At 64.4% G+C, this 83,160-nt stretch carries 71 protein-coding genes and 1 tRNA gene (1 of these 72 only partly in view); 38 read left to right on the top strand and 34 right to left on the bottom strand.

All coding sequences use genetic code 11. The features are described 5' to 3' along the window. The first annotated feature begins 42 nt into the window (after positions 1-42). On the top strand, positions 43-213 hold the full coding sequence (locus ACFMO3_RS07450; RefSeq protein WP_376789790.1) for a hypothetical protein: 171 nt from the start codon (positions 43-45) through the stop codon (positions 211-213). 162 nt (positions 214-375) lie between these two features. Beyond that, positions 376-978 (top strand): hypothetical protein, encoded by a 603-nt coding sequence (locus tag ACFMO3_RS07445; RefSeq protein WP_376789789.1) that lies wholly within the window; start codon positions 376-378, stop codon positions 976-978. A 40-nt stretch (positions 979-1,018) separates the two neighbouring features. Here ACFMO3_RS07445 and ACFMO3_RS07440 read toward each other — a convergent pair whose 3' ends face one another. Further along, entirely contained in the window at positions 1,019-1,192 is a 174-nt protein-coding gene (locus tag ACFMO3_RS07440; RefSeq protein ID WP_376789788.1) for a hypothetical protein, read from the bottom strand. Here ACFMO3_RS07440 and ACFMO3_RS07435 point away from each other — a divergent pair, their 5' ends adjacent. From ACFMO3_RS07435 to hydA, 5 genes are all read left to right on the top strand, one after another. Beyond that, entirely contained in the window at positions 1,193-1,744 is a 552-nt protein-coding gene (locus ACFMO3_RS07435) for a LamG domain-containing protein (RefSeq protein ID WP_376789787.1), read from the top strand. 317 nt (positions 1,745-2,061) lie between these two features. Further along, complete coding sequence (locus tag ACFMO3_RS07430) at positions 2,062-3,024, top strand: ribose-phosphate diphosphokinase (RefSeq protein WP_376789786.1); 963 nt, start codon at positions 2,062-2,064, stop codon at positions 3,022-3,024. 11 nt (positions 3,025-3,035) lie between these two features. Continuing rightward, positions 3,036-4,937 carry a glycosyltransferase family 39 protein gene (locus tag ACFMO3_RS07425; protein WP_376789785.1) on the top strand — a complete coding sequence of 634 codons (1,902 nt, stop codon included), beginning with the start codon at positions 3,036-3,038 and terminating at the stop codon, positions 4,935-4,937. A gap of 127 nt (positions 4,938-5,064) precedes the next feature. Next, positions 5,065-5,796 carry a DUF554 domain-containing protein gene (locus ACFMO3_RS07420; protein WP_376789784.1) on the top strand — a complete coding sequence of 244 codons (732 nt, stop codon included), beginning with the start codon at positions 5,065-5,067 and terminating at the stop codon, positions 5,794-5,796. Between the two features lie 103 nt (positions 5,797-5,899). Beyond that, positions 5,900-7,285, top strand: a complete 1,386-nt coding sequence (gene hydA / locus ACFMO3_RS07415; protein WP_376789783.1) for a dihydropyrimidinase — start codon at positions 5,900-5,902, stop codon at positions 7,283-7,285. A 76-nt stretch (positions 7,286-7,361) separates the two neighbouring features. Here the strand turns inward: hydA and fabF are convergent, their stop codons facing one another. Together fabF and efp are read right to left on the bottom strand one after the other, a co-directional pair. Further along, a complete protein-coding gene (fabF, locus tag ACFMO3_RS07410) occupies positions 7,362-8,609 on the bottom strand; it encodes a beta-ketoacyl-ACP synthase II (RefSeq protein WP_376789782.1) in 1,248 nt (415 codons plus the stop codon). A 38-nt stretch (positions 8,610-8,647) separates the two neighbouring features. Next, the gene (gene efp, locus ACFMO3_RS07405) at positions 8,648-9,208 is read right to left on the bottom strand and encodes an elongation factor P (RefSeq protein WP_376789781.1); all 561 of its coding nucleotides are present in this window, start codon (positions 9,206-9,208) and stop codon (positions 8,648-8,650) included. A 135-nt stretch (positions 9,209-9,343) separates the two neighbouring features. On the opposite strand from efp, the gene glp reads away from it, so the two are divergent. Beyond that, a complete protein-coding gene (gene glp / locus ACFMO3_RS07400) occupies positions 9,344-10,573 on the top strand; it encodes a gephyrin-like molybdotransferase Glp (protein ID WP_376789780.1) in 1,230 nt (409 codons plus the stop codon). Positions 10,574-10,645: 72 nt separating this feature from the next. On the opposite strand, the gene ACFMO3_RS07395 is transcribed toward glp, so the two are convergent. Then, positions 10,646-12,034 carry a tryptophanase gene (locus ACFMO3_RS07395; RefSeq protein WP_376789779.1) on the bottom strand — a complete coding sequence of 463 codons (1,389 nt, stop codon included), beginning with the start codon at positions 12,032-12,034 and terminating at the stop codon, positions 10,646-10,648. 43 nt (positions 12,035-12,077) lie between these two features. Then, complete coding sequence (locus ACFMO3_RS07390) at positions 12,078-12,998, bottom strand: DMT family transporter (RefSeq protein WP_376789778.1); 921 nt, start codon at positions 12,996-12,998, stop codon at positions 12,078-12,080. A 204-nt stretch (positions 12,999-13,202) separates the two neighbouring features. Here ACFMO3_RS07390 and ACFMO3_RS07385 point away from each other — a divergent pair, with 204 nt between their 5' ends. Continuing rightward, a complete protein-coding gene (locus ACFMO3_RS07385; protein WP_376789777.1) occupies positions 13,203-13,892 on the top strand; it encodes an AAA family ATPase in 690 nt (229 codons plus the stop codon). An 8-nt stretch (positions 13,893-13,900) separates the two neighbouring features. After that, the gene (locus ACFMO3_RS07380; protein WP_376789776.1) at positions 13,901-14,476 is read left to right on the top strand and encodes a hypothetical protein; all 576 of its coding nucleotides are present in this window, start codon (positions 13,901-13,903) and stop codon (positions 14,474-14,476) included. A gap of 368 nt (positions 14,477-14,844) precedes the next feature. Here the strand turns inward: ACFMO3_RS07380 and ACFMO3_RS07375 are convergent, their stop codons facing one another. The 7 genes from ACFMO3_RS07375 to pdxS form a co-directional block, all read right to left on the bottom strand. Next, positions 14,845-16,053, bottom strand: a complete 1,209-nt coding sequence (locus ACFMO3_RS07375; RefSeq protein ID WP_376789775.1) for a sigma-70 family RNA polymerase sigma factor — start codon at positions 16,051-16,053, stop codon at positions 14,845-14,847. A gap of 190 nt (positions 16,054-16,243) precedes the next feature. Beyond that, on the bottom strand, positions 16,244-16,747 hold the full coding sequence (locus ACFMO3_RS07370) for a DUF177 domain-containing protein (protein WP_376789774.1): 504 nt from the start codon (positions 16,745-16,747) through the stop codon (positions 16,244-16,246). A 279-nt stretch (positions 16,748-17,026) separates the two neighbouring features. Next, positions 17,027-18,136 carry a response regulator gene (locus ACFMO3_RS07365; RefSeq protein WP_376789773.1) on the bottom strand — a complete coding sequence of 370 codons (1,110 nt, stop codon included), beginning with the start codon at positions 18,134-18,136 and terminating at the stop codon, positions 17,027-17,029. After that, positions 18,133-18,666, bottom strand: coding sequence for a hypothetical protein (locus ACFMO3_RS07360; RefSeq protein WP_376789772.1), 534 nt, complete (start codon positions 18,664-18,666; stop codon positions 18,133-18,135). The genes ACFMO3_RS07365 and ACFMO3_RS07360 overlap by 4 nt, the downstream gene beginning before the upstream one ends. A gap of 121 nt (positions 18,667-18,787) precedes the next feature. Next, on the bottom strand, positions 18,788-19,633 hold the full coding sequence (locus ACFMO3_RS07355) for a hypothetical protein (protein ID WP_376789771.1): 846 nt from the start codon (positions 19,631-19,633) through the stop codon (positions 18,788-18,790). Then, positions 19,633-20,223 carry a pyridoxal 5'-phosphate synthase glutaminase subunit PdxT gene (gene pdxT / locus ACFMO3_RS07350; RefSeq protein WP_376789770.1) on the bottom strand — a complete coding sequence of 197 codons (591 nt, stop codon included), beginning with the start codon at positions 20,221-20,223 and terminating at the stop codon, positions 19,633-19,635. Before pdxT ends, ACFMO3_RS07355 begins: the two co-directional genes overlap by 1 nt. A gap of 80 nt (positions 20,224-20,303) precedes the next feature. Further along, the gene (gene pdxS / locus ACFMO3_RS07345) at positions 20,304-21,203 is read right to left on the bottom strand and encodes a pyridoxal 5'-phosphate synthase lyase subunit PdxS (RefSeq protein ID WP_376789769.1); all 900 of its coding nucleotides are present in this window, start codon (positions 21,201-21,203) and stop codon (positions 20,304-20,306) included. A 374-nt stretch (positions 21,204-21,577) separates the two neighbouring features. Between pdxS and ACFMO3_RS07340 the strand changes: the two genes are divergently transcribed. From ACFMO3_RS07340 to ACFMO3_RS07305, 8 genes are all read left to right on the top strand, one after another. Continuing rightward, positions 21,578-21,922: an Asp23/Gls24 family envelope stress response protein gene (locus ACFMO3_RS07340; protein WP_376789768.1), complete on the top strand. Its 345-nt coding sequence runs from the start codon at positions 21,578-21,580 to the stop codon at positions 21,920-21,922. 52 nt (positions 21,923-21,974) lie between these two features. Then, complete coding sequence (locus ACFMO3_RS07335) at positions 21,975-23,642, top strand: DAK2 domain-containing protein (RefSeq protein ID WP_376789767.1); 1,668 nt, start codon at positions 21,975-21,977, stop codon at positions 23,640-23,642. Between the two features lie 137 nt (positions 23,643-23,779). Continuing rightward, positions 23,780-24,616 (top strand): DegV family protein, encoded by an 837-nt coding sequence (locus tag ACFMO3_RS07330; protein WP_376789766.1) that lies wholly within the window; start codon positions 23,780-23,782, stop codon positions 24,614-24,616. Positions 24,617-24,648: 32 nt separating this feature from the next. Then, on the top strand, positions 24,649-25,311 hold the full coding sequence (locus ACFMO3_RS07325; protein ID WP_376789765.1) for a TIGR01906 family membrane protein: 663 nt from the start codon (positions 24,649-24,651) through the stop codon (positions 25,309-25,311). A 69-nt stretch (positions 25,312-25,380) separates the two neighbouring features. Continuing rightward, the gene (locus ACFMO3_RS07320; protein ID WP_376789764.1) at positions 25,381-26,325 is read left to right on the top strand and encodes a UDP-glucuronic acid decarboxylase family protein; all 945 of its coding nucleotides are present in this window, start codon (positions 25,381-25,383) and stop codon (positions 26,323-26,325) included. A 213-nt stretch (positions 26,326-26,538) separates the two neighbouring features. After that, complete coding sequence (locus tag ACFMO3_RS07315; protein ID WP_376789763.1) at positions 26,539-27,843, top strand: O-antigen ligase family protein; 1,305 nt, start codon at positions 26,539-26,541, stop codon at positions 27,841-27,843. Between the two features lie 37 nt (positions 27,844-27,880). After that, entirely contained in the window at positions 27,881-28,342 is a 462-nt protein-coding gene (locus ACFMO3_RS07310) for a GtrA family protein (protein WP_376789762.1), read from the top strand. Between the two features lie 117 nt (positions 28,343-28,459). Next, positions 28,460-28,702 (top strand): SelT/SelW/SelH family (seleno)protein, encoded by a 243-nt coding sequence (locus tag ACFMO3_RS07305; RefSeq protein ID WP_376789761.1) that lies wholly within the window; start codon positions 28,460-28,462, stop codon positions 28,700-28,702. A gap of 124 nt (positions 28,703-28,826) precedes the next feature. On the opposite strand, the gene ACFMO3_RS07300 is transcribed toward ACFMO3_RS07305, so the two are convergent. The 5 genes from ACFMO3_RS07300 to ACFMO3_RS07280 all read right to left on the bottom strand — a co-directional run bounded on the left by ACFMO3_RS07300 (position 28,827) and on the right by ACFMO3_RS07280 (position 32,684). Next, complete coding sequence (locus ACFMO3_RS07300) at positions 28,827-29,294, bottom strand: ATPase, T2SS/T4P/T4SS family (RefSeq protein ID WP_376789760.1); 468 nt, start codon at positions 29,292-29,294, stop codon at positions 28,827-28,829. Between the two features lie 92 nt (positions 29,295-29,386). After that, positions 29,387-30,322, bottom strand: a complete 936-nt coding sequence (locus tag ACFMO3_RS07295) for a hypothetical protein (protein WP_376789759.1) — start codon at positions 30,320-30,322, stop codon at positions 29,387-29,389. Between the two features lie 41 nt (positions 30,323-30,363). Then, entirely contained in the window at positions 30,364-31,065 is a 702-nt protein-coding gene (gene nfi / locus ACFMO3_RS07290) for a deoxyribonuclease V (protein WP_376789758.1), read from the bottom strand. A 2-nt stretch (positions 31,066-31,067) separates the two neighbouring features. Further along, positions 31,068-32,249, bottom strand: a complete 1,182-nt coding sequence (locus ACFMO3_RS07285; RefSeq protein ID WP_376789757.1) for a response regulator — start codon at positions 32,247-32,249, stop codon at positions 31,068-31,070. Positions 32,250-32,339: 90 nt separating this feature from the next. Further along, positions 32,340-32,684, bottom strand: coding sequence for a 4a-hydroxytetrahydrobiopterin dehydratase (locus ACFMO3_RS07280; protein WP_376789756.1), 345 nt, complete (start codon positions 32,682-32,684; stop codon positions 32,340-32,342). 533 nt (positions 32,685-33,217) lie between these two features. Here ACFMO3_RS07280 and tpiA point away from each other — a divergent pair. From tpiA to ACFMO3_RS07265, 3 genes are read left to right on the top strand one after another with little or no spacing between them, the layout of a single operon-like run. Then, a complete protein-coding gene (gene tpiA / locus ACFMO3_RS07275) occupies positions 33,218-33,982 on the top strand; it encodes a triose-phosphate isomerase (protein ID WP_376789755.1) in 765 nt (254 codons plus the stop codon). A 7-nt stretch (positions 33,983-33,989) separates the two neighbouring features. Beyond that, on the top strand, positions 33,990-35,054 hold the full coding sequence (locus ACFMO3_RS07270) for a ketopantoate reductase family protein (RefSeq protein ID WP_376789754.1): 1,065 nt from the start codon (positions 33,990-33,992) through the stop codon (positions 35,052-35,054). 51 nt (positions 35,055-35,105) lie between these two features. After that, positions 35,106-36,173 (top strand): ABC transporter ATP-binding protein, encoded by a 1,068-nt coding sequence (locus ACFMO3_RS07265; protein WP_376789753.1) that lies wholly within the window; start codon positions 35,106-35,108, stop codon positions 36,171-36,173. Positions 36,174-36,227: 54 nt separating this feature from the next. On the opposite strand, the gene ACFMO3_RS07260 is transcribed toward ACFMO3_RS07265, so the two are convergent. The 5 genes from ACFMO3_RS07260 to ACFMO3_RS07240 form a co-directional block, all read right to left on the bottom strand. Further along, positions 36,228-36,518: an ArsR/SmtB family transcription factor gene (locus tag ACFMO3_RS07260; protein WP_376789752.1), complete on the bottom strand. Its 291-nt coding sequence runs from the start codon at positions 36,516-36,518 to the stop codon at positions 36,228-36,230. Between the two features lie 151 nt (positions 36,519-36,669). Next, positions 36,670-37,407, bottom strand: a complete 738-nt coding sequence (locus tag ACFMO3_RS07255; protein WP_376789751.1) for a polyprenol monophosphomannose synthase — start codon at positions 37,405-37,407, stop codon at positions 36,670-36,672. A 6-nt stretch (positions 37,408-37,413) separates the two neighbouring features. Next, positions 37,414-37,980, bottom strand: coding sequence for a UbiX family flavin prenyltransferase (locus ACFMO3_RS07250; protein WP_376789750.1), 567 nt, complete (start codon positions 37,978-37,980; stop codon positions 37,414-37,416). Positions 37,981-38,049: 69 nt separating this feature from the next. Continuing rightward, positions 38,050-38,961: a helical backbone metal receptor gene (locus tag ACFMO3_RS07245; protein WP_376789749.1), complete on the bottom strand. Its 912-nt coding sequence runs from the start codon at positions 38,959-38,961 to the stop codon at positions 38,050-38,052. Beyond that, positions 38,958-39,638, bottom strand: a complete 681-nt coding sequence (locus tag ACFMO3_RS07240; RefSeq protein WP_376789748.1) for a Type 1 glutamine amidotransferase-like domain-containing protein — start codon at positions 39,636-39,638, stop codon at positions 38,958-38,960. The genes ACFMO3_RS07245 and ACFMO3_RS07240 overlap by 4 nt, the downstream gene beginning before the upstream one ends. Positions 39,639-39,873: 235 nt before the next feature. Here ACFMO3_RS07240 and ACFMO3_RS07235 point away from each other — a divergent pair, with 235 nt between their 5' ends. The 10 genes from ACFMO3_RS07235 (at position 39,874) to speE (ending at position 48,082) form a co-directional block, all read left to right on the top strand. Further along, the gene (locus ACFMO3_RS07235; RefSeq protein WP_376789747.1) at positions 39,874-40,173 is read left to right on the top strand and encodes a tetratricopeptide repeat protein; all 300 of its coding nucleotides are present in this window, start codon (positions 39,874-39,876) and stop codon (positions 40,171-40,173) included. Beyond that, positions 40,160-41,155 (top strand): uroporphyrinogen decarboxylase family protein, encoded by a 996-nt coding sequence (locus ACFMO3_RS07230; protein ID WP_376789746.1) that lies wholly within the window; start codon positions 40,160-40,162, stop codon positions 41,153-41,155. Before ACFMO3_RS07235 ends, ACFMO3_RS07230 begins: the two co-directional genes overlap by 14 nt. Before the next feature lie 353 nt (positions 41,156-41,508). Continuing rightward, positions 41,509-42,117, top strand: a complete 609-nt coding sequence (hisH, locus tag ACFMO3_RS07225; protein ID WP_376789745.1) for an imidazole glycerol phosphate synthase subunit HisH — start codon at positions 41,509-41,511, stop codon at positions 42,115-42,117. 134 nt (positions 42,118-42,251) lie between these two features. Continuing rightward, positions 42,252-43,028, top strand: coding sequence for a HisA/HisF-related TIM barrel protein (locus ACFMO3_RS07220; protein WP_376789744.1), 777 nt, complete (start codon positions 42,252-42,254; stop codon positions 43,026-43,028). A 136-nt stretch (positions 43,029-43,164) separates the two neighbouring features. After that, on the top strand, positions 43,165-43,926 hold the full coding sequence (gene hisF / locus ACFMO3_RS07215) for an imidazole glycerol phosphate synthase subunit HisF (protein WP_376789743.1): 762 nt from the start codon (positions 43,165-43,167) through the stop codon (positions 43,924-43,926). A 54-nt stretch (positions 43,927-43,980) separates the two neighbouring features. After that, positions 43,981-44,703, top strand: a complete 723-nt coding sequence (locus tag ACFMO3_RS07210; protein ID WP_376789742.1) for a queuosine precursor transporter — start codon at positions 43,981-43,983, stop codon at positions 44,701-44,703. After that, entirely contained in the window at positions 44,660-45,361 is a 702-nt protein-coding gene (hisIE, locus tag ACFMO3_RS07205) for a bifunctional phosphoribosyl-AMP cyclohydrolase/phosphoribosyl-ATP diphosphatase HisIE (protein ID WP_376789741.1), read from the top strand. The genes ACFMO3_RS07210 and hisIE overlap by 44 nt, the downstream gene beginning before the upstream one ends. A gap of 105 nt (positions 45,362-45,466) precedes the next feature. Then, a complete protein-coding gene (hisD, locus tag ACFMO3_RS07200; RefSeq protein ID WP_376789740.1) occupies positions 45,467-46,780 on the top strand; it encodes a histidinol dehydrogenase in 1,314 nt (437 codons plus the stop codon). A gap of 171 nt (positions 46,781-46,951) precedes the next feature. Beyond that, positions 46,952-47,024, top strand: a tRNA-Lys gene (locus ACFMO3_RS07195). Positions 47,025-47,197: 173 nt separating this feature from the next. Next, complete coding sequence (gene speE, locus ACFMO3_RS07190; RefSeq protein WP_376789739.1) at positions 47,198-48,082, top strand: polyamine aminopropyltransferase; 885 nt, start codon at positions 47,198-47,200, stop codon at positions 48,080-48,082. 131 nt (positions 48,083-48,213) lie between these two features. Here speE and ACFMO3_RS07185 read toward each other — a convergent pair whose 3' ends face one another. The 12 genes from ACFMO3_RS07185 to ACFMO3_RS07130 all read right to left on the bottom strand — a co-directional run bounded on the left by ACFMO3_RS07185 (position 48,214) and on the right by ACFMO3_RS07130 (position 75,812). Beyond that, on the bottom strand, positions 48,214-50,403 hold the full coding sequence (locus tag ACFMO3_RS07185; RefSeq protein ID WP_376789738.1) for a glycosyltransferase family 39 protein: 2,190 nt from the start codon (positions 50,401-50,403) through the stop codon (positions 48,214-48,216). A 29-nt stretch (positions 50,404-50,432) separates the two neighbouring features. Further along, positions 50,433-52,688, bottom strand: coding sequence for a hypothetical protein (locus ACFMO3_RS07180; RefSeq protein ID WP_376789737.1), 2,256 nt, complete (start codon positions 52,686-52,688; stop codon positions 50,433-50,435). 13 nt (positions 52,689-52,701) lie between these two features. Then, a complete protein-coding gene (locus ACFMO3_RS07175; RefSeq protein ID WP_376789736.1) occupies positions 52,702-54,999 on the bottom strand; it encodes a YfhO family protein in 2,298 nt (765 codons plus the stop codon). A 654-nt stretch (positions 55,000-55,653) separates the two neighbouring features. After that, on the bottom strand, positions 55,654-57,573 hold the full coding sequence (locus tag ACFMO3_RS07170; protein WP_376789735.1) for a hypothetical protein: 1,920 nt from the start codon (positions 57,571-57,573) through the stop codon (positions 55,654-55,656). 29 nt (positions 57,574-57,602) lie between these two features. Then, positions 57,603-59,702, bottom strand: coding sequence for a hypothetical protein (locus tag ACFMO3_RS07165; RefSeq protein ID WP_376789734.1), 2,100 nt, complete (start codon positions 59,700-59,702; stop codon positions 57,603-57,605). Next, complete coding sequence (locus ACFMO3_RS07160; protein WP_376789733.1) at positions 59,699-62,404, bottom strand: 6-pyruvoyl-tetrahydropterin synthase-related protein; 2,706 nt, start codon at positions 62,402-62,404, stop codon at positions 59,699-59,701. The genes ACFMO3_RS07165 and ACFMO3_RS07160 overlap by 4 nt, the downstream gene beginning before the upstream one ends. A 6-nt stretch (positions 62,405-62,410) precedes the next feature. Next, the gene (locus ACFMO3_RS07155) at positions 62,411-65,086 is read right to left on the bottom strand and encodes a 6-pyruvoyl-tetrahydropterin synthase-related protein (protein ID WP_376789732.1); all 2,676 of its coding nucleotides are present in this window, start codon (positions 65,084-65,086) and stop codon (positions 62,411-62,413) included. Between the two features lies 1 nt (position 65,087). Continuing rightward, positions 65,088-67,640, bottom strand: a complete 2,553-nt coding sequence (locus tag ACFMO3_RS07150) for a hypothetical protein (protein ID WP_376789731.1) — start codon at positions 67,638-67,640, stop codon at positions 65,088-65,090. Continuing rightward, a complete protein-coding gene (locus ACFMO3_RS07145) occupies positions 67,600-69,945 on the bottom strand; it encodes a hypothetical protein (RefSeq protein WP_376789730.1) in 2,346 nt (781 codons plus the stop codon). The genes ACFMO3_RS07150 and ACFMO3_RS07145 overlap by 41 nt, the downstream gene beginning before the upstream one ends. Further along, a complete protein-coding gene (locus ACFMO3_RS07140; protein WP_376789729.1) occupies positions 69,942-71,807 on the bottom strand; it encodes a hypothetical protein in 1,866 nt (621 codons plus the stop codon). Before ACFMO3_RS07140 ends, ACFMO3_RS07145 begins: the two co-directional genes overlap by 4 nt. Beyond that, positions 71,807-73,702: a glycosyltransferase family 39 protein gene (locus ACFMO3_RS07135; RefSeq protein WP_376789728.1), complete on the bottom strand. Its 1,896-nt coding sequence runs from the start codon at positions 73,700-73,702 to the stop codon at positions 71,807-71,809. The genes ACFMO3_RS07140 and ACFMO3_RS07135 overlap by 1 nt, the downstream gene beginning before the upstream one ends. A 67-nt stretch (positions 73,703-73,769) precedes the next feature. Next, positions 73,770-75,812, bottom strand: coding sequence for a putative cobaltochelatase (locus tag ACFMO3_RS07130; protein WP_376789727.1), 2,043 nt, complete (start codon positions 75,810-75,812; stop codon positions 73,770-73,772). A 267-nt stretch (positions 75,813-76,079) separates the two neighbouring features. On the opposite strand from ACFMO3_RS07130, the gene ACFMO3_RS07125 reads away from it, so the two are divergent. The 7 genes from ACFMO3_RS07125 to ACFMO3_RS07095 all read left to right on the top strand — a co-directional run. After that, positions 76,080-77,432: a bifunctional folylpolyglutamate synthase/dihydrofolate synthase gene (locus ACFMO3_RS07125; RefSeq protein ID WP_376789726.1), complete on the top strand. Its 1,353-nt coding sequence runs from the start codon at positions 76,080-76,082 to the stop codon at positions 77,430-77,432. 159 nt (positions 77,433-77,591) lie between these two features. Then, positions 77,592-78,533, top strand: a complete 942-nt coding sequence (locus ACFMO3_RS07120; RefSeq protein ID WP_376789725.1) for a branched-chain amino acid transaminase — start codon at positions 77,592-77,594, stop codon at positions 78,531-78,533. Between the two features lie 259 nt (positions 78,534-78,792). Beyond that, complete coding sequence (locus ACFMO3_RS07115; RefSeq protein WP_376789724.1) at positions 78,793-81,702, top strand: penicillin-binding protein; 2,910 nt, start codon at positions 78,793-78,795, stop codon at positions 81,700-81,702. Positions 81,703-81,790: 88 nt separating this feature from the next. Then, the gene (locus ACFMO3_RS07110) at positions 81,791-82,153 is read left to right on the top strand and encodes a BTAD domain-containing putative transcriptional regulator (protein WP_376789723.1); all 363 of its coding nucleotides are present in this window, start codon (positions 81,791-81,793) and stop codon (positions 82,151-82,153) included. Between the two features lie 282 nt (positions 82,154-82,435). Then, on the top strand, positions 82,436-82,576 hold the full coding sequence (locus ACFMO3_RS07105) for a hypothetical protein (protein ID WP_376789722.1): 141 nt from the start codon (positions 82,436-82,438) through the stop codon (positions 82,574-82,576). Between the two features lie 40 nt (positions 82,577-82,616). Further along, positions 82,617-82,865, top strand: coding sequence for a hypothetical protein (locus tag ACFMO3_RS07100; protein ID WP_376789721.1), 249 nt, complete (start codon positions 82,617-82,619; stop codon positions 82,863-82,865). Between the two features lie 3 nt (positions 82,866-82,868). Beyond that, positions 82,869-83,160, top strand: the 5' portion of a protein-coding gene (locus ACFMO3_RS07095; protein WP_376789720.1) for a two-component system response regulator. It continues 128 nt past the right edge of the window; only the first 292 of its 420 coding nucleotides appear in the window; it begins with the start codon at positions 82,869-82,871; its stop codon lies off the right edge, out of view.

The raw sequence follows: 83,160 nt of genomic DNA, 5'->3' as shown, positions 1-83,160 counted from the left end.
TGAATAGGCTGGCATCCCGTTCGATGGGGAGGTCGCCCGCGAATGCCCGGACCGTCATGGCGTTATGGGGACCTGATTCTGGTGGCGGGTTCCGGCCATCCGCAACTGGCCGAGGAAATCGCGGAGTGCCTGGGGGTCCCCTTGCTCCCCCGCGAGATCATCGTTTTCCCAAACGAAAACATCTCCTTCGGGTGCGCTGCCGATCGCATGTAAGATCCCCCGGGCTTCCGACCTCTCATGAGTAGAGCGCCCCGATCGCAGGGCCACACCGGTGGAAGCCGGATCGCCCGGCGGTCTGCGCGCGACGGAGGGATCGGCGCAGCCAGACTCGCGAAAACCGGAGGGGATATCCTATCCCAACTCAAGGAGGAGCCCATGCTCCCCATTCGTTTCTTCCGTCATGGATTGGGATCCTTGCTCGTGGGGCTTCTGGCTGTTGCAGTGGGGGCGGCCTGCCAACCGCCTACCACGCCTACACCCGCGGCCACGCCCACACCTACGCCCAAGGCTACACCTACACCCAGCCCTACGCCTACGCCAACGCGCAGGCCTACGCCAACGCCCAGGCCCGCGCCTACACCCACGGTGTCGCCAACGCCCACCCTGACGGCCCCGGCGGCCTGCACGGCCCCCGCGGCGCCCAACGTCCCCGGCGGCACCCTGGTGGGCCAGGGTTGCGTGGTCCTGAACATACCGGCCATGGGGGTGGCCGAGGTGAACGCCCAGCAGCTCGGCGGCGTCAACATCGCCTGTGCCGGTGCCCGCAGCACTCACGGCTGGCAGGTCTGGTTGCCGCCGGGGGCCAGCGTCACCCTTTACGGGATGCACCAGGGCATCCAGATAGGGAATTGGAGCGGCAACAGCGGCACCGCCGGCGGATATTGCGGTCACATAACGGTGGAGAACCCCAACAACTTCCCGGTGACGGTGCACGTGAGCTGGAAGATGTGGGACTGCACCGCCGGCACCTGCCAGTAGGCCCAGGGGAGACGGCGCCGGCGCTGGCCTCTGGGAGTGGCTAACGCGTCAGCTCACGGTAGAGCTGGGTGATGCGGGAGGGCAGCGCCTCGACGTCGGGCGCCACGGCGTAGCCCACGTCCTGACACATCTGCTTCAGGTAGTCGTGGCCGTAGCGGTCGACGGTCAGGCAGAAGGGCACCACCCCCCGCCGCTTGGCCTCCAGCAGGGCCATATGGGTGTCGTGGATGGCGTCCTCCTTCTCGGTGCGGTCGCGCCCGCAACCGTGATCCTCATAGAAAAGTTGCAGTGGGGGCGGCCTGTGGGCCTACACCTATGTCCGGAAAATGCAGGGGGGCGGGGGGTGTCATCCCCGCCCATCGGAATCCCGGTGAACGACCCGGCATGGACCCCGGGTTACATCATGAGGATCCAACAAGACCCGTCCGGGGGAACGGCGATATTCTTCGCGGTCAAGGATACCGCCAATCGATTCCGGAGCAACTGGGTCTCCATCCCGCCCAACCAATGGGTGCACGTGGCGATGGTGCTCAGGAGGAACCCACTCAACCTGGAGTTCTACGTGAATGGAACCCTGGCGCAAACGGGCGTGGGTTCCTCCATTCTGGGTGACATCAGCAACGGCTTCCCGTTCCTGATCGGTGGTGACGGGGTTGAATCCGGAGAGCTGGTTGTAGACGAAGTCGAGTACTTCAACCGGGCCCTCACACCGCAGGAGATCCAGGCCATCTTCAACGCCGGCTCGGCGGGCAAGTGCAAGAGGTAAGGGCCCACCGGGCAAACGGTCGGGGCAGAGGCCTGAGCAGGACAATCCGTCCTTCCGTGCCGAGGTGGCTTCTGCCCTTCGGCAGGCCGCTTCGCGGCGCCGGTGTTTGACAATGGCCGTCCCCATAGGGGACGCGGTGGACCTCTTTTTCGCAGGGCGCGGGCCGCTGAGGATAGCCCGCGCCCCGCGAAAGCGCCGCCCGATGAAATCCCCCAGCCGAACGAAACCCCTGAATCCCCACCCGTTCTTTTAGATCTCCGGGATTCCGGTTATGATGAATAGGCTGGCATCCCGTTCGATGGGGAGGTCGCCCGCGAATGCCCGGACCGTCATGGCGTTATGGGGACCTGATTCTGGTGGCGGGTTCCGGCCATCCGCAACTGGCCGAGGAAATCGCGGAGTGCCTGGGGGTCCCGTTGCTCCCCCGCGAGATCATCGTCTTCCCAAACGAAAACATCTTCGTCCGCCTGCTCGCCAGCGTCCGCGGGCAGGACGTTTTCGTGATCCAGAGCACGGCCTCGCCGGTGAACTATAACCTGATGGAGCTCTTCATCCTGCTGGACACCATCAAGCGGGCGAATGCGGGCCGCATCACTGCGGTCATTCCCTATCTGGCCTATGCTCGGAGCGACAAGAAAGATCAGCCCCGCGTGCCCATCACCGCGCGCCTGGTGGCGGACTTCATCGCCGTGGCCGGGGCTGACCGCTGGGTGACCATCGACCTGCACGCCAGCCAGATCCAGGGCTTCTTCAGCATCCCGGGCGATGAGCTGACGGCTTTCCACCTCCTCAGCGATTACCTGCTGGAGAAAAACTTCTCCCCGGAGGAAGCGGTGGTGGTGGCCGCCGACCTGGGGTTCGCCAAGAAGGCGCGCAACTACGCCGCCAAGCTCAATCTGCCCATCGCTTTCGTGGAGAAGCGTCGGACCGGGACGCAGACGGAGGCCCTGACGGTGATCGGAGAGGTGGGGGGGAAGAAGGTGATCCTGGTGGACGATGAAGTGGACACGGCGGGATCAGTGAGCGGCGCGGTGCGCGTCCTGAAGGAGCATGGGGCGGAGGAAATCTACCTGTGCTTCACCCATGCGGTTCTCTCCGGCCCCGCGGTGGATCGCCTGCGCACGCTGCCGCTGAAGGAGATCATCTGCACGAACACCATCCCGATCCCCCCCCACAAGCGCCTCCCGAACATGACCGTTCTCTCCATCGGGCCGATGCTCGCCGAGGTGATCCGTCGCATTCATGAGGGCCGCTCCGTCGGCCAGCTGTTCAATGAGTGAGGGAGACGAGCATGGGAGAGGGAGGCCGGGCCCGCCGAGGGAAGGGCTTGGAATGGATCGGGCTGGCCGCGCTGTGGCTGGGGATGGGCCTGCGGTTCTATCGCCTGGAGGCTCAGAGCCTGTGGTATGACGAGGGAACATCCGCCCGTCTGAGCGAAGGTCCTCTCCGCCACATCTTGGAAAGCGCGGCCCAGGATATTCACCCTCCGTTATATTACGTGCTGCTGCACGGATGGGCCGCCCTCGCCGGCCGTTCCGAGTTCTCCCTTCGGGCCTTCTCCGCCCTCACGGGCGTGCTCCTCATCGCGGCCGTCGGGAACTTAACCGCCCGGCTCTTCAGCCGGGAGGCTGGCGGGCTCGCCATGCTCCTGATCGCCCTCCACCCTCTGGCCATCTACTACGCCCAGGAGGTCCGGATGTATACCCTCCTGGGGCTGTGGGCGGCGTTGCATTCCATCTGTTGGCTCGCCTGGCGGCGACGGCCCCGACCGGGCCGCGCCCTGGGGCTTCTTCTGACCGGGGCCATGGGATGGTATACCCACTACGTGTTCCCGGCCATCCCCGCGGCCCATCTTCTGGGCATGCTGATCGACAGAGGGCATGGCGGGTCCCGACGGCTCCTCCGCTGGCTGGGCCTTCAGGCGTGGATCGGACTGGTGGTCCTGCCGTGGGCTCCCGTCGCCTTCACCCAGCTACGCCAATGGCCGGCCCCCGCGCCTGTCCCGCTCGCCGAGGCCCTCCGAGCCATCCTGCGCGCCCTCAGCGCTGGGATCACCCTTCCCCCCGAAGTCCCCTTGGCGATCGTCGCGCTGCCGCTGATCGGGGTCAGCCTGGGACTCCTACGGGGTATCGTGGACCGCGCGGTCTTTTCGCAATCTAAGCCGAGGGGATCCTGGATCGCCCTCATGCTGATGGCGAGCCCGATCGGGCTGGTGCTGGGGCGAGGAGCCTATCGGGAGGCGAACCTCAAGTTTTTCATGGCCGCCCTTCCGGCTTTCATCGCCCTGTGGGCGGCCGGCCTCGAGCTGATCCGGCGGCTGCTCAGGCAGCGCGGAGGCCGGTGGGGAGAGCGGCTCGGCCTCGCCCTCGCGCTGGGCCTGATGCTCGGCCCGCTGGGGATCAGCATGGGGGCGCTCTATTTCGATCCCCGCTTCTCCCGGGATGATTACCGGGGGCTGGCCCGGATGCTGGCCGCCGTGATCCGACCCGGGGATGGGATCCTGCTATATGCTCCCGGACAGGTCGATGTGTTCACTTACTACTGGCCGGACGCCCCCTTACTCCCTGCCCCGTTGCGGCGTCCGCCCCCGCTGGAGGAGATCCAGGAAACCCTGGCCCCGGCGCTGCGTGAGCGGGACCGGCTTTTTGTGCTCTGGTATGGGGAACGGGAGGCGGATCCGGAAGGCCGGGTCGAAACGTGGTTGGACGCCCACGCCTTCCGGGCGGAGGAGCGTTGGGTCGGCCGCATCCGCTTCGCGGTTTACGGCTTGGGGGAACCGGACCCGCATCCAGCGCCTGGGGTTCAGTTTGGAGAAGCCATTCAGGTAGATGGGTATGGGATAACCCCTTCCCCCCTACGCCCTGGGGATGTGCTACGAGTGATGATCCGATGGCGAGTTCGGGCTCCGGTTTCCATAGCTTATAAAGTCTTCGTGCATGTACAGGGCCCGGATGGCCGTCCGGTCGCCCAGACGGATCGGGAGCCCCTGGGATGGCATCGCCCGACCACCACCTGGCGCCCGGGCGAGGTCCTGGAGGATCGTTACGGCGTGTGGCTGCCGCCGACGCTGGCCCCTGGACGCTATCCAGTGCTCATCGGTTTCTACACGCCGGATGGGCAGCACCTACCGGTGTTTCGCCACGGTCAGCGGGTTGGGGAGGCATGGGAAATCGGGATTATCGAAGTTCAATAGGCATGATCCCGATGGCCTTCAGGCCGTGGGGGGGAATAGAGAGAGGGATCCGCCCTTCTCAGCCTTCGCACCTGCCGGTATCCTGAATATATTCGTTGTTCATACTCCAACGGGAGGGAACCCGCCGATGGTGGGAACGCTCATCAACGTCGCGACCGTGGTGGTGGGCAGCAGTGCGGGGATGCTGGTAGGCAGCCGTCTTCCCGAGCGCATCCGCCAGACCGTGTTGCATGGCCTGGGCCTGATGACCCTGGTCATCGGGATGAGCATGGCCCTTCAAACGCAGAATCCGCTCCGGATGCTGGCGGCGTTGCTCCTCGGCGGGATCATCGGAGAGGGGCTGCGCTTGGAGGAGCGCCTTCAGGCCCTGGGGCGCTGGCTGGAGCTCCGGGTCTCCGGGAACAGCGGGGAGGGCAGCGCCTTCGTGAAGGGCTTCGTCACCGCCAGCCTGGTCTTCTGTGTCGGCCCCATGACCATCCTCGGCTCCATCCAGGACGGCCTGACCGGCAATTACACCCTCCTGGCGATCAAGGCTACCCTGGATGGCTTCGCCTCCCTGGCCTTCAGCGCCTCCCTGGGCATGGGGGTGATGTTCGCCGCTCTGACCGTGCTGATCTATCAGGGATCCCTGACCCTGGGGGCAGGGCTGGTGAAGGCGCTCCTTACCGAGACGATGATCACCGAGATGACCGCTGTCGGCGGGGCGATGATCCTGGGGATCGGGCTGCTGTTGCTGGACATCCAGCGCATACGCGTGGCCAGCTTTCTGCCCGGGCTGCTGATCGCCCCGCTCCTCGTCGCGCTGACCCCCACGGTGAACGCGCTCCTGACTCGGCTGGGGATCCCTCTGACTCCGTAAGGTGGATCTTATCGGAGGCTTCTGGAGGGAGGAGCCGGATTCCAGAGCGTGGGGGTTTCTGGGAGAGATCGAGCGGGATGCTTTCCATTCAGGAGAGGAACCGATGCTCATCCGGAACGGAACGCTGGTAACCGCCGATGGGATGCTGCGAGCGGACCTTCGCGTGGAAGGGGAGCAGATCGCCGCCATCGGGGATCTTCTCCCTTATCCCGGAGAGCCCGTGGTGGATGCCGCGGGATGCATGGTCCTTCCGGGCCTCGTGGATCCCCACGTCCATATCGCCTTGGACACCGGGATCTACCGCACCGACGACGACTGGTTCATCGGAACCCGGGCGGCGGCCTTTGGGGGGGTGACCACGGTGGTGGATTTCGCCACCCAATTCCGCGGGCAAACCTTTGAAGAAGCCCTGGCGTCCCGCCTGGAAGAGGCTCGCGGGAAAGCGGTGGTGGATTACGCGCTCCATATGATGGTGACCGATCTCCCCCCAGGGAAGGAGGGGGAGCTGGGGAAGCTGGTCGCTCAGGGCGTGGCCGGCATCAAGCTTTACACCACGTATCGTCCGAACTACTACGCGGATGATGCGACCCTTCTACGCCTGATGCGGGCCGCCGGCGCCCTGGGGCTCATCACGATGGTCCACTGCGAAAACGATGCGATGGTGACGGAAGCCATCGAGCGTCTGCAGGCCGAGGGCCAGACCAGTCTGCGGGAACATGGTCGCTCCCGGCCGCCCTTCGCGGAGATCGAGGCGGTACACCGGGTTCTTTTCCTGGCCGCCGAGGCCCACGCCCCCGTCTATATTGTCCACTGCTCCACTGCCCGCGCGGTCGACCTGGTCCATGAGGCTGCTCAGGGGGGCCAGCCGGCTTTCGCCGAAACCTGCCCCCAGTATCTCCTCCTGGATGAAACCGTTTACGGAGGGCTGCATCCCGAGTGGTATATCCTCCAGCCTCCCCTGCGACCGGCCGCTGAGCGAGCCGGGCTGTGGGAGCAGCTCCACCGGGGATGGATCGCCGCCATCGGGACCGACCACTGCGATTATGCGCTCCACCAGAAGACCGCCACGGGGTCCTTTCTCACCACCCCGGGGGGGTTGCCCGGGCTGGAGACCATGCTGCCGCTTCTGTATACCTTCGGCATCCTGGAGGGCCGAATCGGATGGCCGGACCTGGTGCGCCTGTGCGCGACCAACCCGGCGAGGCTCTTCGGGCTGTATCCCCACAAGGGGACGCTGCAACCCGGATCGGATGCGGACCTCGTCCTTTACGATCCGGAGCCCGAGGAGATCCTCACTGCCGCCCATCTGCATTACATCGCGGGTTACACGCCCTATGAGGGCTGGCGGGTTCGAGGGCGCGTGCGTACGGTGATGGTCCGCGGCCAGATCGTGGTGGAGGATGGCGTCTTTCGGGGAACTCCGGGATGGGGACGCTTTGTTCCCGCCGAAACGTTCTCCCCCCAGATGGCCCGTTCGGCTCTGGGCTGACCCGCCCGAACGATGGGGGACCCGTCGATCTCTGGGGCCGTTTGGTGCGGTGGGGCGCGCTCCCCCTCGGTAGGGATTACGGCCCCTCCCAGCGCCGGATCACCAGCACGCTGTTGTGCCCACCGAAGCCAAAGGCGTTGGTCATCGCGATGCGAACCTCCTTCCGCCGGGCAACGTTGGGCACATAGTCCAGGTCGCACTCCGGATCCGGGTTTTGCAGGTTGATCGTGGGCGGGATGATCCCCTCGCGGATGGCCATCACGCAGAAGATCACCTCCAACGCGCCGGTGGCCCCGATCATATGGCCTGTCATGGACTTGGTGGCGCTAACCGGGATCTCATAAGCTCGTTCGCCAAACACTGTTTTGATGGCCATCGTCTCCGTCTTGTCATTGAGCGGGGTCCCGGTTCCGTGGGCGTTGATATAATCCACCTCCTCCGGGCGGATCCCGGCTTTGCGAAGGGCCTTGGCCATTGCTCGCGCCGCCCCAGCCCCGTTCTCATCCGGAGCGATGGGATGATAGGCATCCGAGGTTGCCCCGTAGCCAATCATTTCCGCCAGCGGCTCCGCGCCACGGGATAGAGCGAACTCCAGATCCTCCAGCACCAGGATCGCCGCTCCCTCCCCCATCACCGTCCCATCCCGATCTTTATCGAACGGCCGGCAGGCCCCCGCGGGGTCATCGTTGCGGCGGGACATGGCGCCGATGCGGTCGAAGGCCGCGATGCCGATGTAGGTGATGCTGGCCTCGGCGCCCCCTGCGATGCACACTCGGCAATCCCCGCTGCGAATCAACTCGTAGGCAATGCCGATGGCGTCGGCCCCCGCCGCGCATGCGGAGACCGTGGCGAAGTTCGGGCCCCGCGCGCCCAGCTCAATCGCGATCTGGGCAGATGCCCCATCCGTGATCACCATGGGGATCACAAAGGGGTGGAGCAGACGGGGGCTCTTGTGAAGCGCCGTCTCCACCCCATCGGCGAAGCTCTGAGCTCCGCCGATGGCGGAGCCGATGATCACCCCCACCTCGTCGGCGATGGAGTCAGTGATCCGCAGGTTCGCCTGACGCACGGCCTCTTGCGTGGCGGCCACCGCAAACTGCTCAAAGCGATCCCGCCGTCGCGCCTCCCGGGCCTCCATGTAGTTCAGGGGATCGAACCCCTTCACCTCGGCGGCGATACGCACATTCAAGGAGGAAGCATCGAAAAGGGTGATCGGCCCCACGCCGGAGCGGCCGGCAATGGCGTTGGCCCAGCTGGTCGGTACATCCAGGCCCAGCGGGGTAATGGCCCCCATACCGGTGATCACAACCCGACGTGACGGCATCGAAACCTCCTGGCTGGAAAGTCCGGCAGACATCTCCCTCAACCGACACGGGTCACATACTCCCCGGTCCGTGTGTCCACGCGGATGATGTCTCCCTCGTTGACGAAGAGGGGAACCCGGAGCCGGTAACCGGTTTCCACCACCACCCACTTATCCGCTCCGGAGGCCGTATCGCCTTTCACCCCCGGCTCCGCCTCCACCACTTGCAGGTCCACCGTCACCGGCAGCTCCACCCCCAGGGGCTCGCCTTCGTATTCCCGCAGGATCAGCGTGATCCCCTCTTTCAGGAAGTTCACCGCCTCCCCCAGCCGCTCGGACGGGACCGGGATCTGCTCATAGGTGCGGGTATCCATCATGTAGTAAAGATCGCCGTCCCGATATAGGAACTGGACCTCCCGGTTTTCCACCCGGATATCCTGCACCCGATCCCCAGAGAGGAACGTCTTATCGATGATGGCTCCCGTGCGCAGGTTGCGCAGTTTGGTCCGGATGAAGGCGTTTCCCCGACCGGGTTTATGATGCTGATATTCCAAGACCTCGTAGATCTGCCCGTCCAGGATAAACGTGGTTCCCTTTCGCAGATCGTTCACATCGATCATCGGTCCGTCCTCCCGAACATCACGGGGTTTGTGGATGTCCGGTGAGCCTGGGCCCTTCCCGTGGCCCCATGGACTTCCAGCCCGAGGGGCATTATAAAAAAGAGGGGGAAGCCCGTCAATGGGAGGTGGAGTCCGATGCCGGAATTCTTCACCGTGCTGCCACCGGAGAAGGCACTGGAGCGGCTGCGGGGCTATCTTTCCCCCCTCCCCCCGGAGCCAGTGCCGCTGGCCAAGGCCCTGGGGCGGGTCCTGGCGCAACCGATCTTCGCCCCGGAGCCGCTTCCCGCCTTCCCCCGCAGCACGGTGGATGGGTATGCCGTGCGGGCGGCGGATACCTTCGGCGCCACGGAAAGCCTCCCGGCTTACCTTCGTCTCGTCGGCGAAGTCCCCATGGGCCGGTCCCCCGGACTGTCCATTGGCCCTGGCGAGGCCGCCCTGATCCACACCGGCGGGATGCTCCCGGAAGGGGCAGATGCCGTGGTGATGCTGGAGCGAACCCAGCGACTGGATGCGGAGACCATTGAGGTGCTGCGGCCGGTCGCCCCGGGGGAGAACGTGATCGGGATCGGTGAGGACATCCCCGCCGGAGCGCTTGCCTTCCCGGCCCACCATCGCCTTCGCCCCCAGGATCTGGGGGCCCTGGCCGCCCTGGGCGTCATGGAAGTCTCCGTGGCGCGGGCGCCCCGGGTGGCCATCCTCGGCAGTGGGGACGAGATCGTTCCCCCAGAGCAAACGCCTCGGCCCGGGCAGGTTCGCGATATCAATACGTTCTCCCTGATCGGCCTGATCCATCAGCACGGCGGAGAGCCGATCCCTTGGGGGATCGCGCCGGATCGTCTGGAGATCCTGGAACAGATGGCCCGGGAAGCCTTCGAAGCGGCGGATGTGCTCGTGTTCACCGCAGGCAGTTCCGTCAGCACCCGGGATCTCACGGCGGCCGTGATCGAGCGCCTGGGTTCCCCAGGGATCCTGGCCCACGGGCTGGCGATCCGCCCTGGGAAACCCACCCTGGTCGCCTTCTGCCGCGGAAAGCCAGTTCTGGGGCTGCCGGGCAATCCCGTCTCCGCCTTCATCGTCGCTCGGATGCTCCTGGTCCCCCTGCTTTACTTCCTCCAGGGCCTGGAGCCGCCGGCCCCTTCCCTTCAATCCGCCCGCCTGACCCACAACATCCCCTCTGCGCCGGGGCGCATCGACTGGGTGCCCGTTCGGCTGATCCACCGCGAGGGAACATGGTGGGCGGACCCGTTGCTCGGGAAAAGCAATATGATCTTCACCCTGGCTCGTTCCGACGGCCTGGTGATGGTTCCCTTGGATCTCAACGGCCTGCAAGCCGGGGATACCGTAGAGGTCTGGCGATGGGAATAGGCTCCGCAAGGATGGCGCGGTCCCCCCTTCCGGGCTTTCACCCGGTGGCCTCCCTCCCTGGGCGAATAGGGCTCAATCCAGCTCTCCCAGCGGCTCGAACCAGGCGGTGAAGTGACGCAGGAGCTTCGACGCCCGAAGGATGCGGAACCCCTTGATGCGCTCCCGCTGGGCGTAGACCTGGGCGCACACCTCTACTACGTAATCCAGATGGCTCTGGGTGTAAACCCGTCGGGGGATCGCCAGCCGCACCAGCTCCAGACGAGGGGAAAGCACCTGCCCTGTCCGAGGGTCTTCCTGGGCCAGCATCACGCTACCGATCTCCACACCCCGGATCCCCCCTTCCAGATAAAGATACACGGCAAGGGCATGGCCCGGGTATTCCGAGGGAGGGATGTGGGGGAGAAAGCGGCTGGCATCCAGATACACCGCGTGTCCTCCCGGGGGCACCACAATGGGGATCCCGGCCTGCTGGAGGGATTCCGCCAAATAGCGCACCTGAGCAATGCGGTAGGCCAGGTAATCCTCATCCAGCGCCTCCCTCAAACCTACCGCGATGGCCTCCAGATCCCTCCCGGCCAGCCCGCCATAGGTCGGGAATCCCTCCCGGAGCACCAGCTGGGCACATAACGCTTCATAGAGTTCGGGGTCCTTCAACGCGATGAACCCCCCGATGTTGGCCAGCCCATCCTTCTTGGCGCTCATCAGACAGCCATCCGCGTATCCGAAGAGCTCCCGGGCGATCTCCTGCACCGGCCGGTCGGCGTAGCCTGGCTCGCGCAACTTGATGAGGTAGACGTTCTCCGCATAGCGGGCCACATCTAGGTAGAGCGGCTTCCCATACCGGTGGGCTATGGCCGCCACAGTGCGGACGTTCTCCATAGAGACCGGATGTCCGCCCACCGTGTTGTTGGTCAGCGTCAGCATCACAAAGGGAATGTTTCCCGGCCCGACCTGTTCGAAGAACGCCTCCAGCTTGGCCGGATCCATGTTCCCTTTGAAAGGGTGCTCCAGAGTAGGATCATAGGCCTCATCGATAACCAGATCGACCGGGTCAGCGGGGCGGGCCAGGAGGTTCGCCCGGGTGGTATCGAAGTGATTGTTGCTGGGGACCCGCTGGCCGGGCTGCACGGTCACGGCGAAGAAGATATGTTCTGCCGCGCGGCCCTGATGCACGGGCACCACGTAAGGATAGCCCGTGATCTCCTGGACCGCCTCCTGGAATCGGTAGAAACTCCGAGCCCCCGCGTAGGATTCATCCCCCTGCATCATTGCCCCCCACTGGCGGTCGCTCATCGCCCCCGTCCCCGAATCCGTCAGCAGATCGATGAAGACATCCTCGGCCCGCAGGCGAAAGAGGTTGTAGCCCGCCTCCTGAAGGCGTCGCCGACGATCCTCTCGCGAGAGCTGCCGCAACGGCTCCACCACCTTGATCCGAAAGGGTTCCGGCGGATGGATCGGCATGGAAAGCTCCTCCGGATGGGTTCAGGAGTTCCTCGCCTGACGCTCAGCGCGCTCTTTCCTCGGATACGATCGCAATCCCGGTGAGAATCAATCCGCCCCCCAGGATCTTCACCCACGTCGGCGCTTCCCGCAGGATCACATAGGCCAGGATCGTTGAACCGATGGGCTCCCCCAGGGTAGTCACGGTGACCACCGCCGTCGGCAGATAACGGAGGGCCCAGTTGAAGGAGGAGTGCCCGATCAGCTGGGGGAAGACCGCCACCAGGGTCATCCAGAGGTAGGTCTGAGGCGAATAACCCAGGATGGGGAGCTGGAACCCGGCTACGATCAGCAGGCAGACCACCGCGGCAAACCCATAGACGAAGCCGATATACACCGGGAGAGAGAACCGGCTGCGCACCCGACGGCCGATCATAAAATAGCCCGCCACCATGATCGCCCCGATGAGGGCCAGGAGGTTGCCGACCATGGGGAGGCGGCCGCCTCCCTCCAGCGTGCAGCGCAGCGGCGGCCACGAACACGCGTCGCTGAAGCCCACCACCGTGCTCCCCGTTAGGGCAATGAGAATCCCCAGGACAACCCGCGAAGGGATGGTTTCGCGCAGGAAAACCGGCGCGGCGATGGCAACGAAAACCGGCGAGAGGGAAACCAGCACCACCGAGCTGGCCACGGTGGTGTATTCCAGGGAGGTGATCCAGGTGACGAAATGCAGGGCCAGGAAGACCCCGGACAGCATCATCCAGAGGAGATCCCGGCGGGTCACCTGCGCCAGCTCATGGCGATACCGCAGAAAGGCCAGCGGGAGGATCAGCAAGGTGGCCAGGGTCAGACGATAGGCGGCGATGGCCAGGGAAGAGGCTTCCCGCTGGGCGAAACGAATGAAAATCGAAGACGTCGAAACGGCCAGAAGGCCGACGAAGAGAACCAGGTAAGGAGGAACGGGAGGTTTTTCCAGGTTGCGCACGCTGTCGGCCTCCAGTGGAAGCTTCCTGAGTCTGCGCATGAAGTCCGATTTCGGTATAATTCGATTGAACGCTTCTGACAAATCGCCTGAGCAGCGCGCCGGGATCTCTTCCCCACCCCCGGATCATCACTAGCCCGTAAGGAGAGCGACCCCGAGCGGAGTTCCATGGGGATGGAAGAGCAGAGGATTCCGGAGACAGGCCAGATGAACGAAGAGGGCCTGGATCGCACGCTACGGCGGAACGGAAGTCTGGGAATTCCCTCTCCTTATCCCCTCCCTCGGGGGGAAGCGGAGGCGATGGCCAGGCGGGCCGCCCAGGCGCTGGAGATCCGCCCCATCCCCACGCCCCACCCCCGGCTGATCCTGATGGTCGGTCTGCCTGGGACCGGGAAATCCACCTTGGCCCGCCGGCTGGCCGCCCTGCTTCCGGCCCCCATCGTGGAGTCCGACCGGGTGCGACGGATCCTGTTCAAGTGGCCTCGACATACCCTGAACGAAAGCCGGCGCGTTCATCAGGTTTGCCGAGTGCTCATGGAGCAGCTCCTCCGCCAGGGCTCCTCGGTGATCTTCGACGCCACCAACCTGATCGAGGCCCACCGCGCCCTGATCTATCAGATCGCGGACCGCCTCCAGGTTCCCCTGGTGATCCTCTTCGTCACCGCCCCTCCCGAAGTGGTGCGCGATCGCCTGGAGGAGCGCGTCCGTCAGCGTCATCCGGAAGATGCCAGCGAGGCCACTTGGTCGGTTTACGAACGGATGCGACGCCATATGGAGCCCATCGGTCGGCCCTATCTCGAGGTGGATACCTCCCAGGATCTGGACACCCTGCTCCCCCAACTGGTGAGGGCCATCTATCAGGGGGCCTACCCGGGTGCGGGGACTCCTCATTCATAACGGGAGGGATGATGAAACTGGAGGATGAACTGACGTTCGTGCGGGAAGGGGTGGCAGCCCTGGAGGATTATCTGGCCTCGGACATGGTTTACTGGCCCCTTCGCCCCTTCTCCACCATCTTTCCATCGCTCAGCATCGGCGGCCTGCTGGAGAGCCTGCGGCGGCTGGAGGCGCTCCAGAGCCGTCTTCCAGCACAGGCCCGCGCGGAACTGGAGGCCCTGAAAACCCATCTGGAGCGGGTGCGAGAGGTCCATCCGGCCCGCTACCGGCAGAAGCTGGAGCGGGAGCTCAGCAGCCGCCTGGACGCCTGGGCATGGTATCTGGAGGATTATGAGAGACATCCGGAGGAGGTCGCTCCGAGCTATCCAGCACAGGCACATATTCGCTTAAAGATCGAGCTTCTGCTGGAAGAGGGGGAGCGCCTCGGATTCGATATGGAGAGCATTCGAAACCGCGTGCGGACGCTGGACCAGACGCTGCGACGAAACTGGGAGCCTGGTCCATTTCTATGGGAGGAGGCGCTACAAGAGGTTTTCCCGCGCGATCGCTTCTGGTGGCTCTACGGCCGACCCCGAGGGGGATGAAAAGCCTGGAGGGCAATCGCCTTGCCGTTGACATTTGAGCTCATCCTGTGCATGATCGAGCCATCTTGGGCGCGAGCCCATCATCGAACTTCCCTTCCATGCCGCCTGCGCCCACCGGATGCGCCATCCCACAGAAAGGAGGTGATGCGACATGGACGAAAAACGTCGGACAGACCTGAAAGAGGCGGGCCGTCGCATCACCTCCGGTGAACGCTGATCGGCGACGGCCCGCCGGGAGAGGCCGCTTCCCCTCTGGAAGCGGCCTCTTCATTCAATTGGGAAGCCCAACGGCAAGGTCCAGATAAAAACCGGACCGGCCACCCTGCGCGGCCGGTCCGGTTTCTGAAATCCATCTCGGGGAAGCCTTTTCAGGTCAGGAACTCCCGCAATTGGCGGCTCCGACGAGGGTGACGCAGCCGGCGTAGAGCCCGCCCCTCGATCTGCCGGATACGTTCCCGCGTCAGCCCGAATTTCTTCCCCACCTCCTCCAGGGTGTAGCACCGCCCGTCCACCAGGCCAAACCGCAGCCGAAGGATCCGGGCCTCGCGAGGGCTGAGAGTCGAGAGGATCTCCTCAATCTTCTCCCGGAGCAGGTTCTCATAAGTGATCTGGTTCGGAGAGGGAGAGGATTCATCCTCAATGAAGTAGCCCAGCTCGTCCTCCTCATCCTCCCCCACCGGGTTTTCCAAGCTCAAGGGCTGCCAGGAAACCCGGAACATCCACTCCACCTTCCGCGGATCCACCCCCAGCTCGGCCGCGATCTCCTCCGCAGTCGGCTTGCGGCCCAGGCTCTGCTCCAGCTCATGGGCCACCCGATACAGCTTGCGGATCCGATCGCTCATGTGAACTGGAACGCGGATTGTGCGGCTCTGATCCGCGATCGCCCGGGTGATGGTCTGGCGGATCCACCAGGTGGCATACGTGCTGAAGCGGTAACCCCGCCGGTAATCGAACTTCTCCACCGCCTTCATCAGCCCCAGGTTCCCCTCCTGGATCAGGTCCAGGAACGGAACCCCGCGGCCCATGTATTTCTTGGCGATGCTAACCACCAGACGGGTATTGGCTTTAATAAGATGTTCCCGGGCCTTGCGGCCTTCCTCCACCAGCCGCTCCAGCCGGGCCCGCTGTTGAGGGGAAAGCCGACGGGCTTCCCGGAGCCGGCGGGCGGCCTGCTGGCCTCGGAACACCTGCCGGGCCAGCCGCACCTCCTCCTCACTGGTCAGCAGGGGAACGCGGGCCATCTCCTTCAGGTAGAGCCCTACCGTGTCATCCACGTCGATGTCGGCCAGGTCGTCATCTTCCCCCAGGACCACATCGCTGGTCTCGAAATGTTCCTCCGCCTCCTCTTCGTCCTCCTCCTCGATCTCGCGAAGGAACCGCTCCTCCTCCTCGATGTTGATCCGGGTGTCGTCGTAGAGCTCGATGCCCGCCTCCTGCAACCACAGGCAGATCTCATCCAGTTCCTCGGGGGATTCCTCCGCCTCCGGATAGATCTCCAGAATATCTGTAACCGCCAGGTAACCCTGCCGCTCCGCCAGAGAAAGAAGCTCTCCTAGGACCTCATCAAAGCTCGCCATCGTCGCTCCTCTCCGATCAGGTTCAGCCACCTTCCCGGGATCCCCGGATCGGGCTTTCATTACGTCTCCTCACAGACAGCAGCCGGATGGTTGCTTTCCCCCATGGATCCCGGTTGCCGAGGATCCTCGACCCCCGGTCCCCGGCCATCGGGGCAACCACCCGGGCCACCTTCTGCCATCCACCGCCCGATCATTCGGATCGGCGAAACACCTGCAGGGCGGCCCATCGAGGATCCGGCTCGCGGACACAGCCGCAATCCCCCTCATTCAGATTCTGGCCGCACTCCGGGCACAGCCCCCGGCAATCCGGATGGCAGAGAACCCGCAACGGCGTGTTCAGCAGGATATGCTCCCGCAACGGCGCAGTCAGAAAGAGATACCCATCATCCGTTACCGCATAAAATGTCTCCCCGGGGATATCCACCGGGGATAGAAAAAAGGCCTCCTCAAACTCAAAGGTCAGGGGGAAGGCGACCGGTTCCAGACAACGGGCGCACGAAGCATGGATCTGCGTGGAGATCGTCCCAGAGGCCAGAAGCCGGCGATCGGAACGGACCAGCTCAATCTCCCCCCGAAGATAATCCACTTCTACCCCGTAGCCCAAATCTCCCGGTCCTTCCTCCAGGGATAGCACCATCCGGCTCCCTATCGGCGCGCCCACCAACGCGCCCACTCGATAGCGTAACATCTTCATAGAGCCCTCCGGGATAGGCCGCTGAATCCCACGGCCGGATCCAGGTTGGGGCCGTTCGGGAAAACCTACTGGAAGAATTATAGCACGCAGGGGATCTCGCCGTCAAGCGAAAAGTTGGAATTTATTCAACACAGGATAGATCCAGCGGAGGGACCGGCACCCTCCGAATCCGCCCACCAAATCATAGCCCCGATTCACCTTAAATAAGAGTTCCATTTTTGGGTGTTATGGTTTTTATGTAGCATTTTAAATCGATATTGAGGAACGGATCAACCGGCATTAACCCCCGGTTAGACGCCCGCTGGATTGCACTCGTCCGGCCAGGCGGTGGGCGGCCGTGGCCAGGGGGCCATTCGGATGGCTGAGGATGAGGGGAGTGCCCTGGACCAGGGCCACGGCCTGATTGGGATCGAAGGGCACGGTGAGGATGGGCGCCCGGCCCAGCGCCCGCTCAATCGTTGGGGTGCTCAATGGGCTGGGCCCCGCAGCATGGTTCACAACGATATGGATCCGCTCCATCGGTATCCCCGCCGTTTGGAGGGCCCGCAAAGTCATCACCGTAGTTTGCAGAGCGCCCACCTCGGGGCTCATCACCAGGAATATCGGATCCGCTTGTTGACAGAAGGCCAGGCCCAGAGGCACCAGCGTGGAAGGCCCATCAATGACCACAAAGCGAAACCGCTCGCGCAGGAAATCCAGGGTCAAACCCACCCAGGATTCCTCTAGCGCCTCCGTGACCGGCATCAGAGGAGCGGGGAACAGACTGAGCCCTGTGGGATGGGATATCAAATGCGCTTCCAGATCCCCTTTCGAGCACCCATCCCGCCACCAATCCAGCCAGGAGATCCGGGGAGCGATCCGGAGATGAAGCCCGGCATGGCCGGAGCTCAAGCTGGCGTCCCACAGCACCACGGAACCGTTGCGAGCCAGGGCCAGCGCGGTGTTCACCGCCAGCGTGGTGGTCCCGGTTCCTCCCCGGAGCCCCAGGAAGAGCACCACCGAACCCTGGCCGCTCCCTCGCTGGCGTCGGTTCAGCACCTCCTGGATCCGATCCAGGAGCTCCTTTTGAGAGACCGGCTTGGCCAGGTAAGCATCCGCCTGGGCGGCGAGGGCCGCCTCCCGATCCACCGGCTGCGCCCGGGCGGTGAGGACCAGGATCGGCGTGTCGCTGACCAGCGGATCGTTTCGGATGGCTTGGAGGACCTGGAAGCCGTCGATCTCCGGCATCATCAAATCCAGGATCACCAGATCCGGCCGAAGCTGGCGGGTTTTTTCGATCCCATCCCCACCATCGGCGCTGGTGAACACCTCGAACCCTGTTCGTTCCAGCATCCGGCGGACCATCTGCAGGAGCTCGATATCATCATCAATCACTAGGACGCGGGTCATCCCTGAGCTACCTCTCCGATGAGCGAAAGCAATTCAATGAAATCTCGATTTACAAAAATCAGCTCGCCGGCGAAATCCATCCCGGGCCGATCACTCCGCACCGCTCTTGCGTTCATGATCGGGATGAAGCGCTCTACATTGGTCACCAGAAGGGCATGGAGATCCGGTCGGCCCGCGAATTCGATGGTTCCCTCAATCTCAAACCTGGGTATAGTGGCGAACACGCCATACGTTTTGCGAGAGCCGTATGCAGGGGAAACAGCCTTCAGGGCCATCTCAATCCCCACATTCACAATTGCCATCGCAATATGGTTTTTGCTGAGGATCGCCGTTCCGAAGCTTTTGAGAATACGGGCTGGTTCGTCCAGGCGGGAGAGGAACACGGTCTCCAGAGGAACAAAAGAGGTGCGCACATCGTTTAGAACATCTCCCAGAACCCGGCCTCTCAACACCATCTGGGCCGAGATTCGATGTGTAGGGGTCAGGAAATCGACAGTAATGGTGCCCGTTCGAACTCCGGGTTGGGTCATGGGGATCCCCTTCCCCTTTCGATCGCCGGGAAAACCGACCACCTCATTCCCGAGGAAACAGCTCTACGCATTCGGATGGCTGGGCGAAAGGCGAGGGAAGCGTGTCTTCCATCGCCTTCTCTTATCCGGAGCCCACGGCCCGCTCCTGAATCGGCGAACGCGCCATATGATGGAGAAAATAGAACGCCAAGGAGGCGGAGGCCATCGTTTCCTGCTCCTTCGCGGATGGCAGCCGAAGGGGAACCGCGATCCAGCGCACCATCCGCCACAGGGTGAAGGCGGGATGGAATCCCAGCATCCGTAAAACCCCAGTCAACTCCGGAGTCTCCTGGCGGACCTGCACATAAACCGGATGTCGCCAGCGGATGCCCAGATCCGCAAGGGTTTGCGCCAGTCCCGGGAGCGGATCTTCCGACGTGCTCCGGATTTCCTCCACCCAGGCTCCCTTCGCCCCTCGATAAAGCGCCCACGACGAAGCATGGAATGGAGACTCACAACCGGCCAGCGCTTGGAAGGCCCGCTCTACCACCCGAGCCGGTCCGGCCCACACCGCGTAACGGCGGGTTCGCTCGAAGCCCAGGCGCTGCAGAAGGGCCGGCCGCAATTCATCCAGCGCCACCTCCGCCACCAGACGCCGGATCCCATGCGCAGCCGCCCATTCAACAATAGCCTGAAGGAGGAACTCCCATTCGACTGTGGACTCCAGATCCAGGGTCGCCGGCGCAGGCGCCATAAACAGCAGGCGTCCTTCCTCCCCGCGGCGCCGATAGTTCAACTGGAGGAAATACGATCCCGAGGGATCCGAAAGCGTCCGCACCGGCGCCAGATCCGGGAAGAATAGGGAAAGGGTGGCGGCCTCAATCGGATGGAAGCGATCCACCCGCACCGCCCGCTCGTCCAGATATAAACCTGCGTGGGCGGCCGCCAGGAAACGCGGGCCATCCCTTATCCGCAAGGATCGGATCATCAGCGGGAAGCCTGTCGGACGATTTCCAAGAAATACTGATGGAACCGGGTGTCGTCCGTCAGCTCGGGGTGGAAAGCGGTGGCCAGCAGATGTCCCTGCTGAGCCGCCACAACCGTTCCATCGCCCAGCCGGGCCAGGACCTCCACCCCGGGTCCTACGGCTTCGATCAGCGGGGCCCGAATGAAGATCGCATGGAAAGGCCGGAGATCCCCCACCCGGGCCAGGGCCGGGATTTCCAGATCGACCTCGAAGCTGTCGATCTGGCGGCCGAAGGCATTCCGCCGCACCCGGACATCCATCAGACCCAGGGTGGGCTGGGGGCGGCCCACGTCCCGGGCCAGAAAAATCATGCCGGCGCAGGTGCCCCAGATCGGCATGCCGGCCTCCGCCATGCGGTGGAGCAGTTCCGTCAGGCCATAGCGCTCCGCGAGGGCGCCGATCGTGGTGCTTTCCCCCCCGGGGATGATCAGACCATCCACTCCCTCCAGATGCCGAGGGAGGCGGACATCCACCGTCTCCACGCCCAGACGACGAAGCATCTGATGATGTTCCAGGTAATCCCCCTGCAATCCCAGCACCCCGATCCTCACCGCACACCTCCCTTAGGGAGCTGATCCGCAACAAACAATCGGGTTTCGTTCTCCCAGATCCCGCGAAATCCCCGAGAATTTCACCACCCACGCAGCGCGAGGCGCTGCGCCTCGGTCAACTGCCGGACGTCGATGCCATACATCGGCTCGCCCAAGCTGCGGCTGACCATCGCCAGGATCTCCGGCTCCTGCCAGTAGGTTACGGCCTCCACGATCGCCCGGGCCCGCTTATACGGATTCTCGCTCTTGAAGATCCCACTTCCCACGAACACCCCATCCATCCCCAACCACATCATCAGCGCCGCATCCGCCGGGGTGGCGATCCCCCCCGCGGCGAAGAGGACCACCGGCAGGCGCCCGAGGCGCCGGGTTTCCAGGACCAGCTCATAGGGAGCGCCGATCTCCTTGGCGTAGGCCACCAGTTCCTCCTCTCCCATCCCTTGGATCCGCCGGATGGCGCCCATGATCGCCCGCGCATGGCGAACGGCTTCAACCACGTTCCCGGTTCCAGCCTCCCCTTTCGAGCGGATCATCGACGCCCCTTCGGCGATCCGGCGCAGGGCCTCCCCGAGATCCCGCGCCCCGCACACGAAAGGAACCTTAAATTCCCATTTGTTGATGTGATATTGTTCATCAGCAGGGGTCAGAACCTCCGACTCATCGATGAAATCCACACCGAGGGCTTCCAGGATCCTGGCCTCCATATAGTGGCCGATCCGGCACTTGGCCATCACTGGGATCGTCACCGCCTCCATGATCTCCAGGATCTTCTCGGGGTCCGCCATCCGGGCCACGCCACCGTGCGCCCGGATATCCGCAGGAACCCGTTCGAGGGCCATCACGGCCACTGCGCCGGCTTCCTCAGCGATCTGGGCCTGCTCCGCATTGGTGACATCCATGATCACGCCGCCCTTCAGCATCTGGGCAAGCCCCCGCTTCACCGTTACGGTCCCATAGACGTGCCGAGCTTCTCCCGTCATCGTGGACCTCCCTCCAGAGAAAGAAAAATCTCCGCCGGCGGAGCATCAGGTCATCCCACCGGCTGTCCTTTGCGCTCACCCGCTCTCGCCCGCTCCAGACGGCATCCTGTATCTATTTTAATGCAACTCGCTGCCCGATCTGCGGAGAACAAACATAAGAAGCCCAGCGAGTTGCCTTCGGTGACCGGCCCAGCTCCCCAGGCCTCTCAGGGGAAAATCCACATCGGTTAAGATAGTAGGAGAATCCTGTTGGACAGCCGTGGGGCCTGCCCGGTCCACCCGGCTCAGGGGTTATGAAAGCAAGAGAGGAATCGTTATCAGGTTTGTAGCCAAATAAGCCTGCATCAGCCAGGTTTTTAAGGAGACTGGAAGGCATGAAAGAACAGAACGAACTGGGGCGGATCGAAGTGCTGCCTGCGGCGATCGCCACCCTGATCGCACGGGCCCTGGCCCAATGCTATGGAGTGGTCGGCCTGGCTTCGCACCGCATGACCGACGTGGTCGTGAACTTCTTCGCGCCAGACGCCCGACGAAGCGTCGAGATCCGAGAGCGGCCGGATGGCCTGGTGATCGATGTCTATTTGATCCTGGCCTATGGGGTCCGATTGGTCGCCGTCGCCCGCAGCGTGCAACATGCCATTAAATATCAGGTGGAGAAAACCACAGGCCTGCCGGTGGCGGAGGTGAACGTTCATATTCAAGGCCTGCAACCCCAGTGATGAAGCGTTCCTTATGGAAAGAGGGACATCCTTCGCTTCTCAGGAGGAGGCCGTGCAACCGGAAGGGTCTTCTTCCTCGCGACCAGCCCTTCAAGCCATCGATGGGCCCACGTTTAAAGCGATGATCCGGGCTGGATTGCTTTGGCTTCGCCGTCACTATGAGCTGGTGAACGCCCTAAACGTGTTCCCGGTCCCGGATGGCGATACCGGAACCAATATGCTGCTGACAATGGAGGCGGCCTGGCAGGAGATCGCCCCCGTGACAGACGCTGAGGTGGGTGTGCTGCTTCAGCGGATAGCCCGGGGAGCATTGATGGGCGCTCGGGGGAACTCCGGTGTGATCCTCTCTCAGATCTGGCGGGGGATGGCCCAGGCGATTGACCATCGCCCGACGATCACCGCGGAAGATCTCGCCCTCGCCCTTCAGGAGGCCACCCGCACGGCTTACCGCGGGGTAATGAAACCCGTTGAGGGAACGATCCTGACCGTGATCCGGGAAGCCAGCGAGGCGGCCACCCATGCCGTCCAACGCGGCGGGGATCTGCTCGACGTGATGGAACAGGTGGTGCGCCGGGCCCATGAGGCGGTGCAACGCACGCCCGACCTGCTCCCCATCCTCAAAGCAGCCAGGGTGGTGGATTCGGGCGGACAGGGCCTGTATCTGATCCTGGAAGGGATGCTTCGCTGTCTGAAGGGAGAGCCCATCGAGGAGGCTCCGAGGATTGCTCCCTCCCTCGCCGGCGCTCAGGCGACCGAGGCCCTGGAGCCCGGATCCGAGGGCTATGGCTACGATGTCCAGTTCATCCTGGTGGGCCCCCACCTGGATGTGGACCAGATCCGTCGCGACCTGGAGGCGATGGGTGATAGCGTCCTGGTCGTGGGCGATGCGAACACCGTAAAGGTGCACCTGCATGTCCATGATCCCGGGCAGCCGCTGAGCTACGCTATCCGCTGGGGCAGTTTACGCGATGTAGTGGTAGAAGATATGCAGGCTCAGTATCAACGATTTATCCAGGAGCGGGCCCGAGGGATAGAGAGTCCCCCCTCTCCCCTGCAACCCGGCCAGGCAGCTACGATCGCCGTGGTCCCCAGTGAGGGATGGGCCCGGATCTTCACCAGCCTGGGGGCCAGCGCGACCCTTCGCGGCGGGCAGACCATGAACCCCAGCGCCCAGCAATTCGTGGAGCTCATGCAAACGCTGCCCGCGGATCAGATCATCGTGCTGCCCAACCATCCCCATGTGATGTTGACGGCCCGACAGGCCGCCGAGCTGGTTCCGGATAAACGCGTGGAGATCCTCCCGACCCGCACTCTCCCTCAGGGCGTGGCCGCCATGGTCGCCTATCGCGCCGAGGCAGATCTGGAAAGCAATCTGCAGGCGATGAAGGAGGCGCTGCGGCTGGTGCGGAGCGGGCAGATCACCCGGGCCACGCGGGATGTGGAGCTGGAAGGCGTGTTGGCCTGTCAGGGACAATGGATCGGGCTGGTGGAGGATCATCTGGTGGCCGCAGGGGATGATCTGGAGGAAGTCATCCAGAGGACCCTGGAGGCGATGGATACTTCCTCGGCCGAATTGCTCACTCTGTATGTGGGGGCAGAAGCAGATCCCTCCCAAACGGTCCAACTGGTTGAGAAACTCCGTTCTCGCTATCCCCAGCTGCAGATCGAGGTGGTGGAGACTGGACAGCCCTACTATCCTTTCATTCTGAGCGCGGAGTAGGAGCCCGCCGGGCTCACGGACGGTGTTGGGGGGAGAGGGATGGGCGGAGCATTGGCCTGCCCCAGGCTAGGGGAGGCTCTGAAGGTGGAGCGAGGCGTTTTCCGTGCTCATCATTGCCAGCGGAGGGAACTTCATCCATGCCCATCCGGGTGCTTGTGGATAGCGCGGCCATGCTGAGCGCAACGGACCTGCCAAATGACATACTGGTCTGGATCCCGCTGACCATTCGGGTGGATCATCAAACCTTCCGGGAGGGGATCGATGAGATCCCTCCCGAGCTCTGGCCGCCTGCGGATCGAACGAAGGCGTTCACCATCGAGCCGCCGACGGAAGAGGAGCTCCGGGCGCTTTACACCCGGCTGGCCCCCAGCACCTCGGCCATCGTGGCTGTTCTGCATTCCGGCCGGCTCTCTCCGCTGGTCGCCCGGGCACGGGCTGCGGCTTCCGTCGTGCTGGGGCGGTGCCCAGTTCACGTCATTGATACCCAAACGATGGGGATCGCCCAGGGCTGGATCGCGGAAACGGCCCTTCGCCTGCTCGCTCAGGGCCAGCCGGTTCACGAGATCGTTCGACAGCTACGAGGGATGCTCTCACGCCTCTACGCTGTTTTTGTGACGGAGAGCCTGGAAGCCCTGGAGCGCAATCGTTTGTTAAGCAAAACCCAGCGCATCCTAGGAACGATGTTGGGGATCCGACCGTTCCTGATGATGGAGGATGGCGCCCTGCTCCCACTGGAGAAAGCCCGCTCCACCGAGAAGGCGCTGGAAAAGCTGATCGAATTCGCAGCCGAGTTCTCCCAGGCGGAACGGGTGGGAGTCCTGTACGGGCCGGCTCGGTCCCCCCAGGAGGCCCATGCCTTCGCTCAGCGCTTGCAGGAAGCGATGCAGGCTCGCGAGCTCGTCGTCCGCCCTTACGGCCCTTCCCTGGCGGCATGGGTCGGCTTTGATGGGCTGGGAGTTATGATTAAAGAATGAAGTGTAAACCCATTCCGATAAGGAGCGCATGGATGCTATCTCGCGTGCTCTCCGCTCTGATCGTCCTCTCGCTACCGGCTGTGTTGCTCCTGCTGAACGTCCGGCTGTTGATGAGCGACTGGTTCATTCGCCTGGAATATGGGCGGCCGGATTTCCCGCCGGATTTCTACGGGATGAGCCCGGAGGAGCGGCTGGAACTCGCCCTGACCGGGCTTCGCTCAGTGACCCAGCCGCCTGGGGCCAGCATCCTGCGGGAGATCCGATTCGCCGATGGGCGGCCAGCCTTCAACGAGCGGGAGATCCGGCACATGCAGGATGTGTATGTTCTCCAGAGGTCCGCCTTCCGGGTAGGCCTGATCCTGGCCCTGGCGCTCATCGGGGCTTGGGCGTGTCTCTGGTTCTCCCCCGCCACCCGCCCGCTGGCCTGGCAGAGCCTGGGCTGGGGAGGACTCCTCACCCTGGGGCTGGTCCTGGGCATCCTGTTGGGCTTTCTGCTGAGCTTCGATGCCGCCTTCACCCTGTTCCACCGGGTGTTCTTCGAAGGAGACACATGGCTTTTCCTGCCCACGGATACGCTGATCCGCCTGTATCCGGAGAAATTCTGGTTTGACGCCGCCGTGGGGATCGGCGGGCTCACCTTGCTGGAAGCCATCGCGCTGATCCTCCTCACGCACTGGAGGCTTTCCCTCCGTTAATCAGCAGGATTTATGCCGTTGAGCCCAGGCCGCAGGTTCTCAAATCCCGAGCTTTAGGTGAACCGCTCCATGCGCATCCTGATCACCGGCGCCGCCGGCTTTATTGGTTCCCATCTCTGCGATCGCTTCCTCGCGGATGGCCATGAAGTGATCGGCGTGGATAATTTCCTGACCGGAACGGCCGATAACATCGCCCATCTGATCGGGCACCCACGCTTTCGCTTCATCCGCCATGACGTGACCCACTTCCTTTATGTCGAGGGACCGCTGGATGCGGTGCTGCACTTTGCATCGCCGGCCAGCCCGGTGGACTATCTGAAATACCCCATCCAGACCCTGAAAGTCGGCGCGCTGGGGACTTATAACACCCTGGGCCTTGCGCGGGTCAAGGGGGCCCGCTATATGCTGGCTTCCACCAGTGAGGTCTATGGGGATCCCCAGGTTCATCCGCAGCCGGAAACCTACTGGGGCTATGTGAACCCTATCGGGCCGCGAGGAGCCTATGATGAGGCCAAACGGTTCGCCGAGGCCATGGTGATGGCTTATCATCGGGTTCACGGCGTGGATACCCGCATCGTTCGCATTTTCAATACCTACGGTCCCCGCATGCGGCTGGACGATGGACGGGTGGTGCCGAATTTCATCGGCCAGGCCTTGCGAAGGGAGCCGCTGACGGTCTACGGGGACGGCTCGCAAACGCGCAGCTTCTGTTATATCGATGACCTGGTGGAGGGGATTGTGCGGCTTCTCGAGATGGAAGAGCACGAGCCGGTGAACCTGGGGAACCCGGAGGAGGTCAGCATCCTCATCGTTGCGGAGCTCATCAACCGTCTGACCGGGAACCCCGCCGGAATCCGTATCCTGCCGGATCGACGGATCCCAGGGGATCCCCAGCGCCGCTGCCCAGACATCACGAAAGCCCGCCAGCGCCTCGGATGGAGCCCGCGGATTCCCCTGGAGGAAGGGCTGCGACGGACGATTCAGTGGTTTGAGGAACGGCTGAAGAGGCGATAAGCCTCTCTATTCCTCTCCCCGAGATTCGGCCAGGTAGCGAGGAGGAGCGAGGCGGCTTATCCATCACCCCGGATCCGGGTTCGCGACATGGCCGGCATGGATCGATCCCCTCATGGACTCCAGCTGAGGCTACGCTTGTTTGCCCAGAAGCGCGGGTGGGGGATTCTGGCCCTCGTTCTGGGTTTGCTACTGGCATGGAGGCCGGAGCGCTTGATGGGGATCAGTATGGCCTTCGCGGGTCTGCTCGCCCTCCTGCGGGTCCCCGAAGCTGGCCTGGGGGCGGCGTTGCTGACCGGGCCCCTGGCGCCGCTGGAGGGCGAACGCTGGCATCCCCCCCTCCCCAGCGCCCAGATCTTCCTGGGTCTGGCGCTCCTGGGCTGGATCTGGCGAGGGCTGGCCCACCGCACGTTCTCTCTGCCGCGATGGAGCTGGAGTGGGGCCTACGGGCTGTTCCTGGGTTACACGCTCCTCTCCCTTTCCTGGGCTCCATCGTGGGAGGAGGGGCTCCCGGAATGGATCAAATGGGCGCAAATCGGGGTGGTGGTGATCATCACCCTGACCGCCTCGCCGCGCATGCAACGCATCCTTCTGGGGATCGCGCTGGTTTCCGGTGCTTTCCAGGCAGGCATTGGGATCTGGCAAGCCCTCCTGGGGGGAACCGGGCCGGGGCATTTTCAGCTTCCCGGCCTTCCCTTCTATCGGGCCTATGGAACGTTCCAGCAACCCAATCCCTTCGCCGGAATGATGGGGCTGATCGCGCCGGTCGCGCTGGGCCTCGCCTTCGGGCTGCTCTTCCATCCTCAACGATCCCTTCAGGAGAGGGCACTGGGGCTGGGAGCACTGGGCATCGGAGGCATGGCGCTCCTGGCACTCGTCCTTTCCTGGTCCCGGGGCGCATGGCTGGGAGCGGCCGTGGCAATGGGAACACTCATCGGGATGTTACCCGCTCGAGGCCGATGGGGTCTGGCCACTCTGACGGCCCTGATCCTAACCGGGATCTTTCTGTGGACGGCCGGGTGGATCCCAGCGCCCATTCGAGATCGCCTGATGGGGGCGATGGAGGAGATCCAGGTCATCGATGTGCGCGGGGTGGGGGTGAATGATTCGAACTTCGCCATCATCGAGCGACTGGCCCACTGGCAGGCCGCCGTGGAGATGATTCGGACTCATCCGTGGCTTGGGGTTGGGTTTGGGAACTACGCCGCCGCTTATCCTGCCTTCGCCCTGATCCGCTGGCCGAATCCGCTGGGCCACGCCCATAACATCTACCTGAACATGGCCGCGGAAACTGGCCTGATCGGCTTGCTGCTTTACCTATGGCTCTGGATGGTGATCGGATTTCAGACCGGGCGGGCCTGGCGGCGAAACACCGGATGGCGAAGGGGGCTGGCGGCGGGGATCATGGCCGCGTGGATGCATTTGCACATTCATCAGCTCTTCGATAATCTTTACGTGGCCAACCTGCCTCTGCTCATTGCCCTCTATGGAGCGTGGGTGGAGCTTCTGAACGCGGACTGACGACCTTCGGCCCAGAGCCCGAGATGGAGGACATCCCGTGGAGAGACGGCTTTCCCTTCGGCTCGCTCGGGGAGATCTTTACCGAACGTATCGCAAGGAGATCGTGCGCTTTCTAAAGTTCTGTGTGGTCGGAACGGTGGGCTTTGTGGTGGATACCGGGATTCTGAACAGCCTGATCTTCCTGGGCGGATGGATCCCGGTTATGGCCAAGGCCGTTTCGTTCACCGCCGCCGTGATCAACAATTTCCTGTGGAACCGCTACTGGACCTATCCGGAATCCCGATCGAAGCCGATCGGGCAGCAGATCTCCCAGTTTTTCATGGTGAACACCGCTGGCTTGGGGATCAACCTCGCGGTGTTCGGGACCGTCTCGGGGTTCCTCATTCCCCGCCTGGGGCAGGGGTGGGGCGTGAACATCTCCCAGGTGATCGCTGTAGGGATCGCCCTGTTCTGGAATTTCCTGGCAAACCGTCTCTGGACGTATAACGATGTGCCGTAAGGCAGGAAATCCAGGCCGGGACTTCAGCAGCCCTCACCCCCCAAAGGCCATACGCAAGACCCTTTCACCACGAACCCGGTGCGCGCGGACAGAATCCTGATTCAGGAGGAGGTTCAAATGCTGCGGGTTGAAATCGAATACTGCGCGGTCTGAGGGTATCTCCCTCGAGCGGTCAGGTTGACCGAGGAGCTGCTCAAGGAATTCGAAGGCCAGGTGACCTCGTGGACGCTCATCCCCTCCAGCGGGGGCGTCTTCGAGGTCCGGGTGAACGGAGAGCTGGTGTTTTCAAAGAAACAGCTGGGGCGACACGCAGAGGTGGAGGAGATCCGCCAGGCACTGGCGGCCCGGCTGCCCTCATAACGCCAGGAGGGGCGGGCGTCCCACCCGCCCCTTCCTTCATCGCCCCCGGCTGGCGGTGATCGTTCCCACCCCGAAAATCTGGGGGGATAGGCGGATCCCGGTCGGCCGATGAACCCCTTCCACCTTACCCATATGCCTCCCCGATCGCTTTCGCCTGGAAGACGAAGGGATCCTGCAGCACCACCGTATCCCCTTCCATCCCCTGGATCTCTGTGACCCGGGTGATCTTCCGTCGCGAGCCATCAGGGAGACGGGCGTCGGCCATGGGCCACGCCCGATCCACCTTGCGCCCCACGGGTCGAAGGATGCGCTCAATGACCTCCATCCCATGCGACTCGTCCCGGAATCGCACATCGACCTCGACGATCTTACCCGCCCGCTCCACATAGACCTGATGAGGACCATTGACCATGATCTCGGTGATGGAGGGATCACGCACCAGCAGCCCAATGGGGCCGTAGCCCACGACCTCGTCTCCGACCTCATCCACCAGCCGCTCCAGCGCCTCGGGGGGCAGGGAGATCCGCGCGGAGGCCAGCAACTGGCTGACCCGATCCCGGACCCAGCGCCAGCTCTCCGGGGTCATTCCCATCGGCGGCGGCTTCGAACCCCTTCCGCAGCGGCTGGATCAGCCAGGTCCGAAGCCGAGCATAATGCTCGGGGGGATCGGCAGCTCCTGCGGGTTCAAGGCGCCCTCCTTCCCCTCGCAAGCTCCAAGATCTCCTCCGCCCATTCCCGGATGCGATGCGCAGTGGGACTTTCCGGCTCGACCTCCTGGATAGGCTGACCATCCTGCAGCGCCCGATGGGCCGTTACCGGATCCACCGGCCAGACCCGAATGGGAACCCCACCCAGGCGGTTCTGGATCTCTGTCTCCGTCCATGGCTCAGGAACCGCCCAGCGCCGCACCCAGATGGGCCAGACTCGTGGCGATCGAAGGTCCAAGCCTTCCAGTTGACGGAGCACGAGCCGCGCCCGCCGCATCCCGGGTCCATGGCTCTCAAAGGCGAAGAAGATCCGCAGACACCGAGGGAAGATAGAGGCCGCCACCGATCCGATCGGATCTCCCACCATCCAGACCATAAATCCGGCTTGGGAGGCCAGCCGCTCCGCCACCTGCTGGACAGCGACCGGGCTGGGTCGTCCATAGACGGACCAGACATGGAGCTGCTCCCGAACCGGGATCAGACCTTGGGCCGGATCCCGGCCCACCTCCAGGTCCTCCACTGTGAGATGAGGCTCCAGATCGAAGATCAGGGCTCCTCGCCCTAGTCCTTCGACATCGATCAGGAACGTCGGGGCATGGGCGGCCAGAGCGGCTGCCAGGGCCGAAGCCAGGAACTCCCCAGCGCTGCCCGGCCAGCTCTCCCCACAGGCGATCTCCAGCGCCTGATTCCCCGAAGGAAGGAGGGGGCGGGCGGCTTGCAGCGTTTCCTGGACCGTTTGCAGCAGGGTTTCGGCGGAGACCGGCTTAGTCAGGTAGGCCTGCACGCCCAGGAGCTTCTGCTCCGCTGCGGGGGCCATCTGAGCTTTCGCGGTCAATCCAATCACCGGTAGGCCTCGCAGATCCATCCGCCGGCGCGCGTCGGGATCATCGTCCACCACCAGCAGCCTCGCCATGGGAGTGCCTCCTCCGCGGTGTGGCCTATCCCTGGCCCTTTCTACAGCAAACGGGGCTGCCGGGCGGAGGAAATCACATCGGCTCCTCCCGCCGCCAGGTGGGCCAAGCGGGTGGGCTCTGGAAGCCGGTGACCCCGAACGCAGGCCATCACCGTAGCGATCGCGTTCTCTAGGGAGATGCGATGGCCAATGGAGACAAAAAGCGGACTGGTCCCCACCTGAGTGCGCAGGACGGCCCCGATGATCTCCTCCCCATCCCAGAGCGGCGTCCAGGCCCCTGGCTCATCCGGCGGCATCTCGCAGCGCCCCCACAGCTTTGACTTCGCACATCCAATGGACGGAAGATCCAAATAAACCCCGAGATGGGTGGCGATCCCCAGCCGGCGGGGATGGGAGATCCCATGGCCATCGACCATCAGCAGCTGAGGTTCGAGCGTCAGACGGTCCAGAGCCGCGAGGATCGCAGGGGCCTCCCGGAAAGCCAGCAGGCCCGGGATGTAGGGGAACGTCACCGGGACCTCCGCGACCGCCTGAGCGAGGGGCGTGAGCTCCGGGAACCGCATGGCCACGGCGGCAGCACGGGCGAGATCCCCTCGAAAGCCGACATCCACTCCAACAATAATGGCGCCGGGTTCCGGCATGGAGCCATCCCGGATCACCAGAGCGCGAAGCTGTTGCTGGATCGCGATCGCCTCTTCCGGCGAGACATCCCAGGGATGGCGATGGCGAGCCTGGATCGGCATCTTCACCTCGTGAGCGCTACCAGACGTCGGGCCAGCTCGCGGAACTGTTCCGCCAGCAGGCCATCCGGCTGCAGCATGACGATGGGGACCCCCTGATCGACGGCCTGATGGGCCAGCTCAGGAGCCGGGGAGAGGAAGCCGATCGGCTCAATGGAAAGCGCCTCCTCAATCTGCCGTCGGGTCAGGGCGACCCCGGAGACCGCACGGTTCACCACCACCAGACCGAGTTGCTGGGCAACCCACCCGAGCTGGGATAACATCGAGATGACCTCACGGGCATGGACTAAAGCCAGAGAGGTTGGCTCCATAACCAGCACGAGATAACGCAGCTCCCCCAGCAACGCCCGAGCTCCGTCATCCAGGGTATGCCCCATTTCAAAGAGCACGTAGTCCCCCAGCGATGCCAGATGGCGGGCCAGGGTGCGAATGGGGGCGGCAGAGAACACTACCGGCCGTGGCATATAGGGAGCGAGCAACATCCGCAACCCGCTGACATGGCGCGTGAGATATTTCTCGATCGTCAGGGGATCCAGCTCCTGGGGCGGGTAGGCCAGGACATTCGGCAGCCCCAGGGCCTGGGAGAGCCGAAGCAGGCAGGCCAACCCCCCATGCGGGGCCAGATCGGCCAGGACCACTCGAGGATAGCGGAAATCCGGAGGGGGCGTTCGGACCGCTGGGGGGAGGTGGCCGGCTCCCTGGGCGAGGACGACCGCAGTGTTCAGCGCCACGGTGGAAGTTCCCACCCCGCCCTTCACGCCCAGGAAACCGATCGTGGCCGCCTGGATCCTGGCGGTCGCCTCGGCCTTCAGGCGGGCCGCGCGCTGCAACAGGGCCTCCACTCGGGAGATCAGCTCCGCCGGATGCACTGGCTTGGTCAGGTAATCGTCCGCGCCCGCCTGGAAGCCAGCGATCTTATCTGCCACGGCGGTCTTCGCCGTGAACATCAGGATCGGGATCCCGGAGGTTTTCGGGTTCGCCCGCAGGCGCCGGCAAACCTCCAGCCCATCCATACCCGGCATCATCACATCCAGGATGATCAGATCGGGCTGCTCGATCTCCGCCCTGGCCAGCGCCTGCGCGCCGCTGGTCGCCGGGATGATCCGATACCCCTTGCGCTGGAGGATCAGGCCGATCAGCTTCACCGCCTGCAAATCATCATCGACGACCAGGATCGTTTCCGCCATCCCATCCCCATCCTGTTTGTGAGGCTCTTCTCACAACGCTTTCGCGGGGCATCGACAGAACATGGCCTCCGGACGACAGGGAAGAACCGCTCATGTCGGTTCTGAAAGAATCCTCTTCCGGTAGAGGGCATCGGTTTTCGCGGCCATGATGAAATCATTCCGATGCAACCCGCGGATCTTATGCGTCCACCAGGTCACGGTCACCCGGCCCCAGCGGGTCACCAGCACCGGATGATGTCCCTCGCTCTCCGCCAGCTCCCCCACCTCCCGCGTGAACTCCAGCGCCTCTCGGAAATTCGAAAAACGGAAGGTCCTTTCCAGCTGAGGGATACCATCCCGGACGACCACCTGCCATTCCGGAACGCTGGGAAGCAAGGCCATGATCTCCGCTTCGGTCAGGGGGGGCTCATCGCCTCGACACGGAACGCATTTCATCTCTTCCAGCTTCATCCTGCGCCCCTCACGATTTCGCCGAAAGCTTGAATCTGGAAAACCGGGTGGTTCCTTGACCGCGGCCCTTCGAGATGCGGAAAGGGGATAATGAAAACGTCCTCCCATTGCTAAATTAGCACCAAAACGGGAGCGCGTCAATGAACACTGGGGGCTCCGCTTTCTTCAGGGGATGGCGCGCTGCGGGTGGTTCCCCCCTCGGATCTAAGCTTCTTGGGGGGAGCATTCGCGCGGTGCAGGGCGCCGAGGGCCTCATGCCCGGCCTTGAAATCCTCGCCGAGCGATTGAAAAACCGGGGACCCGATAAAATAGAGGGGGCAGAAGGGACACACCGGACTTCCCCGTGGGGGCTCTCATCAGCGAGGAGCGGAAGCGTTTTCCGGATTCCGCGCAGAATCCTGAAGACAACTTCGTCTTTCTCAGCGCGGAGGCGAACAATCTCCCAAACCCGCCTTCCAGCGACATGGCAAGAAAACGGGAGCTTTCCTCATTCGCTGTCTCATCGGGCGAGGTGGACGATGCGACAACCACTGATCGCCGGGAACTGGAAGATGAACAAGACAGCCGCAGAGGGGCAAGCGCTGGCCCGGGCGATCCGAGAAGGCCTCCGGACCCAAACAGTGGAAGTCGTGCTCTGCCCTCCCTTCACGGCGATCCCTGCTGTTCACGCCGTGCTGCAGGGCTCCTCAATCCTTGTGGGAGCCCAGAACGTTCACTGGGAGGACGCCGGGGCCTTCACCGGGGAGATCTCCCCGGTGATGCTGAAGGAGTGGTGCCGATATGTGATCATCGGCCACTCGGAACGCCGACAGTATTTCCATGAAGATGATGAGATGATCCGCCGCAAAGTCCTTGCCGCCCTGCGCCACAGCCTGACCCCCATTCTCTGCGTGGGGGAGACGCTAGCTCAGCGCGAAGCCGGGGAGACCGGAACCGTGGTGGCCACCCAGACCCGACGCGCGCTGGAAGGGCTCTCGCCGGGGCAGGCTGCCCGCCTCGTCATCGCCTATGAGCCCGTCTGGGCCATTGGGACCGGCCGGGCGGCCACCGGAGCGGATGCGGAGGAGGTGATCCGGCATTGGGTTCGAGGAACCCTGGAAGAGCTCTTCGGGTCAGAAGTCGCGCAACAGGTGCGCGTCCTTTATGGAGGGAGCGTGACCCCCGAGAACATCGCGGAATTCGTCAGTCGCCCCACCATCGACGGAGCGTTGGTGGGCGGGGCGAGCCTGAAGGCGGAGACGTTCCTAGGGATCATCCATGAGACGGCGCGGGTGAAGGCCTGAGCTCGTCATGTCGGTGAAACCCCTTCCCGCCCGACGGATCCTGGTCTTCGGCGCAGGAGCGGTCGGAGGATATCTGGGGGCGATGCTGAGCGCCTTCGGCCATGAGGTGATCCTCCTCGGCCGCCCCGCTGTGGTCGAGGCCATCCGACGCCATGGGTTGATCCTCCTGCGCCCCGATGGGTTGCAGCTGACCACCCAGCCCCACGCCATCCCGGATCTGGATGCCATCCCTTCGGAGGTGGATGCTATCTTTCTCACCGTGAAGGCTTACGATACGGAAGCAGCCATCGCCGCGATCCAGCGCCAGGGATGGCGTTCTGCGCTGCTGTTCTGCTGGCAGAACGGCGTCGACGGGGAAGCCCGGCTGGCCGCCGCGTTCGGGGCCGACCGTGTCGTGGCGGGGGCCCTCACCCAGCCCCTCTCCACCGTCGCGCCAGGGATCGTCCGGCTGGAACGGACCCGCGGTGGATTAGGCCTGGCTCCCATGGCTCCGATTCAGGATCTGCGAGAGTGGCAGGCGATCCTGCAGCTGGCTGGCTTCTCCACCCGTCTCTACCCGGACCCCCAGGCGATGAAGTGGTCCAAGCTGTTGCTCAACCTCATCGCCAACGCCACCTGTGCGATCCTGGACTGGCCCACGGAGCGGGTGCTCCGGGATCCCCGGACCTTCGCGGTGGAGCGGGCGGCGTTTCGGGAAGCCCTTGCGGTCATGCGCGCGTTGGGCTTACGACCCGTTTCGCTTCCCGGATATCCGATCCCGCTGCTGGCATGGGCGATGCGCTGGGGGCCTGCCTCTGTCGTTCGACCGCTGCTGGCTTTCATGGGGGCGTGGGGACGGGGAGGGAAACTTCCCTCCCTACACCAGGATCTGCAACGGGGGGCCCGGCTGGAGATCGAGGCTTACTGCGGCGCGGTGGCGCGCTACGGGGCTCGAGTCGGAGTGCCCACACCGATCCACGACGCCCTCGCCGGCATCCTCAAGGATCTGAGCGAGGGCCGGGAGGATCGGGCCGCATGGTGCGACAACGTCACCGCGTTGCTGGAGCGGATAGGGCTATCGGTCCCAGGCTGATAGAACGCGCGGCGTCCTGAAAAACCGGGGAGAGAGGAATCCGAAGAGCCGATGCCTCACCTGAAAATTATCCGATTGACCCGTCGCTACGGTCCTCAGGTGGCCCTCGATCATGTCACATTCGAAGTCGCCGATGAGGAGATCATGGGGATCCTGGGCCCCAGCGGGAGCGGGAAAAGCACGCTCCTGCGCCTGATCGCGGGCCTGGAGCCCCCCGATGAGGGGCAGATCTTCCTGGATGGCCAGGACCTTTCGGGCGTCCCTCCACACCGCCGTCGAATCGGCTTGATGTTCCAGGAATACGCGCTCTTCCCCCATTTGAATGTTTTTGAAAACATCGCCTTCGGATTGCGCATGCAGCGGCTTCCAGAGCTGGAGATCCGGGAGCGCGTGCGCGCCCTATTGAATCAGGTCGGGCTACCCGGTTATGAGTCGCGCGAGGTCCACACCCTCTCTGGGGGGGAGAAGCAGCGGGTCGCCCTGGCTCGCAGTCTGGCTCCGCGGCCCGCGGTCCTGCTGCTGGATGAACCCCTGGGATCCCTGGATTGGGCGCTGCGGGAGCAGCTGATGAGGGAGATCCGGGAGCTCTTGAAGGCCGAACGGATGACCGCTCTCTATGTCACCCACGATCAGAGCGAGGCGATGGCCGTGGCGGATCGGGTGCTGATCCTCCACCAGGGAAGGATCGAGCAAATCGGCCCGCCGGAGGTGTTATATCAGGATCCGGCCACACCCTTCGTGGCGCGTTTTCTGGATTTAGGCACCTTCCTGGAGGGCCGTGTGCTTACTCCGGGGGCCATCGCTCAGGTCTGGACACCCCTCGGGATCTTGCAGGGCCGGCCTAGGGGACCCATTTCGCCGCATGCTCGAGCCCGGATCCTGATCCGCCACACCCCTCGATCGAACCCGTCAGACCATGCCAATGTGCTCGCCGGCGAAGTGGTTGCCCGTTCCTTCCGGGGGCTTTATGTGGAAATATGGATGCAGATCGGGACAGAGCGCCTTCGCTGGCTTTTCCCCGCGAACACTATCGAGGCCCGCCCGGGAGAACGGCTTTCCATCACCGTTCCGGCGGAGGACGTCGTGATCTGGCCCGTGGAGGATCCGCAATCCATCTGAGGATCCCACTCCTAAGCGATCGGGAAGAGGACCCCGTCTTGCTGGCCGTCCCCATCACCGTCGCCCCTTCCGACGAACCGGCCGGAGGGCTAGCCGCAACGCCCGCAAGCCGCGCTCCAAGGCCTCTGGATCCAGAGTGTAAAATGTCTGACGTCCCGCCTCTCGAGCGCGAAGGAGCCCTGCCTGCTGCAAGACGCGGAGATGATGCGAGACGGCAGGCTGGGAAAGACCCAGGGCCTGGACCAGATCCCGCACGCAGAGCTCACGGCCCCACAACAGCCGCAGGATCTGCTGCCGATGGTTATCCGCCAGGGCTCGGGCGAAGCGAACCGGATCTCCGCTCATGGCCTTTTCGGGTTTCAGAGATCGGTCAAGGGGAAGGCTTGGGATCTTCGTGCCAGATCGCAGCGGATTTCAGGGAATGGGCAGCGCCCAAAGGCATCCCGCCTGACCTCCAAAAGCCGCAGGGGGGCCGACGGCGCCCGCTGTGCAGGTTTCAGCCCAAGGAGATCGGCTTCAGATCTCGATAACGCCAGCGGAGCTCCCAGACTCGCAAGGCCGCCTCGATCTTAATCCGCCAGTTCATCTTCGAACGCCCTACCCGTCGATCCTCGAAGAAAATCGGGATCTCACACACCCGATAGCCCAGCCGCTGTGCGATGTAGGCCATCTCCACCTGGAAGATATATCCGTTGGATCGCACCCGATGCAGGGGCATATGCGCCAGGGCATCCCGGCGCCAGCATTTGAAACCGGCCGTCGCGTCCCGGACCTGAAGCCCCAGGATGGCGCGGGCGTAGAAATTTCCCCCGCGGCTCAGCCAGTAGCGTCCAGGCCCCCAGCGGGGATCCACCCGTCCTCCCGGCACATAGCGGGATCCAACCACCACGTGATAATCGGCCATCCGCTCTAGCATCCGGGGGATCGCCGAGGGAGGATGGGAAAGATCCGCATCCATCTGGATGATCGCTTCCGCGCCGATTTGCAAGGCGCACCGGAAACCCTCCAGATAGGCGGGTCCCAGGCCCCGAGGGCCATCCCGGTGCACCACCATCAGGCGGCCCGGGTGGGCCCGGGCCATGGCCTCCGCGACCTCGCCTGTCCCATCGGGGGACCGATCATCCACCACCAAGATCTGCAAATCCGGCAGGTTCAGCCCGAGCAACGCCTCCACCAAGCGGGGCAGATTATCAGCTTCGTTGTAAGTGGGAACCACCACCATGGTTCTCGTCATCGCTTCTCAATCCTCCTTCCATCGCGCGTAAAGATCGTTCTCGATCCCCAGGCGCAGGAGCACTCGCCCCACCGTTTGATCGATGAGGTCCTGGATCGTGCGGGGGCGGCCGTAGAAAGCCGGGACCGGCGGCATGATGACCGCTCCCATCCGCGCCGCCCTTCGCATCAGGTCCAGATGGCCGATATGCAGAGGGGTTTCCCGCACCACCAGCACCAGCGGCCGCCCCTCTTTTAAGGTCACATCTGCTGCCCGGCTCATCAAATCCGAGGTGTAGCCGCTGACGATCGCCCCCAGCGTCTTGATCGAGCACGGAATGATCACCATCCCCATCGTCCGGAAGGATCCAGAGGCGACGGCCGCCCCGATGTCGTGAAAGGCATGAACGACATCCGCCAACTCGATCACCTGGCGGACCGTGTAATCGGTCTCCTGGACAATGGTGAGGCGGGCCGCCGGGCTGAGGATCAGGTGGGTCTCGATCTCCGGGTTCGGGCGCAGGACCTCCAACAGCCGGATCCCATAGATGACCCCGCTGGCCCCACTGATCCCCACGATGAGACGTCGTTTCATTTCATTCGCACCCTGATGGCTCAATGCAGGAGCTACGCAAAGCGTCCGGGTTCCATGAACCCATGTTCCCTACCAGACCGACAAACGGTCCTCGGGGGCAAAGGCATCCTGAAGGATAGGAGGCAGGATCCGCAGGGCGTGCCGCAGGCGGGTGCCATGCCAGAACAGCAGGCTTCCATCGATCCAGCGCACGCGGCCGGTCCGTCCTGCGGGGGTATCCGCGAAGCATGCCCGGACCGTTTCCGCATCCTCCGGCCGGAAGGGATACGGCTCGCTGGGGAGCAGAATCAGCTCGGGGGCTGCGCGCCGGATTTCCTCTTCCGAAAGGCGCGGATATCGGTCATCCCGCGCAACCGGTCGAGCGGGTATCTCCGGGTTCAGATCCGCAGCCAGCGGATACCGCCGTCGGCGCCTCGCGAAGACGTTATCGCCCCCGCATTGGGTCAGCACGTCGTGGGCATATGTCTCTGCGTTGAAGGTCATCCATGGATCCTTCCAGATAGGGCAGAACACCCGAGGGCGCTGCTCGGAATTCATCCGCTGACAGGCCACCCACAAGGTCTCCAGCTCCTCGAGCACCGGTGAACGGTGGATCCCGAAGAGCACCGTGAGATACCGGACGAGGGCGAGGGCTTCCACCACGGAACGAGGGAAAGACACCGCCACTGGGATCCCCCGGGCCGCCAGGGCCTGCGCGTCCGCCTCCCGGTTCTCTTCCACATTGACGAACACCACGTCCGGTCGCAGCGCAAGGATCCGGTCGAGATCCGGGTTCTTCGTCCCCCCCACTGAGGGAACCGATCGCGCCTCCGCCGGATGGATGCAGTAGTCCGTCCGCCCCACCACCCGATCCCCCAGCCCCAGATCGAACAGGGTCTCCGTCAAACTGGGCACCAGGGAGACGATTCGGCGTAGGGGGCGCTCCGATCGAAACGGACGACCCCCCAGATCCCAGAGAGGGGCCTTTATTTCGGAGCTCATCGAGCCTCCTCGCGATCCAGCCAGCGGGCTCCGAAGATCACGGTGATCTCCCCCTCTCCCCAGCGCTCGATCTGATCGCCCGGGCCGAGGGCAAGGGCCGCGCCCTCCGCCAGGCCGATCCCGTAAGCGAAGGGTCGCCGGTGAAGGGCCGCCTGAAGAGCCCGCGCAGCCCCCGGTGTGTAGTGGCTTACGATGAAAGCGCCTGGCAACCATCCCCAGGCCCCCAGCGTTTCCTCCCAGCCGGAGCGCAGCACCCAGGTTCCCATGGCCTCGGCCCCCGCCCCGATCCCCAGCACCACCGCGCCGGAATGATAGGCGGTGATCATCGCCTGAAGGGCAGGCGTGTCGAAGAAAGTTTCCAGCAGGCGTCGCACATCCCCATCGGCGATCAGGATCAGACGGGCATCCAGGAGCAGGCGGGCATGAGCGGTCTGGAAGGCTTCTTCTCGAGAGCGAAGGGTGAGCACTCGGCATGGAGAGCTTCCCCATTCTCGATACTGCCGTTCATATCGCTGAGCGCGTTCCGGATCTTCGGCGGCGGCCATGACCACCACCACCAGGCCTTCAGGGGCGCTCCGGGCCATCGCCATCCGGTGCACCTCTTCCGCCTCCTCTCCCCCACACAGCACCAGCCATCCGTGGCCGCCCCGCCAGCGCAGCGGGCCTTTCTGCCCCATCCCTTCCTCCTCCCTTAATTTTGCATCACTGGACAGGATCTGGACAGGACCCAACGATGAAGCCGGAACGCATGGCATCCTACAAGGAAGGAGAACTCCCGGCCTCCAATCTAAGGTTCGACCGAATGCCCCCCGCATGCGATATAATCTCAAACAGGGCGCAGACGTCGGCGCCGCATCCTCTGGCTGGTGGACGCTTTGCCTGGAAAACGATATACAAAAGGGGGAAGCGCCCATGCCTGAGCCTGCAAGGACTTATATCGATCTCGGATGGGAGTTCCATGTGAAGAAGCAATACGATCAGGCGATCGAGCAGTTCCGCAGGGCCATCGAAATGGATGGGAATGCGGTAGACGCTTATTACGGGCTTGCCCTCTCCTGCAAAGCGAAGGGAGAAAAAGAGAAGGCCATCCAGGCTTTCGAGAAGGTGATCGAACTGGCCCCCACCCTGGACGATCGCGCCAAAGCTCAAATCCTCTCCCGGCTTGCCCAGACTCATCTGGAAACCATACGAGGCGCCGATGGAGAAACGTGAGCGGCTTCAAGCTGCCATTCGGGGCGATGCGGTGGATCGCCCGCCGGTGGCCCTGTGGCGGCATTTCCCGGTCGCGGATCAGGATCTGAGCGCCTTCGCCGAGGCGGTGATCGGATTCCAGCACCGCTTCGACTTCGATTTCGTGAAGATCACCCCTGCCTCCAGTTATTGCGTCCGGGATTGGGGGGTCGAGGACCGCTGGGAAGGCGATACTGAAGGGACCCGGCGCTACATCCGGCACCCGGTGCAGGAACCCCGAGATTGGGCCGCCCTGCCGGTCCTGGATCCCACGCGGGGAGCCCTGCGGGAACACCTGGAAGCGGTGGCGCGGATCCGCCAGGCGCTCCCGGAGGTTCCTGTGGTGGTGACTGTGTTCAGCCCCCTGGCCCAGGCGAAGAACTTGGCAGGTCCCGAGCGACTGCTGCTGCATCTAAGACGTCATCCCGAAGCGCTCGAGATGGGTCTCCGGACCATCACGGAAAGCACCCGCCGTTTCATCCGCGCGGCCCTGGAACTCGGGGTGGACGGGATCTTCTACGCAGTCCAGCATGCGTCTTACCTCCTGCTTTCCCCAGAGGAATATCGGGCCTTCGGTCGCCCCTATGATCTGGCCATCCTGGAGGTGGCGGTCGACGCCTGGCTGAACATCCTCCACCTCCATGGGGAGGCGGTGATGTTCGATCTTTTCATGGATTATCCGGTCGCCGTTTGGAATTGGCACGATCGGGAGACGCCGCCCGCGCTGGAGGAAGGAAGGGAGAAAGTACGGGGGGCTGTGCTGGGAGGGCTCTCCCGGATCCAGACCCTGGTGCTGGGGACCCCTCAGGACGTGGAGGCAGAAGCCCGGGAGGCTATCGCCCGGACCGGCGGGCGGCGGTTCATCCTGGGCACCGGCTGCGTCGTTCCAATCCACGCGCCAGAGGTCAACCTGCAGGCAGCCCGGCAGGTGGTCGAACAGGCGGCACGGAGCGGGAGCTTGTGAGGCTAGGGCTTCGCCTCTCGAAGGCCGGCAAGGAGATCCGCGGTCAAGAATCCCCAGGAGGCCATGCAATTGCTGGCGGAATCCATCCACTACGCACGCCAGGCCTAGGTCAAAGCGATCCGGGCGCTCCAGCGCCCTCAGGCCCGCATGCCTTGAACAATCCCCTGAATGGGGGATGGGCTTTCTCCCCCATCCCCGCTGGATCCCCCAAAACCGTAATCCCCCCTCATGGCTTGAAGCTTCAGGAGAAGGACGCTGTCGCCCTCTCGACTTATGCTTCGTCACGCACCTGCAATGGGGAGGGGATAATCGGTTGCGCTAAAATAGGGGGAAACGCTCTGGCTGGAGCGCGCATGACACGGGTGCTGGTGATCGATTATGGGATCGGGAATCTGGGAAACGTGGTCCGGGCGTTCCGGCGGCTGGGGGCGGAGGTGCGCCTCAGCGAGCGCCCGGAGGACCTGGGCTGGGCGGAGAAGATCGTGCTGCCCGGAGTGGGTGCCTTCGGGGATGGGATGGCCGGGCTGATGGCGCGCGGGTGGGTCGAGCCGCTGAAGCGAGCAGTCGCCAGCGGGATCCCCTTGCTGGGCATCTGCCTGGGGATGCAGCTGCTCTTTGAGGAAAGCGAGGAGATGGGCCACCACAGGGGTCTGGGATTGCTGCGTGGCCGGGTGCGCCGTTTTCCCCCTGAGGCCGGCAAAGTGCCTCAGATCGGCTGGAACCGCCTGGAGCATGCCGGGGCCCATCCCCTGCTCGACCGTGTGCCTCCCGGCGCTTACGTGTATTTCGTTCACGGCTATTACTGCGAGCCGGAGGATCCGGCCGATGTGATCGCCACTACGGTCTATGGGATCCGCTACGCCTCGATGGTCGCGCGAGGGCCCGTGATGGGGGTCCAGTTCCACCCCGAGAAGAGCCATCGCGCAGGCGAGCAGATCCTGCGAAACTTCCTGAGGCTTTGAGGGGCCAACCCGCCTCTCCCATGGCTGGGGAGAAAATCACCCGCAGGCTGGGTCGGTCGCTTCCGATGGCTCGCCCAGTCCCCAGATCCAGAATCAGCGGCGTAATCCCTGTCCCCATGGACGTATCCGAGCTCATGAAGATCGAGCTGATCCCTTCCATTGATCTCCTCCAGGGCCAGGTCGTCCGGCTGATCCAGGGCGATCCCCGGCGCCGCATCGTGTATGCCACGGACCCGATCGAGCAGGCTCTCCGATGGGCGGAGGAAGGAGCCCGCTGGCTCCACGTGGTCCACCTGGATGGCGCCTTCGGAGCAGAGGGAACCAGCATGACAGGGATCGCTCGGCTGGTCCGCGAAACGCCGCTCATGGTGCAGCTGGGAGGCGGGCTGCGCACGCTGGAAGACCTGGAGCGCGCCTTCGAGCTGGGCGTTCAGCGCGCTGTGGTCGGGACAATGGCCGTGCGGAATCCGGCCGCGCTGGAGGCGGCGCTGGCCCGCTTCGGACCGGACCGGCTGGTCCTGGCGGTGGAGGTTTGGGAGGGACAGCTCACCGTGGCCGGCTGGCGGGAAAAAGCCGGAGACCCCATCGCCTTCGCTCGGGAATGGGCCGCCCGGGGCGTGCGCTGGGCCCTTTACACGAACGTGATGCGGGATGGAACCCTGGCCGGCCCGGATCTGGACGGGGCCGCCCGGGTCGCCCGGGCCACGGGCGTCCGGGTTCTCGTCTCCGGAGGGATCGGGGCTCTTTCCCACATCGAAGAAGCCGGACGGCGGGCTTTCCCAGGCCTGGCCGGGCTGATCCTCGGACGGGCGCTGCATGAGGGGTATTTCACCCTGCGAGAAGCGATCGCCCGCTTGCGGGATCTGGAAGGAGAGAACCATGCAGCCGTGCCTTTTCCTTCCGCTGAATGACGAGAGCGCCTGATCGAACAGCGGCAGGCGCTAATGGAGGCGGATATCCCATTCGCCACCCTCTTTGGATCCTTCCTGGAGATTGAGAGACTGCCTCTGCAACCCAGGGGATCGCGGAAAAGGGAGCGCTCAGACCATGCTGGCGAAGCGGATCATTCCCTGTCTGGACATTCACGCCGGGCGGGTGGTGAAAGGAGTGCGTTTCGTCCATCTGCGGGATGCGGGGGATCCCGTTGAGCATGCCCGCGTGTATGAGGAGGAAGGGGCCGACGAGCTGGTCTTCCTGGACATCACCGCATCCTATGAGGATCGCGCCATCCTGCTCGATGTAGTCCGACGCGTGGCGGAGGTCCTCTCTATTCCTTTCACCGTGGGCGGGGGAGTCCGAGATGTAGAGGATTTCCGGGCCCTGCTGCGAGCCGGGGCAGACAAGGTCAGCATCAACACAGCGGCAGTGCAGCATCCCGAGCGGATCACCGAGGCGGCGCGGCGCTTCGGCTCCCAGTGTGTGGTAGTGGCCATCGACGCCAAACGGGTCGGGCCCTCCCGGTGGGAGGTTTACATCCACGGGGGGCGCACGCCGACCGGCCTGGATGTCGTGGCATGGGCCCAGGAGGCGGAACGGCGCGGGGCGGGGGAGATCCTGCTCACCAGCATCGATGCCGATGGCACCCAGGAGGGCTATGATCTGGAACTCACCCGGACCGTGGCGGAAGCCGTGGGCGTCCCGGTGATCGCCTCGGGCGGGGCCGGCGCCCTCGCGCACTTTTATGAGGTGTTCGCGGTGGGGAAAGCAGACGCCGCCCTGGCCGCTTCGGTTTTCCATTTCCGGCAGCTACGCATCGCCGAGGTGAAGGCTTACCTGGCGGAACGCGGGATCCCGGTGCGCCTTCTTTGAGGACGTGGCGCCGGTGTGGTGGAGCCTGAATCCAGAGGGAGAGGGAGGACACGGATGGAGCGACGCCCCTATCGTTTCTTCGATCTGGTAATGGCACTTTTCGTGACCGTCCTTATCGTCAGCAACATCGCCTCATCAGCGAAGATCGTGGACTGGGGGGTGAGCCTCTTCGGGGTGCGGCTCGCCTTCGACGCGGGCACGATCCTTTTCCCAGTGAGCTATATCTTTGGGGACATCCTGACCGAGGTCTACGGCTATCGTCGCTCCCGTCGGGTCATCTGGACCGGGTTCGCATGCCTAACGCTGAGTGCGCTGATCCTCTGGATCGTCCGCATCCTGCCGGGGGATCCGGAATGGGAGCGAACCGCCGGACAGCGGGCGTATGAGGCCATCCTGGGCGGCATGAGTACCGGCGGCATCGTCCTGGCCAGTCTCCTGGGCTACTGGTCCGGCGAATTCGCGAACTCCTTCACTCTGGCCAAAATGAAGATCCTCACCCATGGTCGCTACCTGTGGACTCGGACCATCGGCAGCACGCTGGTTGGCGAGCTGGTGGACACGGCCGTCTTTGTGGGAATCGCCTCATTGACCGGCGTCTTCCCATGGAGCCTGTTTGTCACCCTGGTGCTGACCAATTATTTGTTCAAAGTCGGCGTGGAAGCGGTGATGACGCCAGTGACGTATCTGATCGTGGGCGCCCTGAAACGCCTGGAACAGGAGGACTATTACGACTATGACACCGACTTCAATCCCTTCCGACTGGAGCTCCGCGTCTGAACCGGTGGAGGTCGAGGCAGCAGCCCCTCCTACAGCAGTGCGCCCCGCCATTGTCCAGGATGCGCGAACCGGTCGAGTGCTGATGCTAGGCTGGATGAACGATGAAGCCCTCCGGCGCACCCGCGAGACCGGGATGGTGCACTTCTGGAGTCGATCCCGCGGGCGGCTCTGGCGAAAGGGGGAGACCTCCGGCAACATCCTCCGCGTGGTGGAGATCCGCCTGGATTGCGATGAGGATGCGCTGCTGATCCAGGCGATCCCTGCGGGGCCCACATGCCACACCGGCCGGCCCAGCTGCTTTCATCGGGAACTCCATGACGGGGAGCTTCCTCCTCCATCTGGACACATCCTCCATCGGCTGGAGAAGATTATACAGGATCGACAACGGCGCCCGGTGGAGGGCTCTTACACCACCCAACTCCTGACCGCGGGGCTGGACGAGATTGTAAAGAAAATCGGCGAAGAGGCCATAGAGGTCGCCCTGGCCTTGCGGCATCAATCCGACCAGCGGTCCCTGGAGGAGGCTGCGGACCTTTTATATATGCTGACCGTGGGACTGGTGGCGCGGGGGCTGAGCTGGGATGCTGTGCTGGAAGTCCTATCCGAACGACGGGGAATGGGGGCGATCCCCGGGGATCGCCCTTCCGGCGACCGCTGACCCATCGTGAGGCGCTTCCTCCCCCACCCACGTCGCTTCGCGGCGAGCGGGGGAGGGAAGGCCCGGATATCACTCTGAGAAGCTGCGCGCGAGAGGGGAGGAAGAATGCCGATCGAAATCTATCGCTGGGAAGCCCTGGATGCGGGAACGCGACAGCGTCTGCTGATGCGCGCCCGGGCGGATCTCCAGCAGGTCCTTCCGGACGTGAAGGCGATCCTGGAGGACGTGCGGCGGCGGGGGGATGCCGCGGTCGTCGATTACCTGCGGCGCTTCGATGGGATCGACTGGCCGCCGGAACGCTGGCGGGTGAGCCCGGAGGCGATGGCCGCCGTCTGGGAGGAGCTCACCCCGGAGGTCCGGGAGGCGCTGCGCCGGGAAGCGGAGGCTGTCCGGCGGTTCCATGAAGCCCAGCGGGAGCGCCCCATCTGGCTGATGGAGATGGCTCCAGGGGTGATCGCCGGGCAGATCGTTCGCCCGCTGGATTCGGCCGGGCTCTACGTCCCAGGCGGCCGGGCCGTCTATCCCACCATCGTCCATGCCCTGGGGATCCCGGCCTCCGTGGCGGGAGTGCGCCGGATCGTCGCCTGCACCCCGCCCGCCGGGCGTCACCCTGCGGTGCTGGCCGCTGCCCACGCCGCCGGAGTGACCGATTTCTTCCTAGTGGGCGGGGTGGCCGCCATTGCCGCCATGGCCTACGGCACGGAGACGATCCCCCGGGTGGATAAGATCGTGGGGCCCGGGAACCTTTACGTGCTGGCGGCCAAAGCCCTGTTGATGGGGGAAGTGGCCATCGATATGCTGGCCGGCCCCACGGAAGTGATCGTCCTGGCCGATGAGACGGCGCGCCCGGATTGGGTGGCGGCGGAGCTGCTGGCCCAAGCCGAGCACGATCCCCATACCTCCTGTCTTCTGGTGACGCCGGTGGAGGCGCTGGCCCATGCCGTGCGGCGCGAGATCGAGCAGCAGGGCCCTCTACTCCCGCGATGGGCCATCGCCCGCCAGGCACTGGAAACCTATGGGGGGCTGATCGTGACCGCGGATATGGAGACGGCCATCGAGGTCTGCAACGCTTACGCGCCAGAGCATCTGGCCATCTACACCCGGGATCCCTGGGCGATCCTCCCAGCCATTCGCCATGCGGGATCCGTGTTCCTTGGCCCTTGGTCCGCCGTGGCGGCGGGGGATTACGCCACCGGCACCAACAACACCCTGCCGACCGGCGGCTGGGCCCGCGCGGCCTCTTCGGTTTCCGTGGACACCTTCGTAAAGAAGATCGAGGTGGAGGCCCTGACCGAGGAGGGTTTGCGCCATCTGGCCCCGGTGATCACTACGCTGGCAGAGGTGGAGGGGCTCCACGCCCACGCCGCTTCCATCCGGATCCGCCTTCCGGACCTGCCGGCGTCCTCCTCTACAGCCTAATGCCAATTCCTGGGGCATAGTTCGGAGAAGGCGCATGCTTGGCTCCAATCTCAGCGTAAGGAGGTTGCAGCCATGGCCGGACGAAAGTTCGCTATGGACGCTGGGATGCACCCTCCCATTGGGGGCGTTTGACAACCCCCTGCCATGCCGGTTAGAATGAAATGGTGGCATGGGGCGGTAGCTCAACCGGCAGAGCAGCGGCCTTTTAAGCCGACGGTTGTGGGTTCGAGTCCCACCCGCCTCACTTCAAGGAAGCCTTCTGCGATGGGCTCATCGCGGAAGGCTTTTTGCTTTTCCATCCTTAGGGTGAACGGATTAGGGAACCTGAAGGGCCGGCCTGAAAAAGCAGCCGGCTATCCCCTGGAAATGATCCGGGAAGCACAAGACCCATCCCAACACCGATCGGGAGGATGGAGAATGGCCCAGGGAGCGCTGGCCGAAGATCCCTTCGAAGGGATGCGATTGACCTTCGCCGAGGAAAGCACGATCACGGCTGTCTATCAGGTCCGGCGGGTGCTGGCTCATGAGCGGAGCGCCCTGCAGGAAATTGCCATCCTGGAACTCGAGAACTGGGGCAAGGCGCTGGTCCTGGATGGCGTGATTCAGTTCACCCAGCGGGACGAGTTCTTCTACCACGAGTCTCTCGTCCATCCGGCGATGATGGCCCATCCGAACCCGCGCCGGGTGCTGGTGATCGGCGGGGGGGACGGTGGGGTAGCCCGGGAGGTCCTGCGATATCCCACGGTGGAAGAAGTGACCGTGGTGGAAGTGGACGGCCAGGTGGTGGAGCTGTGCCGCCGGCATATGCCGGAGTTCGCCTCCTCTTTCGATGATCCGCGGGTCCGCTTGATCATCGGCAACGGGCGCGCATTCCTGGAGGAACAGCCGGAGGCCTACGATGTGATCCTGCTGGACTCCAATGACCCCCTGGCGGAGCTGGCCCGCAGCCTGTTCGATCCTGAGTTCTTTCGACTGTGTGCGGAGCATCTCCCGGATGAGGGAATGCTGGCCTTGCACCTTTCCGAGTCCCTGTTCCGGGAAGGATACCTGGGCTATGAGGCGCCTATGGTGCGGAAGGCGCTGGGCCAGCTCTTCCGGTATGTGGAGACCCTTCCCATGCCCTATTCCACGTATCCGTGCAATTGGTGGAGTTTCATCATCTGCTCCAAGGGGCTGGATCCGCGGGTCGTGCGCAATCCTCATCCCTTCCGGGGACGCTACTATGACCCAGACTACCATAGCTGGCTTTTCGCCCCTCCTGCCTTCATGGACCGCCTGGAGGAACTCAAAGGGACCTTCTGATCGAACAGGGATCACCTTCCCGATGGGAGGCCAGGCGGGCTCGCAAGTCGAAGGCTCTGTCCCGTGACTATAGGGAGCCCAATCGCGCGAGGGATCCTGGCTGGACAACCCTGTGCGGAGATTCAGGGGCTCTATGGAAGGCCCGTCCGGTTCTGGAAGAGCCAGTCATAGCTCCACCGGACATCCGGGGGGAAGAGCCAGATCGGGCGACGGACCAGGAGCTTCCCTGCGTAGCGGACCTCCAGCCAGCGTAAGGCAGGGCGGCCTCCCCGAAGCGACGGGCTGACCCAGGTTTCCACCAACCACCCCGAGCTACGGACGACCGCTTCCGGAACCGGATACGGACGCCGCAACGGGATCGGCCCTTCCGGCGTCTTCAGGACCACCTGCCATGCGGTGAGGGAGGCTGGATCCTGGCTCCGCCACTGGATTCGAACCCAGACCCGGCGCCCATCCGGCCCGGATCGGACGGAGATTTGAGGGGGATTCAGCTCCACAGGGGGGACGGTTCGCATGCCGAATCGCGGAGGCTCCCGCTGAGGCAGGACCTCCACTTCCCCAATAGAAAGCGTATCCCCCTGGCCCTCCCGCAAGGGAAGCCTTGGGAACCCCGCCGTCCCCGTCTCATACCAGCCAATGCGGACTTCATAACGTCCAGCGGGCACCCAGCGAGGGATCAGAAGGCTGCGCCCCACCTCGTAAATCCGACCCGGTATCCACTGATCCGTTGGGAGCTCCGGCTCCGCGTCCCAATTGGCCCAGAGGTGTCCGGCCGGATCCATCAGGTGCACGAAGAGCGTCCACCGGCGATCCAGCGGCTGGTCCGTAGAGAAGCGCAGGTGCCATTGCACCGAACGGCCCGGCTCCCCCACCTCCTGGGTCCAGCCGATGTCGTGCAGCCGGATCCCATTGGCCCACCAGGCATCCCGATGGATCCATCGAGCGGCCGGGGCCTTGCGGACCAGATGGAACACGGCGGCTCGATATTCGGGGATTTCGTGGGGGAACTCCGCCTGGAAGTCGACCAGATGAGTGGCCTGGAGCTCCCGCAGCCAGCCCTCCCAGTCCGCCCGATAAAGGGCAACCCCCACGAACCAGAAAGAAGGAGAGCGGCTCACCACCTGAGCGCGCTGCGCCGGATCCGGCCACTCATAGCTGGGGAAACCCGATTCACTCGACCAGAGGAGGTGCCAGCGCGCCTGGGCCAGCACCGGCTCCGGAGCGGTCCAAAACTCCAACTCTGACTCCAAGCCCAAAGGGAGATTCAGCACCGGGAAGCTGGCGATCCCCATCATGCCGGGCAGGATCAGGATCAGAAGCATCCCTTTCCATCGGGAGCCCAGCCCGATGGAGAGGATCAGGGTGAGGGTGGGGATCACCGACATGGCGAAGTAGCGAGCGGCGAAGAAAGGCCAGCGCATGGCCATTAGGGCACCTGCCCCCAGCGGGAGCAGCGCGACGGTGACCAGCTCCAGCCGGATTCGCTTCCATGAGCGAAGGGTGGGGAGAAGAAGCCCGATGAACACGCCCGCTCCCGCAGCGAGGATTCCCGCAAGCCTTCCATCGGCGAGCGGGCCAACGAGGAGGTTGGCCCAGAGATGCCCCAGCACCTCCCACGGCATAGGGTGGACCGGGATGGCGGAAAGGTTTCGCACGGTGTTTTCCAGGCTTCCCGCATAGGCCTGGGCGATCCAGACGCCGAAGGCAACCATAAAGGGAAGCGCGGGCAACCCGCCCATGCGCCATCCAGAGGGGCGACGGATCAGGAGAACCAGCCACTGCGCGCCGATGAGGAGCAGCCCATAGTAGTGGGTGAACATCAAAGCGCCCTGGGCCAAAGCCCAAGCGAGCCATCGGGAAGTCGTGGGCTGCCGCAACAGGCGAGCCCACAGGAACATCGACAACCCCCCTAGAGCTACCACCAGCCCATACATGCGAATCATGACCAGCAGGAACAGATAGAAAGGGTTCAGCATCAACCCGGCCACCAGCGCCAGGCCCAGCCGGCGTCCTCCCCACTGGCGCCCGACCTGGAAAGCCAGGGGGAGGGCCGGCAATCCCAGGCAGATCGAGAAGAACCGATACGCCCATGGGTGATCGAAGCCACCCAGCTCCCGCCAGCCCTTGACCAGCCAGTAATAGAGCGGCGGGTGGCTGTCCCGCATTAGGTTGCGGGCCACCTCCCCCCAGCTGTAGGTGCTGACTTGCCAGAGCACGTGCTGCTCATCGAATAGCCTCAGATCCCACGGCATCACGACCAGCGTCACCCAGAAGGTCAGCCAGACGGCCAGCAGGACAACGAAGGCGATTCGATCTTTCACCGCATTCAGCCTCCCCTCGCTGATGCAGATCAGGGCATCCGATTCCAGGAGATCCAGCTGTAATTCCAGCGCCAGCGCTGCCGGGATAGCGTCGGAGCAGGAAACTCCGCCCGGCCGCCCGGGCACGTGACGATCAGACGAAGGGTGCGCTGTTCAGGAGCCACCTCCCCTTCCCAGAAGCCGGTTGCTATCTGGCCCACCGGGTATCGAACCTCCCACGCCAGCGGTTCCTTGGGTCTCAGGATGTGAACACGCCCATCCGCGTCCACCATCAGCCCCGGCGGCGCGCCATGATCGGCCTCCACACGCCAGCTCCCCTGAACCCACAGGCGATCCGGACGACCGGGCTCTGGGAAGATATCCGGCCCTTCCTGGCGATAATCCGTGAGACGGATCACCATAAAGCGGCTCAACGTCATGGATCCGCATCGCACAGCCGGATGGCCTTCCGAAAGGACAGGACGAGGACGCATCTGCACGATCCCGAGCCGAACGGTATCCGCTCCTTCCCGGGTGCGCAGGCGTGGCCATCCCCCGGACCCCGTTGGATAGGCGCCGGCGGTCACCGTGTAAGTTCCGGCCGGCAGCCATGCCGGAACCTGCAGCGCGCGCCAGAACACCATCGGAACGCCCAGCTCCATCGCGTTCGTAGGGACAGGCGGCTCCGCATCGCTGCCTGTTATCCAGCGTCCCCCGGGATCCAGCAAATGGACAAAGAACGTATAAGAGCGTGGGATCGGGCGCAAGGTCCGCATCCGCACGCCCACCCGCAGGATCCCGGGAGGGCCTCCAGCATCCAGGGCCACCGCCTCCAGGATGAATCCTTCCTCGAAGACCGCTCTGAGGGGCTGCCATTCTGGAGCCTCCATCGGCGGCACATACCGGATCAGGATGGCGTCGACGGGAAGCGGCCATGCCCGAACCTCCTCCCGAATCCAGCCCTTCATGGTGCGCTCGAGAGGCTCCCAGTTTCCACGATAAGCGGGAACCCCCAGGAACCAGACGACGGGACGGTCCTGCATGGCCTTCCGCCAGCGATCCTCCTCCTGGAGATCGAAGAGCCGCCAGGGGGCGTCGGGCGCAACCATCAACAGGGCTTGATAGTGCCATGGCGCCTGGGCGATCACCACGTCGCCGGGAGCGACACGCTCCAGAAGCTCTACGGCGATCTCCGCATACCAGGGGTTGTTCTCCGGCAACATACGATAAGCGAGGGCGATCCGCGAGAGGCCGACCAGTCCGATCAGGCCGGCCCATCCGATGGCCACAGCCTGACCTCGACGGGGCGCGCGGGCGATGATCATGGCGATGGCCAGGAGGAGGGAAGGCAGGGCGACCACTGCGTAGCGCGCGGCGAAGAAATTGTAACGCCATCCAGCCACCAGGAAGCCGAAGAGAGAGAGCGCCCCGGTCACGAGAGGGAAACCTGGCACGGGGAACCGCCAGCGGACCGCTGGGATCAGCGCCCATGCCAGAATGAGGAACATCGCACAGCCGGCCGCGATGGCCAAGCGGGCATCCGCTGCCCATCCGCTCCAGAGGGTGAACCAGAGATTCCCCATCATCTCCGGCGGGCTGGGGTGGATGCCGGGGCTTCCTTGATGGCGGATCACGATGGCGATGGCGGGGGCGAGCGCGATCCTCGCCCACAGGGCCCCACCTAGCCCGGGCAGCGCGGCGCCGAGCAAAGCGGCACGCCAGCGGGGACCTCCCCGGGGTTGTCGCAGGAGCCAGAGGAAGGCGGCGGCGACCAGGAAGATCCCATAGTAGAACGTGAAGACCAGCGCGAGGCTGGCCAGCCCCCAGGTCAGACCGCGGGCCCCAGTGGGATGGCGATCCGTGCGCCACGCTAGCCAGAGGGCGAGGGCACTGAGCATCAGCGTCAGGGAGTAGGCGCGCAGGAACATCATCATGCCGGCCACGAGGGGATTGAAGGCCAGGAGGGCCAGGAGCAACGTCCCGGCCCGTTTCCCGCCGAGCGAACAGGCCAGCCGGAACATCAGGGAGTAGAATGGGAAGGCCAGAAGGAGGCTGGCGAGGTAAAGCATGGGGACCGTATGGAAAACCGGGAGATGCTGGATCCCCCAGAGGACCAACGGGTAAAGAGGAGGCTGGCCATCCAGACGCAGCCCGGTGGCGACGAGACCAGGGAGGTCATGGACGCGGATCGCCCACAGGACATATGCCTCATCGTTGTGGGCGGGGGTGGCTCGCCAGAGGGCCAGGACCAGGGCCCAGGCGACGAGGAGGAGGACCTCGGTCATCCCAACGGGCGTGCGCCGCATCGGAAGGAGCCCCTCAGGGAGTCGCCGGGGGGCCAAGGCGGCGCCGCATCCTCCAGAGGGTGAGCGGCCATAGGAGAAACACGGTGAGGCCGCTGACCCCCGCACCGACGTAAAACGAGGTCGGCCGGAATCGGAAGACCACCTCGCTCTCTCCCGCTGGCAGATACACGGCCATCAGCACACCATCCGCGCGGCGCAGCGGGGCGGGGTGGCCGTTGACCGTCACCGTCCATCCGGGATACCAGGGATCGCGGGTGATGAGCAGCCCCGGTTGGCCCAGTCGCGCCCGATAGCGAACCTCCGTAGCGGTCCGGCGCAGGAGCTGAACCTCGTCCGGCGCTTGCCTGTCCGTCGCCTTCACCGGCTCGATAGGGCCCAGGACCACAGCCTCCTCCGCCGGGCGGAAGGCGGGATCCCGGAGCGCGGCCAGCATTTCCTCCACCGTTTTCGCCGGGCGGATGGCCCGCACCACCCAGGCCCAGGGGAGCGGAGGATCCAGCCGGTAGATGCGGGTGACCTCGTTCCCTTGGGGGATCTCTTGAAGCAGGGTGGCCGTGCGCCCCAGGGCGCGCATGTCCGGGAGCTCCCGCCCCCAGGTGATGACGTAGCGCACCCCCAGCAGCCACCACTGCATCGGCTCGGGGGTTTGTTTCAGAAAGCGGAAATAGGGCTCGGGATGGATCGAAGTGGCCCCCCGGATGTCCTCTTCCCCCACCCAGCATCCATAGTGGTCGGGCAGCCGATATTCGTCGAAGAACCGAAACGGACGATGGGGATCCGGGGCCATCCAGGCGGCGGCCGGATGATCCGGATAGATTGGGGCTGGAGGCACGGCATCCAGATAGCGGTTGAAGGCGGCAAGGTTCATGCTGACCAGCCCCAGGGCGGTCAGGGCCAGTCCATGCCGGCTCCGCCAGCCTCGGGCCCGGGCCTGCCACCACCCCCACGTCCCCAGGGCGAACAGGAGGCTCAGGCCCACCTCCTGGGGCAGACGCCGGTGATCGCTGGGATCGATACCCTGGCGGGCCAGGAAAGTGACCACGGGCAGGCTGAGGGCGAAGGCCAAGGCCATGGCCCCGCTGAGGCGGGTCCCAGCGGAGAGAATCCAGCGGCGGGCGCGGGGGAGGCCCCGCAGCAGGGCTGCCAGCCCGTGGGCGCTCAGGGCAGCGAGGGCCAGAGAGACCCAGAGGGCGTGCCGTTCCTGGCTGCGGGTCGTGGCATAGAAGGGCACCAGCTGGAAGAAAGCGTCATAGAGGGGGAAGTTGGCTCCGAAGGAGAGGAGCAGGCCGAGCAGCGCGATCCCGGCCCAGAAGCGCGCGTGCCGCCCACCCCGGGCCAGGGCGGGCAGCACCAAGGTGAGCGGGAGGAGGCCTGCATAGAGGGGCTGCCAGTGGCTCACCAAGCCGGGCTGGAGGAGCTGGAGGATATCCTGGATGGGGAAGCCGCTGCCTGACTCCGGGAAAGGGAGGCGCACCCGGTTCGAGTGCTGGTAGTATTCCAGGGTGGGGAAAAGCTGGATCGCCGCGGTGCCGAGCGTCAGCGCCCCGATCCAAACAGCCTGCAGAGCGAGCTTCCAGCGCAGGGAACGCTCGGCGGATGAGAGGCGAAAGGTGAAATAGGCGATGCCCAACAGGACGCTATAGAGCATCATCTGGGGATGGCCGATCAGCAGGATGAAAAGGCCGGCCACACCGGCCGCAAGGGCGCCGGCGATCCTTCGGCCCTCCGCCAGCTCCCGCAGCCCCAGCAGGAACAATGGGGTCCAGGCGGACGTCTGGACGATAGAGACCTGTAAGATCGGGTAACCGGTCATGTAGCCACCGAAGGCGAACGCGATCGCCCCCATCAGGCCGCCCCACCGGCTTCCGGTTTCGCGCGTGAACAGGAGATAGGCCATTGCCCCTGCGATCCACAAATGGATCAGGGATTCCAGATGAAATCCATCGAGGGAGGCATGAGCGGTTCCGGATGCCATGGAGAGCAGCAAGGTCAGCCAGGTCCCGGGATAGAAGAGAGCCGACTGTGGATAGGCCTGGTAGGGATAGCCGCTGAAGAGGCAGAGGGACCGAAAGGGAAACTCGCCGGCCCGGAGAGCGCGGTAGGCCAGATCACGGAACACGTAGTAAGTATGGGTGAAATCTCCCAGGGCCAGCATCAGGCGATCGGCAGGCACGGGAGTCAGATATCGCCACACGAACCACCACCAGAGGACGGTGAGCCAAAGCAGGGCGGGAACCACGGACATCCAGGGCCGGCGGGAGTCCTCGCGATGCGTCCCCCATCTTCGCCAGATGTTCATAAGCGCGCTCATGGCAAAACCTCGACGGTCGCAATCTCCAGGTGGTCCTGACCCCCAACGACCATCCGCGTCCCAGAGGTGCACAAAAGTTACAACCGGCGCGGCCCGTTCCTGCGCATGCTCTTCCCTTCGGATCCATTCCGTCAACACGTGAAGGGATGTCCCACGGCGCGCGCGCCTTCCAGGCTCCAGCCACACGTTAGACAGGGCGAGGCCATCGCGCCAGATCGCCCCATCTGGAACGGGGATGGCCTCCCACTGCCCGTTAACGGCTTGCGGATCCAGCGTGGCCACGCGAAGCGCAGTGGTTCCATCTGCCTCGCCAACGAGGGGATAGCGAACCATCGTTTCCGGATTATACATGCCGATGGATATATGGTGAAGGCCGGAGATCGAACCGGCAGGCATAGAGATTCCGACAAAGAAAGTGATCGGGACATGGGCAGGCCAGCGGGCAGCCGGATAGAAGCCGCGGGCGAGCATAGATGATCAAGCAGCGGACGAAGAGGAGGATGGCGATCACGGGCCACCTGTCTGAGCCCTTCCTCTATGGACATGCGGGCCACCCACCAGCTCCATCCCTCATCGAACCAGATGGAGGGCCAATGGACATTGCGCCAGGCCAGAGCGCTCATCCCCAGCAATAGGAGAAGCACAGCCGTCCGCTCACCTTTCACGGCATGGTCCTCCCTCATCCCATCGCTTAAGAACGAGGGTCTCGACGTCGCCAGCCGGAAGAAGAAACCGCGCCCGCACGCTGCGATTGGGATCAAACAATCCCAGCTCCAGATGAAGCGGGCAGCGAGCGGCGCCCCCCGGGAAGGTCAGCTCGGTGCGATCGATATAGATGTCACCGATTCGCCACAGGTAGCCCGGCACTCCCCAACCGCTGGGATTTTGCAACTGGTGTCCCTCTGGATCCAACAGGTGGTGAAACGGCTGGTAATGCCATGCCCATCGCATGGGATCCGAAGGGACCCTTTCGATCTGCCAGTAAGTGGTGACCGTGAGGCGCTCACCGTTCTCCTCCAAATCGTATCCCAGAAGCCGCCAGCCCAGATCGGTGGAGGCATCCACCCGGCGGGAGGGGTGGATCTCCCCCGGGAGGACCTCATAAAGCGCCAACCATGCGCCGTCCGGCATCCAGCGAACCCATGCAGGGTCCCGCCGCAGCGGCTTCAAGACCGGCAGCCTTCCCCGACCATACAGAAGCATCAGGGTGGGATGGCGTGTGTGGGCGAAGGCCAAGCGCTCGGGGTGGAACCCGCAACGAACATCCATGGCGCGTCCAACCAGACCCATCAGCCAGGTTGGAGTAGTCTCCGCGCAGTCGGAGGGAAGGACCACCTGAACCTGGGGGTCTTTCTCCAGCCAGCGGATCAAACGCTGGGCCAGGGCGGCGGATTCGGAGAGCGGCAGCTCCTCCACATTGCCGGTCCACGGATGCATCCGGGCGTTTCGATCCGCAGCGAATAAGATTATGAGCCAGACAAAAGCGGCCCCCCAGGCCCATGCTTCGATCGGATAGCGTTTCCAGGATTTGGGAGGCAATTTCCTCCAGGGCCAGATGGCGAGCAGGGCCCCCACCGGCATGGTAGGAGCCAGATAGTGGACATGAATGGGATACGGCCATGGGAAAGCCAACCAGAGGGCTGGGAAGCCCCACCAGATGGAGAGCAACAACCCATGCCCGTTCCGCTGCCGGATCCCCCGCGCCACGGACTCCGCTACGGCGAGGGCGATCGATAGCTCGATCCCCAACGCGATGATACGGGAGAGATGAACGAGCAACCTGCGATCGGGAGAGAAAGCCCCCATCCAGACCTCGGCGAAATCCTTTCCGGAAACCATCCGCATGGCATGGGCGAAGGCCACCTCCTGCCACGGCCAAAATCGGGAGGGCAGGCGGAGGGATCGAGGGCCCTCCCATGCCGACCATGCGGTGACCCCATACATCAGAACGACGATCAGCATGCAAGCGGCGCCCAAGCGATGCAACCGACGTCCCCCGGACATCCACGCGGAAAGCAGCGCCGGCGGGATCTGGAGAAGCCCCACCGGGTGCACCAGGGCGGCCAACGTGATCCCGACCCAACCCATGCCGATGCGGGCCGGCGAGGGAGATTTCCCCCGGCCCAGAAAAGGGCTCCAGCTGAAGAGGGCGAGCGCAACAAAAAATGGAAACCAGGCAGGCAGCCAGGTGCCCCGGGCAAAGTAGATATGCCATGGGGAGAAGGCGGCGAGGATCGCCGCGAGGCGAGCCAGCCACGCAGACGCCGCGGCCCGCGCGGTTCGATACACCAGGGCGATGGCCAGCACGTCCAGCGCCACGGCCATGAAATGTGGAAGCCATGGCCCTGCGCCGATCCCCAAGACGGGGGCAATCAGCCCGCTGATCAGAGGCGAGGCCGGGAACCCCAGGGTGGATCGCTGTCCCGCCATGGACCAGAGCCCACGTTCCCGCCCCAGAGCGGCCTGAGCGATGGGGAACGAGTGATCGTAATTGTGTCGGAGGGCCGGCAGACCTATGATCCGGGCACCGAAGGCCAGCACCAGGATCAGCACGACTGTCCGCCAGCGCCCCATCGCCCACCTCTCCATTCTCTGAGAGGGGATCAGGGCCCTCCCGAGAGGGGCAAAAGGATGAGATCGCCGATTCGATCTGCCTCGCACGGAGCCGGCAGGTGCTTCAGGGAAGGCCACTCGTAGATCCCGATGCCCAGCCACCGCGCCTGCCTTAATCCTCCGGCCGATAGCCTTCGAACATCCATGATCCGCTCCCCGGGCTCCCAGCAGAGAAAAGGATACCCACCATGGAGAGGCGGTCCATCATGCTGAGCGATTTTTTCTTTCTCGCTGTCAAAAGCCTGCACGGTGATCGAATAGCTGCCGGCCGGTTGCGTGCCCGCTTCCCACTCGAGCCAGACCTCCGCTTCCGTTTCCGAAAGCCAGCGGACCCCATAGCCCCGCAAGACGGCCACCCTCCCGAAGGGAATACGGATCGAACGCAATTCGGGGGGATCCCCCCACTTCCGGGATGGCTCGATCAGCTCGAACACCCAGTAGGGCTCCATACGGATCACCGGCATGAAGTGCGGATCTCGAGACACCTCGCAAATCCCTGTGGTGGAAAATCCATGAAGCTCCGGCTTGCTCTCGTCCACCAGCACATAGCGCACGCCGATGGCGCGCAGGGCAGCAAGCGCTTCCCGGGCTTCCCGACTCGGGAAGGTCCGCAACCGCTCCCGCAGCTCCCGGATATCCGGCGGGATATATCCGCTGTAGGCAATGATCAGGGGCTTGCCGTGGACCAACGCGGCATACATACGCATCGTTTCATCGGCATCCAGAGGGAGCAAGACGGGCAGTTCCACGACAGCGAATGTCCCAGGCTGCTGGGCCAGCCAGCGGTAGACTGGCGGCAGCGCCGACGGCCGGGGAAGGGGCGCCAGCGGGAGGGGGACCGCCCAGGCCTCCAGGATGCCCAGGCCGAGGATCCCGAGGGCAAGGGGCATGGCCCTCCTCCGGAGAGATCGAAACGCCTCTGCGAGGCCAATCCCGGCCAGCCCGTGCAGGCCGATCAGCGCCAGCAGGAACCAACGTGCGATGGCTCGGATCAGTGTGACGCCGGGGAAGAGGGTGGCCATGCCGGTGTAAAGGCCCGGGAGGATGATCGGGCCCAGGGTCCAGCGAGGGCCCAGAGCCATCGCAGCGCCTAACCCCAGGCAGACCCACGCCATCCGCTGGAGGGCACGCGCCCACCCGCGCGATGACGCTCGAAGGGCGATGGCGGCCATCAGGAGGGGAGCCAGGCCCGGATACAGCTGCACCTCATGGGTGGTGTGTCCGGGGATGCGGAAAGGGGCCGTGAGCGGCCCCAGGATCCGCAGGAGCGGAGCGGCGGCCAGCCCGTCGATGGGCCATGCGGCGAACTCCTGGGCCAGCTGCAGATCCCGATGACGGGCCAGCTCGGGGGCCACCCGGAAGTAAGGCACGGCGATACTCCCGATGAGAAGACCCCCCAGGAGGATCACGAGGGCCATCTTTTTCAGGGCCGGCGGGAGGAGAGGCTGCTCCCGGAGACCCCAGAGGCCCAGGAAGGCGAGGGCGAGGCCACCGAACACCGCGAGATGCCAGCTGGAGAGCATCATCAGAAGGAGAGAAAGCAACAGGTCGAACACCCGCCGCCACGTGGGCCGCCGCAGGTATCGGATCAGCGCGGCCATGGCTATCGGGATCCATCCGGCGTAGAGCAGCTGCAGATGCATCAGGTGGGCGAAGCGATAGGGGGCTGCGGCGAACAGCCACCCGGCGACAAACGCCGCCCGACGGCTTCCGCCCCACGCCCGCACCAGCCGCGCCATCCCCAAGGCGGCGATCCAGAAAGAGAATAGGAAGGCCATATTGTAGCCCAGGGCCGGGATCCCCGTTCCCAGTATGAAGGGGAAGGCAAAGGGCAGGATCCCCAGCAGGGGCTCGGAATACGCCAGCGTCCCGCGATGCGGATAAAAGATCGGCGCGTCGAAGAAAGCGCCGGGGCGCTCCACCAGCGCCCGGGTTTCCCAGGCCAGGATCCACGTATTCAGCAGGGGATCCCCCAGGTCCTGAGGAAGGGCATCCGCCATTCGAAAGATGAGCGGAGCAGTCAGCAGGATGGACCAGAGGGCATAGGCCAGGGCGATGGTTCCGTCCTGGAGGAAGGCGCGCCGCTTCACGGGCTCACCTCGATCGGATGGGGAAGGATATAGGCAGTCTCCCCAGAAGGAAGGTTCAGATGCGCCAGCGAGGGCCATTCATACCAGCCGATTCGGAGATGATACCAACCTGCATGATCGATCCCTTCCAGATCAACCGGGATGGCGATAATGATTCCCGGAGGCCAGCGGAAGGTTTCGAATGCGCCGGAATAGGGCGGAGCATCCCGCTGCCCTCGAACCGCTCCGCTTTCATCCGTTCGATGAACGAAGAACGTATAGGAGCGATCGATGGGACGCACTGCCTCCCAGTAAAACCAGAGCCGCCACGGCTGGCCCCTGGGAATCTTCGTCGGTAGCTCTGCGCCGACCAAGCGGAGAACCCCTCCAAAGGAGATCGGCTCCGGCAGGCGGGCGGCGGGCGGCATCGGCCGGTTGATCAGCAGGACATGCGGGAGCATATATCCGTTTTCCCCAGAGCCATCCACCGAAAGGGTTTGCTCAGGGTGATCTTTCTCATATAATCCCACCTTTAACCGATAAGGCCCGGGGGGAAGATCCGCTGGGATCCGAATGACGTGGACATCCCGAATATACCGCTCCTCTCGCCACGGGGATGCCGTGGTAGGCATGTCCCCCGGATGCATGTGATCGCTCTGGAACTGCAACCGGTAGGGCGGAAGGGCCTCCAACCCATGCACGTAAACGCTGTATTGCGTGTTCATCTCCTGCAGCCCGCGCCACCACAGGGTTAGGACCAGGCGCTCTCCCGGTTCTATCACCCATACGGGGGGGGAGGCCGCATAGCCCAGCAGACGAATGCGGCCGCCGAAGTCGACATCCGCCCGCTCGCGCATGCCCGGGGGATGATCTGGATCAGACCGCGGACGAAACCAGCGGGTGTGAGGATCCACATAGAGAAACTTCACGCCCAGGATCAGGGCCCAGAAGGCGGCCAGGGCCATCCCTTCCCTCTGGGAGAGAGCGCGGGGAGAGATCGAGGCTACCGCTTGCGGTCGGGAACGAACGCAGCGAGCCCACCACTGGCCGAGGCCGGCCAGCCCAAGTCCCAGCGAGAACAGCTCCAGCAACTGCCAGTCCCATCGGCCGCAAAAACACAACCGGATCTCATGGCTTCCAGCAGGGACGGCAGCATGAAGCAGACCCAGCTCCCCGATTGCCCCCACGGGAACCGGACGCCCATCCACCTGGACCTGCCAGCCCGGGAATGCAAAGACCCAGAACCGCAATGTGGCATCCACCGGAAGATCGACCCGGAAACGCTGATCCAGCGGGCCCAGGGAGAGCGGACGGGCCGTCGCGCCAGGGGGAAGCGAGGCGGAATCCAGGCGAACCGGCTCCTCGCCCCGGCGGTAGGCCTCTTCCAGGGGAGAGGGGGGGATCTCCCGAGCGAGCACCGTGCGAGGCAGGAGCTCGCCCACACTGGTGAGGCCAATCAGGCCCGCTGCTCGATCGAAGGCCTGCAAATCCGCCAAGGTCGCCTGGCGGAGAACGGTAAACCGCCCGAAGGGATACAGCAGCGGCGCAACGCCCAGCATCAGAGCCAGCCCGGCGATGGCCGCTCCCATGGCCCGCCATCCGGATCGCCGCAACCCCTCCATCCCCAATCCGATCAGCAAGGCGATGGGGAGCCCCGCGATGCCCAGCCAGCGCCACGGGAACTCTGAATAGGCGAGCAACGGCAAATGCTCCCACAAGGGGCGGGAGGGCGCCGTCATGAGCCCGATCATCCCCAGCCCGCTCAGCCCGGCCCCGGCTGCCAGGATCCGGTGCGGGCGGGTCCATTTCCTCCAGCCGAGAAGGGCCGTGGCGGCCAGCAGAACCTGATGGGCACCCAGGGTCAGCACCTCCTCGGGATTGCCCATGCTCTGATCCTGCATGGGCACGAAGGAGAGCAAGCGATCCAACCCGAGGAAGTGCTTTCGGAAATCAAAGTGGCCCTGCAGCAGGCGATCCAGGTGAACCAACGGGCGATCGCGCAGGGCCGGAACCACGAAGAATGCCGCCAGCCCCACCCCCAGCCCGAAGGCCCACAGGGCTCCCCATAACCGCCGGCGTGGAGGGCGTTCTGTCACCCAGACCAGAACGCCGTAGCCGAGAAGGGCGATAGTGCCCAGCATGGCCGTGATGTTGTGGCTGAGCAGGAGCAGGCTATAGGCGACCCCGGCTTTCCAGCGCTGGGCCCATCCCCCTTCCTGCAAATATCCATGGAGGGCATCCATGGCCCAGGGGAGCCAACTCAGGGCCAGATACTGCGGGAAGTCCCCCTGCCAGTAAAGCTCGCGAACCCGAAACGGGGCGTACACGTAAGCCAGCCCAGCGATCATGGCCCCCACCTCGTGAATCCCCCATCGGCGGGCCAGCCGGTAAACCCCGGCGCCCCCCCACCCCACCAGAAGGGCCAAGACGAGCTTCACGCTGCTCTCCAGGTCGAGCCCCAGCCGCATCCCCAGCGCGCCCAGCCAGGGGAACAGCGGGCCCAGAAAATGAAACAGCGGATAACCCAACCCGGACACCAGATCGGGGGCCCAGCGGGGATAGAACACCCCCGCGCGCCACATACGATCCATCTCCAGGACGCGATACACGTGCAACACGCCATCATGGGAGGGGGGGAAGCCGGCCCACAGCAGCGGTCCGCAAACCGGTATCATCCCCATCCCCATCAGCCAGAGGCCTCGTTCTCGCCAGAGCCCTCGCATTCGTTCTCACCTCACCTCAATCGGCACCGGGTAAAGATAGAAGGTCTCCGCCATGAACTCCGGAGCCAGATGGCTCATCTCCGGCCATTTATACCACCCGATCCGCAGAAAGTAACGGCCAGGATGAGGGGGTCCCTCCAGCTCCACAGCGATGGGGATGCGGACTCCCCCCGGCCAGCGCGAGGTGGGTTGCCAGAGATCTCGCTGACCCTTCCGCACTCCTCTCTCATCGACCACATGCACGAAAAGGGTGTAGTCCGCTTCCATAGGGGATATGGCTTCAAAGGCCAGCCACAGGGTCCATGGCGTCCCCGGCGCTAAATGGGAGGGCAGCTCTATGCCGACCAGGCGGATCTTTCCCCCAAAGGAAATGGGCTGCGCCAGTGTGGGGATCGGGCGGGTGACCACCAGGAGCGTCGGGAGGTCGAACCCATCTTCCCTCGAGCCATCGATCCGCAATCGGCTCTCTGGGTGGAGCCGCTCATACAGGCCCACCCGGATCCGGTAGAGCCCGGGCGGGATCTCCGGAGGCACGCGCAGCAGATGGTCATCCATATAGACTCGTTCCACATCCCAGGCGTTCGTGGGCACATCCGCTGGATGCATGTGATCGCTCTGGAAAGCCAGACGGGGCTCTCCGCTGGCCGGATACGCGTGGACATACACGCTGTATTGAGCTTCCATAGGCCGGAGGGGACGCCACCACAGGATCAGCCGTGCTTCCCCCCCCGGCGGCACGTGGGGAGGCTCCAGACGATATCCCACCAGGCGGATCTGGCCTCCGTAATCCGCCTGCACATAGGCAGCCGGCCCGTGGGGCCGATCCAGCGGCGCGCGGGTGGCGTTCCAGAGTCGATAGGGGGCCTGGCTCATGAGGCCAACGATGAAGAGAGCGGCCATCGCACGCTGGCCCACCGACCATGAACGCCAGCCTGCCCCCACAGATCCGGGAAAAGCCACGGCCCGGCGGAGGATTGAAGGCATTCGCCGAAGGATCCTCCCACACGATGGGAACACCCACCGCCAGACGCCCAATGCCGCCAGCCCGGCGGAGAACAGCTCCAGGAGCCGCCAGTGGAGCAGCGGCTCAAACCGGAGGCGGATCTCATGGGACCCCGGGGGGATCTCGGCCCGCAATCTCCCGGTTCCGGCCTCCGCCCACGTAACGGCCGGCCGCCCGTCCATCCGCACCGTCCATCCAGGGAAAGCCAGGACCTCAAACCGGAGATCAACCCCCACCGGGAGCACCACCTGATAGCGCTGATCCAGCGCGCCCAAATGGAGGACACGGACGTCTGCGCCCGGTGGCAAACTGCTCAGATCCAGTCGGATCGGCTCCTGGCTTTCCAGATCAGCGGCCTCCAGGGAGGAGCTTTCGATCTCGCCATGCACCCATCGCGGGAAGAGCTCTCCTACACTGGTCAGGCCGGGATAGCGATGCCGGCGCTCGTAAGCGTGGAGATCGGCCAGGGTCGGCCGAATCAGACGAACCGGTGTGCCTCCGTTGTAGAGCAGCCCCAGGATTCCAGCGATTAGAAGCATAGAGAAGAGGAGAGCAGCCCCGTCCCGCCAGCGAGGGGGCATGGCGTCCACAGCGAGGCCAACCAACAGCGCCAGGGGAAGCGCGGCGATCCCGAGCCATCGCCATGGGAACTCCGCATAGGCCAGCAGGGGGATCGCTTCCCATACCGGCCGGGAGACGGGAAGCATCATCGCGATCATCCCCGCCAGTCCTCCCGCGCAACCGAGGGTCAGCGCCCGTCGTTGATCCGACCGGGCCAGCCCGCACAAGGCCGGCAACGAGAGGAGCACCTGGTGGAGTCCCAGGGTCAGGATCATCCGTCGATTCCCCAGCCGATCATCCCAAAGGGGCGGCATGGAGAGCAGCGTCCCCAGATCTACGAAATGTTTCCGGAAGTCATACTCCCCTTGGAGCAATCGATCCAAATGCACGAGGGAACGATCAGCCAAAGCCGGCAACACGAAGAAAGCGGCCAGGCCGGCGCTAATCGCCAGAACATGCAGGATGCGGAGGATACGACGCCAGGACATCCCCTCCATCCCAATGACCAGCAAGCTGTATCCGAGAAGGATCGGGGCGCTCAAGAGGGCGCTGATGTTATGGCTTAAAGGAAGCCATGCGATCGTCCATGCGGCAGCAAAGCGCCAGCTCCCCCTTCCCTCCCGCAGCACACGGTGAAGGGCGAACAGAGCCCATGGCAGTAGACTGGTCGCCAGATACTGAGGGTAGTCGCCCTGCCCGTAGAGCTCCCGCACCCGAAAGGGGGCGCTGGCGAAGGCGAGACCTGATATGAGGCTGGCCGGCTCCGAAAGGCCCCAAAGACGCGCCAGCCCGTAGACCCCCGCACTCCCCAGCAGCAACAGACCGGCCAGGGGGATCTTGATGCTGAGCTCCAGTGGAAGCCCTATCCACCTCCCCAGGGCTCCCAGCCATGGGAAGAGCGGCCCAAGGAAGTGAAAGAGCGGCGTGCCCAGGCCGAAGGCCAGATCCGGCGCCCAGCGGGAGTAAAAAACTCCGGCCCGCCAGAGGCGCTCCATCTCCAAAACCCGATAGGCGTGGATCACCCCATCCTCCGTGGGGGGCAGGCCAGGACGGATCATCGGCTCCACCAGCATCAGGAGACCCAGCATCATCAGCCAGAAGCCCCGCTCCCGCACCATCTCAGCGCCCCTCCAGGATCCGACAGGGACTCGGAAGGATCTCGACGGTTGCCCCTACCGCCGCGGCATACTCCCAGAGCGGCGCGCGGGCCGATCGGATTGGCCAGCGGCTCCCTGGCTCCGGCTGACCCAGCGGGTAGAGCCCAACCACCATGGAGGCCAGGCCAGGAGGCAGATCGGGCGGAAGAGTCACCCGATACCCTTGAGCGATCACCTCTCCCGGCCCCCATTCGCGGAAGGATTTGGTTCCGAAATCAAGGGGCAGATCCCGACCTCCCACCATCCGGCCTCCTCGATCGTGAAGGTGGAGAAACACTACGGGCACATGCTCCTGAGCCCGAAAGGCCTGCACATCCCCCACGTTCCAGAGCATGGTGAACTCAAGCGCCTCGCCCGGACAGAAGGCCTCTCCACTCAGGACGATCGCCCCCAGGATGATGCCGTTCTGGAATTCGATCAGGGGCATGCGATAGGTGGCCGGAAGGGCGGATGAAGGTTCCTCCAGAAAGACCACGCGCCGGAGGGGGATAAGCCGGGCCGGAGGAAGCGCCAGCCGCCCGCTGTCCCCTCCCTCCACCCAGCCCTCCACTCTGAACGCCTGGATGTCTGCCGGCAGGGGGAGAACCCCGATGGGCAACTTCTCCAAGTAGAACGGCAGAACGCGCGGGAGAGCTCCCTCCAGGACATAAGAGGGCGGGACGCTCGCGCGGTTCAGCGGAGTGATCTCCAGTCGATAGCGACCGGGTGTGATGGAGATCCGCCATGGCCACGCGCCCCGTGGGAGATTCAGGAAGATCCAGACCCGATCCCCCACGCGTACGCCGGCGACGTCGATTCCCCCAACCGTGGACCGGGGGCGCTCCCGTATCCGGTAGAGCGTCCCAGCGGGCGTTTCCGCCTCCTTCTCGAAGAAATCCCGGAACAACGCCCAGCGGGCCTCCAGGGCCTCCCGCTCCCCCGGAGCCCAGCCATCGGTTCGAACCAGAACAGCCCGCACGCCCAGATCTTCCAAAAAAGCCAGACTCTCGCGGGAAGGGAAGACCAGGAGGCGATCCGCCACCTCCCAGAACAGGGGAGGAAAGAACCCGCTGTAGCCAATGGGTGTCGGTTGCCCTCGATACAGGGTGGCAAACTGGGCATGGGTCAACCGGCGCATCGTCTCGGCATCGGACAGCACGTCCAGGGTTCGGAGGGTGGGGAGCTCAATGAAGGGGCTTGTCGGGCGATGGCTGGCGAGGCGCTGGTCCAGATCCGGCAACGGCTGCGGCGCTGGATACCGGGGGAAAGGACCCCGATAGGCTTCTAGAGTCGCCAAGGCCAGCACGGCGAGAAACCCCCCAGCTCGAGGGATCCGCCGGGGGCGCCACGTGTGCCAGCCAAGACCGGCCAGCCCGGCCAGGCCCAGCTGGGCCAGCACAAATATCCGGGCGGGGACGCGGATGGCCTGAAAGCCCGGGAAGAAGCGCCAGAGGAGAACATAAGGCATCGCCGGGATCAGCGGCGGATCCTCCAGCCGCAGACGAAGCGCCGGGCCGAGGGAGAACACCCATCCCAGGGCCAGCAACAGGGCGAAGGGCCGGCGCCAGGGGGAGCGGCTCCGCCAAAGGCCATAGGCGGCCAGCCCCAGTGGCACGACCCCTGGGAAAAGGGTCTCCACATAAGCATACCGGTGGACCTCACGGAAAGGTGGGAGCGCGGCATAAAGATGCCCGTGGGGCACCAGCAGGTAGCTGAGCGCCCCGAAGAGGGCCTGCTGATCTAGCCCCCGCACTCCCACCCAGCGGCGCGCCTCTAGGTAAGGCCATGTGACCGGAAGCAGAAGCCCGGCCGCGGCGGCCATGGCGAGGGCGATCCTCCCCCAGAGGACGACCCGGCGGACCCGGGGGTTGCGCATAAGCTGTTCGGCCCCCACGCTGATTAAACCCACCGCTGTGAACAGGCCGAGATAGAGCGAGATCAGAAACTGGAGCGTGAAGACCCCCCCCAACCCCACCACCTCTCGACAGCGACCGGTCCGCAGGGCCCGTAGGAAGAACAGAAGAGCCAGTGGGAGCCCGAAATTCAGCAAAACCTGGAGCTGGGGCGAAGGCCCGAACCGAAGCGTCATGGAGGCGAACAGCATTCCGCTCAGCGTTGCCGCCGATCGATCCCCTGTCATCCAGAAAACGAGGGCATACATGGATCCGGCGGAGAGAACAAAGGCGGAGAGGAAGAGTATATTGTAGGCCAGCACCGGGTTGCCCGTGATTCCGATCACCGGCGCGATCAGCAGCGCAGCCCCGATAAGATGTTCGGAAAAATACAGCGTGTAAGGGTAAGGATAAAAATTGGGCGCGTGGGGGAGCTGGGCAGGATGCCGCAGATGAGCCGCCACCCATCCCAGCGTCCACGCGTTCAACACGGCGTCCCCATTGTTCTCAAGATAAGAGGACATTGTCAGCGCCACCGGCCAGGTCAGCGCGACCGATAACGTAGTGAACAGGAGGGTCGGCGGCCCATGGCGTCGCGCGACCTCAGCGAACCTCGAGGTCCAGAAGATCCACCACTTCGCCATGATCGGAGAGCTCTCGACTGCCTGTCCTCTCATCGTAGAATCCGATGCGCAGGATATAGCGGCCAGGCGGTAGATCGAGCAAAAACCCATAGCGGTCCAGAACAGGCCAGCCCGGCATCCACTCCTCGATCCGTTCCCACCCATCTCGAGGAAGACGATCCTGTTGCAACAAGGGCGGCTGATCCGGATGGCCGATGTGCACAAACACTTTACGAGAGGAAGGGGAGGGACGCACCGCTTGCCAGATCAGGGTCAGACGCAGAGGAGCCCCCCGTTGCAGGCGGAGGAGAGGCTTGTCTCCCCCGGAGATCGGGGCCGTCTCCCCCTGAATGGCCGCTGCGCTCAACTCCAGCCCGTTGGCCCAGCGGATGCCTCCCCCAACGATATGCCACCTCCCTCGAGGGCTTAGGTAGAGGATCAACCTCATCCAGTCTTCATAGTCGTTTTCACGAACCCTGTAGGCGTGCTCCAGCAGATAGCGCTCGATCCCGGGCTCCTGCTCATGCCAGCGATTCCACGGCCGCATCAGCCAGACCCGGGGATGCCGGGCGAGGACGCGGTCCAGTAACGTGCGCTGGGGTTCCGGGAGGGGGAAAGCAGCGGAGAAGATCCCATACCAGTCCACAGGTGCCCGCAGCCAGTTCAGGAAGTAATCGCCGAAATACGGATAGGTCATCAACAGCACGTCCCCCGCTTGCGCCTCCCGGTTGAGGTCCTCAATCATTGGCCGCAGGAAGCGGGCGTTCTCGTGGAAATCGTAGCGTGGATCGTCCGCGATCGTGTGGAGGGACCATGCCGCCGCCAGGAACGCCCCCACGCTGATCCCCCCGATCAGAAGGAGGTTTCGCCCGGGCAGCGTCTCGGAAGCCTGTCGAAGCTGGTGGAGGATCCCCAGGGCGCACAGACCGGCCCCCAGACTGATCGCTATCGGAAGCCAGAGGATGTGCCAACCTGGCCCCTTGCGGATCCATGCGGGCGCCGGATCTGTCCCATCCAGCATCCGCCAGTGGCCCAGGATCGGGTTGTAAGCCAGATCCCAGGCCACGCGCTCCATTGCCTGCGGATAATCCCTCAGCACATGATATAAGGAGCGATCCAGCTCGCCTTCAAAGACGCGGGGATCCACCAGGATGCCAGCCAGCTGGGGAAGCAGGGCCAGCAGCCCGAGACCGATCAGCAAGGGGAGACCCCAGCGGCGGGGCAGCTGGAGGAGATGAGCCACAGCCGGGGCAGCGGCAAGCATCATCCCAGGAATCAAAGGAATCATATATCGCGGTCCCCAGCTCAGGCCACCCCACCAGATGATCTGACGGCTGTAACCGATTAGATGAAGCGCCGCGAAAACCGTCAGGCCTCCGGCAAGAAAGGGATAGGTTCGAAAGAGCCTCCCGAGCCCCGCCAGGGCCAGCAGCAAGGCTGGCGAATAGATGAGCACCCCCTTGCCAGGGCTAACCGTCAGGGCCAGGGCTCGACGGACCATCTGCTCCGGCTCAGAGAGCACCAGCTCCGGTGAGCGCGAATACTCCACCACATTGCGGGCAAACGCCGGAACGCCGACCAGAGTGGTGCGGTAATACAGATGAGCCGGGATGATCACCATCATGAAGCCCGCCAGCGCGGCCATCCCCGCCTGAAGCGCCATCCGTCGGGAAGGAAAACGCATCGATGGATAGAGAGCAATGAGAAGGCCTGGGAGGGCGATCAGAGCGGATTGCTTGGTCGCCACCGCCCCTCCGAAAGCCAGCCCAGCCAGGAAGAAGAGAGCTTCAGGCGGCCTGGGGATAAGAAAGGGCGCCCCGAAGGCCAGCAACAACCAGAACCCGGCCAGAGGCTCCCGGAACAGCCGCTGGCTGTAGGGCCAGGCCATCGTCCCAAAGGCGAACAGAAACGCGGTGGCCGTAGCCGTCCGAGGGGAGAAGTTCAGACCTCTCAAAATCAGATAGAGCGCGCTGACCGTGGCCGCGGCGACCAGCGGGCCCAGCAGCATGGCCGTCTGGAAACGCCCGGTTCCCAGAAGATCGCTCAGCCCGAGCAGAGGAACCAGTGCTACGATCTGAAGGGGCTCATAATTGGGGACCATCTCCCCAGACACTGTGTACATGCCTACGTTCGCGCTGCCGGGCTTGACATCCAGATAGTAAAGGGGGTGGATGGTGAAGCGCCCGATCTTCTGAAAGCTCGAGGCAGAAGCGAACATCGCCCGCTCGTCATCGCTGATGGGATAGCCGGAATAGGTCAGGAAATACACCGCGAAGGCCAGCAGCCCCAGCCCTAGCGACCATCCCACGTCCCGTCGTGTGATCATGGGCCGACCTCAACGATCCCGAGCTCGAGGTGATCCGAAGTCTCCACCGGGATGCGAATCAGGGTCTCCCAGTTGTATCGCCCGATGACCAGGCGGTAGCGACCCGGAGCCACATGTTCGGGAATCTTTAAATCGAAATGCTCGAACAGGATCTCCCCCCTGGACCACGCCATGGAGGGATAAGATCCTCGGCCCACCGGATGATCGTCCTGAGCGATCAGGCGGCCGGTCTCATCCAGGAGATGCACAAACACGCTGTGCTCCTCCCGAACCTCCCCCCACCGCCGCCATGCGGTCGAGACACGCAGACTTCCGCCCCGGGGCACAGCGCTCTCAGGCTCGAGCCGGAAGGCCACCAGCTCGATCCCATCCGCCCAACGCGCCGTTGCTGGGCGCATCTCCGCCAGGGCGCGCGCCTCCGGCCGGAACGCGAGCAGCCGCAGCGGGCCGAAGGCCAGTTCCTCCTGAAGCTCCGCGTGCAGGCGCAGCCAGCGCTCGACTTCCTCGGATCCCGGCCACATGGGCAGGTGAATCGGGATCAGCCAGATCCGCTGATACTGCGAAGCGAGGCGCTCCAGGGCGGCGAGGGTTTCCGCCCGCTGAAAAGGCTGTATAGCAGGTAGCATCCCCCAGGGAATGGCGTCTCGATGATAATATGTGAACGACGGATCGGGAAATGTGATCAGCGCGTAATCCCCTGGCTGGGCCTTCCGATGCAGCTCAGCGGTCAGCTCCCGGATTGGAGGGCTCTTGGCATATCGAGGATCCGCATAATAATGCACTAGGCTCTGGACAAAACCGATCCCGATCCCCAGGCTACACAGGCTCAGGACCCCCCAGCGCCATGGCTTCCCGCCCCGGAGCTCCCCCATGCCGATCGCCGCCAGAAGGATCCAGAAGGGAAGAGCGGTGATCATATAGTGGGGAGCGAAAACCGATCGGCTCCGGGCCACCAAGAAGGTCGCTGCAATCGGCGCAGCCAGGTGCCCAATCAACCAGAGGCCCTCCTCCCGCGAAGTCCGGATGGACCGCCACGCCCCGATTCCGGCAGCCAGCGTCCAGCCGGCGATCGCCACTGCCGCCGCCAGGCCATCCCCGGTCGTCCCTACCGTAAACGCCCGGACGATCGAATATAGCCCGTCCAGGAGCGCGGGGGCACGCTGCGCCGTTCCTGAATACGAAGCCAGCGCATGCCCGGCCAGAATCGCCCCGGGGAGAAAGAGCACCAAGATCGCCCCCTGGGCCACTCCCCATGGCCAGAGAAGACGAGGCCGGAAAGCGACGATCCACAACCCTTGCAGCGCGAACAAGATAATCAGATTGTAATGATAATAGGCGCCCAACGTTCCCATCAGGATGAAGATCACCCAGTCCCGCTTCCGGCCCGTGCGCAGCGCCTGCAGGAGCGCCGCCGGCTCCGCCACGCCAAAGAACGCCAATGTCCCATACTGTCGGGCGTCCTGGCTCTGCCAGACCAGATAGGGGTGAATGCTGGCCAGCGCCATCCCTGCCATGGCCATCGCCCGATCGCAGCCGAGAGATCGAAGCCACCAGCCCACCAGCGGGAGGATCAGGAAGGTCAGAAACAGCGAATGGAAACGCAGCGCAAACTCCCCGTCGCCGGCCCATCCTATCCATACCTTCATCCAGAGAAAGGGCAGTGGAGAATGGGGCTCCCGGGCCTCCCAGATGAACCGGAGGATCGACCCGGGATCCTGGCGGGCGATCATCCACGAGAAGGCCTCATCTCCCCGCAGGGAGGGAAGCGCAATCCGCCACACGCGCAGAAAGAAGCCCGCCCCCAGGAGAGCGAGAGCGGCAACTGGGATCGCCCGGCGATGTCCCGCCGCTGTGCCTCGCATCACGGGAGGACCTCGATCTCGTCCAGGATATAGGCAGTCATGGAGGCCTCTCCAGGCGGTTCTACCCAGACCGCCAGCCCATAGCGGCCGGGGGGTAGATCCTCCGGAAGGAACAGGTCCCGATCATCCACGATGAGGGGACCCACCGGCCACTCAGCGGGCGGATGCCGGAGAAGGAGACCATCCCGAGGGGGAAGTGCCTCCCCGCGGATGCGTCCCTCGGAATCCATCAGCGCGGCGCGGAGATGGACCTCGGAGCGATGAGCGGCCTTTCGCTGCCAGTATAGAGTGAGATGGAGCTGACGGGTTGGCGGGAAAACGCCCCAGGCTCGCGGGCGCACCCCTCCCGAGCCTGCATGCTGGAACCCCCGCAGGATCCATCCGCCCGGGAACGACAGGATGGTGGGTCGAGCCCCTGGAGGAAGATCCTCCCGCTGCCAGCGGATCGCGTAGGCCCGGATGCGGATCTTCTCCGGGAAAACTTCCATCCGAACCGGATACCGGGACCGCAGCACCTGATCCACCCAGTCCTGGGGATCGGCCCAGTCGGCGTGGGCCCGCACATACCAGAGGGTTTCATACTGCTCCAAGCCCAGCTCGTTTAAGGTCCGCTCGGCGGCGGAGCGATCCGGAAGGGGATGCGCAAACGCCCGATGCTCCAAGGGCTTCCGATAATAATGAAAGAACGGGAAGCGAATATATTCCGCAAAGAAGAGCGCCCCATCCCGGGGTCCAGCATATGCGGAAATCCATGCGGCCGCTCCGCGCCAATCCTCCTTGGCGCTCCGGGGCGACCAGAGCTCCCACAAGCCGGGGACGCTGATCCCCACCCAGCCTATCCATGCCGCGATCATCCACGCCCAGCTCCGAGCAGAAGGCTTTCCCCAGGCGATGAGGGCCGCCAGTCCGATCAGGAACATGGGGGTGAGGCTCATCCAGTAGCGCGGAGAGGTGAGGGGAAACCGCTGGCTCGCCAGATACCAGAGCCCCCATCCGAGCCCCAGGCTGATCCCCCACCGCACGGGGGAGAAACCCCGAAGCCGAAGGAGGCCGATGAGCAGCACGGCTCCCATGTAAACCCAAGGGACAACCTCTGGAAAACCGGGCGGGATCTGATAAACGGTCCAGGTGATGATCAGGAGCTGGGCAGCAGCTCCCAGGGGCTGGGGAGGATTCCACCAGAACACAGTGCCCTGCTGGCTGCTCCACGCCCGCAGGGCCAGGGGCCATCCCGCAAGCAAAAGGGCCGTTAGAGCAAGCAGCCAACGCGGCGGCCGCCACAAACGTCCCCCTTCCCATGCGGCTAGCGCCAGATGCGCCGTGATCATCCAGAGTGCGGTGAGATGGGTATAACACGTGGCCACGATGGCCATGCCATAGCGGAGCCAGCTGGACCAGCGGTTCCGTTGAAGCGCCCGCAGCAGCTCCAGCGTGCTCAGGCTGCTCAGGGCGAAGAGAAGGCCATAGACGCGGACTTCCTGGGAGAACCAGACCAGGTAGGGCTGGAACACCCCCATGGCCAGGGCCAGTCGACCGACCGCTCGACCGAAGGCGATCCGGCCAAGCGGAAAGAGGAACGCCAGGCCGATCAGCATCCATCCGGCCGAGAAAAAACGCAACGCGAAATCCCCGTCCCCAGCCAAAGCTATCCATCCTTTGAGCAGGAGGAAATAAAGGGGAGGGCTCACCTCCTCTCGAAAGGCCATGGTGCGTTCGAGCAGCACTCCCAGGGGCAGCTGGGCAATCCAGAGCGCTGCTCCTTCATCCAGCCAAATGCTATGGTAGGCCAAACCGTGGATCCGGAGCCCCCAGCCTAACCCCAGCAGCGCCAGGGCCACAAGATCCCCGCGCCAATGGGTGCGGATCCATGGACGGATGGGTGGGGAGATGGACACGACGCGCATCCCGCACCGAGGATCTGGAAAGTTGTGGCCGGCTTCCGCCGCGCTCTCCGGCCCGCCTTTACCGCAACGCCGACCGGACCGTGGAGTAAAGGGATTCCGCTTTCAGCTCCTGGAGCGTATAGCAGGGGGCGCCCAGATGATCGGCCAGCGCCTGGGCCAGGCCCTGATCGAAGGCCGCATGCTCCATGTTGATCACCACGCACGGGATCCCCCGCTCCCGAAAGCGGTCGGCGATCCGGTGGGCTTCCTCCTGGGGCGGCAGCTCGCTCATGGAAACGTTGCCTGCTCCGTCCGTGAGCAGGATCATCAATGGGCGCACCTCGGGGCGCAGGAGCATCTCCCGACAAAGCACCTCATACGCCAGCAATAGGCCTGCCGACAGCGGCGTCTTGCCCCCCACCGGAATGTCCTCCAGGGCCTTCTTGGCCAGGTCCACACTGGAGGTCGGGGGAAGCACCAGCCGGGCCCGATCTTTCTGAAAGACGATCAGCCCCACCCGATCCCGCCGCTGATAGGCGTCCGTCAGCAGGGAGAGGATCGCCCCCTTGGTGGCCTCCATCCGTTCCGCCACCGCCATGCTCCACGAGGCGTCCACCACGAAGAGGATCAAATTCGCGGCCTTGCGGACCCGAACCTTGCGATGATAATCCTCCGGCCGGATAGCCAGGGTGGTCTGAGAGCGGTCCCGTTCGATCTGATGGGGGGCGGCAGCCCGGAAGGTGGCGTCGAAGGCCAGATCCTCGGCCTGGCCCGGGGAGGGACGCGCCCAGATGTAACGGCCCCGCTTGCGGGCGGAACGGGTGGCGCTCCGGCGACCACCGATCCGCCGCTCCCGCCGATCCTTCGGCGTGTCCAGGCGCTTCACCCGGAAGGTCTCCCCAATCGGGACCTGCTTCCCTCCCTCCCACCACACGCCTTCCTGCCGGGTGACGGTCTGGCGCTGCAGCGGTGCCGATTCCTCTCCGACGGGATGGCTCTGATCACGGAGCTCCCCGTCGGTGCGCTGGGCTTTTTTTGGGATCCCCCCCTCCGAACCCGAGGTCGGCTGGGAAGGGGCATTGCCTTCCATCTGGCGCCGAACCTGCTCCATGCGTTCGGCCAGCTGCTCCAGGGTGAGATGGCCGTCCTCGTCGAAGGGCCGGCGCTTGAGCCGGTGTGGAAGCGCCAGCTCGGCCGCCAGCAGGATGTCCTCCTCCGTAATCTGATCCCGGCCCTTGAAGGCCGCATGGGCCCGTGCCGTCTTCAAGATCACCAGATCCGCTCGATGGCCGTCTACCCCCAGGCTGGCCACCAGCCCAGCGATCAGCAGGAGATCCCGCGGGGTATGGATGACCTGAGGGAGCCGCTCCCGTGCCGCCGCGATCTCTTCCGAAAGCTGGCGCTCATACGGCTCCCACTCCGCGCGGAACCCCTCCGGGTCCTGTTCGAAGGCCAGGTTGCGCCGCAGGATCTCCGCCCGCTGGGCGGGATCCCGCACCCCTTCCACATTCACGCAGAGGGCAAAACGGTCCAGCAACTGCGGCCGCAGATCCCCTTCTTCAGGGTTCATGGTCCCCACCAGGATGAAACGAGCCGGGTGCTGGAAGGAGATCCCCTCCCGCTCCACCACATTCACCCCCATCGCCGCCGCGTCCAGCAGCACATCCACAATATGATCGTCGAGCAGATTGACCTCATCTACATAGAGGAGACCCCGGTTGGCCATCGCCAGGACCCCTGGCTCAAACCGGCGCTCCCCCTTCTGGATCGCCCGCTCGATGTCCAGGGTGCCCACCACGCGGTCCTCCGTGGCGCTCACCGGCAAGTCCACGAAACGGGTCTTGCGCCGGGCCACCGGTAGGCTCTCGCCCCGGGCGGCCCGCTCCTGACAGAGGGTGCACCAGGTGGCTGGCTGATGGGGATCACAGGCGAAAGGACAATCGGCCACCACATCGATTTCGGGAAGAAGGGCCGCCAGGGCGCGGGCAGCCGTGGACTTGGCGGTGCCCCGTTCCCCGCGGATCAGCACCCCGCCGATCTGTGGGTAGATGGCGCAGAGCACCAGCGCGCGTTTCATTCGCTCCTGATCGACGATCGCCGTAAACGGAAAAACCACACGCATCGGAACCCCCTTCCGGACAGAAGTCCATGGGCGGCGAGCATGGGGCGTGGGCGATTGCTTTTCATTGTAGCGGAAACAAGGAACCGGTCAAAAAATGGGGATAGAATGGCGGGAGATGGCGGGAAGAGTGCTTCTGCTCTCCCCTGCAAACGCCATGGCATGGTCCGGCCATAGGAGGCTTTCGCAGGAGATGGCCGAGGAAGGCCACCCACCCCCTCCCTCAACCCTCGAAGATGGAGCAAGGGATATCCAGAGGAGGGAGCAGCGATGCATGAAGAGGACGCTTATCTCGCAACCCTGCAGGAACTGTTCGGACGGGCCAACTTCGAGACGCGCCGCCCTCGTGCGCCGGAGGCCTTCCGGCTGGAGCCGATCCGACGTCTGCTGGAGAAACTGGAGAATCCTCACCGCCGCTATGCCGTGATTCATATCGCCGGCACCAAGGGGAAGGGCTCCACCGCCGCGATGGCCGAGGCGATCCTCCGAGCAGCCGGATACCGCACGGGCCTTTACACTTCCCCCCATCTGCATACCATGCGGGAGCGGATCCGCATGGGAGGGGAGCTGATCCCGACTTCCACTGTGGTGGAGCTCTTCGAGCAGCTCCGTCCAGCCATCGAGGCCGATCCCGACCTCACGGTCTTCGACATCCTGACGGCGATGGGGTTCCTGGCCTTCGCTGAGGCCGGCGTGGAGATCGCGGTGGTGGAGGTCGGCCTGGGAGGACGCCTGGATTCCACAAACGTGGTCTCCCCGGCTGTCTGTCTGATCACCGCCCTCAGCATGGATCATACCGAGATCCTGGGGCCGACGCTGGCCCATATCGCATTCGAGAAGGCCGGCATCCTGAAGCCTGGGGTCCCCGCCGTGACCGCCCCTCAGGCGGAAGAGGCGATGGCAGTGCTGCGGCAGGTAGCAGCGGAGCGCGGGGCTCCGCTCTGGACCCTGGAGGGCTGGCGTTACGGTCCGGAGGAGATCGCCCCGACCGGACAACGGGGGGAAATCCATTCCCCTGATGGGTCCCACTGGTCCATCCGCCTGCCGCTGCTGGGACGCCATCAATGGGAGAACGCGGCCCTCGCGGTGGCCGCCGTGGGCCAGCTGCGGGAGCAGGGATGGACGATCCCCGATGAGGCGATCCGGGAGGGGCTGGAACGGGTGCAATGGCCAGGGCGCTTTGAGGTCCTCCAGGAAGAGCCCCCGCTGGTTCTGGATGGGGCCCACAACGATGCCTCCGCGACGCGGCTGGCCGAGACAGTGGCCGAGGTGTTCCCAGGACGTCGCTGGCAACTGGTCTTCGGGATTTCCGCCGATAAAGATCCGCTGGCCATTCTGGCTCCCCTACAACCGCTGGTCGCAGGGATCTGGCTCACCCGCTCCCGCCATCCCCGGGCGGCGGCCCCCCAGCGCCTGGCGGAAGCGGCGAGGACGCTGGGACTTCCCGGGCGGATCCGCAGCGAAGTGGCCCATGCCTTGGAGGACGCACTGGCGGAAGGCGGCCCGGTCCTGGTCACTGGCTCCCTGTTCGTGGTGGCCGAAGCCCGGGAGACATGGGCCGCCTGGGGCCGGATGCCCATGCCGGAGGTGGATCCCATCCCGGTGCGGGTCGGAGGGCGGTGAAGCGACGCTGCTCAGGCCGCGCGGGGTGCCCCCGCAAGGTATAATCGAGACAGGTGGAGCGCCCTCTCGTCCTGGGGCCCCAGCGGGCGGAGAAGCCTTCCAGTGCTCTTTCCGAGAAGGGCCCGCCCATTTCCATACTTTTCTTGGAGGGGGAAGGCCATGAGCGGCCGCTATGCATTCTTCAAGGGTCGCATCGTGCCCATCGAGGAAGCCGTGATCAGTGTGCGGACCCATGCCTTTAATTATGGGACGGGGGTCTTTGAAGGGATACGGGCCTACTGGAACGATGAGGAGCAGCAGCTCTTCATCTTCCGGCCCCGCGAGCACTACGAACGCCTCCTTGCCTCCGCCCGAATGCTCCTGATGAGCTTGCCCTACAACCCCGATGACCTCACCCGCATCACGGTCGAGCTGCTTCAAAAAGAAGGATACCGCGAGGATGTCTACATCCGCCCTATCGCCTACAAAGCCGACGAGGTCATCGGGGTCCGCCTACATAACCTGAAGGAGGAATTGACCATCTGGACCACCCCCTTCGGCCACTACATTGAGGGCGAGGCGGCCCACGTGATGGTCTCCTCATGGCGACGGATCAACGACAATGCCATCCCCGCTCGCTCCAAGGTCACCGGCGCTTATGTGAACTCCGCCCTGGCTAAGAGCGAGGCGATGCTCAACGGGTTTGATGAGGCCATTGTGCTCACCGAGGATGGCCACGTGGCCGAGGGGAGCGCAGAGAACCTGTTCATCGTTCGGAATGGAACCCTGATCACGCCCCCGGTGACTGATGAGATCCTAGAGGGAATCACCCGGCGCACCATCATCGAGCTCGCCCACAACGAGCTGGGGATTCCCACGGTGGAGCGACATATCGACCGCACGGAACTTTACTACGCCGATGAGATGTTCCTCTGCGGCACCGGTGTGCAGCTTGTCCCGGTGGTCTCGGTGGATCGGCGGCCGGTGGGCAATGGGGAGATCGGGCCGATCACGCGGCGGCTCCATGATCTGTACTTCGATGTGGTCCGCGGGAAGGTGCCAAAGTATCGCCACTGGTGCACGCCAGTTTACGCACCGGAGCCCGTGCGAGCTTCCGGCTAAGCCGCCGCATGGCCGCAGCGATGCTCCCTCGAGAACAGGGAGTGGTGGGGCGGTCGGCTCCGCGGATCGTTCCACCACTCTCTTTATTTCCCACCCGGCCCAGCAAGCTCCCCCAAGCAGGCTCCCCGTACACCCCATTCGCGACCGGCTCGAGTTAGAATGAGAATAGATAGGGAAGGCTAGCCCGAGGCCGGATGGTCGACCCGGGAACGGCCGTTGGAAGATGGTGGACTCCCTTCGTCCGGAGCGGCGAGAAAAAATGACCCTTCGAAATAGCGAGCTGGGATGGTTGCTGGAGCGGCGGCGGATGCGGCGGGCTCGCCGCCGCCGGGGGCTCAGCGCCTGGGTCCGCCTAATGCTGACGGGTGCGATCTTTCTCGTAACCGTCTTCGGCGTGCTGACCGCGGCGGGCGTGGCCGGGGCTGCTGCCCTGTATACGAGCCTGGTCCGGGATCTCGATCCCTCCCGCATCGAGGCCAGCGCCAGAGCATTCGAAACCACTAAAATATACGACCGCACCGGCCGCGTCCTGCTCTACGAGGTGATCGACCCCACATGGGGCGATCGGACGTGGGTCCCCCTGGACCAGATCCCGCTCTCCCTGCGCCAGGCCACTATTGCTATTGAGGATCGCTCGTTCTATGAGAACCCAGGGATCAACCCGAGGGGCCTGCTGCGGGCCTTGTGGATCAACCTGCACACGGGCGGTGAGGTTGTTCAGGGGGGCTCTTCCATCACCCAGCAGCTGGTCAAAAATACCCTCATCGATCCTCAAGAGCGCTATCAGCGCTCCTATGTTCGCAAGATCAAGGAGATCCTCCTCGCCCTGGAGCTCTCCCGACGCTACTCGAAGGATCAGATCCTGGAATTCTATCTCAACACGAACTTCTACGGGAACCTGGCCTACGGCGTGGAGGCGGCGGCTCAGATCTACTTCGGGAAGCACGTGTGGGAGCTGAACCTGGCGGAGTCGGCGATGCTGGCCGCCATCCCCCAGTTCCCCAGCCTGAACCCCATCGATGCTCCCCAGGAGGCCAAGCGGCGGCAGGAGCTGGTGCTGGATGCCATGGTAAAAGAAGGCTACATCTCGCCGGAGGAAGCCGCGGCCGCCAAAGCGCAACCCATCCCAATCCGGCGGAAACCCGCCGAGCGCTTTGATATCAAGGCCCCCCACTTCTCGCTCTACGTCCGCCGCTGGCTGGAGGAGCGCTTCGGGCCGGACCTGGTGAACCGTGGCGGGCTCCGGGTCTACACCACCCTGGACTGGGACCTCCAGCAATACGCGGAGGAGGCCGTCCGCCGCCATGTGGAAAAGCTGAAGGCCGAGAACCGGAACGTGACCAACGGCGCCCTGGTGGCCATCCGCCCGAAGACCGGCGAGATCTTGGCAATGGTGGGAAGCGTGAATTACTGGGATGAATCCATCGATGGCCGTTTCAATGTGGCGGTCGACGGGCTGCGGCAGCCGGGTTCCGCTTTCAAACCCTTTACCTATGCCACCTTGCTCAGCCAGGGCGTCCCAGCCTCCCACTTGTTCTGGGATGTTCCCAAGACCTTCGACCAGGGGCCGGAGATGCCGCCCTATGCCCCGGAGAATTACGATCGCCGCTTCCACGGCCCACAGCGGATGCGGCTGGCCCTGGCCCGCAGCTATAACATCCCGGCCGTGGAGGCCCTGCAGATGGCCGGGATCGCCAATGTGATCCGCCTCGCCCACCGCATGGGCATCACCACCCTGGATAAAGGCCTGGACTACTACGGCCTGGCCCTTACCCTGGGCGGCGGCGAGGTCCGTCTGATCGATATGGTCTACGCTTTCAGCGTCTTCGCCAACAACGGCTTCATGGCCGGAGCGCCGGTTCCGGAAGAGCGCCGTCGGCCCGGCTATCGCGAGCTGGATCCGGTCCCCGTGCTCCGGGTGGAAACACCGGATGGGAAGGTCCTCTGGGAATACCGCCAGCCGGAGGTGCAGGCCGTCCTGGATCCACGGGTGGCGTATCTGATCACCAGCATCCTCTCGGACAACACCGCGCGTTGGGAAGCCTTCGGGCGGGGGAACGTGCTGGAGCTCTCCCGGCCCGCCGCCGTGAAGACCGGGACGACAAACGATTTCCGGGATAACTGGACCGTCGGCTACACGCCGCAACTGGTCGTGGGGGTTTGGGTGGGGAACACCGACAACCGCCCAATGCAAAACGTGTCGGGGATCGCCGGGGCAGCCCCTATCTGGCATGATGTGATGGAATACGCCCACCAGGGCCTCCCGGTGGAGCCCTTCCAGCGGCCTCCCGGCTTGATCGAAGAGACTATCTGCGCGGTCTCGGGGAAGCTCCCCGGCCCTTACTGCCCGACGGTGCGGGAGCTATTCATCCCCGGCACCGAGCCCCATGAGGTCTGCGACCTCCACCAGGCGTTCCTCATCAATCGCGAGACGGGCAAGCTGGCCACCGCCAGCACGCCGCCAGATAAAATCGAGGAGAAGGTCTTCCTGGTGGTCCCACCGGAGGCCTTGGGCTGGGCTCGGGAAGCGGGCATCCCCCAGCCGCCCACGGAATATGACACCCAGTTCGCCCAACCCGTCGGCGATGTGGCGATCCTGAACCCCGCCCCCTACGCCTATGTGCGGGGGATTGTCCCCATCATCGGGAATGCGCGGGGGGACGTGGCCTTCTATCGGGTGGCGGTGGGCGCCGGCCTCAACCCCACCGCCTGGATCCCCATTGGTCCTGATCATGGGAACCCCGTGGATAACGGATTGCTGGAGAACTGGGACACCACCGGATTCGCCGATGGTCTCTATACCCTCCAGCTCACGGTGGCCCGCCACGACGGCAGCATGCACACCGCCACGGTGCCCGTAACCGTGGATCACACGCCGCCATCAGTTCGGATTGTGTACCCACGGGAGGGCGAGCGTTACCAGCTCTCCGATGAGTGGATCAGCGTGAACACCGAGGTCTCGGATAACTACGCCATGGATTGGGTGGAGTTCTACGTCGACGGCCAGCCCTTCACGGTGCGAGATGTGCCGCCCTTCAACGCCAAGTGGTACTTCCGACAGGTGGAGCGGGATCGGCTGCTGGGCTGCCATGAGTTCTGGGTGAAAGCCTACGACAAGGCTGGCAACGAGGCCGAAAGCAACCACGTCCGCGCCTGTGTGGGACGTTAAGTCGGGCGCACCCCTCGCAACCCACCTAGCCCTTCAGGCCGCGAAATGAGGAGAGCCCGTTCCTCCCAAACCATCGCCGGGGCGGCTCTTGCTCGAAACCCGCTTTCCCGTTATACTCATTGTTGCTAACGCCTCTCCAACCATAGCAACAGGGGATCCCAGGATCCGCTACCTCGAGGCCCTGCTTGCCCTGGCGGAAGGGACCCTGAAGGGCGGGGAGCCCCAGGCCGCTCTGGCCTGGTTCCAGCAGGCCCTCACCGCCGACCCCTATCTGGAGGCGGCCTGCCTCGGGGTCCTGCGGTGCTACCTGGTGATGGATCAGCCCGCCGCGGCCCTGGCCTTCTACCGGCAGTATGCCGTCCGGCTGGAGCGGGATCTCGGCCTGCGTCCCTCCCCGGAGGCCCGTGCCCTCTACGAATCGATCCTCCGCACCCAGGACCGTTCCCGCTGAGGGAGCCGGATTTGGATGTAACCCATTCCCAGGAGGACCCGGGCGGATCCCGACGCCCGCCCGGGGAGGACCTTCCCTCACCGTGGGCCGGAGGGGATGGCATTGGATTCCGTGGAATCGGCCCATCGGCCATCGCCCCGCCACCCCCGCCCGCCGGCGCGGGCTCCTCCTCCCCGATCCTCCCCCTCTGTTAGAAATCCTTAGCCTTCTTAGCCTTCCCCGTGAGAATTCCGTGAGAGGTCCCCCGTAAGATGGAGCCAGAACCCTAGAGGAGGAAGCGCCATGAAGACCCATGGGCTCGCGCTGGCGATCTGGCTGATGGCCCATCCTCATGCGCTCCGCCTGGCCCTGCTCGCCGTCTGGCTGGTCGGGGTGGTCTTCCAGCTGGCCAACCCGCCGATGGATGGCGGCAATCCCACTTAATCCTTTGAGATTCCAGCCCTTGGAATCCGGATCAACAGCTATGTCGGCGGCGGCGATCGATGAACTGGTGGGCTGGGCCCTGATCGATGAGCGGATCCGGCAGGACCTGCTGAGCGCCCGCCGGGCGGAGGTCCTGGCCCGTTATGATCTCACCGAAGAGGAGCGGCAGTGGCTCCTCCAGGTGCAGGCGAAGGACCTGACGGATTTCGCGGCGGCGGCGGCCCGCTGGATCGAGCATCGGTCCTCGCAGGAGATCACCCCCTATCCCGATTTCCTGTTCATTAGGTGAGCGATGAGACTCCTGATCGTAGAAGAAAACAACGATATGCGAATGCTCTATCGGATCGGCCTGGGGAAGCTCGGTGTAGAGATCGTGGAGGCCACAACGATGGCTGAGGCGCTGGAGAGGATCCGGGAGGGCCGTCCCGACGCCGTGCTGATCGGCGACGCCCTCCCGGATGGCGATCCCTTCGAGCTCTGTCGGCGGATCAAGTCGGATCCCGAGACCCGGGACATCGTCGTGGCCATCGCTGTCTATTATATGGATGGCGCGATCCGCCGGCTGAGCCAGGAGGTAGAAGCCG

Source organism: Thermoflexus sp., assembly GCF_042408815.1.
GTDB lineage: Bacteria > Chloroflexota > Anaerolineae > Thermoflexales > Thermoflexaceae > Thermoflexus.
The sequence above is the reverse complement of the archived record's forward strand: the minus strand, read 5'-3'. Positions and strand labels throughout refer to the sequence as shown.

Excerpts from the sequence above, each read along its gene's own strand:
- ACFMO3_RS07450 (WP_376789790.1), top strand. The coding sequence starts at position 43 with ATGCCCGGACCGTCATGGCGTTATGGGGACCTGATTCTGGTGGCGGGT.
- ACFMO3_RS07445 (WP_376789789.1), top strand. The coding sequence starts at position 376 with ATGCTCCCCATTCGTTTCTTCCGTCATGGATTGGGATCCTTGCTCGTG.
- ACFMO3_RS07440 (WP_376789788.1), bottom strand. The coding sequence starts at position 1,192 with ATGGCCCTGCTGGAGGCCAAGCGGCGGGGGGTGGTGCCCTTCTGCCTG.
- ACFMO3_RS07435 (WP_376789787.1), top strand. The coding sequence starts at position 1,193 with ATGGGTGTCGTGGATGGCGTCCTCCTTCTCGGTGCGGTCGCGCCCGCA.
- ACFMO3_RS07430 (WP_376789786.1), top strand. The coding sequence starts at position 2,062 with ATGCCCGGACCGTCATGGCGTTATGGGGACCTGATTCTGGTGGCGGGT.
- ACFMO3_RS07425 (WP_376789785.1), top strand. The coding sequence starts at position 3,036 with ATGGGAGAGGGAGGCCGGGCCCGCCGAGGGAAGGGCTTGGAATGGATC.
- ACFMO3_RS07420 (WP_376789784.1), top strand. The coding sequence starts at position 5,065 with ATGGTGGGAACGCTCATCAACGTCGCGACCGTGGTGGTGGGCAGCAGT.
- hydA (WP_376789783.1), top strand. The coding sequence starts at position 5,900 with ATGCTCATCCGGAACGGAACGCTGGTAACCGCCGATGGGATGCTGCGA.
- fabF (WP_376789782.1), bottom strand. The coding sequence starts at position 8,609 with ATGCCGTCACGTCGGGTTGTGATCACCGGTATGGGGGCCATTACCCCG.
- efp (WP_376789781.1), bottom strand. The coding sequence starts at position 9,208 with ATGATCGATGTGAACGATCTGCGAAAGGGAACCACGTTTATCCTGGAC.
- glp (WP_376789780.1), top strand. The coding sequence starts at position 9,344 with ATGCCGGAATTCTTCACCGTGCTGCCACCGGAGAAGGCACTGGAGCGG.
- ACFMO3_RS07395 (WP_376789779.1), bottom strand. The coding sequence starts at position 12,034 with ATGCCGATCCATCCGCCGGAACCCTTTCGGATCAAGGTGGTGGAGCCG.
- ACFMO3_RS07385 (WP_376789777.1), top strand. The coding sequence starts at position 13,203 with ATGAACGAAGAGGGCCTGGATCGCACGCTACGGCGGAACGGAAGTCTG.
- ACFMO3_RS07380 (WP_376789776.1), top strand. The coding sequence starts at position 13,901 with ATGATGAAACTGGAGGATGAACTGACGTTCGTGCGGGAAGGGGTGGCA.
- ACFMO3_RS07375 (WP_376789775.1), bottom strand. The coding sequence starts at position 16,053 with ATGGCGAGCTTTGATGAGGTCCTAGGAGAGCTTCTTTCTCTGGCGGAG.
- ACFMO3_RS07370 (WP_376789774.1), bottom strand. The coding sequence starts at position 16,747 with ATGAAGATGTTACGCTATCGAGTGGGCGCGTTGGTGGGCGCGCCGATA.
- ACFMO3_RS07365 (WP_376789773.1), bottom strand. The coding sequence starts at position 18,136 with ATGACCCGCGTCCTAGTGATTGATGATGATATCGAGCTCCTGCAGATG.
- ACFMO3_RS07360 (WP_376789772.1), bottom strand. The coding sequence starts at position 18,666 with ATGACCCAACCCGGAGTTCGAACGGGCACCATTACTGTCGATTTCCTG.
- ACFMO3_RS07355 (WP_376789771.1), bottom strand. The coding sequence starts at position 19,633 with ATGATCCGATCCTTGCGGATAAGGGATGGCCCGCGTTTCCTGGCGGCC.
- pdxS (WP_376789769.1), bottom strand. The coding sequence starts at position 21,203 with ATGACGGGAGAAGCTCGGCACGTCTATGGGACCGTAACGGTGAAGCGG.
- ACFMO3_RS07340 (WP_376789768.1), top strand. The coding sequence starts at position 21,578 with ATGAAAGAACAGAACGAACTGGGGCGGATCGAAGTGCTGCCTGCGGCG.
- ACFMO3_RS07330 (WP_376789766.1), top strand. The coding sequence starts at position 23,780 with ATGCCCATCCGGGTGCTTGTGGATAGCGCGGCCATGCTGAGCGCAACG.
- ACFMO3_RS07325 (WP_376789765.1), top strand. The coding sequence starts at position 24,649 with ATGCTATCTCGCGTGCTCTCCGCTCTGATCGTCCTCTCGCTACCGGCT.
- ACFMO3_RS07320 (WP_376789764.1), top strand. The coding sequence starts at position 25,381 with ATGCGCATCCTGATCACCGGCGCCGCCGGCTTTATTGGTTCCCATCTC.
- ACFMO3_RS07315 (WP_376789763.1), top strand. The coding sequence starts at position 26,539 with ATGGGGATCAGTATGGCCTTCGCGGGTCTGCTCGCCCTCCTGCGGGTC.
- ACFMO3_RS07300 (WP_376789760.1), bottom strand. The coding sequence starts at position 29,294 with ATGGGAATGACCCCGGAGAGCTGGCGCTGGGTCCGGGATCGGGTCAGC.
- ACFMO3_RS07295 (WP_376789759.1), bottom strand. The coding sequence starts at position 30,322 with ATGGCGAGGCTGCTGGTGGTGGACGATGATCCCGACGCGCGCCGGCGG.
- nfi (WP_376789758.1), bottom strand. The coding sequence starts at position 31,065 with ATGCCGATCCAGGCTCGCCATCGCCATCCCTGGGATGTCTCGCCGGAA.
- ACFMO3_RS07285 (WP_376789757.1), bottom strand. The coding sequence starts at position 32,249 with ATGGCGGAAACGATCCTGGTCGTCGATGATGATTTGCAGGCGGTGAAG.
- ACFMO3_RS07280 (WP_376789756.1), bottom strand. The coding sequence starts at position 32,684 with ATGAAATGCGTTCCGTGTCGAGGCGATGAGCCCCCCCTGACCGAAGCG.
- tpiA (WP_376789755.1), top strand. The coding sequence starts at position 33,218 with ATGCGACAACCACTGATCGCCGGGAACTGGAAGATGAACAAGACAGCC.
- ACFMO3_RS07270 (WP_376789754.1), top strand. The coding sequence starts at position 33,990 with ATGTCGGTGAAACCCCTTCCCGCCCGACGGATCCTGGTCTTCGGCGCA.
- ACFMO3_RS07265 (WP_376789753.1), top strand. The coding sequence starts at position 35,106 with ATGCCTCACCTGAAAATTATCCGATTGACCCGTCGCTACGGTCCTCAG.
- ACFMO3_RS07260 (WP_376789752.1), bottom strand. The coding sequence starts at position 36,518 with ATGAGCGGAGATCCGGTTCGCTTCGCCCGAGCCCTGGCGGATAACCAT.
- ACFMO3_RS07255 (WP_376789751.1), bottom strand. The coding sequence starts at position 37,407 with ATGACGAGAACCATGGTGGTGGTTCCCACTTACAACGAAGCTGATAAT.
- ACFMO3_RS07250 (WP_376789750.1), bottom strand. The coding sequence starts at position 37,980 with ATGAAACGACGTCTCATCGTGGGGATCAGTGGGGCCAGCGGGGTCATC.
- ACFMO3_RS07245 (WP_376789749.1), bottom strand. The coding sequence starts at position 38,961 with ATGAGCTCCGAAATAAAGGCCCCTCTCTGGGATCTGGGGGGTCGTCCG.
- ACFMO3_RS07240 (WP_376789748.1), bottom strand. The coding sequence starts at position 39,638 with ATGGGGCAGAAAGGCCCGCTGCGCTGGCGGGGCGGCCACGGATGGCTG.
- ACFMO3_RS07235 (WP_376789747.1), top strand. The coding sequence starts at position 39,874 with ATGCCTGAGCCTGCAAGGACTTATATCGATCTCGGATGGGAGTTCCAT.
- ACFMO3_RS07230 (WP_376789746.1), top strand. The coding sequence starts at position 40,160 with ATGGAGAAACGTGAGCGGCTTCAAGCTGCCATTCGGGGCGATGCGGTG.
- hisH (WP_376789745.1), top strand. The coding sequence starts at position 41,509 with ATGACACGGGTGCTGGTGATCGATTATGGGATCGGGAATCTGGGAAAC.
- ACFMO3_RS07220 (WP_376789744.1), top strand. The coding sequence starts at position 42,252 with ATGAAGATCGAGCTGATCCCTTCCATTGATCTCCTCCAGGGCCAGGTC.
- hisF (WP_376789743.1), top strand. The coding sequence starts at position 43,165 with ATGCTGGCGAAGCGGATCATTCCCTGTCTGGACATTCACGCCGGGCGG.
- ACFMO3_RS07210 (WP_376789742.1), top strand. The coding sequence starts at position 43,981 with ATGGAGCGACGCCCCTATCGTTTCTTCGATCTGGTAATGGCACTTTTC.
- hisIE (WP_376789741.1), top strand. The coding sequence starts at position 44,660 with ATGACACCGACTTCAATCCCTTCCGACTGGAGCTCCGCGTCTGAACCG.
- hisD (WP_376789740.1), top strand. The coding sequence starts at position 45,467 with ATGCCGATCGAAATCTATCGCTGGGAAGCCCTGGATGCGGGAACGCGA.
- speE (WP_376789739.1), top strand. The coding sequence starts at position 47,198 with ATGGCCCAGGGAGCGCTGGCCGAAGATCCCTTCGAAGGGATGCGATTG.
- ACFMO3_RS07180 (WP_376789737.1), bottom strand. The coding sequence starts at position 52,688 with ATGCGGCGCACGCCCGTTGGGATGACCGAGGTCCTCCTCCTCGTCGCC.
- ACFMO3_RS07175 (WP_376789736.1), bottom strand. The coding sequence starts at position 54,999 with ATGAGCGCGCTTATGAACATCTGGCGAAGATGGGGGACGCATCGCGAG.
- ACFMO3_RS07170 (WP_376789735.1), bottom strand. The coding sequence starts at position 57,573 with ATGGGGCGCTGGCGGACAGTCGTGCTGATCCTGGTGCTGGCCTTCGGT.
- ACFMO3_RS07160 (WP_376789733.1), bottom strand. The coding sequence starts at position 62,404 with ATGCGAGGGCTCTGGCGAGAACGAGGCCTCTGGCTGATGGGGATGGGG.
- ACFMO3_RS07155 (WP_376789732.1), bottom strand. The coding sequence starts at position 65,086 with ATGGTGCGGGAGCGGGGCTTCTGGCTGATGATGCTGGGTCTCCTGATG.
- ACFMO3_RS07150 (WP_376789731.1), bottom strand. The coding sequence starts at position 67,640 with ATGGCGAAGTGGTGGATCTTCTGGACCTCGAGGTTCGCTGAGGTCGCG.
- ACFMO3_RS07145 (WP_376789730.1), bottom strand. The coding sequence starts at position 69,945 with ATGATCACACGACGGGACGTGGGATGGTCGCTAGGGCTGGGGCTGCTG.
- ACFMO3_RS07140 (WP_376789729.1), bottom strand. The coding sequence starts at position 71,807 with ATGCGAGGCACAGCGGCGGGACATCGCCGGGCGATCCCAGTTGCCGCT.
- ACFMO3_RS07130 (WP_376789727.1), bottom strand. The coding sequence starts at position 75,812 with ATGCGTGTGGTTTTTCCGTTTACGGCGATCGTCGATCAGGAGCGAATG.
- ACFMO3_RS07125 (WP_376789726.1), top strand. The coding sequence starts at position 76,080 with ATGCATGAAGAGGACGCTTATCTCGCAACCCTGCAGGAACTGTTCGGA.
- ACFMO3_RS07120 (WP_376789725.1), top strand. The coding sequence starts at position 77,592 with ATGAGCGGCCGCTATGCATTCTTCAAGGGTCGCATCGTGCCCATCGAG.
- ACFMO3_RS07115 (WP_376789724.1), top strand. The coding sequence starts at position 78,793 with ATGACCCTTCGAAATAGCGAGCTGGGATGGTTGCTGGAGCGGCGGCGG.
- ACFMO3_RS07105 (WP_376789722.1), top strand. The coding sequence starts at position 82,436 with ATGAAGACCCATGGGCTCGCGCTGGCGATCTGGCTGATGGCCCATCCT.
- ACFMO3_RS07100 (WP_376789721.1), top strand. The coding sequence starts at position 82,617 with ATGTCGGCGGCGGCGATCGATGAACTGGTGGGCTGGGCCCTGATCGAT.